Below are 115,343 nucleotides of genomic sequence, written 5' to 3' on the forward strand. Positions count from 1 at the left end.
TCGTGAGCAAGGTGAACCACTGCAGGCTGACCTTCAAATGCCTCTTCTTTTTCAACGCCATTGATCTCTATCTTGGTAATTTCAGTCGTAAGATCTGCAGGAAGAATATGAATTTTGTCTCCTTTGGTGAATTTTCCACTAAGTATCTGCCCTGCATAGCCTCGGTAATCATGCAGTTCCTCCGTTTGAGGACGAATCACATACTGAACCTGGAAACGGCTTCCATTGTTTTTTTCTTCATTTAAAGTTACTTCTTCAAGATACTCAAGAAGAGAGTTTCCTTCATACCAATCTGTTCTGGAAGATTTTGAAACAATATTGTCGCCCTTTAATGCAGAGATCGGAAAATAGCTTACGTCATTTAATCCCAGATTTTCTGCAATTTTTGCATATTCTGATTTTATATTTTCAAAAACATCTTCTGCATAATCCACCATATCCATTTTGTTGATGGCTACCGCAACTTTCTTCAACTGTAATAAAGAGGCGATGATGGAATGTCTTCTGGTCTGTTCTATCACACCTTTTCGGGCATCGATCAGAATGACCATCAGGTCAGAATTGGACGCTCCGGTGATCATATTACGGGTATATTGCACATGCCCGGGAGCATCAGCAATGATAAATTTTCTTTTTGCCGTTGAAAAATAACGGTAGGCAACATCAATTGTGATTCCCTGTTCTCTTTCTGCACGCAATCCGTCTGTTAGAAGAGCAAGGTCTACCCCGTCTTCATTTTTATTTTTAGAATGTTTTTCAAGGACTTCCAATTGATCCTGTAAAATACTTTTGCTATCGTAAAGCAGTCTACCGATAAGGGTACTTTTACCGTCATCTACACTTCCTGCTGTTATAAATCTTAATATATCCATCCGATTTTTGTTATAAATGATAAGTGATAAATAATAATTGATAAAAATATTCTGTGTGATCGTTGATCAATTATCTTTTATCATTGATTAAAAATAGCCTCCTTTTTTTCTATCTTCCATGGCGGCTTCTGTCACTCTGTCGTCAATTCTTGTTTCGCCACGTTCTGAAATTCTGGTCGCTACAATTTCTTCGATTACGGCATCTATTGTTACCGCATTGGATTCTACTGCAGCGGTACAGGTCATGTCTCCAACGGTACGGTAGCGTATTTTTTTGGTAGTGATAATATCCTCCGGCTCTAAAAAGACGTGTGAGGAATTGGCAAGCCACTGACCGTTAAAATCTACCACTTCTCTTTCATGCGAAAAATAAATGGAAGGAAGTGCAATTTTTTCTCTTCGGATATAGTTCCAGATGTCAAGCTCTGTCCAGTTGCTGATAGGGAAAACTCTTACATTTTCTCCTTTGTGAATTTTTCCATTGAAGATATTCCATAGCTCAGGACGCTGAAGTTTGGGATCCCACTGCCCGAATTCATCACGGACGGAAAATATTCTTTCCTTGGCGCGGGCTTTTTCCTCATCTCTGCGGGCTCCTCCGATGCAGGCATCAAATTCAAATTCTTCAATCGTATCAAGAAGTGTATAAGTTTGCAGCCAGTTTCTGCTTGGAAATTTACCTTTGGCCTCCGTTAATTTTTTACTTTTTATCGTGTCTTCCACTTTCCTTACAGCCAGATTGACCTCTAACTGCTTTACCAGCTGATCACGAAAATCCAGAACTTCCGGAAAGTTGTGTCCGGTATCTACATGAACAAAGGTAAACGGTATTTTGCCATGGAAGAATGCTTTTCTTGCCAGATGAGCCAGTACAATACTGTCTTTTCCACCACTGAATAATAAGGCAGGACGTTCAAACTGACCCGCTACTTCTCTTAATATATAAATAGATTCAGCTTCTAACTGATCTAAATAATTGAACTGATGTATTGACATTTTTTTCTTTTTTTATTGATGAATATGCAGACCGCATTCTTTTTTGTTGGCATCTTCCCACCACCAACGGCCTGCTCTGAAATCTTCTCCTTCTTTGATAGCTCTGGTACAGGGCTCACATCCTATGCTTACAAATCCTTTTTTATGAAGATGATTGTAGGGCAGATGATGATCTTTTACATATGCTGTCACCTGTTCTGTAGTCCAGTGAAGGATAGGATGAAATTTTATGATTTTATTATCCGGATCCCATTCCAGCTGGGGCATATTTTGCCTGTTGGGAGAATGTTCTGACCTCAGACCTGTAACCCATACTTTATAGCCTTCCAGTGCTTTTCTCAGAGGATGAACCTTTCGGATGGTACAGCACGCTTTTCTTTTTTCTACGGACTGATAGAATGAATCCGGTCCATTTTCGGTTACAAACTCTCTGAGTTCTTCGGTATCCGGATAGTAGGCTTTGATATTCTTTTTGAAAAAAGCCTTTGTGGAGGTCCAGGTTTCATAGGTCTGTTCAAAAAGTCTTCCGGTATCAAGCGTGAATATTTCAATAGTTAAATCTTTTATCAGATGAGTGATAACCTGATCTTCGTAACTGAAACTGGTTGAAAAGATAACTTCTCCCGGGAATCTTTCAGTCAGTATTTGCAGTCCATTTGTTTGAAAAGAAGCTTCACTAGCCTCTTTTACAAGATTTTCGTATTCATTTTCCAGACTGTTTTTCATTTTGAATTGAGATTTAAGTCTTGCAAATATATACAAAATTCTATAACTCCTATCAAAATAGTAGAATTTAAATAAAAAAAATTAATTGTTATTGATAAACTTAGTCAGAGTGGCCTCCATCATGCTTGTTCTGGTCTTTTCACGAACGATCATTAATTCTTTTCTTAAGTAACATACCGCTTCATCTACGCAATCATCACATGCTTCATAAAAATTTAGAGATACACATGGCGTAAGAGCAATAGGCCCATCGAAAATACGGTAAATATCTGCTAATGAGACCTCGTCGGGTGATTTCAACAAGTAATATCCTCCTACTTTGCCTTGTTTACTGTTCACCAGTTTGGCTCTTTTAAGTTCGAGAAGAATTTGTTCCAGGAATTTCTTGGGGATGTTTTCGTCTTGTGCAATAACGGAGGTTGGCAGAAAGCCCTGGTTATAATTCCTTGCTAATCTGACCATTGCTTTAAGCGCATATTTGCAACGTTTCGACATCATAATTCCTGCAAGTTATGATAAATTATTGTATAAATGAAATGTTTTTATGGTTGAAGACTTTGCATTTAACCATAAAAGTCACAAAAGATTTTAAAAACACTTAAGTTTCTTTTAAGTAAGAAATAAACTGTTGAAAAGTTCAATTAAACTTAAAATATTTTTTATTGCCTGAGATTATTTTAGTCTAAAAATATGCACAAACATCTGTGGAAATCTGTGCAATCTGTGGGAAAAAGATACTCAATAAGTTTACCCTTTCTGCAATATAAAGTAAGCCAGTTCTCTATCCTCTCGTACCAGATTTTCAATTCTGCTGAAGCCGCTTTTTAAAAGTACTTTTTGAGATCCTATATTATCAAGATCGGTTATAGCCACAATATCTTTCCGATGATTCAGTGAAGAACAATAATCAACAAGAGCTTTACACACTTCAGTTCCAAGTCCTTTACCCCAATAATCTTCTCCTAAGGTATAACCGATTTCTAGTTGTTCCGGATGGTCAAGGAAGACTCTTGCGAGACACATTCCCACAAAATCATTATTCTTTGTGTTAAATATTCCCCATCTGCTGAATGGTTCTGTTTCATAATCTGCCAGTGCTTTGTCAAACATCTCTTTATATTCTTCAGGAGTTTTGTAAGGCAGATAGCGGGTAACATTTTCATTTTCAAAAAGAGTAGAAAATAAAGGGAATTCTTCGGGAGTAAATTCGCGAATGGTTATGGTATCGTTTTTATAATGCACTGAATATTGTTATCAAAGAATAAAATTACATAAATAAATGAAGAACTGGCTCATAAATAGGATAAAAAATTGGGCTTACCATGAAGCCCAATTAACTGCATATGAATACTAAACTATTATTCATATTTCTGAGAAAAGTGTTTTGTTGTTTAAAAAGCTTTAAACCAGTCTGTAACTGCTTTGAGTTTGATTCTATTTTTTAATAAATTTTTGGGAAGATTTTCCTAAAGAGGTTTCAATATCAATTAAATAAGTTCCGCTTAGGAAGTGTTTAACATCAACCTTATTACCAATAACTTTAGCATTCATTTTTCTTCCAAACATGTCGTAAACAGCAATTGATTTAATTTCCCCTTTTGTTTTAATATTCAATACATCAGAAACTGGATTTGGATAGATGGATGTTTCTGAGTTTGTTGTATCACTGTCTGCAATGGATAATGGTAATGCACAAGGTGTTGTAATACTGCCATATGGTTGTGTGTTGTAGGCAAACTCAGTTACAGAATAACCTGAACCATTAGCCCCGGCAATCAGTTTGAAATAGCCGTTAATATTGTAGCCTTCAAATTGGTTTCTAAAACCTACATAAGCGGTTTTGCCAGACCAGGTAGTGTATGTAGGAGTGTAAACATCAAGTTGTCCGGGAGTATAAGTAGGATAACCTATATTACTTGCATTCGTTATGGTGGTGCAGGCTGGAATTAGGCTAATATTTCTTGTTCCTGCTTCACATACTAATCCTTTCCAATAGGTTTCCAGTTTCAATTGATTTGCCCCATAGTACCAGGCGCCATAACCGGCATCATCACTAAGCTCAGGGTTAATGATAAAATATTTCCAAGTTGCTCCGGAGTTGGTTGTTACTGTTGTTGGTGTTGGATTGGCATAACTTTCCAGAGGAGTTCCGGTAACTACTTTATAAGGATCTTTATATGAAAAAGTTAATGCCAAAGCGGTTGTGGATCCTAATGACGTTACACCTCCTGTTATAGCCGGATTTAGGAATGTAATTGATGAATTGAGAATCTGGCTTTTAGGATGGCTGGTTGTTGTACCATTTATAGTAAGTGTAGCAGTAGTAGGACTTGTAACTGCTATAGCTGCTGTTAATCCTGTTGGTAATGAAGAAGTGAAATGTGTTCCTGAAATAAGAGTTGTTCCATTTGGTACACCAAATGTTGCTCCGTTTAGGGTAATGGCTGAGATTGGAGTAGATGCTACTGTTCCATCTAATGATACTTTACCATTATTGTTTATGTTTTCAGTAAATGTACTGTTGCTAAGACTTAATCTAGGCGGAGTATTGGCAACACCGGTTGCTGCTAAGTTTGCGGGCTGCCATAAATTTATTCTTGAAGGGTGATTTAATGCGGCTAACATTCTGTTGACCTGTCCATTGGTGAACATTTTATAACAACCTGCAGAGCCGTTGTATCCCATATAGTTTTCAACGTTCACTTTTTGTCCAAGACAATTGTTTCCAGCTGCACATCCTAATCCATTAGAATTATTTTCTACAGGGGTGTCAGCAACTCCATCACCATCATTACTGGGATTTGCAGTTGAACAAAGAACATTGAATGTATGTTGAAGATTTAGCCAATGCCCGAATTCGTGAGTGAATGTGTCAGAAAACTCGTTTGAAGCCACAGTTCCTGCAGCATCATATATATAACGGCCATTATAAACAACTCTGGCTGTATTTACTGAAGTCATGTATGAATCCGGATACCAGGCAACTCCTGATTGATATAAATCTTTACTAGCATACAGATCATTTTGTATATACACATTCATATACTTGGTATTATCCCAGGCATCTGTGCCAATTTGTGCATCATATCCGCCACCGTTGCCATATCCACCTTTGAAAGGATGAAATACCACTCCGCTTGTTGCTTTTCCGGTTGGGTCAATTTTAGCTAAGCGGAATTCAATACTTAATGTGCCCCTAATAGGCTGGAAGTAAGAATCTATAGTGTTTGAATCAGTGTTGATTCCATTGAAATTTAAGTTGATTTGTTGCAGTAAGTCAACTACTTTTTGGTAATTTACTTTTACATTACTCTGAGATTCTCCATACACATGAAAAACCACAGGGATGATGTAGGTGGGAGAATTCACCTTTTTATTCAATGGAGTTTTGTTTGATTCCATTTTTTTTACAAAATCTCTGGTGAATTTTTCAAAATTTTCATATTCAGCCTTAGATTCAGGATGCAGTTCAAAATGTTGTTTCATCATTTCATCTGCTTTACACTCATGAGGTCTGTTTTCTTGAGCAAAACCTATTATTGGAAATAGGGAAGCAAGTAGTAGTAATTTAAATTTTTTCATGATTTTTGGATTTGGTTGTTAATAAATTATTTGAATACTTAAATGGTTTTAGGCATAATTTTGTGTGTTTTATGTGATGTTTTTTTAATTAAATCTTTCAGGGTTGAATATCTTTATCTCAACCGTTGGCTTTTGGTCATTGGCAAGTTCTGAAACTGTTTTTCCGAAAATGGGTCCAAGACTTAGTCCCATCATTCCACCGCCTCCGGCAATAATTAGATTTTTTAATTTCGAAGATTGACCTAAATACGGAAGGCCATCCGGAGCGCAGGGTCTGTAACCCAACCAGATTTCTGATTCTTTGGGTATTTCCATCTGGAAATCGGGTAAATACTTAGGAATAGACCGGACGATACCTTCTACCCTTTTCATATTAATTTTATCCTTATGGGAAGCCAGTTCCATGGTTCCGCCAAAACGGATCTGCCCATTCATAGGAGTGACAGCCACTCTTGCTTCAAGTAATAAAGCAGCATGATTCAGGGTATTGACCGGATTATCAGGGGTATGCATAAACGAATATCCTTTTCCGGGCATTAACTGAATTTTGATTCCTACCTTCTGAGCCAGTTCAGGGAGAAATGAACCTCCGGTCATAATAAACTGGTCTGCAGTAAATTCCTTACCATTGGCAATGACTGTTTTAATAGCATTTCCAGAAGTTTCAAAGCCGGCTACTTTGTGATGGGTATGAAAAATGACACCATTATTTTTAAGATAAGAGATCATTTGCTTCATCAGCTTCATAGGATTCATATGACCATCACATTTATAATTGATTCCTCCAATGACATCCAATCGGGCATTGGGCTCGAGCTCCTGGATTTCTTTCTTATCAAGAATATCAACTGATAATCCCATATTAATTGCTTTGTGGGCAAGCTCTATCTCCTCTTCTGCTACTTTCTCTGTTTTATAAAGCATCAGAATACCATTTTGATTAAGTTCAAAATCAAAACCATCTGTTTCTGCAATTTCATTATAAAGTTTGCTGCTTGCGAGATTAAGATCACGGATGGCTGCTGCTGAATGATCAACATGTTTCTGGTTGGAATGTTTCAAAAACTGTAATCCCCAGGATATCAGTTTAGCGCTGAATGAAGGTTTCACATAAAACGGACTTTTACTGTCAAACATCCAGCGTATTCCTTGGGCAACAACTCCCGGTGCAGCCAATGGGGTAAAATGACTGGGGACAATCATTCCTGCATTGCCATAAGAACAGTTGTTGGTAAGATCATTCTGCTCCAGAATTTCCACCTGCCATCCTTTCTTTAAAAGGTAATAGGCTGAGCTTAATCCGGCTATTCCTGCACCAATGATGAGTGCTTTTCCTTTATTCTGTGTCATATGCGTGTTACATTACCTGAAAACCCTGCCAATAAGGATCTTCATCATCAATAATAATATGATTATATCCGGTAATTCTTGCCCAGCCTTCTACTGATGGGATAATGGCTGATCTTCCATCTACAGCAGCAGTTTCTTCAATTCTGCCAATAAACTGAGAACCAATATAACTTTCATGGATAAATTCTTCTCCTTCCCTGAGTTTTCCTTTAGCATGCCACTGCGCCATTCTTGCAGAAGTTCCTGTACCACATGGTGAGCGGTCCAAGGCATTTTCCCCTACCAATACCGCATTTCTCCCACTTGCTTTAGGATCTGTAGGTATACCCGTCCATTGAATATGGCTTAATCTGGTGATGTGTTCAATTTCAGGATGAATAAATTCATATTTGTCATTGAGTAATTTTCTGATGATTTTTCCATAATGAATAAGCTGGCTGGCTGTAAAATCAGAAATATCTCTATAATTTTCCTGAGGGTCTATAATAGCATAAAAGTTTCCGCCATAGGCTACATCGGCACTGATTAATCCAAGATCCGGGCATTCAACTTCCAGATTTTCAGCATACAAAAAAGACTTTACATTCGTTAGTTTTACCGATTTTACTTTTTTTCCTTCCTGTACATAATCTATGAGGATAAGTCCGGCAGGTGTTTCAAGACGCAATTTCCCGGGAATTTTGGGTACAACAAGACCTTCTTCTATGGCAATGGTTACTGTTCCTATCGTTCCGTGTCCGCACATGGGAAGACACCCGCTGGTCTCAATATATAAAACCCCGATATCATTATTTTCATCAGCAGGAGGATACAGAATACTTCCGCTCATCATATCGTGACCTCGGGGTTCAAACATTAATCCCTTTCTTATCCAGTCATATTCTTTCATGAAGTGAAGCCTGCGCTCCATCATGGAATTTCCTTTTAAAATAGGTGCTCCTCCTGCAACAAGGCGTACAGGACAGCCACAGGTATGTGAATCTATACAAAAAAATGTTCTGTTCATGTCGTCTGTAATTTTAATGATCCTGAATTCATTTCTCCATCCACCATTCTGCTGATCTGCAATGGATTGTCATTCTTTAACTCTTCGGGTAAAAATTCATCCGGCCAGTTTTGAAAAGAAATAGGACGAACAAATCTTTTTACAGCATCCGGTCCTACAGAAGTAAAACGAGAATCTGTAGTAGAAGGAAACGGACCACCATGCTGCATGGCATAAACTACTTCCACTCCTGTAGGCATTCCGTTGAATAACAGTCTTCCGCATTTATCTTTCAGAAGGCTGACTAACGTAAGATTATCACGTAGGTCTTCATCAGTAGCGGCTACTGTAATCGTCAATTGTCCTTTTAGCTGATGGGCGATTTCTGTGATTTCATCAAGTGTTTCACATACCACCACAATACCAAATGGACCAAAAACTTCTTCACTCAATACCGGATTATTCAGGAAGGTCTGAGCATTTGTTTTTATAACGGAAGCATGTCCTTGACCATCTTCTGTTGCGGGGTTTGCCGAAGCAATTATTTCAACATCCGGTTGTTCTATCGCAATATTTTTATGTTTTTCGAAGCTTTCCGATATTCCTTTGTGAAGCATATTCGCAGGAGCAATATTCAGAATTTCATCTTTTAATGTATTGATAAAACGGTCAAGAGAATTCCCTTTCAATGCAATAAATACTCCCGGATTTGTACAAAACTGACCTACTCCTAACGTTAAAGAAGCAATATATTCTTTTGCTAATGTTTCAGCTTTAGTTTCAAGTAAGTTTTGAAAAGCAAATACAGGATTAATACTTCCCATTTCTGCAAATACCGGAATAGGATTTTCACGACGGTTAGCAATATCAAACAAAGCTTTTCCCCCCTGGAAAGAACCGGTAAATGCAACTGCCTGTATATCCGAATGCTGAGTCAGGTAAGCCCCGGTTTCATAAGATGTTCCGGTAATATGGCTAAAGATCCCTTCAGGCCATCCAAAAGCTGTAACAACGGCATTTATAGCATCAGCCATTATTTGTGAAGTCTGTGGGTGTGCCGGATGTGCCTTTACAATCACAGGACAGCCGGCCCCGATAGCACTTGCTGTATCTCCTCCTGCAGTAGAAAATGCAAACGGAAAATTACTGGCTCCAAAAACAACGACAGGCCCAATGCCTACATGGTATTTTCGGAGATCTCCTTTTTGTTTTTCTGGCTGGGCAAGATCAATTCTGGGCTCTGCATATATCCCGGCAGCAACAGCTTTTGCATAGCTTCTCCATTGTCCTACTGTTCTGGCTTTTTCACCTGTAAGTCTTGCTAAAGGCAATGAGGTTTCAGTGTGAGTAACTGCCAACAGTTCTTCTCCCAAAGCTTCAATCTGATCAGCAACAGCATTCATAAATTCTGCCCGTTCATTGATGGTGGTATTCTTCAGGAACTGAAAGGCTTCAGCTGCCCTCTGAATTCTTTTATCAATATTTTCTTTTGATGTTTCTTCAATCATAATTGTTTTTCTGATGTTAATTGAGTACCGGACGATTAGCCCTGCCTTCATCAATGATTTTTTGAACTTTTTCAGCTTCCTCTCCATAGAGTTCAAGACGTGGAGCTCTCACATAAGGATTGCTTATTCCTTCTGATGCCGCCGCCAGTTTGATATACTGGATAAGTTTAGGATGAATATCCAGCTCCAGCAAAGGCATAAACCATCTGTAGATGGCTACAGCTTTGTCATATTCATGGGCTTTTGCGTAGTTATACATCGCCATGGTTTCATTAGGAAAGGCATCTACAAGACCTGCTACAAGACCATCAGCTCCAAGCATCAGGGTTTCCAGGCAAATTGTATCTACACCTCCAAGAATTTTGATCCTTTTTCCAAAACGGTTAATCATTCGGGTTACATTCGCCAGATCTCTCGTTGATTCTTTAACAGCCTGAATGGTTGGATATTCAATAAGCTCCTCAAACATTTCAAGGGTAACATATATTCCATAATCTACAGGATTGTTGTAAATAAGAATAGGAAGATCTGTAGCAGAAGCCACTGCTTTGAAATACTCAACAACTTCACGGTTATCAGCTTTATAACGCATAGGCGGAAGAAGCATAAGGCCGTCTGCTCCGAATTCTTTTGCTTTCTGTGCAAAGTTCACCGCATTTTTGGTTGTATTTTCAGAAAGATTAAGAATGACAGGAATTCTTCCCTGTGTTATTTTTTTTGCGTATTTCAGCAACTCAAATTTTTCTTCCGTTTCCAAAGCACTTGCCTCCCCTAATGTTCCTGCAAGGATAATTCCGTGAACTCCTGCTTTAATCTGGGCTTCTGTATTGAGAGTGAACATTTCAAAGTCTATCTCACCTTCTTTGGTAAAAGGAGTTAATACAGCAGGATAAATACCTTCCCAGTTTAGTTTTGTACTCATATCAAATAATATTTATTCAAAACTAGGTGAATTTTAAAACGGTAAATGTTAATATTTTAATAGATACTAACCATATTTTAACAGGTTGCTTTTTATTGGTCTATGGTGACCTCTTTATAATGCTTAAGGTATTCTTTAGGTGAATATTTCATAATGGACTTGAAAACGCGGTTAAAATTGGTAAGGCTGCTGAATCCGCTATTAAAAGCAACAGAAGAAATACTGTACATACTGCTGGCTGTCAATAGTCTGCATGCCCGCTGTACACGAAGTTCATTCAGATATTCAATATACGTAATGCGGGTACGCTTTTTAAAAGAGCGGCAAAAAGCCTGAGGAGTCATACATGCTTCTTTGGCAATAAGGTCTAGCGTAAGTTTATTCTGGGCGAAATTTTTCTTAATAAAAGTCTGGGCATCTATAATTCTTTGGTCGGTATCAGAAATAAGATCAGGCAGATTCTTTTCTGAAGATAATGGAATATGCAAATGCCTGTTTTGCATAAGATGGTTTAAAATCCTGATAAAATCAATGATCTGATCTACTCCTTTTGTCTTTTGTAATGCCGCAATGTTTTCCCCGATATTTTTTTTAAGTTTGGAAGATACCTGGAAACCTACTTCTGAATGATTGATAAAATTTTTAAGTTCCTCAAACTCAGGCAAGCCGAAAAATGCAGCGATCTTTTTATGAGGGTCAAAAAAAATAGAAATAGAATGAACCTTCTGTTTTTCATTTTTCTCAAAATTACCCCTGAAGACGTGGGATTGATTGGCTCCCAGATAGAAAATATCTCCCGCTTCAAAATTAAAGAGATTCTGTTCTATAGCCAGTGTTCCATGTCCTTTAAGAATCCACATGATCTGTGTTTCTGTATGACGGTGGAAATAAGGATAGAAATTAGGCATTATATCTTCCTGGATGCGAAGACTCTTGTTGGTATCAGCAGGAACAGAAAATTGCAGACTCTTCATAATATCATGGCTTTATTAGAATAACATTTTCTTAAAGGTTAAAATATTGCTGAAGGTAAGCAAAATATGAACATTGATTATCATATTAAAATCCAAATTTTACATATTCTTAATTTTAACGAATAAAGGGCTATCAATAGTACAAAATCGTAACTTTAACCTTTTAAAATAAAAAGTATTCATAATATATGTTTTCAGCACAAACTTATCAAGACAGAAGAGCAGTATTACAAAGAGGTGTATCTGGGGGAATCCTGTTATTTCTAGGAAATATAGAGAATCCCGTGAATTTTGAGCACAATCCTTATTATTTCCGTCAGGACAGTACTTATTTATATTATTTCGGAATTCAGGAACCCCGTATTGCAGCCATCATGGATATCGATGAAAATAAAACCATTGTTTTCGGAGATGAACTCAGCATAGATGATATCGTATGGATGGGCAGACAGGAAACCCTGAAAGAAAAATGTCAGAAGTCCGGAGTACAGGAAACGCTGCCTTATGCTGAGCTTTCTCAATACATCGCAAAAGCACAGGCTTCCGGAAGAAAGGTTCATTATCTTCCTCCCTATCAATCTTCGAATAAAATTTTACTGGGAGATCTTCTTGGGACTACAATTGCAGAATTACAGCCTTCTGCAGAAATGATTAAAGCAATTGTAAAACAGCGTTCTATCAAAGAACCTCAGGAAATTGTACAGATAGAACAGGCAGTGAATGTATCTAATGATATGCATTTATTGGCCATGCGAATAGCAAAACCCGGAATTAAAGAATATGAAATTGCAAATGCAATTCAATATCTTGCGGCCAACAAAGAATGTCAGATGTCTTATCCCCCGATTGTAACGATAAATGGAGGGATTCTGCATAATCATTACCGTCTCAATACCTTAAAAGAAGGAGATCTTTTCCTCAATGATTCCGGAGCAGAAACAGCGATGGGATATGCAGGGGATCTTACTAGAACCTTTCCTGCAGGCAAAACTTTTACCACCCAACAAAAGGAAATGTATGAAGTTGTTCTGAATGCTTTTAATCAGGCTCAAAATCTTCTGAAACCGGGAGTACGATTTAAAGATATTCACCTGAAAGCGGCACAATATCTGGTAGAAGGGCTTACCGATCTCGGATTGATGAAAGGAAATCCTGAAGAGGCTGTTAAAAACCATGCTCATACTCTGTTTTTCCAGTGTGGACTGGGACATATGATGGGACTTGATGTTCATGATATGGAAGACCTTGGAGAACAGTATATTGGCTATACGGAGGAAGAACCAAAAGATACCCAAACATTCGGGTTAAAATCTTTACGTTTGGGAAAAGCCCTGGAATCTGGTTTTGTAGTTACGGTGGAACCTGGTATTTACATGATTCCGGATCTGATTGATATGTGGCAGTCTGAAAACAAAAACGCAGACTTTATTAATTATGATAAAGTAAATGAATACCGGGATTTCGGAGGAATCCGTGTGGAAGATGATTTCCTGATAACAGATAACGGTTACAAACTTTTAGGCAACGGACTGATCAAAACGGTTGAAGAAATTGAAAATTACAGAGCTGAACATTTAGCTTAATTTAAATCATATTTATGAAGAACATAAAAAAACTAACAGCTATTGCATTGTATTTCCTGTGTTTGTCCCCATTGGCAGCACAGAAAACTCAATGGACTCCTGATGGTAATGCATATTATTCATTTACTAAAAAAGGGGTTGAAATTGTTGATGTACTGCATCCAGGGAAAGATCAGACACTTTTAAACAGTAGTGAGCTGGTTCCTGCCGGAAGTTCTGATGCTCTGCAGGTACAGAGTTTTCAGGTATCTCCTGATGGTAAAAGTTTATTGCTTTTTGCCGACACCAAAAAAGTATGGAGGGACAATACCCGTGGAGATTACTGGATCTTCGACAAAAATACCAAAAAGCTTACCCAGCTTGGAAAAGATTTACCTGCTTCATCGCTAATGTTTGCAAAATATTCACCGGATGGAAAAAAAGTAGCCTATGTTTCTAAGCATAATATTTATATTGAAGACCTTTCAAATAATCAGCTCAGCAAAATTACAAATGATGGTACAGACAGAATGATCAATGGTACTTTTGACTGGGCATATGAAGAAGAATTTGGAACTCAGGATGGTTTCAGATGGTCTCCGGATGGAAGTAAAATAGCGTACTGGAAAATGGATGCACGCGGAACTAAGAATTTTCTGATGATTAATAATACGGATAGCCTGTATTCTTTTACCGTTCCTGTAGAATATCCAAAAGTAGGAGAAAATCCTTCAGGATGCAGTATCTGGTTTTATGATCTTGCCTCCAAAGCATCAAAGAAGGCCAATATTGCAGGCGATGAAGTACAAAACTATATTCCGAGAATGGAATGGGTGCAGGATTCTAAATCCGTAATCCTGCAACAGCTGAACAGAAAACAGAATCAAAGTAAAATCATCATAGCAGATGCCAATTCCGGAAGCAGTAAAACCATTCATACGGAAACTGATGCTGCATGGATTGATATCAAATCCCGTTGGAACGATAATGATCCGAGCGGCTGGGATTGGATTGAAAATGGTAAAGAATTCTTATGGCTTTCTGAAAAAGACGGCTGGAGACATATTTATAAAATAGATATGAACGGTAAAGAAACATTACTTACGAAAGATAATTTTGATGTTATAAAACCTGAGTTTTTTGATGTTCCTAATCAACTGATTTACTTTTTAGCTTCTCCTGATAATGCCACTCAGAAATACCTGTATAAAGTAAGTATGAAAGGAGGAAAAGCGCAAAAAGTAACTCCGGCATCTTATACAGGATCTAATAACTATACCATATCCCCTAACGGAAAGATTGCGATGTTTACCAATAACAGCATCAATTCAATTTCCATAGGCTCTGTAATCTCTCTTCCGGAACATAAAGAACTGGTTGCAGCCAAAAGATCTGCAAAAGCTGATCCTGCAAAATCTAAAGCAGAGTTTTTCCAGATTACCACACAGGATGGTGTTACACTGGACGGATGGGTGGTAAAGCCTAAAAATTTTGATCCTAATAAAAAGTATCCTATTGTTTTTACCGTTTATGGAGAACCGGGATCACAAACCGTAACCGATAATTTCTATACCGGCTGGAATTATCTATATACAGGGAATATGGCTGAGGACGGTTATTTATACGTTTCCCTTGAAAACCGTGGAACTCCATCCCCAAGAGGACGCGAATGGAGAAAATCCATTTATCGTAAAATAGGACAGCTTAATATCCGCGATCAGGCAATGGGAGCCAAAGCTTTATTCGCAAAATGGCCTTATGCAGATACTTCAAGAGTTGCTGTTTGGGGATGGAGCGGTGGCGGTTCTTCTACCCTGAACCTTTTGGGACAATATCCTGATATTTACCAGACAGGAATTGCAATTGCTCCGGTTGCCAATCAGTTGTTCTATGACAATATTTATCAGGAACGCTATATGGGGCTTCCACAGGAGAACAGGGAAGATTTTGTCAATGGTTCTCCACTGGCTTATGCTAAAAACCTAAAAGGAAATCTTCTGCTGGTTCACGGAACAGGTGATGACAATGTACATTACCAGAATACAGAAGTATACATCAACGAATTAGTAAAATATAACAAACAGTTTCAGCTGATGTCTTATCCTAACCGTACTCATTCTATTAATGAAGGGGAAGGAACATCACTGCATCTTGCCACTATGTTTACAAAATACCTGAAAGAACATTGCCCTCCGGGAGCAAGATAAATAATGAAGCCTCACAGTAATGTGGGGCTTTTATTATATTATGTAAAACCATTACAGCGTTAAACAAAAATTCCCCGGATTGCTCCAGGGAAAAATAAGTGTCAAAACCTATAATTTTTTATAGTGGTGTGGAATGATGTTACATTAAACGCAACAATGGATGTGCCAAATTACTCACTATTTTATGAAATGTGATTTTTTGTGGTACCTTTTGTTTCCTTTCTTCCTTAGTGTTTCTATTTTACATGATTATCACTAAATTTGAGTGAATCATTTCTAACATCATTCATGAAACTACCACGCTCCTATTATTCCAATCAGGATGTTCTTTTTCTGGCTCAGGATCTTTTGGGAAAAATACTTTTTACGGAACTCAATGGTGAAACTACAGCCGGAATCATTGTAGAAACGGAAGCCTATTTTGGAGTTAAAGATAAAGCTTCCCATGCCTATGGAGGCAGGCGTACAGACCGTACGGAAACCCTGTATCATCATGGCGGAATTTCTTATGTGTATTTATGCTATGGAATTCACCATCTTTTCAATATCGTCACTTCTGTGGAAGATGATCCTCACGCAGTGTTGGTGAGAGCTGTTGAACCTTTGATTGGTAAAGAGATCATGGAGTTGAGAAGAAATATGCCGGCTTCTAAACCAGCCATTTCCGCAGGTCCGGGATCAGCTTCCAAAGCATTGGGAATTGACCGCTCTTTTAATAAAAAAGATCTGAACGGACAGGAGATTTGGATTGAAGATTACGGTATTTCGTATACTTCTGATGAAATTGTCACGGGACCTCGTATAGGGGTAGCTTACGCTCAGGAAGATGCGCTTCTGCCCTGGCGGTTTTTTGTCAAGGGAAACAAATATGTGAGTAAACCCAATAAAGTATAAAGATCAGGATGTACAGATTGAATCATAAAATTCTTTATAGTGTATAACCAGACTGTCAAGAGAAAAGCCACGGTTTAAGCCGCTCGTATTGGGTAAAACCCAGACTTTTGCTTCACAGAAATCTTCAGACTGTTCTCCCCAAAGAATTTCTTTCTTTTTAGAAAACGATTTGTAGGCTGCTTTACCCAGAAAAGCAATATATTTCGGTCGGTATTTGGTTATTTTTGATGTAAAACTTTCAAGAGATTCATCAAATTCTTCCTTTGAAAGCTCATCCGCACGGGACGTTGCTCTGGCCACAGCAGTGGTCAGCCCATATCCGAAATCCAGTAATGAAGTATCATGTACGGCTTCTATTTCATATGGTGTAAACCCCGACTGATGGAGTACTTTCCAAAAACGATTGCTCTTTCCTGAAAAATGATGACCATCGTTTGATGATTTTAAACCGGGATTGATTCCGCAAAAAATAACATTGAGATCGGTTGAGATAATATCTGTCAGCATATGGATAATAAAAGACTTTAAAGGTATTGATATTTGAATTGTTCAAAGATAAATTTTATCTAAAGATACAGGACGTTTCATCTTCTTTAAAATACGTTTTATCCAGCTCTTTTGCGGTGTCACTCAGATTATAATACCGAATACGAACTGATAGTGGTAATTTTGCCGGGTAAATTAGATGAAATTGTTTACGGTAAAGAGCTCATTTTATTGGTACTCTTTAATCAATAGCAAAATATCTTAAAAACAAATGGTATGAACTGGATTGCATTAATTATCGCAGGAATTTTTGAAATCGGATGGCCTTTGGGGCTTAAACTATCTCAACAACCGGAAAATAGTAAATGGAACTGGATCATCTTTTCGGTCCTATGTATGACGGTTAGTGGAGGATTTCTCTGGTATGCCCAGAAAAGCATCCCTATTGGAACGGCTTATGCGGTCTGGACAGGAATCGGTGCGGTAGGAACTCTATTGGTTGGAATTCTCTTTTTTCAGGATTCTGCAAGCATTTTAAGACTATTGTCTGCTTTACTGATTGTTGTAGGTATCGTTGGTCTCAAATTATTTTAAAGTAAAAATTGGCTTAAGACTATCAGAAGTCTTAAGCCAAAACATTATTCAACATTCGAATAATAAGCTAACCACATTCATTTTTCCTGGTTTTAATATTCTTTTATGTATTATATTTTTTATAAAGCAAATGTGAACAAACCAATAGAAATGCGGAAAAAATATCTATCAACAGAGATTCAGGATCTACAAAACCTATAATTTCACTAGCTTTTTTGAATAGAAAAGCTGAAAATTTCCTTTTTTAACGGATGATTTTAAACAATTTTATTCCTAATATTATAACTCCAACAACGCCTTATACGTTCTCCCTACCGGAAGTTTTTTCCCATTAATCTGGATCATATTGGCTGACTTGACTTCTATTTTTGACCTGGATATAATATATGATTTATGAATGCGGGAAAACATTGCAGGATGTAAAGTCTCTTCTATTTTGCTGATAGGCATTTTAAAAGTGAAGCACCCTGCTTTGGTATGAATATGAATGTATTCTCTTAAACTTTCGATGTAAAAAATATCGTGGAGAATAATTTTCACCTGCTTTTTACCACTGCTGATGAATATAAAATCGCGCTCAGAGACTTCAAGTAAGGCATCTTCTGCTTCCATCAAATGCTTAAATTTGCCAACAGCAGTCTGAAAACGCTCATACGGAATAGGTTTCATCAGATAGTCTGCAATATCAAGTTCATAACCTTCTACAGCATACTGATGATACGCTGTGGTAACTATTACAAAGGGAGGATTTTTTACCTTTCTGAGAAAATCAAAACCTTTTACCACCGGAAGATGAAGATCAAGAAACATCAGATCCACATCATGGATACTTAAAAGGCTGCTGGCATATACTGCATCTGTACATTTTCCTATAAGATTCAGTTCCGGGTCTCTGGAGATGAAATTTTCCAAAATTTCGGCGGCAATGGGTTCATCTTCTACAATAATGCAGTTGTATTTTTTATAGGCTGATGGTATCATGGAAATTGATGGTTAAAGTTATAGTATAATGGTTATTCTTGTCTTCTACCGACAGTGTATGTTGAGGATAAAGTAGTTCAAGCTGCCGGCGGATATTTTTTAGTCCGATTTTTGTGGAATGTTCATGAGGTTTTTCCTGTTTGGAATTTTCTATGCGGTAAGTAAGAATTCCGTTCTTTAACTTGATATCAACGGTAATAAATGCTTTTCCCAGACTTTCAGAAACGCCATGTTTAAAGGCATTTTCCACAAACTGTATCAAAATCAGAGGTGAAATTTCCTGTGAAGGATTATCAATTTCTTCCGTAAAATTAATGGTAAGCTGGTGATGGCGGATTTTCTGGATCTGTATAAAGTCTTTAATATTTTCAATATCCTTGGCTATAGAAATACTTTTTTCGGAGGATTCATAGATATTATAGCGCATTATTTTGGAAAGCTGCAGGATTACATCCGGGGTTTCATCTGCTTTTTTCAGAGCCATGCCGTAGATGTTATTGAGCGTATTGAAAAGAAAATGAGGATTGATCTGTGCCTTCAACATCGTCAGCTCCTGATCCAGCTTTTCTGATTTTAATTGAGCTATTTGCTCTTTCAGAAGATTCTTCTGCCTGGTAATTTCAACCCCGAAAATAAGGCCCACCATAAAAATAAGATCCATAAAAGAATTGAATGCTACATAGCCATTCATAAAACCAGAAACCTCTTTCCCATCCAGTGTTTCTGTAACTCCGTAGATGTGAGGGTAAATGATAAAATGAGTCAAAAGCCGATGCCCGAAAACAGCAGCAATTACAATGAAAATAGAGATAAAGTATTTAGAAAAACCTTTAAAATGAACCTTCTCATAGACATATAGCAAGGCATAGGCTAGTGGAATTTTGATAAAAAGATAGCCAAGCTCCAGAATAAGTGTATTCTGAAGTCTTATGGACCATTTGAAATCCGGGAATTGATATCTGGACCAGTAAAAGTCAAGGTAAACTTCCAGAATATAATACAATATCCAAAAAAGCAAATGAATCCGCCATTTAGAGGAACGATCTGATTTCAAATTTGTGATGATTAAAAGTGCAAAGTACCATTTGTTCACTCAAATATAAAAATATAAGTCTATCAAATGAAGATAACGATCTACAAACTATTGATTTTGAACGATTCCGGATCATCAGGATTTGAGAAAACAGAAGGTTTGGGAAGTTCTAAGCCCTTTTTTTATTCGTGAATTTTAAAGATACTTCAGGATACATAAGATTGAAAAAGCTGAAAATCAGCAGAATATTGAATTCAATCCCGTTATTTCCGCCTCCTACTACAAACCAGCCATTTTGCCAGTGTACATAATAAATTCCGAAAATGAAAATGAGAATATTAAAAACTGCTACCGTTATAATACACCTGTCGATCCAGATCAATACTACTGAAAACAAATGGATAAGTTTGATCATCCACGCAACATAAATTCCTATTGGACTGAAGCCTATACTATTCAGATAAACATGTCCGAAATTATTCACATCTCCACTGAAAATGGAAATTACACTATGCATCAGTAATATTGTTGACAAGGCTAAGCGAAGGAAGAAACTCTTTTTCATGTAACCAAAAGTAATACATGAAGAATACGCTCCTTTTATTTTGTATATCAATAACTTGGAAATAGATATAAAAATTTTACTTTTTAAAAGTATGTGAACTGTATTTTAATAAGATAGTGGCAATAATAATTTTCTTTCACATATTTCATTGTATAGTGATTTAAATAAAATAAATTATTATATTTACATTCAAATCAGGCGCGAATACCAAAATAAAATAATGATACAAAAAAATGAAGGATATCAGGATGAGAACTTAGGAAACATCCGGAAGGTCTTACAGAGCAGACACAATGATTAATTCCCTCATGATCATGAATCTGTTTTTGTTCTTTAAATTATTAGGGTAAGATTCTAAAACACAAATGCTTCTTTTTCAATCAAAAAAAGAGTGGTTAAATACCACTCTTTTTATATTAAATTCAAAAAAATTGTCAGTTTTAATTCTGTGTCATACTTTTCTTAATAAACTCTTCCAGTTCTTTGCCATGAAGGTTTTTAGCTAGAATAGTTCCCTCTCCGTCAATAATCACATTAAAAGGCAGTTCATCAACTTCGTAAAGCTTTGCGACAGGGCTTTTCCAGAATTTTAAATCGCTGATCTGTATCCAGTTGATGTTAAACCTGTCAATTGTTTTCTGCCAGCTTTCCTTATTCTTGTCCAAAGAAACTCCAAGTATTTCAAACTGATTGTTCTTTACCTGTTCTGAGTAGGTTTCATACATCGCTTTCAGTTGAGGCTGTTCTTCAACACATGGCGCACACCATGTTGCCCAGAAATCAATCAGAACAAGTTTTCCCTTCAGTGCTGAAAGAGAAAATGAAGTTCCGTCTGCTTTGGTCATTGTTATTTCAGGAGCTTTCTTCCCAATTTCTATTTTGTTTTGGGCAGCAATAAATCCTGAGAAAACTATTAAAAATACTATGGTAAAACCGGTCTTCATATTAATCATTTGTAGGATAATCTTTATCTAACCAGTCTGTTTTAATGTTTTTGGGAAGATTTAAAAGTTTCGCATTTTTGAAACCCATTTCCATCAGTAATGCAAAAGCAGGGCGAATATTAGGACACTTCACAAAAGGGCAGCATCCGCAGTAAATCACAATCTCTCTGTTCTTAGGAATATCTTTGAGATAATTTTTCAGCTTTTCAAGGTTTTCAGGCTCATGGGTAGGACCAATGTCTACCGAGCCTTTAATGATGGCTTCCGGTCCGACTGAAATAATTACAAGGTCTTTTGTCTTATGCTTTTCAATTCTGGAAGCCAGTAACGCGGGATCCATCAGCTGACTGTCTTTCCATGGATCCTGTTTTTGCTGTGCCTGGCTGAAAATGGAGCAGACAAAGCATGCAATGATTAACAAATACTTCATACTTCTATTTTTCACAAAGATAAAAATGTTTTATTGAGGGATCTGTTCAGGAGACAGGAAAATTAGCTGTTTTCGTATATTTTACTTCAATCAGAGTTTTTTGGGAGTAATATGAATCACATTGGATGCTCCGGGCTCTATGACCAATTGAGTTCCTCCTTCCCTTTCATTTTCCCTAGCCTGAATTGCGGATCCGGTAACCAGAGTTAATTTTCCTTGAAAAACAGGATGAAGTGGTGTCAGCGGAATTTCAATTTCCTCCTCTTCAAGCTGTATAATAATAGATTCTGGATCAATGGGTTGACGGGTTCCGTCTTTTAGGACAGCAAATGTCTGGTATTTATGATTTTCGTTCATTCTTCTGTTTTTTATCAGTAATAAAAGTATCAAGAATATTTTAAACCAGAAATAGTAAAATATTTTAATGTAAATGTTGATATTTTAAAGGTTAATATCTGTTTGATTTTAAATATTTAATACATTTATATCAAGTATCATTCAATCTAAAAAAATGAAGATGGAAGAAAGATTCCAGCCTGATGCAATCATCATAGGAGCCGGACTGGCAGGGCTTACTGCTGCCATGGAAATTACCAATACCGGGAAAAAAGTTCTGCTTTTGGATCAGGAAACAGAACAGAATATTGGCGGACAGGCATTCTGGTCATTTGGTGGATTATTTTTGATTAATTCCCCTCAGCAAAGGAGAATGGGAATTAAAGATTCTTATGAACTGGCATTGCAGGACTGGAAAGGAACAGCCGGATTTGACCGTCCTGAAGACTATTGGCCTCGTCAATGGGCAGAAGCCTATTTGAAATTTGCTGCCGGGGAAAAATATGAATACATTTCCAAGCTGGGTATCAAACTGATGTTTATGGTAGGCTGGGCAGAACGTGGTGATGGTTCGGCAGCAGGTCATGGAAATTCTGTGCCCCGTTTTCATGTCAGCTGGGGAACGGGAACAGGTGTGGTAAAACCGTTTGTGGAAAAAGCTTATCAAGCTCAGAAAAAAGGACTGCTTCAGATGAAGTTCAGACATCGGGTGACAGAACTTATCACCGAAAACGGAAAGATAAAAGGTGTTAAAGGAGATATTCTGGAAAATGATACACAGGAAAGAGGTGCTGCTACAAACAGAAACGTTATCTCAACATTTGAATATACAGCTCCGAATATCATCATCGCTTCCGGAGGAATTGGCGCCAACCATGAGCTGGTAAGGAAAAACTGGCCGGAAAGATTGGGAAAAGCCCCTGAAAATATGGTATGTGGTGTTCCAGCCTATGTGGATGGCAAAATGATTGGGATTGCAGAAAATACAGGTGCTCATATCATTAATCCGGACAGAATGTGGCATTATACGGAAGGATTACAAAACTGGAATTCTATCTGGCCAAATCACGGAATCCGTATACTTCCAGGTCCATCATCTTTATGGTTTGATGCCAAAGGTAAACGTCTCCCCGCTCCTTTTCTTCCGGGATTTGATACGTTGGGGACTTTACAATATATACAGGAAACAGGATTTTCCTATTCCTGGTTTATTCTTACCCAGAAAATTATTAAGAAGGAGTTTGCTCTTTCAGGCTCAGAACAGAATCCGGATATTACCAATAAAGACTATTCTCTTTTTCTGAAAAGAATTTTTGGTAAAAAAGCTCCCGGACCCGTAGAAGCTTTTAAAGAACATGGAAAAGATTTTATTGTATCGGATAATCTGAAAGATCTGGTTAACAGGATGAATGAACTGGCTGGAAATAATCTGTTGAATTATGAAGACATACACTCGCAGATTGAAGCCAGAGACAGGGAATTAGACAATAAGTTTTCAAAAGATACTCAGGTTAATTATATCCGGAATACCCGAAATTATTGGGGTGATAAATTGGGACGTGTTGCTGCACCCCACAAGATTTTAGCTCCTGAAAATGGTCCTTTGATTGCTGTACGTCTTAACATTCTAACCCGTAAAACTTTAGGCGGAATAAAAACCAATCTAAATGGACAGGTATTAAAAGATGATGACAGCATCATTGACGGATTGTATGCAGCCGGAGAAGCTGCGGGGTTTGGCGGAGGCGGAATGCACGGTTACAGAGCTCTGGAAGGAACATTTCTGGGAGGCTGTATTTTTTCAGGGATGAAAGCGGGAAAATATATTGCCGGACTTTAAAATTAAATAGTAGGATGAGTCATTATTTCGATCATAAAGTCATTTGGATTACAGGAGCATCATCAGGAATTGGTGAAGCGCTGGTAAAAGAGATTGCAAAGAACAGCAATGCGAAAGTCATTCTTTCATCCAGAAAAGAAGAACAGCTGCATAAAGTTGCAGAAAAAGCAGGTTTGAATACTGAACGGTATTCAATAATTCCTTTAGATCTTAAAAATTATAAAGAAATGCCAGCCATTGCAGCGAAAGCATCTGAACAGTTTGGAAAAATTGATATTCTGATCAATAATGCCGGACTCTCACAACGTTCTTTAGCCATGGAAACAGATATTGAAGTGGATAAACAGCTGATAGATATTGATTATATCGGAACAGTAGCTCTTACAAAAGCAGTTCTGCCTTATATGATAAGGAATAAAGGCGGACAAATTGCTGTGGTATCAAGCCTTATGGGAATATTCGGGGCTCCTATGCGAAGCGGATATGCAGGGGCAAAACATGCCTTACACGGATTTTTTGATGCGTTGAGGGCAGAATTATTCAATCAGAATATTCTGATTACGATCATTTGTCCGGGCTTTATACAAACCGATATTTCTGTGAATGCCGTTACCGGAGACGGTTCATTACAGGGAACAATGGATGACGCCACGAAAAACGGAATGCCTGCAGATGTTTTTGCAAAAAAAATGCTGTATGCGATTGAAAAACAGAAAAAACAAAAAGCCATAGGAGGTAAAGAAGTAATGGCCGTCTATCTGAAAAGATTCTTTCCGAATTTACTGGCAAAAATAATCCGTAAGGCAAAAGTGGTATAAAAAAGCACCATTCCCTATTGAACAGTGCTTTTTTAGTAAATAAACGGATGAGGTTGTATCAAAAGGTCTTAACCAATCCAATTCCTACTGTTTTATTTTGATAAAATGGCATTACCATGGTAGATGACAGTGCATTTTTACTTTTATTTTTTTTCCTTAATAAATCGATCTGAAGTTCATTTTGTTTTACCACATTGGAACTCCTGAACTGTTTCCTCCGGATAATAGAATACACCCTTGTCATAAGCTCAGAAAGATAAAAAGGTTTGGTAAGGTAATCATCAGCACCCAATTTTAAGCCTTCAATCTTATCATCAAGAGCATTATTAAATTTAGAAGAAATTTTGAATTTAAAGTAAAAAGAGAAAAACTTATTTACCTTCCCGGAATCTGTGCCTTCTCATAGATCAGTCCTTCATTTTTCAATTCCTTCCAGAATTCAGCAGGAATCTCAGTATGGAGAGCCTGTATATTATCTTTCACCTGTTCAGGCTGGCTGGCTCCGGGGATAATGGAGGCAAATTCATCAGAAGCCAATACAAAATGAAGGGCAGCATCAATAAGACTGATATTGTATTTTTCTGCAATGGAAGTCATTCTTTTCCGTTTTTCATGCATTCCTTTTGGAATTACATCTTTATAATTATAACGCTCTCTTCCTGCTATATATCCTGAATTATATCCGGCTCCCGAAACCAGTTTTACACCTGCTTTTCTAACCGCAGGAAGAAGACGGTCCACAGCATCTTCATGTTCCAGAATAGAATATTGTGTTGCCGAAAGACAGATATCCGGATCAGCAGATTCAATACAATCTAAAATAGGTTCTATTTTATTAACACCCATTCCCCATGCTTTTATGACTCCCTGATCACGAAGTTCAGAAAGAATTTTGAAAGCTCCTTTCTGAGCTTGTTTCAAAAAATAGGGATAACGGTCTCCCACCTGATCTTCAGATAAATCATGAATATAAACAATATCGATGTGACTCAAGCCCGTTCTTTCCAGGCTGTCTTCTATAGATCTTTGTATAGCATCGGCAGTGTAATCATGGAAAAAATCAAAGTTAAGCGGATTTTTCCACATGGTTGGAGGAACGTCAGATTCAGGAACCTGATGAAAAAGTCTTCCTACTTTGGTGGAGAAAATAAAATCATCCCTGTCTTTATCTTTAAGAAAATGTCCAAATCGCCGTTCACTTTTGGTTAATCCGTACCATGGAGAAGTATCATAATACCGGATTCCATTATCCCAGGCAATCTGTAGAATTTCATGAGCCTGCTCATCTGTAATATTTTCAAAAGCTGTTCCTATAGCTACACCTCCTATTCCCAGTTGGTGCTTTTCTGTTAAAATGTGTGATTTCATATATGAATATTTAAAGTGTTGGATGATCAGTAAAGTACAAACATCGTGCTGGCACCGGATAAAACGTTAAAAAGAAAATGTATGTTGAAGCCTTAAATACTTAATGGGAACTGATATTAAGGCTGTTTGGGTACTTTATACACTATGTTAAATATTTGTATTATAGTTTCTTTGGTCTTGTTATTGAATGAAATATAGTACACCATTTGAAATAATCACATACTATGAAAAAGCATATTCTAATCGTAGGAGGAGGATTTGCGGGCATCAATCTTATCAAATCTCTCAAGAATGATAAAAGGTTCAGAATAACTCTTGTTGACAAAAACAATTATCATTTTTTTCCACCGCTTATTTATCAGGTAGCTACTTCCTTTATAGAAGCTTCTAATATCAGCTATCCTTTCAGAAAACTGTTTTCGGAAAATAAAAATGTGAAATTTCACATGGGAAGCCTGATTAAGGTGAATCCTGAAAACAAAACTATAGAAACTGATACCGGAAATCTCAGCTATGATTATCTCGTACTTGCATTAGGAACAGAATCTAATTTCTTCGGAATGGAAAACGTAAAAAAATGTGCCCTTCCGATGAAAAATATTGAAGAAGCACTTTATCTGAGAAATCATATTCTGCTGACACTGGAAGAAGCAGCGCGAAATAAAAATATTAAAGAAGCAGAAAAACTTCAGAACATCGTTATTGCCGGAGGCGGGCCAACAGGAGTAGAACTGGCGGGGATGCTTGCCGAAATGGGAAAATATATTGCCCAGAAAGAATACCCTGAAATCAAACTGGGGCTTTCTAATCTTTATCTCATTGATGCTCTCCCTACTCTGCTTTCACCCATGAGCCAACTCGCTCAGAAAACAGCTTATGAGAAGCTTAAAGAATTAGGAGTGAAAATCATTCTGGATGTTTCTGTAAAGGATTATACAGACAATAAAGTCATTTTAAGTGACGGGAGTTCAATAGAAACAGAAACCCTCATCTGGACCTCCGGAGTCATTGGTAGAGAAATCCCCGGATTACCGGAAGACACTATTGGAAAAGGCAGAAGAATACTTGTAGATGATTATAATAAAGCAGAGGGTACAACCAATATTTATGCATTGGGCGACATATGCCTGATGCTTTCCGAAGAAAAATATCCTAAAGGACATCCTCAGCTCGCTCAGGTTGCCATTCAGCAGGGAAAGAATCTCGCTGCCAATTTTAAACGGATAGAAGACGGGAAAGTCCTGGAGCAGTTCCGCTACAATGATAAAGGCAGTATGGCCATTATATCCAAGTACAATGCAGTAGTGGATCTTCCAAAGCAATCTTTTAACGGATTTATAGCCTGGCTTACCTGGCTTTTCATCCACATCATTCCGCTGGTAGGATTTAAAAATAAAATTCAGCTTGCCATGGACTGGTTTCGGTTATTTATCACCAATAATCCATCTATCAGGCTTATCCTCTTTCCAAAAAGAAATACAGAAAACGGATCATGATAAAAAAATAAGAACACTTAAATCTATCATATTATGAAAAATCAAAAAAGGCCTCCTTTTTTTGGGGAAACAGTTGTCATCACAGGTGCTTCAAGCGGAATTGGTAAGGCCACGGCAGAAGCTTTTGCAGAACAGGGAGCAGACCTTGTGTTAGCAGCAAGAGGTGAAGAAGCGCTTATGGAAACCGTAGAATTATGCAGAAAGCTGGGAGCTACAGTTATTGCTGTTCCTACAGATACTTCTGTAGCTGAAGATGTTCAGAACCTTGTAAAGGAAACCCTTGAATTCACCGGGAAAATTGATTATTGGGTAAATAATGCGGGAGTACTGGCATTTGGTAAATTTGAAGAAATTCCGATGGATGTCAGTGATCAGATTGTAAAAACAAATCTTTTGGGATATATGCATTCGGCACATGCCGTACTTCCTGTCTTTAAAAAGCAGAAAAGAGGCGTATTGCTTAATAATATCTCTATTGGAGGCTGGATGCCTGCACCATACGGAACAGCCTATACAGCCTCAAAATTTGGAGTCCGCGGAATGGTAGAAACATTACAGGGTGAGGTTTCAGACTTTCCTGATATTCATATCTGTGCGCTTTACCCAGGGTTTCAGAAATCTTCCGGGATTGAACATGCCGCCAATTATTCAGGTATAAAACTCAGTACACCGCCTCCAGCGTTTGATCCGCGTAAACTGGCAGCTTCTATTGTAAAAACAGCCAAAAATCCAACGGAAGCTACTTATCCGGATTGGTCAGCAGTAGTTTTTAAAAATTTATATGAAATGTTTCCCGGAGTAGTCCGCTATGTATCTTCCGCAGGAGTGAGAATGCTAATGAAAAAAGCCGGTAAAGATGAAAATACCGCAGGAAATGTACAAAATCCCTCTGCAGGAAATATGAGGATTGACGGGAAAACATTATTTTCCATTCCAAAGAAACCCTTAATCTTAGCAGGCGCAGGAATCATTGGAGCATTGGCATTTGGACTCATTTTTTCAGGAAAATCTAAAGAAATAAGATAAGATTGATAGAAATAAACAGTCATCAATATATTTTGAAAAAGGTTCTTTTGTATGTTTTTTTGTGATATATTTCATAAATTTACGCAGCTGTATCAAATCTGATGGCAGCATAAAATGTTTCGGCGGTGAAAATTCACAACAAAAAAAAATACCTCAGTTTCCTTAAATTTAAAAGAGATTTCCAAAAATACGGATTAGAAAAAGCACGCAGCTATGAGCTTATTCTGCATTGGCTGAACAACAGGCTGAGCAGAAATCAGTTTCTTGTTCTTTCCGGGATTTTGGTAGGCTGTACCGCTGGTCTGGCAGGAGTTATCCTGAAAACTCTGGTACACAATATTCATTATTTCATTACCAATAAAGTTCATTTTGAATATCAGATATTATTCTATATCGTTTTTCCTTTTTTAGGAATTGTTTTGACTACCATGATTGTTCTGACACTGTTCAAAGGTCAGGACCGTAAAGGAATCGGAGCTATTTTGTACGAAATTGCACAGAATTCCAGTATTGTAGCTTCCGTTAAAATGTATTCTCAGGTAATCCAAAGTGCGGTTACCGTAGGATTGGGAGGATCTGCAGGATTGGAAAGTCCTATTGCCGTTACCGGAGCTGCCATTGGCTCCAATTATGCACAGACCTACAGACTGAGCTACAAAGAACGTACTTTATTGCTTGCTGCGGGTGCTACTGCCGGAATTGCATCAGCATTCAACGCTCCTATTGCGGGGATTATGTTTGCTTTTGAGATTCTTTTAACCGGAGTGGTTTTTACAGATTTCATTCCCTTGGTTGTTGCTGCAGTTTGCGGAAGTCTTTTGTCAAGAATTTTGCTTCAGGAAGATGTCCTTTTCAGATTTTATACCAGAGAGGCATTTAATTATAAAAACGTTCCATACTATCTGATTTTAGGATTGGTTACAGGATTATATGCCCGTTATTTTGTTATTATTTCTCAGAAAATGGAACATTTTATAAAAGGACTACAGCTTTCCAGAATGCGTAAAGCGATGTTTGGAGGAGCAGTACTTTCCTTGTTATGTGTTCTTTTTCCTCCTCTGTTTGGGGAAGGTTATGAAACTGTAAAGGCTTTTACGAACGGGAACACCTACTCTATTATTGAAAACAGCTTTTTCAGATACTTTGAGATCGGAGACTGGACGATTATTATATTTTTGGTGCTGGTATTACTTTTAAAAGCATTTGCAACCTCATTTACCATATTCAGTGGCGGAAACGGAGGGAATTTTGCACCTTCTCTTTTTGCCGGAGGAACTTTAGGGTATTTATTTGCTTTGGTTTGCCAGCATTTAGGTTTTACAGATGTTCCGGTGACCAATCTTGTTTTGGTAGGAATGGCCGGAGCGATGAGTGGCGTATTGTACGCTCCGCTTACCGCAATATTTCTGATTGCAGAATCAAGTTTCGGATATGATTTGTTTATCCCGCTGATGATTGTTTCCATCATGTCTTATCTCATTGCCAAATGGTTCTCCCCGATTTCCCCGGAGCTGAAATCGTTAGCAGATGAAGGAAAAATATTCACGAATAAACATGATAAAAACCTCCTTTTTGCTTTAAGAACCGAAGATTTTATTGATAAATATTCACAAACTATAAATGAAAATGCATCTGTGACAGAACTGTTTGAAATGGTAAAGAATGGAGATAAAAATATTTTTGCCGTTGTAGATGAAAGCAGAAAACTGAAAGGAGTTCTTACTTTGGATGATATAAGACCTTATCTTTTTAATAAAGAAATTGAAACCTCCCAGGGTGTTGCCCAGATCATGAAAACTCCACCAGCCGTTCTTCACCGCGAAAATAAACCATTGGATATTCTCCAGACCTTTGATGATACCGGAGTATGGAATCTTCCGGTAGTGACTGAAAATAATGATTTTATAGGATTTATTTCAAAATCTTCAATACTGATGAGCTACAGGCAGCTTCTGAAAGAATATTCTGATTAATATTGAGAGTAGAATATAACAACTAAAGAACTCTATTCCTCTCTTCTGAAGGGGTATCAAATCAACAGATTTGACGGGTGGTACACAAAAAATCCGTTCAGCAATGAACGGATTTAATTTTAGTCTATAATGAAAGTTGAAAAAATTAGTTGCTTGCGCTATTCAGCAGAGCAATATCTTCCTGATCCAGAATAAGTTTCGGAGCATTGAATACGGTCTCCAGCTGTGAAGCACTGGTGGCACTTACGATAGGTGCTGTGATTAAAGGATTGGATAGCAGCCATGCCAGAGAAACTGTTCCCTGAGTGGTATTATGCTTTGCACTTACCTGATCCAAGGCTTTTAATACTTCAAGCCCTTTAGGATTTAAATACTTTCTTACGCCCTCACCTCTCGCACTTTTTGCAAGATCTGCTTCATCACGATATTTACCGGTTAAAAAACCAGCTGCCAGAGACCAATAAGGAAATACACTTAAGTCAAACTGCTCTGCCAGAGGAGCATAGTTTGTTTCAAAACCTTCTCTTTCCATTAAATTGTAATGAGGCTGTAATGCAACATATTTGGGAAGGTTATTCTTCTCAGCAGCATCAAATGAAGTTTTCAAACGTTCCGGTGATAAATTGGAAGCGGCAATATATCGTACTTTTCCTGCCTTAATGATCTCATCATAAGCAGAAAGCGTTTCTTCTACCGGAGTGATATTGTCATCAAAATGAGTATAATAAAGATCAATATGATCGGTCTGCAGCCTTTGCAGAGACTCGTCTACAGATTTTAGAATATGCTTTTTGCTGATGTCATAGCCATGTTCTTTTGTCTCTGAGCCAACTTTCGTTGCTAAAACGATGTCGTTGCGGTTCGATCTGCTTTTCATCCACTTTCCGATAATCTCCTCAGACTGTCCGCCTTTTCCGTTCACCCACCATGAATAGGTGTCTGCAGTATCTATAAAATTGAATCCTGCTTCCGTAAAGCGGTCCAGTATATCGAAAGACTGTTTCTCGTCCAGAGTCCATCCAAAAACATTTCCTCCGAAATTGATTGGGGCAATCGTTAAATCGGTGTTTTTGATATTTCTTTTTTCCATAAAAATAATTTTACTAATGTTTTCCAATTTAGGGAAATTTTAATACGAGCTGGATTCAAATTACCCATATCAGTGATAGGTATTATAAATAACCGATCGTTAGAATTAATCGAATCAGATTAAAATGCATTGATATTTTTGTTTTTTTACTTATATGAAGAATAGTTTTTATGTCTATTAAATATGATAAGATTATTTTATACTTCGATCTAAAATTAATACAGATTTAACTGATTTAAAAAGCTTTTTAAATAGCTTTATCCGTGATTGTTTTAACTGATGAATCGTTTCACCATAATATATAATGAATATAAGCACAGGATTTACTTCTTTGTTAAAAGATATGTGCAAAAAGAAGAAGATGTTGAATATATTGTTCAGAATATTTTCATGCATGTTGGGAAAAATCTGGATAAAACAGCAAAGGTATCTTTGGAAGCAATTATTTTTGAAATCAGTAAACAGGAAATCTCCAGTTTTTATAATAAAAATCAATTACCTTTTATTTCCTTTTTAGATGAAAATAACAAGGATAGTGAAGATGAATGAATATCAGGAAAAGATTGCTTAAATAGGAAATCTTCTGGATAAATCTGCCCCTAAAAAAGTGACATATTTATTATGTATTGGGCACAATGATGATTATACCCTTGAAAATCCAGAGAATTATCAGTGGTTCTCCGATCATCATATTAACATTATACAGACTGATTAGCCCCCAAGATTTAATTTAATTTCTGAAAAATAAAAATCTTTATTTTTATTTTAAATTGATAGTATTTAAACCATAAATATATCATTCAATTATAATATATTGTTTTTTGGATGATTTCTAATATTTTATTCCTTTTCAACTTCTATAATCCCCCAATAGCAGAGGTAATTTTAACGTTAAATAATTCATTTATTTGTGATATAATTGTATCTTTATTTGGAAATTAAATCTAAATTTTTCAATTATGAATTTACTATCGTACTTAAGAGAAAAAGCTTTAGAGAGAGCTTTAGTTTTGATACTTTATTGTGGAGTAAGCCAGTTTGCAGGTGCACAGGATTTCTACACAACCACTCCCGCACCTAATTCTGCCAGACCTGATCTGGAAACACTGAGAGGAACACTTCTCAACGGTTATATAAATACGGACTATGTAATGTTAGCACTCCATAGGGCAGCGTGGGTCGATGGGACGCCTGAAAATTCTCTGGCAGCAGTTCAGAGAGCACTCAGAAATCCAGCCGTTGATATCATTGAGATTGATCTGAAGACCAGTGAAGACGGGAAGGTGTATCTGATGCATGATAATTATCTTCAGCGGACAACTAACTTTTTAGATATGTATCCCAATATCTACGGTGCTGGTAAGGATAATTTTGGAAAAGCAAGTGAATATCCATGGTCAGTATTATCACAACTAAGATTGAAGAATGAAGAAAAGACCTATACCATGGAAAAGATTCCTCTTTTAGATGATATTATTTATGAGGTACGTGGTAGAAGAGTGATACTCCAGCTTGATATTAATGATGACTACACATTCGAACAAGCGCTGAAAGTTGTACAACGTGCCCGTGCCTTTTCATTTGTGATGTTTAAAGGAGATAAAACACCTAAGCGATTGGCGCCGTATCTGAAGTTATTAACTGAAGAGGAGAAATTGCAGTTCATATTTGCTCCATTTATCAGGGCTGATTCAAAGCCTGATGGTGCAACGTGGCCAGATCCGATGGGATTTTATCAGGAATGGGAAGACTGGCGGGTTAATTCCTGTCTAGAATGTACTGGCATTGCAGGCTTGTATGAAATGGTATTTAAAACTCCTGCAGATACTGATCTTTTTACAGTGGCAGAGAAAATAAGAAAGAGAGGAAAAAGATTGGGGATTTTTTCTGCACAGCCGGAACATTACCGGGGAAGATATTTTGGAAATGTGAATATTAATCAATGTTGTTATGATAATCCTGAAAAAGACAGAAGAGGTGATTTTGATTTTATTCTTGCTCCCAACAATAACAGAACGGCAGGAATCAATGGTTATATTATAACTGATGAAGTAACAACTTTTCTCGAATATTTTCCCGACAGGATTATTCAATAAAAGGAAACTTAAACAAATACATAGTAACCATCTTAAATCTTTTTTATGAAATCTATATTTTTTTCTAGTTATATTGATAGCTGTTCAAAAACTTTCTGCTCAGGAAGTATTTGATAATGAAGCTAAAACATATTATGAAAATAATACCAAGGTTAAGAATTTTTACCCCCTTAATCTTAGTAATCCACATTGGCATGGCGATTTTAAAAATCCGAGAAATGAAGCTAATAATTTAGAAGGAAATGCTTACACCGCAGTAGCTGACCGTTTTGGTATTCCTGCGCAGGCATTATATTTCAGACAACATGAATATGATGATCTGATTATCCCATCAGCTGTTGTTAAGAATATTGTTGATAATGATAAGGGATTTTCTATTTCAGCCTGGATTAAAGTTCCGGATAATGGAAAATACTGTCGTATCTTAAGCTTTATCAATCCCGTACATGATAATAGGAGAGAAAATATCCAGCTGAGAATGGTGGACGGATACTTCCAAATACTGAAGACCTCTTCTTTTGCCAGCAAGCCGGTCGTAATGGGACAGGCACGCTATAAAATAAGCTATGATAGTGAAGAAGATATTTTTCCGGGAAATATATCCCGGTCCTGGTGAATATGGCGAAGGGTATATCTATTTTATGCTGTCTTCTAATAAATATTCTACCCGGCTGTATTACAGCCGCCCCGGAGGAAGGCTCTATGCCAATTATTTTTGGTTCGGACTGACTGATGTTCTCTCAGAATTCCATACTATTACTTTTGGATCAGTTTATAATTATGTGACTACAATACTCAATGCTGTAGATGATATTATGGTTTATAACGAAATGCTTAGCCCTGAAATAGCTAACAATAATTTTCTTGTTCAATCTCCCTTATATCCTTCACGGTCTTATGTACTAAGAGATTTTCAACATCGGCCTATAGCTCCTGCATATCATGATGAATACAGTGTTGATGGTAATGATATAGTGGCTAAGACTGATAACACCTCTACCGAAGGTATTTATGGGGCAAAAAGATGGTTGATGCCTACGATAGCGAGATATAAAAACCATCAATTTGTAAGCTTTGTCAATGCTAAAACAAACCTTCCGATAGGACCTGCATTTAACAATTCTCAAAGTTTTTACCAACAAAACAATATAGAATCTAATTCTGTAAGAGAGCAGCTTGAAGCCGTTCATATTGAAAACCGTCCAGCCAACCTGCTTGATTCTAGACAAAGTGCATTTAAATTTGATATAAGAATGGAAGATGGATTTCAGTTGGGAATTGATGAAAATAAAGTTTTGCGTGGGGTGCAGAAAAACATGCCTAGAACTGAGTGGTCTGTCCAGGGATCATTTAACACGTCTATAAGAGAAAAATTCTCTTACGTCAGCGAAGCAGGAGTAAGGATTGTCAACTATGGAACGGGAAACAGCTTAGCAATAGAACCTAATGTTTTTTATACATTATATCAAAGTCCTACTGCTTTTGAGCCATTCCGGCTGGTAAGGACACCTGGAACCTATAATATTGACGATTATCAGTATGGATATGAAAATTATAAGTTTTATAATATGACAAAAACAGGGATACTAATCCCTAAAGGAGGAATAAATGATACACAAAACAGAAAACCTCAGAGGCTCATGTCACATGGGAATGCTGCATTTCAACTGGTGTATGTAAAGGATGACCTTAATGGAAGACCTTTATATATGATAAGAACGGACAATGGTTATGGGGCTAAAATATTAGTTCCTGATGTATACGATTCTAAACTTATTGTCCAGAATGCTTTTAATGAAGACGAAAACCCAATCATACCTGATAATTACTTATGGTCGATAAATGTTATTTATTTCAGTGATGGTTCACATCCTTTTACAAAAACAGCATCACGCAAATCTTCCGATCTGTCTGAATCTCAAATGCTGCAGGTTTACCCAAATCCTGTAAAAGGAAGAGCGACTGTTCAATATACTTTACCCAAATCCACCAAGGTAAAACTCTATATTACAAGTTCTACCGGAGCACTGGTAAAAACAATAAAAGAAGAGTCCAGGAATAAAGGAACTTATAAAGAATCTTTCACTACATCAGGCTGGCCTTCCGGGCTCTATTTCTGTAACATGCAAACCGATGAAGGGATAACAACAAAAAAAATTATTGTGAAATAGGTATGGATTACAACTCGTAAAATAAATTTGATGTTTATCAATAAAATAGCCCTCGTGTTTGCGAGGGCTATTTTATTATTTTTCAACCTGAGGAATCTCAATAGCAATAAGCTGTAGTTTGTATTCCTGCAATTGCTGGTTGATGGTCGATAAACCGTTGCTGAAGAATGAAGATGCTGTAAAAAGCTCATGATAATATGCGATCCCTTCAAGCATATTTTTCCTGAAAGCATTCCATTTTTTTGTCTGGGAATGGGTAATCTGTACGGTTGATTCTGCAATTTCCTTTCTCAGATAATCCACATACATTTTCAATTCATTGATGAACATGTTCGGACGTTGGTTGTCAGAAAGAATGTTGGTATTTCCGTAGATATGTTTTACCATTTCCGAAAGAGAAACTTCCTTATCAAAAAAAGCAATATTGGGTCCGGGACATATCACTACCCCTTGTTTTTCACCTTTTATTTCAAGGTTTTGTTCCATATATGCTGCATTTACAAGTCCTACACACAGGCAGGCTTTATCGGTAATTTCAGACTTTCTTTTATTGAATTCCTGCTCTGTTAATGTTTCCTGTTCTGCATATAATGCTTTCAGTTTGATATCCTGATATTTTTTAGATGCGGTACAGGTTCCTTCCGGAGAAAATTCTTTGCTTAATGCCAGAAGTTTTTTAGGGCACGAACTTCCATATTTTCCTTTCGCTTCTTTTTCATACTTCAATGTTTCGTTTGAGGTTCCTTTTACCGTATTGAAAGGAACACCCAATGGTGAGATATTACTCAGATAGAAATCCTGTTCTTTTGATTGTAAAAGTAGATTTCTGGTTTCAGTATCTACGGACGTTGCTTCGGGCACCAATAAAAACGGAGAGCCCCATCCTACGCTGTCTACACTATAATTCGCCAATAAAAACTCATGTTCTTCAGAAGTACCTACTCCACCTTGTACCGTAATCTTCATTTCTAAAGGCTCGGAAACTGCGGGTTTTCCTTTTTGTTCTAAAGCAGCAGTCATTAAAGTGTGAGCCGATTGTATCAGATCATTTTTTTTCTGCTTAAACTCTTCCATGATAGGTCCAAGAAGCATTCCTTCAGTGGCAAATGCATGGCCTCCGCAATTCAATCCGGATTCTATTCTGTATTCTGAAACCCATAACCCCTTTTTAGCCAGAAAATTCCCCTGGATCATCGCAGAGCGGAAATCACTTACTTTAAGAATGATTTTCTTTTTGATTTTTCCGTTTTCATCCGGGAAGAAGTCTTCAAACTCTTCCATATAGCTGTACAAACGGGGATTCATGCCTGCGGAAAGAACCATTGATGATGACAGTTTACTTTTGGCAAAACCCCGCAGTGAAGCATGGGCATCGTTATACATTACAGGAAGCTGCTCATTTCTATGATAGTTGTCTTTATCTACTTTTGTCATGATATTGACATCAATACTTCCCGGTCTTAAATTGGATTCTATGAAGTTTTTGATATTGGAACTCCAGTTGTCTTTTTGATTGATAAGGGTTTGAAGGCTGTTTTTAAGATCCGAAGTATTCGGAAGCATGGCCATAAAGTCCTTTAAAGCTTCTTTGTTTTTGCTGATTTCCTGTTTGAAAGATTCAAATTTTTCATTCACAATATCATCCACCATATCCAGATAAGCCGTAACTCTTCTGGCTCTGTAGTCTTCTGTTTTTGCTGAAATTCCGAAATAGTCAAGATTGAACTTTTTGTTGTAAAAGTTCTTCATTTTTTCCAGGATTTCATCATCAATGATGGAGATCACAGAAGAAATTCCATATTGGGCAACACGAATCGGGCTGTCTATAGTATAAGCCAGACCCATTACCGGAATATGGAAATTGTGCAAAGGTTTTTTTGTCATAAAGTTTTGATAAAAGTTCTTTTATTATTTATCTAAAAATCCTTTACAACTATTCACTGCCTAAAAATATTATTTTAAAATGAATTATGCGGTAAATAATATTTTGTTTTGTAAGAAATATGTCAAATGTCATTTTTTTTGTGGCTGATCTTTTATTTTACCAGTATGTTTTAAAGTTATTCAGCTTTGTTTTTAAGCATCATCAGAAGACTATAAGCACCTTTCTGTACAATTTTCTTATCTTTTAAAAAGTCTGATTTTATTATCTCTGTAAACTGCTCATCAGAAATTCCGGTTACTACGGGAATCATTTTATAACCGGATTTTCCAAGATCTTCAAAAACGTAATTTTTATTTTCATAAGAAACCACTGCTTCATTGGGAAGACCTTGTGTATAACGGCTGCTGATTTTGACTTCAGCATTGATATACATTCCTTTTACAAATTCAGCATTTACCGAAGACAGTTTAGCAATTGCAGTGGCAGATCCTCCGTTTTCAATACTTGGAACTACGCTGACAATTTTAGCATTGGATTTCAGCTCCGGATTCTGATTGTTATACACTAAAATTTCCTGTCCTGTTTGAATATCATTCACATCATTTTCAAAAACCTTTAATTCTAAAAGTAATCCTGCAGGATTGATCAGTTCAAATAAAGTATCTGCCGGATTGATGTATTGTCCGTTATTCACAAGAATTTTGCTTACAAAACCTGTAAACGGAGCATGGATACTGATCCTGCTTCTGATATTTCCGGTATGTAAACCTTTGGTATTGATTCCGATGATTCTCAGTTTTTCTTCAAGTCCTTTCAACGTAGCATTCAGTGTAGCATAATCAGCCTGTGCGGTCTGCATCGTCTTATCACTGCTGGCTTTGCTTGTATTGAGGTCTTTCTGGCGGTTGAAATTCAGTCTTGCGGCTTCAAGCTGAGCTTTTGTCACCAGATAATCCTGTTGCAGCTGTATAAACTGCGGATCTTCTACTACAGCGAGCACTTGTCCTTTGTTGAAGTGGCTTCCATTAATCACGTTAATAGATTTTATATGTCCTCCCATAATACTGGAAACGGAATTAATATGTGATGGTGCAATTTCTGCTTTCCCGTTCAGTCTTACCAGTTTTTCCATATTTCTATTCTGGATACTGGTTGTTGTTAACCCTACAGACTGAACCTGCTTTTCTGTAAGATGAACTGAGTTTTTATTGTTTTCAGTAAATTTTGTGTTTTCATACACTGTTTTTTCTTCTTCTTTTTTTCCTGAACATGAAGATAAAGTAAGGATTAAAGTAAGGCTGTATAGAGATATATTCTTGAAATGCATGATGATATTATTTTGAAATTAAGAATTGAAGTTCTGCCCCAATCTGATTAAGTTTTTCCAGCTGATCAGTATAATCTGCTTTGGTCTTTACGGCCTGGTTCACCAGTATTACCCAATCCAGATAATCAATTTCTCCTGCTTCCATCTGTTTTTGTGCGGTTTTTAAAATGGTTTCAGATTTTGGGAGCTGTTTTTGTTCATAATTTTCGATGATCCGCTGTTGGTTGATATAATTGTTCAGCTGCTGATTTAATCTGTTTTGAAGTTCGATTTCTTTTCTTTGGTATTGATTCTCGGAGATTGCAATTTTAGCCTGTGCCGCTTTTGCCAAAGCTCTTTGGCCTTTTGTAAACAATGGAATTCCCACTCCTACCTGCACTGAATTGAAGCGGTTGTTATTGATGTTTTTCATACTCTGATTAGTATATCCGATAAGAAGATCCGGAAGCATTCTGCTTTTCTCAAGTTGTGCTTCGGCCTCTCCTATTTTGATCTGTTGCTGCAGGTACTGAAGTTCGGGGTGTTGCTTTACCATTTCCCCGGAAATCTGCATTCCTATACTCATGGTGGGCTTTTCAGCAATAGGCTGGTAAGGAATTTCGGACTGAAGTAATAGTTGAAGCTGAAGTTTGGCCATGTTCAGATCATTTTCAAGAATATTCAACTGTACTTTTACCTGTTCTTTCTGAATTTCAGCGGTGGATTCCTCTAAAATATTGGCTTCACCCTTTCTTAACCGTAATGCGGCTTTATCTGCAAAGTTATTATACAACTGACTGATGTATTCCAGGACTTTTTTCTTCTCCTGAAGCACGAGTATTCTGTAGAAAACATCCGTCACTTCTCTGGTAAGCTGTGTTTTTGTAAGGTTTTGATTAATGACACTTGCAGACCATTCGGCATCCAGCATCTGCTTCCTTTTTGAATAAACTGTTGGAAAGCTGAATCTCTGGGAAATCCCGAATGAATTATCTGTTTCTTCTCCCTGAATCTGCCCAAATCCTCCGGTAACTTCCATCTGGGGAATATCCAGATAGCTGGCTTTTAGCTTTTCCTGATAATCTGATAATAATTTTGAGTTTTTAAGAATGCCGTTTTGTTGGTATGCTTTTTCCAAAGCCTGATCATAGGTAATATTTTCCTGAGCCTGGAAACTTCCAAAGGAAATTAACAACAAGAAAACAGAAAGTTTTTTATAGTTGGTTTTTTTTGCGAATTTCATTTTATCTTTATTAATATGTTCAAACAGGACGTATAATATGGGAAGTACAAATAGTGTTAAAAAGGTTGCAAGCATCAGACCTCCGATTACCACAGTTGCCAAAGGTCTCTGTACTTCAGCTCCTGCCCCGTTGCTTATGGCCATGGGAAGGAATCCCAAAGAAGCTACAAAAGCCGTCATCAAAACCGGACGGAGCCTGATTTTTGTGCCTATGAGTACAATTCTGCTGGTGTTTGATATGCCGCTGTTTTTCAATCGGTTAAATTCTGATATCAAAACAATTCCATTAAGTACAGCTACTCCAAACAAAGCAATGAATCCTACTCCTGCACTAATACTGAAAGGCATTCCTCTCAACGCCAGAAAATAAACGCCTCCTATTGCAGACAACGGAATGGCTGTGTAGATGAGCAGGCTGTGTTTTACAGAACCGAAAGCAAAAAATAAGAGAAGGAAAATCATCACCAACGAAATAGGAACAGCAATTCCCAGTCTGGCTTTAGCTTCATTTAAGTTTTCAAAAGCACCTCCATAAGAAACAGTATAGCCTGGTGACAGCTTGAGGTTTTTACCAGCTTTTTGCTGAAGTTCCTCCACAATACTCTGAACATCTCTTCCTCTTACGTTAAAGCCTACAATAATCCTTCTTTTGGTATCTTCTCTCTGAATCTGGTTCGGGCTGTTTTTAAGTTCTACTTTAGCCAATTGTGACAATGGAATCTGCTCTCCGGAAGCCGTAGGAACCAAAAGATTCTGGATGCTGGTAATATCTTTTTTCTGTTCATTCTCCATTCGGACAACGATGTCAAACTTCTTCTCGCCTTCGTATAATGCTCCTGCTGTCTGACCTGCAAAAGCCATGTTGATCACCCTGTTGATATCTGCCACCGAAATATGATAACGGGACAGTTCGGAACGGTTATAATCAATCACAACCTGAGGAGCACCTACAACAGGTTCAATATAAAGATCCTGAGCTCCTTTTACGGTATTGATGACACTTCCCATCTTTTTCGCATAGGCAGCCAGACTATCAAGATCTTCACCATAAATTTTGCATACCACATCCTGCCTTGCTCCGGTCATCAGTTCATTGAAACGCATTTGTACAGGGAACTGAAAGCTGGTGGTGAGGCCTGGTATAATGCTTAATGCTTTGCTCATTTTGTCTGAAAGTTCAGGAAATGTTGTTGCGGAAGTCCATTTCTTTTTAGGCTTTAAAACGACGATCATATCTCCGGAATCCATAGGCATAGGTTCTGTGGGAATTTCTGCACTACCAATTTTCATGACCACTTTTTCTACTTCAGGAAACTGTGTTAAAAGTATATGTGCTGCCTGAGTGGTTGCTTTCTTTGTTTCATTGATATTACTTCCCTGCAGGATTCTCATCTCCACGGCAAAGTCACCTTCCTCCAAAGAAGGAATAAATTCTCCTCCCATTCTGGAAAGGGTAAAAACAGCACCAACAAACAGGATGAATACGCCAACAATAATGGTTTTTCTGAATTTAAGAGCCTTCATCAGGAGTTTCTGATGTCCTGTTTCCACTTTACCCATCACACGATCTGAAATGTTTTCTTTTTCCTTTTTCTTTCTGCTTAATACCAAAGAGCTCATCATAGGAATATAAGTCAGAGAAAGAATAAAGGCACCAATCAGGGCAAAGGCAACCGTCTGAGCCATAGGTTTGAACATTTTTCCTTCAATTCCCTGAAGGGTAAAGATGGGAAGATATACAATCAGAATAATAATCTGTCCGAAAACCGCACTATTAACCATTTTGGTTGCAGAGCTGGAAACCTGGTCGTCCATTTCCTTTTTGCTGAGCATATTGTCTTTTCCAAAATGCTTTTTATGAGCGAGCTGGTGCAGTACCGCTTCAACGATGATAACGGCACCATCTACAATAAGCCCAAAATCAAGGGCTCCAAGGCTCATCAGATTTCCTCCCACCCCGAAAATATTCATCATGATAATCGCGAAAAGCATCGCTAAAGGAATAACGGAAGCAACCAATAATCCCGCTCTGAAATTTCCTAAGAATAAAACAAGGATAAAAACAACAATCAATGCGCCTTCCATCAGATTGGTTTTTACCGTACTGATGGTATTGTTCACCATTTTAGCACGGTCAAGAAAAGGCTCGATGACCACTCCTTCAGGCAATGATTCCTGGATTTTTTCCAGTCTTTCTTTGATATTTCCGATCACCACATTGGCATTCTCTCCTTTCAGCATCAACACAATCGCTCCGGACACTTCTCCGGTATCATTATAGGTCATGGCGCCATATCTTGTGGCATACCCGATCTTTACAGAAGCCACATCTTTAATATGTACAGGAATCCCTTCTTTGGTTTCCGCTACCTGGATGCTTCCGATATCTTCTGTGCTTCCCAGAAGCCCTTCACTTCGGATAAATAAGACCGTTTCTTTCTTTTCAATATAAGCACCTCCTGTATTCTGATTATTCTTTTCAAGAGCCGCAAAAACATCGTTGATATTGATATTAAATGCCTGGAGTTTATTCGGATTAATGGCAATTTCATATTGTTTCAATTTCCCCCCGAAACTACTGACATCAGCCACACCTTTTGTTCCCAGAAGCTGTCTTCTGACTACCCAGTCCTGAATAGTTCTGAGTTCAGTTTCATCATACACATTTTCGTATCCTTTTTTGGGTCGTACCACATATTGGAAAATCTCTCCCAATCCGGTTGAAATAGGCCCTAATTCCGGTTTCCCGATTCCGTCAGGGATATTGTCCTGAACGAGTTGTAAACGTTCCTGAACCTGTTGACGAGCCCAATACACATCGGTATTATCATCAAAAACTACAGTCACCAATGAAAGCCCGAAACGGGAGAAGCTTCTCAGCTCTGTAATTCCGCTGATATTGCTGGTAGCCTGTTCAATAGGAAATGTAACAAGACGTTCTATATCTGCTGCACCGTAAGAAGGAGCTGTTGTAATGATCTGAACCTGATTATTAGTGATATCCGGCTGTGCATCAATAGGAAGTTTGGTGGTTTCATAGACTCCAAAAAGCACAAGCCCCACTGTAAACAGAGCAATGATGAGTTTATTCTTTACAGAAAACTCAATAATTTTATTTAACATGGAAAAACGATTAATTAGTAACCCGGGAATGCGTTATAAAAACTGTTGGACTTTTCCATTGCAGAAATTGCTTAGGGTAACAACAAAGTTATAATGACATCGTAAACAGAGTTATAATGCACAACAGGTTAAATTGATATGGAATAATTAATGGATTGCTTTAAGGATAAAGCAATTTCAGGATAAAATCAATTAAGAAAGCCGCGGAGGCTGAAAAATCTGAGAAAGATATTGATTGGAGAAATCTTTTTCTTTGTAGATAGTGGCTTTCTTTGAAACCGTAATTTCTTTAGGTTTTTTAAATTCGAATGTCAACTCTGGAAGCTGAGCATGTACAGTTAGTACAATTGGTGGATTGATAAATGGCAGTTTCTGATCAGTGTCCCAGTCAGAATCCTGTTTATGGTTATCATAATGCTCAATTACAAATTCTGAAAAGCTACCGTGATATTCCATGAAATGCTCAACAAACATAGGTACTTTCAATACTTCCCCCGCATTGGTGGTAGCCAGTACATACATCATCGAACATAATATGGAGAACCATTTTAACATGGATGCAAATATAGGGCTTAAATTTTTCCTGAGAGCGCACCAGTATTAATTTTTTGAGAATTTTATCTAGTTTAAAAATGGTTTAAATAAATAATAGCGATTCAAAATAATGTTAGATTTACCAAACAAAAATTAAAGTCTGGATTTCAGCCGGCTTAGCGTTTCCTGTGAAATATTAAGATAAGAAGCCACCATTTTATTGGAAAGCCTTCTTACAACAACCGGATTTTCATCCAGAAGCTGACGGTATTTTTCAAGAGCATCCTGAACAAGGAAAGACATCAGTCTTTTGGTATTATTCACATAGGCTGTTTCCAGATAGATTCTGTAAAATTTCTCCCATTGCGGGATAATTTCCAGGAGGTGGTAAAAATTCTTATGGCTTATATAATATACTTCTGAATCCTCTACGGCCTCAATAAATTCCTCAGAGGGTTCAGAAGTAATGAAACTGGTGAGTGCAGTGGCAAACTGGTTTTCAAATGCAAAATATCGGGTGGAATCCTGTCCTTCTTCATTGATGAAAAATATACGGAGGCAGCCATTCACTACAAAGAATGTTCTCTGACTGTTTTGCCCGTTAGAAAGCAGCATTTCATTCTTTTTTAACCGGATCGGTCTGAAATAAGAGAGAATCGTTTCCAATTCTTTATCCGTTACTGCTATTCTATTTTTAATATATGATGTTAAAAGTTCCTGCATGTAAGCAAAAATAGGGATAAATGGCTTTGCTTATCTCTTTTATTCCGTACTGTCTATGGATTTTCTGCCTGCCCGGCTTTCCAGTATGAACAGATATACATCCCATGTGGATCCCAGTCCAGCGTTGTTTTGAAATAAGTACGAAGCTCATGTACAGTACTATATTCTGCAGCGATGTAAACATATTCTTTTAAAACTCCGGATGGAAACTGAACCGATTTCACCGTTTCAGCAAGCTTACTTCCTTTCTCAGGATGAGGATTGTGAAGCCATTCAACCGAAATATCGGCTGCAGAACACAGAATAAGCTCGTCCTCTTTGCCGGATACCTCCAATAGGATCTTTGCAGATACATAAGACGGAAACTGTTCTGCAATGGCACAAATAACAGGAAGCGCTGTTGCATCTCCTGCCAGCAGGTAAAAATCAGCATCAGGAACTAATGGTCTTGTACTTTCTTTCATTCCTACTTCTAATACATCGCCTGTACAGGCCTTTAGTGCCCAGGCAGAAGCCGGACCATTATCACCATGAGCAACAAAATCAATAGTTAATTCCCTATTTTCAAGATCAATTTTTCTGTTGGTATAGGTTCTGAAGAGAGAAACGCCGTCCTCTTCAGTCGGGATAAAAATTTTATTGTTAGAACCGGAACGGACATTCGCCAACAACTCAGTCTGTTTGTTATCGATTTCAAATATCACACGGATAAGATGTGGAGTAAGATATTGCTTGTTTTTAACAATAAATGCAGAACGTATTTTTTTTGTTTTCTCTGCCTGAACTATTATAGAATTTTCCATTTTTTATTTTTTATTGAATAGTAAAATGATCATAGATAAAATACAGCTGATGCCTCCGAACAGATACACTGTCTGATAATCAAACCAGCCTGCAATCAATCCGGCAACAGGTCCTGCCAATCCTAATGACAGGTCAACGAAAGCCACATATGCTCCCAATGCTGTTCCTCTCATCTGAGGTTTTACTTTTTGAATGGCAAGAACTCCCAACGCCGGAAAAACCAGTGAGAATCCTACACCTGTTAATCCACATCCAAGTAAGGCTAATGTTTTGGAAGGAGATGTCCAGATGAGCATCTGCCCCGCCACTTCGATAATCAGAGAGATCAATGCTATTTTAAAACCTCCGTATTTATCCGGAAAAGAAGCGAATAAAATTCTGGTGAGGACATAGCAGGCTCCAAAAATCATAAAAGCAAGTGAGGCGTCACCCCAATTTTTTTGTGTGAAAAATAAGGCAATAAAAGAAGCGATACATCCAAAAGCCATTGATGAAAAAGCAAGACTCAACCCCTGACCGGATATTGCACCAATTACCTTGTAGAAAGGAGTTCGCAAATGATCTTTATCTACCGGAATAGAAGGTAGTTTTGCAGTGGAAAGCCAGCTTACTAACGGAAGTAAGGCAATCAGCATAAAAGCAGGCAGGATATTGTATTCTTTACTTAACCAGATACTGATGGGAGCTCCAATGGCAATACCTGCATACATGGCAATACCGTTCCATATCATTACTTTTCCGGAATTGGAGTGCCCTACGAGACCTATTCCCCACGTTAAAGCTCCGGTAACCAGGAAACTTTCACCAACTCCATGAATAATTCTTGCGATTAAAAGAAAAACCAGTGCCAGCAATGGATGAGCCTGAAATACGACAGCCAATACATAAACTATTCCGGCAATCACTGCCAGTATCACACCAGACATTTTGCTTTTCCTGGCTCCTTTTGTATCCGTGATTTTTCCGGAATAAGCGCGGGTTAAAAGGGTTGACAGCGACTGCAGACCAATGACAAGTCCTACAATAATACTGTCAAAACCTAAACTGTTCTGAACAAACCTTGGAAGCACTCCCAGAGCAATTCCTATTGTGAGATAAACCCCGAATACCGAAATGATAATCGGAGTAGTCGCCTGATAGAAATTAACAGTCTGTCCTTTTTCTAATGTTGTACTCATAAATTTTGTTTAAAATATTCGGGTGCAAAGGTCCCTGTACAACAAATAAAAAACTTTGATCTAGATCAAAAACGGCACATTGAATTAATCAAAATCCAGGAAACTATCAGTAAGCTGTTTCCATTGTATTTTAGCAACTCCCATCATTCCGCCTGCAGCCGTTGCAAGATTTCTAATCACATCAATGAATTGAGCATTCCAGTTAGGTCTTTCATTTCGTCCGTATACTGCTGCTTTTAAATGAGCTATATTTCTGGAAATCATAAAGGTTGAACTTGCTGCAGAACTGTAAAAATGAGCAATATGACGACTTTCTTTGTTTTGGGGATCTCCTGACGGCCTGCATGTCATCGATATACTTTCAGAAAAACTGTCCTGATAGAAACAGATATCTGTAATCTCTACCCAGTCGTAGCCTTTTGCCTCATGCTCTCCCGGCCCCGGAATATCAATGCTGATGAAATCTCCTTTTTGAGGCTCGCGATCTACTGGATTTCCATCAAAATCATACAATTTAAATGCGGCAAATGCCTTACCACTATAACTTTCCCATTTATTAACTGAAAAAAATCTTTCTTTCAATATTTTATACTTCAGCGGAATCAAATCCTGCTCAAATGCTTTTCGGCTTTCTGTATCATGGGAACCTCCGAATTTTTGTGCAGGAACTCCCTTGAATTTCTTTAGACTCATAGAATCTGTTTTAAGCAAAATAGGATAAAAACATTACAAAATTTTATGACTGGGGTCACAAAAGAGTTAAACAATTGTTTGAATATCGATTGATATAGACCTTGTTTTGATAATAATTCACTTTTTGTCAATTATTTATTTTTGGCGAAAATCATACGTACAATTCTTCAGATGGCGAATTATATTTAACTGGATATGATTTTCTACTCCTAATTTCGGAATCCTGAATAAAATGGAACACATTTAGTAAATAATTATTTTCACTTGAAATAAATAATTTTTAAAAAAAATGAGCTTATGATGTTTTGCATACCATGATTTTTGCTTATATTTGTGAATCGAAATAATTTTTTTTCATCATTTGTGTTTTTTTAAGGTCTTCATTCGTGGAGACCTTTTTGTTTTCAATAGCATCATAATTGAATATTGTCTATTGAAGTGGAAAAAAGAGTGAAATGTGAAATATTACCTTTTTAAATCTTTCCAATTTCTTTTCTATAAAGGAATGTATGATGTTTTAAGATGTCAATAACTCTCCTTTTTGATAAATTTCAACCCCTTTTGTACAGGTTTATAAGCCTATTGAATTGTTTTAATAAAATCTGTTGGTCTGAACTGCATTACAGACTGAAAGCTTCTGGTATATGCCTGAACACTCTTATACCCTACTTCATAAGCGGTTTCTGAAATCGTAAGATTACCCGAACTCAAATACTCCAGACTCTTGATAATACGAAGCATTTGCTGGTATTTGCTTAAAGTAAGCCCGGTTTCTTTTTTGAAAATACGTTCCAGGGTACGGAAAGATAAATGAGCCGTATCACTAAGATCTTCCATTTTTATTTCATTTCGGTAATGATTGTGCAGATGCTGTATAACTTTAGCAAGACGTTTATCTTTGGGAAGGCTGATGTGAAAGGTCAGTGAATGCTCTACAAATTGTGGCAGTTCGTTGAAAAGTGCCTTCAGGAATAGATTTTCATTATGATTCACAGTCATCTGTTTAGACCACTTTTCTGCGTATTTTATCATTTCTTTCAATACAGGAGGAACAGAAAATACATTCACTTCATGATAGAAAGATTCCTGGGTACTGATATCGGCAAACATGATCATCAGCTTGATCTTTTCAGAATGAGAATTGGTTTTGTGAACAGCATTCGGAGGAATCCATACGGCATGATTCTGAGGAAGAAGATAGATTTTTTCTTCGATAGTAATATATTGAAACCCACTTTCTACATAAACAAGCTGCCCTTTCTGATGGTGATGAAGAACATCATCATGAATCCAGTTTTCTTCAAACCATACAAAATAAGGTTTCTTCAGTTCATCTATTTTTATGGTGCCGTTGATGTCCATGTCGTTTTAGGTTAAAACTTTGGCAAAATTAAACAAAATTACTGTACTAATTTTGTACAAAAGTTTTTATTATGATGAAGAATGAAGTAAAAAAGAATGCTTCGTATGTTTTATTACTTATTAATGTTCTGGTGGTTATACTCATTTCCAGTAACCTCCGTTCACCGATTGTGGCGGTTGCACCTGTATTGGGAGAGATAAGAGATGTTTTGAAGCTGGACAATTTTCAGGTGAGCCTTTTAACCTCTATTCCATTGTTTATGTTTGCTGCGTGCTCGGTGCTGGTGAGCAGATTTTCCAATAAGTTCGGAATCAGCAAGCTTCTGATGTACTCACTGATTATTCTGAGTTTCGGGTTGTTTTTACGAATCAGCGGATCTCTATGGCTTTTGTTTGTAGGGTCTATATTCATTGGATTGGGTATCTGCATTGGAAATGTGGTTACTCCCGGATATGTTAAGAATAATTTCCCGAAACAGATTGGTCTCATGACCGGAATTTTTGCGGTATCTATGAACCTTACTGCTGCTTTAGCTTCAGGGTTCAGTGTAAAAATCGGGGAACTGACAGGGTTTGGATGGAAGGGTTCTCTGGGGATCTGGCTGGTGATTGCTGCATTGGGTTTTCTTGTTTTATCATTGGAGTTCATATTTAATAAAAGAAATCCGGTTCAATCTCAAACCGCACTCAGTACTTCAGATTTTAATATGTTTAAATCTGCTCAGGCATGGAATATCAGCATTTTTATGGGGCTTCAGTCATTGTTTTACTATTGCCTCGTAGCGTGGCTTCCTTCATTTCTTTCAGATTTTCATATGCAGGGAGAAAGTTCCGGCTGGGTTTTCTTTGTGATTCAGATTACCATGATTCCTGTAACATTCTGTTGCCCGATTATTGCCAGTAAAATGAAAGATCAGAGACTCATGATACTTTTTATCTGTGCTTTGATGTTTGGAAGTACCATGATGTTTGTCTTCCTAAAATCTCAATGGATCTATGTGAATGCAGTGATCATAGGGATTTCTAATGGATTATCTTTCAGTCTTTCGATTCTGTTTTTTTCTACAAGAACGAAAAGCAGTATCAATGCTGTTAAAATATCAGGAATGGCACAGTCTGTGGGATATCTGATTGCGGCATTCGGACCTCCGTTGTTTGGAAAGCTTCATGACTGGGATATTTCCTGGAACAGCTCGTTTTATTTATTAAGTGGTGCTGTACTGCTGATGTTGTATTTTGGAATGAAAGCGGCGAGAAATAAGTTTGTAGAAGATTAAGATAGTCAAGGTCAGGTAACACGTCTTTTATTGTGGGATGCTATCCATTCTTCTTTTTGGCATTTTGGGCAGCTTCCTGCATTACCTGCTTTTTTATGCTCTGTATACCCACAGAATATACAGGAGTAATATCTTTCCTCATGAATATATTGTAACGGATTATGTAATGAGCCTGGCATAATAGGAAGCCCGTATCTTACAGATTCATCTTCGAAAAAGAATACACTGATCTCTCCTGATATTTCTTCTATAGCCATTTCAACCTGCCCAAGTTGCGAAACTCCTTTTAGCCTCAACTCTGCAAAGAATTCGTCACTCCCAAGGTTTTCTTTTTGAAAGTTTTTAATGGAAAATTCGCCATTTTCTACCAGGCAGATAGATTTTCCTTCGACTAGATTTTCAAATTTTTTACTTTTTCCGATAAAATAGGTCACAATAGAATATAGAAGAATAATAACAATAAAAACAATAAGGGATGAAATAATTCCGACATCCTTATTAAACATAGGATCTCCTGCGGCCGACCCCAGGCCAATAATCACTACCAACTCAAAGATTGAGAGTTGTTTTACGCCTCTTTTTCCTAAAATTCTAAGTCCGATGATAATAGCAAGGAACATAATCATGGTACGAAGAATGATCTCTAAAAGAAAAGACCATTCTTCGTGTCCCAATAATAATTCTTTCCAATCAAGATTTAAGAGAAAAGCTGACAGCATACAAATTATTTATCAGGAAATATTCAAAAAATAAGCCATAACTCCTGTTATTTATTTCATTTCTGTTTAAGGCTTACCTTTTCTCCGTCTTTCAGTATGAAACATTGGTTTTCGAGCCCTTTTTCTGCTATTTTTCCCTGAATAAATTTTCGGTCTTCCCTGCAATGGCTCACCGCTTCCAGATGGGTTATCCAAACCGTAGACTCCGGTGCATGTTCACAGACTTTTACAATGTCTTCACTGTTCATAATAATAGGATCTCCTACAGAAAAAGTGGCGGCTCCTCCTGCCACAATGATATGTTGAGGCTGGTGTTTATCAATTTCCTGGGCAATTTCATCATACCAAATAGTATCTCCTGCAATGTAAACTGATGTATGCTCTGTTTTAAAAACAAAACCATTTACAATTCCCATTTTCTCTCCGATTTCTCCGGTTCCATGCTGGCCTTTGGTGGTAGATATCTCAATATTTTTCCATTGAAGCTGATCATTCACAGCGATAACGTTGGTAAATCCCTGTTTTGAAATTTGCTCTGAAATAATCCCTGAACAAATAATCGGAATGTTTTTATCAAGAAGTTCTATGACTGCAGCATCCCAATGATCAGGATGAAGATGGGTGACGGCAACGGCATCTATTCCTTGTAATTTTTTTATTAATTCATCCTTACTGAAAGGCAGATTTACGAGAGGATTCAGTAATTCGCTATCTGTCATTGGCATTTTTCCCATAGATCCTTTTTCTCCCAACATAGGATCAATCAGGATGGAAATTCCATCAATATTCAATAGCAATGTTGCATTGCGCCATAATTGTAATTTCATTTTGACTAAGTTTGTAGAGCAAAGCTATTGCCTGATCAAGGTAAAACAATCGAAGGTTACCAAAAGGTTAACCATAAATATTCAATTGATGTATGAATTTTGAAGAATTTAAAAACTGTGGATTAAGACGAAGCCTGAATATTCTTTCGGGTAAATGGAAACCGCTGATTCTACACAACCTTTTTGAAGAAGATCAGGTACGGTTTGTGGAACTTTGGCGAAGTATGCCCAGAGTTTCCAAGAAAGTACTTGCCGAGCAATTGAAACAGCTGGAAGAAGATCTTATTATTGAACGGATTGAAGTGTATAATTTTCCGCCGGAAGTGTATTACAAGCTTACTGAAAAAGGAAAAAAGCTAGGGCCTATCCTTTCTCAATTACATCTGTGGGGAAATGAGCTCAAATAGCACTGTTTATTTAATATTTTATATATTGGCGAAAGTTACCATGTAATTTTGGTATAAAAACTAATAACAATTTTTACCAATGAAAAGAATCATTATTTTGATCTCCTGTATATCATGTACATGGGCTGCTGCTCAAATAGCGCCGCCACCTACTATCCAAAGATCAACGACATCCCGGGGACTTACCGTCAACTCAAGAAAAGGAACATTAATTGAGAAGAAAATCAGCACTCTGGGCACGTTTAAAAACCTTAATATTCAAAAGATTGTAACGAAAGATGTTTCTGATAATTCATCAGATCGTTTTCTGGGAATCATGTACGAATATGAAACCTTTGATGAGATATCAAAAAAGACATTGACTATTGATAAAAATGAATTGGGAAAACTGATTCAGGCTCTTCAGATGGTAGAACAAAAAGAAAATGAAAAGACAAACCAGGAAACCAAATATAAGTTTGTTACGATGAGCAATATTGAGTTTGGAAGTGTTTATCGGGAAAAACTTTCTTCGTGGGTTAATTATATAAAATTTCCTTCTCACTATTCTAATCAGAGCTTACAGGAATTCAATAAAGATGACCTGAAAGAATTGATTGCTCTTTTGAAGAAAGCTGAACAGGAACTTTAAAAAATCCTGAACTGCAATCGTCGTCAATAGGTAAACATAAAAACCTTATAGGTGTACAAAACCTATAAGGTACATTTAAAAAAATTAAAAATAATTATTACCGGAGCAGGATCAATTTAATCTTTAAACTGATCCAGAACTTCCATAATATTCTGATATACAAAATCCAATTCTTCGGATGTAATGCAATATGGCGGAACCAGATATATTACATTTCCCAACGGCCTCATGATAATCCCTCTCTGTAAGAATTCATTGTAAAGTTTCTTCCCTATTTCATTGAAATAAGAAGTACCATTCCCGGTTTTGAAATCGAAAGCTAAAATAGTTCCGATCTGTCGAACCTTTTCTACATGAGGATGCAAAGCAAGTGCTTTCACAAACTCTGAATGCTGATAAGTGATGCGGTTGATATTCATTTGAGTTTCATTTGTCAATAGGAGTTCCATACTGGCCAAAGCCGCTGTACAGGCTAAAGGATTGGCCGTAAACGAGTGTCCGTGAAATAAAGTTTTATAACGATCATCAGAAAGGAAAGCATCATAGATTTCATTGGAACAGGTGGTAATTCCCATTGGCATTGTTCCTCCTGTAAGCCCTTTTGAAAAACACATGATATCCGGTTTCTGTGTAAGATAATCTGCTGCGAAAAGCTTACCCGTTCTACCAAATCCTGTAAAAACTTCATCCTGAATCATAAGAACACCTTCTTCCCTGCAGAATTTCATCAGCTGGCTAAGGTCTTCAGCTTTATACATCAGCATTCCGGCCGCTCCCTGCACTAATGGTTCGTAGATAAAGCAAGCCACTTCATCAGCCAGTTCTTTAATCTGTTTCTGTAGGCTTTCCAGATTTTCTGTATTGGGTGTATCGATAAAAACAACTTCAAACAGCATGCTTTCAAAAGGCCTTGTCCAGAAACTTTTTTCACTTACAGACATGGCACCGAAGGTATCTCCGTGATAGGCATTTTTAAAAGCTAAAATCTTCGTTTTCTTTTTTTCCTTATTGTATGCATATTGAATACACATTTTTAAAGCCACTTCCACTGCGGTAGAGCCATTATCAGAGTAAAAAACCTTCTCCTGGCCAGCCGGAAGAATTTTCAGTAGATTTTCTGAAAGTTGTATGGCAGGTTCATGGGTAAATCCTGCAAAAATAACTTGCTCAAGGGTGTTTAACTGTTCAAAAACACGCTGCGCAATATAAGGATGAGAATGCCCGTGCAGCGTCACCCACCATGATGAAACAACATCCAGATATTTTTTTCCTTCGTTATCATACAGGTAAATTCCTTTTCCTTTTACAATGGGAATGGCATCATCAGCTGTTTTCATCTGCGTGTAAGGATGCCAATTGACGGCTTTGTCTCTTTGCTGCAGGCTGATTTCTTTTGTTATTGTATTCATATATTGATGTAAAAAATAGAAAATGAGTGATGGAGATGGATTTAACAATAGTTTAGTTGGATATGGTGTAGCAAGTGTTGGATTTGATCGCAAAGGCGCAAAATTTATCATAGAGAGTGATTATTTTAAGACGCAAGAAAATCAAAGATTTTCAGCAAGTTCAACGTTTATTAAGTCGTTGACGCATATCATTTGTACATAATCAATTTTATCGGAGATAAAATCCTTGCGCCTTAGAACATTATTTACCTTAAAAATATTTGCGTCTTTGCGTTTTCCAACCTATATCAGATTAACACAGGTTATAAAAATTCAAAAACCAATTTTGCAATAAACCCTATAATACCTATAATCCAGCTCATCACTCATAATTTATCATTCATAATTTATAATTACCTAGCAGCATGTTTCTTTTTTCATCATAGGTTTCAGTCCTAATGTCTGAAGCATCTGCATATCTTCTGAAACTCCCGGATTAGGGGTTACCAATAGCGTTTCTCTTTCTCCTGTAAAAATGGAATTGGCACCTGCCATAAAACACCATGCCTGTTCTGTTTCAGACATTTCTATACGGCCGGCACTTAATCTCACCATAGAAGAAGGCATTACAATTCTTGCTGTAGCGATCATTCTTACCATTTCCCAGGTATCTACTTTTTCATTATCTTCTAATGGAGTTCCTGCTACTCTTGCTAAAGCATTGATAGGAACAGATTCCGGATGTTTTGGCATTGTTGCCAACGTGAGAAGCATTGAAATTCTGTCTCTGTGCGTTTCACCCAGTCCGATAATTCCTCCGGAGCACACGGTGATTCCTGCATTTCTTACATTATTGATGGTATTGATCCTGTTGTCAAATGTTCTGGTAGAAATGATCTCTTCATAATATTGCTCAGAGGTGTCAAGATTATGATTGTAGGCATATAATCCTGCTTCCTGAAGTCTGATAGCCTGTTCTTCGGTAAGCATTCCCAAAGTGCAGCAAACTTCTAATCCAAGTTCATTTACTCCTTTTACCATGTCAATAACCCTGTCAAAATCACGGTTATTACGAACTTCACGCCATGCTGCTGCCATACAGAATCTCGAAGATCCGGAATCTTTTGCTTTCTGAGCGTGTGCAATTACTGTTTCCGTAGGCAACAAAGCCTGTACTTTGATATTCGTGTGATAACGGGCTGCCTGTCCGCAGTATGAACAGTCTTCAGGGCATCCGCCGGTTTTGATGGATAATAAAGTGGAAATCTGTACTTCAGAAGGATCATGCCATTCGCGGTGTACGGTGGCTGCCTTGTAGATCAGTTCCATCAGAGGAAGGTGATAAATTTCCTCAATCTCTTCTTTAGTCCAGGTGTTTCTCAATGTTGTTTTTGTATCCATTATCCTATTTTTGTTATTGTTAATTGCTTTGCAGCATGTTGTATAGATTCCTTATCAGTACTTTGGATTTCGGGAATCTTTATAATTTTTGTTTCTTTTTCAATAAAACTGCAGATTACTCTTTCAGTATCTTCCGGGAAATCTCCGTTGAGAATTAAATATTCCAATGGGATCTCTCTCTGTTGTAATGCGATGATTGATAATAAACTGTGATTAATACATCCCAGATAATTTCTTACTACCAATGCAGCCGGAAGGTTTAATTCTTCTATCAGATCGATCATAAATGTAGAGTCAGATATGGGAACCATAAGACCACCTGCTCCTTCTACAATTAATGGTTTTTCTGTTTTGGGGAGTTGAAAATCATTCAGATTTATGGTGATGTTTTCTTCTCTTGCGGACTGATGTGGTGATGCAGCCAGCTGTAAACGATAGGTTTCCGGATGGCATATTGCATGATCTGTCCATGCTTCAATTTTATTACTATCTGTATACTGCAGATCACCAGATTGTATGGGTTTCCAGTATTCTGTTTTAAAATGTTGAACCAAAACTGCTGAGCATACTGTTTTCCCGATTTCGGTTCCTATTCCTGTTATAAATAATTTCATGTGTTTCGAGATTCGGGTTTGGGCGTTTTTCGAGAAAATTGCTTTATTTCCCTTTTTTATTTTAAATAAATTCTCTAATAATTCCTGTCAGTTTTACAATTTCCTCTTCTGTATTAAAGCTGTGAAGGCAAATCCTCAGTCGTTCACTTCCTTCTTTTACGGTGGGACTGTAGATTGCGTAGGTTAAAAATCCTTCCTCAGATAAATTGTCCTGTAATTGCTTCAGTTTTTGATTATCCGGAATTACAATAGCCTGAATGGGGCTTGTTTCCATTGATGGAGACTGTAGATTTTGGCTTCGGAAAATTTTAATATTGTCCTGAAGTCTTATCGCCAGGTCATGATTTTGATCTAAAAATTCATATCCTGTTTGTATACTCATCCACTGAAAATCCTGTGCGGATGTGCTATAAATGAATGGGCTCGCAAAATTGACCAGGTAAGATTTCACTGTTTCATTACAGAGGATTGCTGCTCCATGAGCTCCAAGGGCTTTTCCATAGGTTACAACTGCTGCTGAAACCAGGTTCTGTAATTGATATTTTTCAACCAATCCATATCCAAAGACTCCAAATGCATGGGCTTCGTCAACAATCAGAGAGGCCTTGTATTGATGGGCAAGCTCAGCAATTTTCTGAATAGGAGCAAAATCTCCTTCCATAGAGTACAAACTTTCTATTGCGATATAACAGTGTCCATTTTGTTTCTTTAAAACATTCTCAAGATCTTCAATATCATTGTGCTTGAATTTCAGTTTTTTTGCATTTGATAATCTGCAGGCATCATGGACCGACCGATGAATCTGTTCGTCTACAATTATTGTATCATGACGGCTGGGAAGCGTAGAAAACAAGGCAAGATTGGCATTATATCCGGACGGAAAAAGTAATGCTGACTCAAACTCATGTTTCCGAGCAATATCATTTTCTACCGAAACTGCAATATCACTGTTTCCACTAATGAGCCTTGATCCCGTACTTCCGGAAAGCAATTGAGAGTTATCTGTAATCTTTTGCAGTAGTACATGTTGAAGTTCTTCACTTTTTGCAAACCCCAAGTAATCATTAGAATAAAAATCAATTCCATCAGATTGAAGCCGTAAACGCCTTAGAGTTCCTTCCTCTTTTCTTTTGTCAAGAGATTCCTGAAAACGGGAGATTTGGCTAAGCATAATTTAACTGAGCTACCTCCTGTGTAATAGCATTAATCCACTCTTTATGCAGTTCTTTTTCTATAGTTAAGACATAATCTGCGTGTTCCTTCCAGTCAGGTGAAAATTCATTGAGCTGGTTGATCATTTCTTCCAGATGTCCTTCTTCCTCAAGAATAATAGATTTTACCATAATTCTGGAAGAAGCTTCGGTAAGAACCTGCTGGTAAACAGGATAAAGTTCATCAGCACGAACCTCAATAGCATAGGTTACGAAAAGATAGGCTGCATATTTTAGGTCTGTTTTATTAAGATTGAAAGCTTTCTGGAGATAACGGCAGGCTTTAATATCCAATGAGTGAAGATATTGGCTTGTTGCTATGGGAGCCAGAAGTTCTGTACTTTCGTAGGTTTTGCATAACTCAGGATCTATTTTCCCGATCTGTTTTTTTAAATAATAAGCATGGCGGTGTTCTTCAGCTGCATGTTTCAGCTGGATCTGAGAAACCAAAGTCGGATGTTCACATTTTGATATTTTTCTTGCACCGGCATTTTCCATAAAAGAAAGTGTATTCAGCCATTTGGCGTGGGTACTTCCTTCCTGTACAATTTTTTTTAACAGATGATGAAATTCCATAGATTTTTATTTTGATGTCAAAAGTAGTATATTGCCGGATGGTTGTATGGTGCCAGTTTTGATATTATGGATAGTCCGGTTAAGATTCCTTACGAAAGTTTTATTAAGATTGATAGAAAATCAGAGACATCTATCTACTTACAGATTGCCAATCAGTTGATCAATGCGATCCAAAGAGGTTTTCTTCCCTTCGGAACTAAGCTTCCCGGGACAAGAACGTTCAGTGAAATGCTGGAAATTCACAGGAATACAGCAGTGTCTGTGTACGATGAATTGTCGGCTCAGGGCTGGACAGAGAGTTTTCCGAATAAAGGAACCTTTGTCATTGGAAAAGATCAGGAAAAACCTGTAAAAGTGAACGATTTTGAGCAAAATAACCTTCAAAACTATCCAATAACGACTGGTTTTTCATTCAAAACCTCTAATATTTTAGATAATCCTTTTGAACATTCTGACTGTGAATATGTTTTTAATGATGGCGTGCCGGATATCCGTTTAACGCAAATCGGACAGCATTCCCGGTTTTACAGCTCTATTTTGAAGCGTAAATCTAATCAGAAAGCTTTTGGACATTATAATCATGATGGAAGTGAGTTTTTTAAAGAACATTTATCTCAATATCTGAATCTTTCCCGCGGACTTCCTATTTCTAAGAATAACCTTCTTATCACCCGCAGTACAGAAATGAGTATCTATATTGTTTCGGAAATTCTTCTTTCGGCTGGTGACACCGTGTTGGTAGGAGCTTTGAGCTATTTTTCCGTCAATATGATCTTTATGAAAGCCGGCGTTGATATTGTTTCGATTCCTATTGATGAAGAGGGAATCATTGTTGAAAGTGTACGGGAAGCCTGTAAAAATCAGAAAATAAGGATGCTATATCTGACCCCTCATCACCACTATCCTACTACCGTTGCGCTGAGTGCCCAGAGACGTTTTGAATTATTGGAACTCGCTAATGAATACGGATTTATTATTCTGGAAGACGATTATGATTATGAATTTCATTATGATAAAAGCCCTATTCTTCCGTTAGCCAGCGCCGATACCAACGGAATGGTAATTTATATTGGTTCATTCGGGAAATCTTTGGCTCCGGGATTCAGAACAGGATTTATTGTTGCACCGGAAAATCTGATGACCGAAATGCGTAAATATCTGGGAATAATCGACCGTCAGGGTGATATTCTAATGGAAAGAGCTCTTGGAGAAATGATTGCAGAGGGAGAAATCAACCGTTATCTAAAAAAATCTTTAAAAGTATATCAGGAAAGACGTGATCATTTTTCTGTTTTGCTGGAAGAAAATCTGGGTAATTTGATCTCCTTCCAAAAGCCTTCCGGAGGTCTTGCGATTTGGCTGGAATGGAATATCCCACTGAATCTGATGCAGCTAAGCCGGAACTGCGCTAAGGATAATCTTTTCATTCCCAAAACGCTTTTGTATCAGAACAAAGGGCTTACCGCCATGCGACTGGGATTTGGTGATCTTAATTTTGAAGAGATGAACAAAGGAATTGAAGTTTTTTCAAAAAATGTGAAGGGATTGATTGGGTGATTAGAATAGATAATTATACCGTTTTATGGATCTGCAGGAAAATTATGAGGTATCACTTGCTGAAAATCTTTGATTTTCTTACGCCTAAAAAAGTTATAAGATTAAAAAACTTTGCGCCTTTGCGATTTCCAAAAAATACTTTATCAAAAGAATATTTTAGTTTAAGACGTTCTATGTTAACTTGCAAATAAATATTTTGAAAATTAATTTTCTATTTGTAAATAGTTTTGCTGATAGGGTATTTTGCTTTTCATTATCCCAAAACACTGTCTGAGTAATTTATTGCAAACAGCAATCAATGCCACTTTTTTTGATTTGTTTTTTTAATAAAATTCTTTCATACAGTTCCTTGCATTGGCTGTTAAATCTCATGGCTGTCCAAGAACAGACATATAAAATACTTCTTACATACTTCTTTGTGGTCCGACATTTTCCAAGGCTTTTCTTTTAGTTCCCGACTCATAAAGACGGGGAGCGACACCAAAATATTTGGATATTTGTTTAGCACTCACAAAATTTTAAACCCATTAGTTGCTACCAGCAAAAGCAAGGCTGTTTCTCTCAATTCTGAAATACTGCTCAACAGGTCTACATCTCTTTTTAATTCTTCATTTTGAAGTTTGGACATCCACCCAACATTACTTTTTTTATCTCATTCATGATTCCTGATTATTTGTTCATAATGTTTTATTATTTCCTTGTTACATAATGCTTTTTGTCAAGAAGAGCATGAAGTTTAAGATTATATTTCTTTTTCTCCTGCTCAGATCATGCCAAAGATTTAATTCCTGATCAAGATACTCCAGGGTCATACTTTTTGGGGTATAAGGTTTAAATTCTACCTGTTCACCATATTCTCTAATCAGTCTGGAATCTTCAGCATCGGTCTTACTGATATGATTCTTCAACTCACCATATCTTTTTATACACAGGATTTTAATACTTATTTCGAATCCTAATTCATATGAAAAATATAAAATCTTGCTGCCTGTAAGCCCCTGTAGCTTCTACTATAATCTTATATTCTTCTTTATCAAAAGATTTAAAGAGTAGATAAAATTTCTTTTTCAGATTAGCAATACTACATACTATCATTAATCCTTCTGAGTTCTTATAATTGAGTATTAAGCATTTTCAAGCTAACATCTACTTTCCAATTACTTTTTTCTCTAAATTGCCATAAGAATTTTTCTTTTATTTGTGGAAGATGTTTTCTTGTAACCAACGTGGTAAGAGAATTTACCTAAACACCGTTCTATTCGGTTTTAGAAAACAAAGAATAGGGATGGAGCGTTTAAATCGATATCGCAAGTATCACCGCAAAGGCTATCTGTTTCCTATTCCTTTTCCAATAGGTTATCCCTTAAAATTAAGTCTTTCTCATTTATTGCAAACTTACCACGCAAGGCGCAAATAAAATCAAAAATAACTTGTTTTTAAGGCGTAAGGATTTTATCTGCATTAAAATTGATTCAGGATATTTAATTAATATAACCTCTTATATTAATTATTTTAACCACAAAAGACACAAAGATTTAACCACTTAAGTTTTTTAAAGTTAAATTTCATGCATAATAAAGTACACCTAAGTTTTGAAAATCTTTGATTTTCTTCTTATGTGAACTTATTTTGCAGTATCATTTTAAACTTATTAAACTGTTAAATGTTCAAAATAAAATCTTTTGTGACTTTTGTGGTTTTAAAAAAAGGAAAAACCCCTTTACTAGAGTGCACCCAAAAGTTTAGACAAAATTAAATAATCTTTTGATAATAAAGAGTTCGATATTCTATCGGGCTCTTTCCTTTTAAATTAAGTCTTATTCTTTCATTATTATAATAGTCAATATATTGATGAATTTCGTCTTTTAATTCTTGTATTGATTTAAACTTTTTCAGATAAAACATTTCGGATTTTAATGTTCCAAAGAAATTCTCTATTATAGCATTATCCAAACAATTCCCTTTCTAGACATACTTTGGATAATTCCTTTTTGTTTCAAATATTTTGATATAGCTTCATTTGATATTGCCAACCCTGATCGAGTGAAGAATTAGGTTCTGTATATTCTTTGTTTTTCTAAAACTCTTTTCAACATATTAATAATTTGTGCAAAAACGGGTTTTTCTGAAAGCTCATAGCTTATAATCTCTCCGTTAAATAAGTCGATGATAGGAGACAGATATAGCTTGTTTCAGAAACATTGAACTCTGTAATATCGGTAGCCCATTTTTGGTTAGGATGATCAGTCTTGAAGTTTCTTTTCAGAATATTCGGGGCTATTTTTCGCTTGTTCTCCACGGTAAGATCTGTATTTTTTCATCCGAATTAAGGCTTTTCAAGCCCAAGTTTTTCATTAATCGCAAAACTGTTTATGATTGATAATTACACCTTGATTTTTAGTTCCAGAGTGATTCTTCTATATCCAAATCTTCCTTTATGCTTTTGATAAATTAGTGTATTAAGCCTTTAATATTATATTTATCTCCTATATTAATCGAGCAGATGATAATAAAAACTGCTTCTTGCCATACCTGAACAATTCAGCAATATTGCTAAATTATACTTTGGCACTTAACTCTTCGATGGCTTTTGCTTTTTGCTGGCTAGAGCTAAGGCGTCTAACTTTTTTAGATAATCAATCTCTGCTCGAAGCCTTTCCATTTTTTCAAGTAAAAGTTCTTCTTCTCGTGTCCAAAACTTTATCAGATTTTCTTTTTTTATCTTTATTATTACTCATTATCTTAGGTCTTCCTCTGGGTTTATTTTCTAACCCTAAAATACCACTTTTCTCATAAGCATGCTACCAATTTAAAAATACTGGATTTCACTCCTATATTAAACTGTAAGCATGCCTGTTTAATGGAAAGATGACTTTCTGATATGGATTGTAAAACTTTCAGCTTAAACTTGACATCATAAACTCTGTTATGGATGCGAAGAAGACCTCTGAATCCATGTTGATTATAGTATTTAACCCATTGTTTCAATAAAGATTTACTGATCACTAATTCTTTAGCAACTACGGAAATCGAACGATGTCTTTGTAAAACCTTAACAACACAATCTGTTTTAAATTCTAAACTATACTTTGATTTTCCCGCAAAAATGCCCCTAAAAGTGTCTAACTTTTGGGGGCAGTCTATTACAGAGGCTTTTATTAATGTTGAGAAGGAAAAATCACTTTGTTTTTCTTATGTTTTGGTTTCTTCTTTTTCTTATTCAAATAGATAATAAAACCGGTAATCGGGAGTGATAGTGCGATAACAGCGGCCAGAAAATAAATAATTCTGGTAGTTAGTCCCAAAATACTTCCGGTGTGAAGATCATAATTTCTTTCTCTTAATGCGGTTCCATATCCGATATTTTTGTTTTTATAAGATTGAGATTTTAAAATTTCTCCTGAATATTGATCCAAATTAAAATGTTCATTTCTATATTGTCTTCCGTCATAGGTCAGTTCAGCATAATATGTTCCTTCTTCTGATCTTGGAAAATTGATAAGTGCTGATTTCTTATCTTTAAGTCCTTTTTCCATGGTATTTCCGATCAGATTGAGGATGTTATTCCGGTTTGAAAATTCTTCAGAAGGAATGGTGCTTTTGGCTTTTTTTTCCGTTGGAGTATCTCCGTTCAGCGTGTTCTTTACCCATTTGTCTACATCTTCAAAACTCCATATCAATGCGGAATAAGAGATTAAGAGTAAAGGAATCACAGCATAGAATCCCAGCACATTATGAGCGTCATAGTTGATCCTTTTCCAATTGGCGGATGTTTTAATGAAAAACATTCCTTTCAACATGGCTTTACTCATTTTTCGGGGATACCATATCACAAGCCCCGAGAAAAGTATAATAGCCAATATCAATGTGGAATAACCAGTAATTGTTTTTCCAATTTTTTCTCCCAGCAGAAGTCTTCTGTGAAGATCCAGTACAATTTCAAAGAAATCTTTTTTGGCATCTTCTAGTTCCTGTACTTTTCCTGTGTAAGGATCTACATAAATCCGGTAATAATAAAGATAAGTCCCCCAATACGTCCATGCTTCCTCATCCATTTTCAGCGTGCGGAAGACATAGGTTCTTGAGGGATCGGAAGACATTACCACTCTTTTGACTTTCAAACCTTCAGGAAGTGCTTTTTCTGCTTTTTCCGTAAGTTCTGATAATGAAAGTTTTTTTCTTCCAATATTTTCAACGAAATATCTGTTAGGATGAACAATATGTTTTAATTCTTCTTCAAAAACCAGGATACAACCTGTGGCGGCCATGATAACAACTATAAGCCCGGACGTTAGTCCGAGCCATAGATGTAACTGATATGCAATTTTTCTAAACTTTAACTTCATTCTTAAAATTTAAAGCTAACCTCAGCAACAAAGTTACGAGGCATCTGAGCTACTACCACTCCCTGTCCTGCAAAATATTGCACATTGCCCAGATTATTCATTTTAAATCCTAATCTGTATCTTTCTTTTTCAAGGGAAATGGAAGCATTCACTAAAGTATAGGCTGGGAATGCAAACTGTCCGGTAAGTACTTTGTTTCCGGTAAGCTGTTTTCCTACACGGTTTACCCCAAAGCCAACTCCAAGTCCCTGAAGTCCTCTGATAGGAAGAATATAACTGATCCATGAATTGAATACATTCGCCGGACCTGCAGATTCCGGACGACGGCCATCTACAGCGGGATCTGCTTTTTCATATCTGCTGTGGTTGTAGGCATATCCGGCCATAATATTTAATCCCTGAACAGGATTCATAATGGTTTCTATTTCAATTCCTTTACTTCTCTGTTGTCCATCCTGAATCACAATATTGTATTCTTTTCCGTCTCGGATCACTCCGGTTCCTCTCTGGATATTGTCAACAAGGATATCATAATATGAAACGGTAAAGTTAACCTTGTTTCTCCAAAGGTTTCCTTTGATTCCTACTTCCCACTGATTGGCCATCTGTGGTTTCATATCTCCGCTATAATCAGCCAATTGCTGGGTAACAGGTGCTGTATAGCTGAAACCATTCATATAGTTACCATAAGCAGATAGTTGATCTTTAAGGATTTGGTATACAACGCCTACTTTTGGAGACCATGCTGTTTGTTTGAATTCTCCAGCGCGTTTGTTGTCATTCAGATTAAGTTGTCCTTTACTTTCATAATGGTCCATACGCAAACTGATCAAGGTAGTTAAACGGTCGGTAATATGGGTTACATTTGAGATATAAGCTCCATAAAGATTGGATGCTGTGGTATTTCTTACCAATGGAGATTTACCCGCCAGGATTGCAGCCTGGGTAACCGCCTGAATTTTTTGCAGCGCCAGATCTTTGGATATGTTACCATATATTCCTGTTACTGGTGCTACCACTGGCCCTGATGGATTTGTCCCATCGATATAATCATATACCACAATCGGGGAATGGTTGTTGTTGATGGTCTGATTAAGATAATCTAACCCAATCAGCACTTTATTTTTAATTTTACCGATGTTAAATTCTCCGTTAAAGTTCTGCTGAACACTTGTAGAAGATGCTTCTGAATTCTGCCACTGTACGTTACGTTCCAGCAGAGCATCACTGGTTGTCCCTCTGATAAACTGATATTGATATAATCCTTCCGTTTTTCTGAAGTTTCTTGAAAGCAAAGTTTGCGAAGTCCATTTGTCTGAAATTTTGTAGACAGCCTCAGCTTTTACATTGATAGATGGAGCTTTTAAGGTCATATCATTGTTGGAATAAGATCTTTTCCAGTCGAAGCCAAGTTCATCAGGGTTGTGAGCAACATAAGGCCTTGTTCTGGTCAGGAAAATAATCGGAGTATTTGTTCCTTCATAATTGTAAATCTGAGCTCCCAGGTTGAACTTAAGTCTGTCATTCACCTGATAACTTATCGTAGGTGCTACAAAGAATGACTTTCTGAATTCAGAATCTCTAAATCCGTTCTGATACTGATAAGCGGCATTCAAACGGAATAACATATTTCTGGATTCTGTAATCGGGCCATAAACATCAGCGGTTACACGGTTCAGGTTGTAGCTTCCCATCAGATAAGAAGCTTCTCCTCCGAAATAATCTTTCGGTTTTTTGGTGACCGCATTAATCAAACCTCCAAAAGAAGTTACAGCACCTCCGTACAATGTTCCGGAAGGTCCTTTGATTACTTCCAGACGCTCAAGATCGGCAGGATCTATCTCACCGTTGGTAGTTGCCGGAACACCATCAACCATAGATACTTTGGTAGGAAAACCTCTAAGGCTGTAGTAGAAACTTCCGTCTCCTGAACCTCTTCCCGGACTTCCCTGCATTTTTACCATTCCCGGAACATTTTTCAATACTTCCGAAATATCGTAAGTAATCTGCTCTTTCATGATCTGTTGGTTGATGCTTGTATAAGCCTGTGGATTTTCAAGAGCTTTCAAAGGCATTTTGCCCACTGAAGTACTGTCTTTATCCAAAAATTTATTTCTGCTTACTGCGTATACGGTAATTCCCTCAATCACATTATTGTGTAACGGGGCGTAGATCGCAGGAATTTCGTGGACATCTTTCTGAATGTAGATTTGCTCTCTCATCAGTTCAATGTCATTTAAAACCACCTGAAGCGTATATTCTCCAGGTGGCACATTTTCAAAGTAATATTCTCCTAAATTATTTGTTTTTGCCTGATAAGACGTATTGACAAGTCTTAATATTGCATTTTTTACCGGCGACTTTTCAGACAGCATGATCTTGCCATGAACTCTGTCGCCCTGCTGTGCAGAAAGCGAGTTTGAAGATAAAGCAAGACCAAGAAGTAATATAAGGGTTTTAGATGTTTTCATGCTGTAAGTTTTGTAACAGGGGATAGTTTATTTTACCGTTTTGTGATAATGGAAATGATTCTATAAGTTCGACACGTACATATTGTGGGTTGATACGCAGTTTATTTTTGATGGTTTCGGTGATGATCTGAGGGTCAATGTCCGGATTGTCATACAGCACAACGATTTTTTTATCATTGGCATTCAGACATACGAAGGTATTGCCCTGCATTTCATTTTTAAGAATAAATTCTACCTCATCCAGATTCAGACGTATTCCGAAAAGCTTCATGATACGCTTTATTCTTCCTGTGATATAATAAATTCCGTTCTCCCTTTTTCTTGCTGTATCTCCGGTATGCAGTACGGAAGGTTGTTCATATGTTGTAAGATCTTCCAGTTTATTGGCATAACCTCCGAAAATACTGATGTGTGAGAAGAGAAGTTCATCCGTTTCAGGATCAATTCTGAAACTTCCGTTGTGTACAGGAGTTCCAATCGAGGTTTCTTCTTCCAGTAATCCTTCTGTAGTAAGGTAAGCCATTCTTCCTCCTGCTTCCGTCTGACCGTATTGAGCAAAAAAATCTTTTTTAAATTCATGACAATATGTGAAAATTGTTTTTCTCAATTCAGCGTTAATCACGCCTCCGGTATGGGTAAAATACCTCAGACTTGGAGAATCTTTTCTGAAAAACCCTATTCTGTTCAGGTTCTCATAAAGGAAAGGAACTCCACCTAAAGTACTGTAGCCGTACTCTTCCATTTCGTCCCAGAATGCTTTCTGCATAATGTCTTTATCTGTACATACAATTCTTCCTGCGCGCATACAGTTCGTGGTAAAAATAGAGAATCCGTATACGAAGTTGATAGGAATGTTTAAAGGAACCACATCGGATTCCTTAACGGGCATATACTGAAGGATGCTCAAAGCATTCTGGTAAAGGCTTTCATCGGATAATTTCACCAACTTCGGAACACCTGTAGTACCGGAAGTACTCAAAAGTATCTTGATGTCAGGATGAATGGTAATTTCACTCTTATAATCATCCTTTGCAAAGATTCTGATGTTGTCCGAGAATTCTTTCAGGCTGTATCCTTCAATGGTTTCTCTTTGCGGATCAAAGATATATTTTGGACGGTATTCTGCCTCAATACGTGCTTTGAATTCCTCATGCAGTTTCTGCCCCAGTACTGCAATCGTGTGCGCTGTTCCATAAAAATTGAGGAGCACCTCAATGCTGGGCAGCTGATTGTCATTGTACAAAAAGAGGAGCCCTTTTTCTACTGGATTTAAGCCTAAAGACCGGTACAGTGTTCCCACCGGTATTGTTGTACTGGTGGAAGCATCTGTAAACTCCAAGTTCTTATTGGCAATTACATTTTCTAAAATTTTCATATGCTTAGTTTTCTACGAATACTTCGTATTTTTTCATTTTTTCGCGAATCTTTCCGACGGTTCCCATCTCCAGAATATCGTTAAAATCAAATTTGATCTGATAAAACTGTTCAAGCGCTTCTACGATAAGAAGATGAGACATAGAATCCCATTCCGGGATTTCCTGATACGTTAGTTTTTCATCTACCAATTCTTTCTTGATTGCAATGGCAGAGGCAATAATTTCATAAAATTCTTCTGTAGTGTTCATTTTAAATTTTTATAGTTTTCCATTTTCCATTTCTAAAAATCATTAGGAATAACACGGCCAATACAATTTCCGAAGAAACGATGGCGGTAAATATTCCTCTCAGTTCCCAATGAAGTCTTACTCCTAACAGATAAGCCATAGGAAGCTGAATGACATAAAACATGACGAGATACAACAACGTTACCTGTAATATGTTTCCGGCTGCATTCAAAGCACGGCTGATTACCATGGTGAATCCTAACAGCAGATAAGCCATAGATACCACATGAATATACTGAACTGCATATCTTGCGACTTCAGGTTCTGTAGTGAAAAATTTCACCACATATTCCGCTGCAAGCTGCCAGAATAAGGCTACAATAACCAGATAAGTCATGTTGATGGTTCCCGCTCTCCATACTGTTTTTTCTGCGCGTTCAGGCTCTCCGGCACCCAGATTCTGTCCTGTAAGAACGCCTGCTGCATTTCCTATTCCCCAGGCAGGCATCGTTGCTACTGAAGCAATACGCTGAGCTATAATATATCCTGCAAGAGCAGTTGTTCCGAAGGTAGATATGATCTTCACCATAATCAGCCAGCTGGATGTGGGGATGATATATTGAACCAATCCTCCAAAGGCTATTTTCAGAATCTTCTGCAGTAATGGTACATCAAGATGTAAAGGAACTCTGATGCTGATACTGGTTTTACCGGACAGAAATATAAAAGCCTGGTATAAGACTCCTAACAATCTTGATAAAACGGTAGCATAAGCCAATCCCATCAATCCAAAAGCAGGAATAAATCCTACTCCGAAAACTAGGATTACCGCCAATATGATATTGGAAATATGACAGATCCAAAGTGATTTCATCGCAATATCTGCATCACCCGCTCCTCTGAATAATCCATTTATTGAAAGTCGCAGAATGACAAGCCCTATACTCAGAAATACCAGTCTTGAAAAAGAAACGCCTTCAGTTACTGCCTTGGCATTAACTCCCAGGAAATCTACAATTTCTGTTGCAAAATAGCTGGAAACCCCACCAATAAGCACCGCAAAAAGTAAAGCAAGAAGGATGATATACTGAGCTGTTCTGCCCATTCCTTCCTGATCTTTTTCACCTGCTCTTCTGGCTGTGAGAGTAGCTGCCGCAATACCTAACCCTACTGCGATGGCATAAGCAAAGTTGATGTAGTTATCTGTTATTCCCACAAGGCCCAGAACTTTGTCTCCTAATTTTGCAATAATCAATAGATTGACGCTCACGAAAACAGATTCCATGACAAGTTCCATCACCATGGGAATGGCAAGACTAAAGATGGAACGGTTGATACTTCCGGAAGTCAATTCAACTTTTTTCCCGGCTATGGCTCCATACGTAAAAACCGCTCCTTCTTTTAGTATATGCAGGAATTTCCTCATACTGCTGCTACTGAATTTTTATTAGCAATCTGGTACAGAGGATTTGGCAACGCTCCATCTTTTCTTGGTATCGCAAATGCTTTATTTTCACTGTAACCATTGTTTTTCAGACGCAGACTGTTGATATAGAATCTTTTGAATGCAGGTACATACAGGTCATACTTTTCGTATCTTTCCTGAAGGTGGGTATTCTCAGCTTTATAATTTTCTACACAGTGGTGAACCAATTCCCAGAATGTTTCTTCATTAAAGTTGGAATAGGTATGCAGAGCATTTGAAAGATATCTGAAGAATGCATCAAAAACGCCTAATAGAATAAACAACGGAATATTCTCTTTGTTGGAAGACTGGATCAAACCGTCTGCAAGGTGTGCAGGAAGCTTTTCTCTGGCTTCTGTAGTAAGTACAATATCATCCACAAAATCTTTGATTACAATTCTCTGTGGAACTCCGTTTTTCAAAACAACCATAATGTTTTCTCCATGAGGAGTGACACATAATGAATGCGTATAATAGATGTGCAGTAATGGCGTAAGATAAGCATCAAGATAGCTTTCAATCCATTCTTTTATACTCATGCCTGCTTTTTCTGCAAATGCCTGAACTAGTGGAACTCCGCTTTCGTCTACATAAAGTAAAGAAGCCATGGTAACCATTTGTTCGTCTTCTTTTAGGTAATTTTCGGCACTTTCTCTCCATAATGCTCCAAGGAATTCATTATATTGATAAGGTACGCTGGCAATAGCTCCATATTGTGGATGCAGATAGGCAATGGCTGCCTCTTCTCCCAGGAAAATAGTTCCTTTGTTTTCCAGATAAATATCATCTTTGATTAATCCTTTTACCCAATCGGTAATAGCCGGAGCAATTTTCATCTGTTTAGGAGATAGTCCTCTGATATTTCCTGTACTCAGAATAGAAACAGCTGTTTTTAAATATCTTTTCTTCGGATGATCTACATTGAATAAAGTACGGATACTCTGCTGTGGACTGTACGTATCACTACCCTCACCTAATTGGATTAAAAGCCCGGAAGCAATATCTCCTGCGAAATGAATCTGAAGTTTATGCTCCCATTGCCATGGATGTACAGGAATGAAATGATAGTCTTCAACATTTTTACCTTCACTGATCAGTTTTTGTTGAAAATTATTATATAAATCTTCTCCTATTTCAGAACGATAAAATTCTTCTCTGTTAATATGTTCCAAAGATTGAAATGATGATCTGCTTTTATGGGAAGCCAACCAGATTACTTTTAAATTTTCATCAGCTTCAGGGGCAAATGTTTTCAGATCACGTGGAGAAAAACCTAACCGGCTTTTGTTCACAATAACCCATGGATGTCCGGTCATATTGTGCTCCACCGTTTGATAATCTGCATTGGCAAGCTCTTTTGAAGACATTACTCCTCTTGATAAAATTAAAGCATCACAATACAACGTGTGCAGCAACTCTTCCGTATATCTTGCAATCGTGTAAGGATCTAAATCAAATACAGACTGCATTTCCAGAAAGAAAGCCGCTACATCTACTGAAGACAGGTCTTCACCGTTTTCAGTTTTAGTAATGCTGTCTTTATCAATATGCCAGTAATCCATCATTCTCTCCTGCCCGCGGAAGCTGTAGGTAATATTTTCAACTCCGGTTTCAAGTTTAAAAACTGTATATCCGTCTTTATCTTCAAAAGTTACCACAGGTTTTAGAAGCTCTTCGTGCATCAGTTCTGCGATGGTTTTGGCCATTAAGTTTCTGTTAGCCTGATTCCAGTTTTCCTGGCTTACTGTATTTTTTAAGTTGGTGTTCATTTTTTAATTAAATTTTGGCAGTTGGTAAATCAGCGTATTTTTCCACGTCAAAGTCCTGGAAAGCAATCTTCTTTTCAATTTTATAATGCTCTCTTCCCAGAATATCATTGATGATGTAGGAATTACGGTAAGCCGCCATTCCTAAGTCGGTAGAAATATAGCTGTGGGTATGCACTTCAGCGTGAAGCACATAGATTTCCCCTTCGTTATGGTCTATTGAATAATTCCTGTTGACATCAAACAATCCGCTGGAATCTCTCTTGATTCTATCCTGAATATTCTTTAAGAATGCAGGCTCATGATAACGATATCCGGTTCCAAGAATCAGATAATCAGCTTCCTGATCATAAGGCACATCCTGTTCCAGTTGTGTAAACTCAAGATTGATGAAATCCGGATTGCTGTTGTCTACTCTATTCAGCTGGCTGTTAGGAATAATTTTAAGATTAGGATCAGCATTATCGATATTCAGATCGTAAATAAAATCATAGATATCATTGATCAGATCGTAATTGATTCCTTTAAACTGAGCTTGCTGCTTGCTTAAAATGGTTTTCCTTGCAGATTCGCTTCTGTTGTAGAAATATTCAACATAATCCGGAGAAGTAAGTTCCAGTGTCAGTTTAGAATATTCCATAGGGAAAAATCTGTCCGGACGGGAATACCAACCCAGTTGTGTTTCTTCATTTCTATTTTGAAGAAGGTCATAAAATACTTCTGCAGAACTTTGTCCCGAACCGATAATGGCAATTTTCTTTCCTTGAGACAGCAATTCCTCTTTTCTATACAGATAAGAACTGGTATGAATAACACGGGAATCATCTTTGGGAATAAAAGAAGGAATATGAGGTTGTGTTCCTGTTCCTAAAATCAGTCTTTCTGTTTTGAAAACTGTAGTTTCTTTGGTTTTGGTGTGAACTGTCGTTACATGATATAATCCATCTTCATAAATAATATCAACTACCTGCGTTGAAAAGCGACACTGAGGAAGCTGTTCAATCACCCATTGGCAATAACGGTTGTATTCTTTTCTCGGAATGAAAAAATCTTCTCTGATAAAAAACTTATACAGTCTTCCGGTTTCCTTTAAATAATTCAAAAGGCTTAAAGGATTCGTAGGATCAGCCATGGATACACAGTCACACAAAAATGGAGTCTGCAGGGTTACATGGTCAATCATCAATCCCGGATGCCAGTCGAAACCATCTCTCTGGTCCAGAAAAAGGGTCTTCAGTTCCGAAATCGGATTGGATAATGCGGCAAGTCCCAGATTGAAAGGGCCAATACCTATGCCTATTACATTGTATACGGCTTCGTTAGTCATTTTTTGTGATGTTTGTGGTGATTTGTACCTCTTTATTTTGCGGGAATTTTTCCCAGTACCATTCTCTGTAACAGAAGTTCAGATTGGCTTTTTTATGAGGCATTTCAATTACTTTATCTACTTTGAAGCCTACATGGGCTTTATTCATCATAGAAGCAAGAGAGTCTACAGATCCTTCTCCTACCATTTTTCCTACCTGTGGCTGTGCAAAAACATAGTCAACCATAGATTGAGTGGATGGAGATACAAATTTCTTTTTAGGATCAATAGGTGCAATAAACTGGTGTGTACCGTAATCTGTAGGCAATACATCATAGTAATCTCCTACGATATCTCTGCATGCCCAGTACACCTCTATATTACAGGAAGGCTCATCATTTCCGGCAATAATATAACTGTGTGCTTCATCACTAGGAAGCATCAGTCTGTAATACGTTTCCAGTTCGTCAATTGGCCAGTTCATCTGCCATATTTTTACGGCATGTTCACGGTTGAACCATTCATGAAGCATTTCAAGATCATTTTCAAGATCTATAGGACGCATACTCATGGTTACATCTTCTTTCTGGAAGTATCTTTTAAAGAAAACTTCTTTTCCTTGTGGATGAATCAGTTGATCTGAGAAGAAATGTTTGTGAAGAAGATTCGGAACTTTCGCATAAGCAATAGATGCTGCATTCACGCCGCCGTCTACATCAGCTACCGCCGACTGAAGGTTTGATTTTACCGCCCAATATCTTTGATTTAATGCATAATCCGTTAATGATGAAGGTTCAGTTTCATGAAGATTTTCAAATTCTCTGTACAGAATATGGATTAATCTTCTTTCTTTAACCAATCCTGTTTTGCCTATTGATGAGATCAAAGCACTCAGATTGCTTACCAAAAGATGGTGGGAAATAATGTCTAAAAGACGCTCATCTCTAATGAAAAGATCTTCAACCTCAGGATAATCTTTAATCAGGTTTTGATATTTTTCTTTGATACTGTCTTTAATAAGATATCCCTGTCCGTCTCTTACGTAGATAGACTGCGGTAAAAGCTGATTGTCAAGCTGAACAAGAAGGTTTTGCTGATGAACTTCCGGAGCCATACCTAATTGATTGTACAATCCGTTTAAAGGTGAAAGCAAAAGATTCACATACTTTTCAAACCAGATAATAGCTGCTTTTTCAGCATCTACACCCAGCTGATTCGCCACATTCTTAAAGAAATGAGTCGTAAAATTGAATCCATCTGTAGATTCATCCTGACAAAGCCTTGCCAGTAAAATAACTTTATCTTCATTGGAAAAAGGATTTTCACGGAGCAGTATATTAAGACTGTCCATATTCTTTCCTCCATAATGAACGCTTAACGTGGAAGGTTCCAGCAATAATTTAAAGTTGGGAAAGGCTTTTTCAAATGAGGCTTTTTCATGCTGCCACCAGATTGCAGAAGCATACCCTCTGTTGAGATCTTTTAAACTGTTTGTTCTCACAGAACCGGTCATTAAAACATGCAGAGAGAATTTCAACATCCAGCTGAAATCAGGATTGTATACCGTTCTTATGGAAGATGTTGCATAAAAATCCTCTCCCAAAGGTCCGATGTGAATAATTTTTCCGGAACCTAACATTTCAGGATATTCTGCTGTTGATAAAAGATATTGTGCCTCCCATGGGTGGCATGGAACTATATAAAAATCATTGATGTTTTCAAAATCGTAGTTTTCCGGTAAAGAAGTCCATTTTTCAAAGATTTCTTTTGCTGAAATCCCCGGAAGAGATTTTTCTGTAATACAGTCTTTATGAATCAGGAAGTAATCCAGCTGAAATCCTTTTCCGAATTCCGGACCGTATAAAAGCTGTTCTTCCTCAGAAAATCCCATTCTTGATTTGGTGAAAGGATGCAGATTATGTCCTGCAGGAAGCATTTGTTCAGATTCCAGAAAAGAATAGCTTAAAAGCTGATCATCCTGAAGACATGCTTCCGTTGTTTTTTCCAGATTTCTTAAACTGCTTTGAATTCTTTCTACAAATTGTTTGAATCCGGTTTCGTTTGTCGTTTCTGAAAACTCCTTGTAAACCAATTCAGTCAGTTTTTCATTATTGACTTCAAAAACCTCTTGATTTTGATGGTCAACGGCCCACAAAACAGGTCCGTATTCATGAAAAAGAGTCTCGGAACGATAAGAAACGGGAGCAAACAGGAACAATCCGCTTTTCTTCATTTCAAATCTCATATACAGCGGATAATTGCTGTTCTGCAGAGCTTTTGCTGTAAGGAGATCATATTTTGGAACTCCCTGATAGAATTTTCCATTTCCCAGTTCTCTCAGCATTCCGTTAAGAAGAATTCTGAAGGTAATTTCTCTGGCTTGTTCTCCTGTTTTATTTTTCTGAATTAAAGTCTTTTCCATGTTTTTTGATTGTGGTAAGAATTTGATGAATGTCTTCAGTAGTGGTAATCGGGTTCAGGAAGGTAAATTTCAGATAGAAGTTTCCATCAACCTTTGTGCTGGCTACAAGGATTTCTCCGCTGTAGAAAAGTTTCATCTTAATGTGTTGATTCAGGGCATTCAGATCACTGATTTCCGGATTTACATATCTGAAAACAAGAACACTTAAGTCAGAATCTGAAAGCAGTTCAAAATCTGCGTCTTCAGTAATCATTGCCGCTGCATCTTTAGTAAGATCAATTACGGTATCTGTATATTCTGCCAGCTGCTCTCTACCCATCATTCTTATGGTAAACCAAAGCTTTAAAGCATCAAATCTTCGGGTACTCTGTGTAATGGATTTATTGATCTGTGCCGGAATTTCTTCTTCGTCCATTTCTTTTGGATTCAGATAATCGGCATGATGTTTAAGAATCAACAGTTCTTTTTTATTTTTAACAATAAAGGCACTGCTGCTGATTGGTTGGAAGAATGACTTATGGTAATCAATTGTTACAGAATCTGCTCTTTCAATACCATTAATCAGATTGCGGTATTTGTCACTTAATAGTAAAGCACATCCGTAAGCTGCATCTACGTGCATCCATATATTATACTGCTCTGCAATATTAGCGATATCTTCCAGTGGATCAATATTTCCAAAGTCTGTAGTTCCTGCTGTTGCAACAATACCAATAGGAATATTTCCTAACTGTTCTTCTCTTTTAATGTATTTTTTCAAAAGAGAAATGTCCATACGGAATCTGTCATCGGTAGGAACTTTAACAATGCTTTTCTCACCCAATCCCATAATGGAAGCATTTTTCAAATTGCTGAAGTGAGATTTATCTGAAACAAATATTCTGAAACGGCTTGCCTCTGCCGGCAGACCATCCATTTTAATATTGTGGTTGTATCTTTTCTGGGAAAAGCAGTCACGCATCATAACCAATCCCATTAAATTGCTCTGTGAGCCCCCTGCTGTGAAAACGCCATCGCTTTCATTGTTATTATATCCGATTTGACCCGCTGTCCAGTCGATCAGTTTTCTTTCCATAAAAGTTCCACCGGCACTCTGATCATAAGTATCCTGTGAAGAATTGATAGCACTAACAAGGATTTCTCCTGCCAATGCCGGAATAACTACCGGGCAATTAAGGTGTGCTACATATTGTGGAAGGTGAAAAGCTGTAGCGTGTTTTACATAAATTTCATCTACTTCCGCAAGAAGTTCATTGTAATTGGAAAGTTTTTGATTAAGATCGATCTGTTGTACCATTCCTTTCATTGTTTTGGCTTCTATACCACTGAAAGGTTTGTCGTTTCTGTAAAGAAATTCCTGAACCAGGTCTAAAGTACTATTGACTGCATTACGATAATGATCATAATTGTCTGGATGAAAAATATTCCCAAAATTCCCCGAAATGTGAGGTGAAGTTGTGCTTGCGAGCTCTTCTAGGGAAATTAAATTGTTGTTCATAAAAGTTTTGTAATGTGATTTTTTAAATCTGTGAGTTGTTGTGGTTTTTTTGATATACGATTATATATATCTGATAGTCAGGTTTTTATTTTTTACATTTTTTTAAGATTTTGTTTGGTGGTTGAGTAATTATTCATAAATTTGACTCGGTTATTGTTATTTAGAATAATTAAAAACAAATATAAAAATTATTAGTTAACACCAAATTTTTTTTTAATGAATTCTACAGAAATTTTAGATAAAGACTGTTCTACAGCGGTAAAACTGCTTCCTACGGTCATAGAGGTCACCTCACAGGAGAGAAGAATGATAAAAGATGCTGCACTACATCTTCAGAAAAAGTATGACACTTATGAAAACCGTGATTTTATTAAGCATGTACATCAGCTGGCGTCTTATTTTTTACCGGAGAGAATTTTAAATATAGCGGCTGATTTTGCAAGTGACTTTTCAAAAAATCAGTATGGTGCACTGATCTTTACCGGATTAATGGATATAGATCAGGAGAATATAGGCTCTACCCCTTCCAATTGGCAGGCTGCAGATTATTCAAAATTTAATTTATATGGTTTTGCATGTGCACTTATTCATGGAGCGCTGCCATCAAAACCTGTACAATATTATTCACAGCGTAAAGGAGGTGGATTAATTCATGCCATCATTCCTGATGAGAAAATGAAAGAAACGCAGACGGGATCAGGATCTTCAACAGATTTGTATGTACATACCGAAGATGCTTTTCTGAAACATCAGGCGGATTATTTAAGCTTTATGTATGTAAGAAATGAAGAACAGGTTCCTTCTACTCTTTACTCCATCCGTTCTCATGAGTCTATCGGTGAAAACTACAGACCTCTTTTTGAGCGTATTTATAAAATCCCAAAAGATGCGAATCTGGAAACAGGAGACACTGAGGAAGAAACATTAGATTCTGTATTGTATGGGAACTTAAGCCTTCCATTTATGAGGTTTGATGCTGCAGAACAGCTTTTCAATTCGAGTATAAGACAATCTGAGGAAGCTCAAAGTACGCTGCATGAGTTCTGGGAAGAAGCCAGACATTTGATTTATTCAGGGTTTACACCTCAGGCGGGAGATGTCATTCTGGTTAATAATCATTTATGTGCTCACGGAAGATCGGCTTTCCGTGCAGGAGTGAGAAAAATTGACGGTATTGAACAGCCTTGTGAGAGAAGAATTATGCTTCGTATGATGAGTAAAGTGAGTCTTATCGATATGAGAGCACACACGCTTACAGAAGATCCGTTCTTTGTAATAGAAGAGCATTTGGGTAAAAACTTTCAACAATTTTAATATGCTGGTTAGTTAGCATTTTGAACATCAATCAATCGTAAATCCTTTTTAAGCATTGCTTAAAAAGGATTTTTTATTTGATTTTCATTTGATTGATCCGTGTCAAGGTTTAAAACCTTGACACGGATCGATTGGGTAAAGCTATCAACAATAAAAACAAGCGGGCTAAAGCCCGCTTCTATTAATATAAAAACTAATCAAGATTCAATAGGAACGGGCTTTAGCCCGTTTTAATAATTAAATATAAATTCCAACGGCTTTAGCCGAAACTTAAAAAACAGGTTATTGTTTAAAAAATCTGTCAAATAAAGACAATTGTTCAGACAGTGATCTGCTCCAGTATTCGGGAACATGCCCACCCAAAGATTCTGTATAGAGATGTTGGATCTTCATTTCTGTCAGTTTTTTATGAAAATTCCTGTTCATATTGATCATCTGGGTGTCTTCTGTCCCACAATCGAAGATATATTGCTGTCCTGCTCCGGCCATCAGCTTCACTTTACTGTCGGTAAGAAAATTAGGATTAATGGATTCCAGTGGTCCAAGAACTTTATTCACCATATATTTTTGATATCCTTCTCCAAATGAGTTGAAATCCAATGCACCACATGAACTTCCTACAATACCAAACGTTTTATTATAAGTAACCCCGATATTAGTGGCTCCATAGCCGCCCATACTCCATCCCATAATACCGCGGAATTTTTTATCAGCTTTCACAGGATAATTTTTATCGATAAATTCTACCAGTTCTTTTCCAATAAAGGTTTGATATTGTGAATCTTTAACAACCGGACTGTCTACATACCACGAACTGTAATTTCCATCCGGAAGCACATAGATTGTTTTAAGTTCCTGTGCTTTTTTAACGAGATCAGGAATATCCTGTTTCATAATTCTGTCAGGATTACCGCTGAAACCATGAAGAATATACACAGACGGATAGGTTGTATTAGGCTGAAGGTTTGGGGTAATAATAACTGTTTTGATCTTTTTATTCATTTTCGGACTGAAAATTTCCTGATGAATAATTTTTTGTGCTGATAATGGGGCAAATGCAGCCAGCACAACTACAATTTTGATAAGCTTCTTCATGTTTAAAAATGTTTAATTAATAATAATCACCGGTTTTTATTATAAAACATATAATGTACCAATGACTGTATGATGAAGCAAAATTGCAGCATAAAAAGAAAAAAAACCTCAACATATGTTGAAGCTTTTATTAGTTTATTTCACTCAGTAGGAATATCAGTTTATTTCCTTTTTGATCCGGCTTAGCTGTGTAGGAGTAATTCCAAGGAAAGAAGCGATATGATGTTGCTTTAATCTGTTATACAAAGATTGATTTTCAAGTAACTGTAAATACCGTTTTTTTGCAGTTTCATATTTCAGAGATACTTCCAGAGGTTCTTTTTTCACTACCCAGTTTTTTTCCAGATAATACATATGAAAAAGAGCCAGATCATGATGCTTTTCCAACAATTCTCTATACTGTTTTGCAGGATATTGGATGACTGCACAGTCTTCCAGTGCAATAATATTGAAATCGCTGGGTTCATTTTTAATAATGGCGGCTGTAGATGCTACAAAACTGTTTTCTTCAAAGAAGATTTTATAAATATTATTTCCTTGTTCATCTACTGTATAATACCCTATCAATCCTGATTTGATAAAATAATAATACCTTGCCATGGAACCGGATTCCAGCAGAAGATCATTTTTGTGATAGTACTCTTCTATACAGATATCCAGTAAATCTTGAATTGTTTCTTCAGATAAAGGGTAATACTGATTGATATGCTTTACAAATTCTGAATTGTTCATTTTGAATATTTTACACAATTATCAGTGAAAATTTGTGCTATCTGTGGGCAAAAAAAATTAATCCAACATTTTCTTCATCATCAGATCGGTCTGCTCTTCCTCTCCAAGTCTGAAAATGTGTTTATCAAATTCAACGAATCCGTTTTTTCTGTAAAAACTTAAAGCCCTCAGGTTTTCTTCCCATACACCCAACCACAGGTATGATTTAGTGAGTTGCTGAGCAGTATCTAAAGCCTGATTATAAAGAAGCTGCCCTACTTTTTTACCGTGATGGCTTTTCTTCACATAGATTCTTTCAATCTCAAGGCTGGTTTCGTCCTGAAGTTCTGTCTGCGCTTTTCCGGAATTGACTTTCAGGTAACCTACCGGATTGTCTTCTTCCCAGGCAATATAGAAAAAGGAGTCAGGATTATTCAACTCAGATGTTATCTTTTCAGTATTAAAGCTTTCTTCCAGATACTTTTTCATAGCCTTTTCAGTATTATCTTCAGCAAATGTTTCTGAAAATGTCTGAATTCCTAAGCTTTGTAATACTTCTAAGTCTTCAGCGGTCGCTTTGTTTATAATAATTGAACTCATGATTATAAGAGTAATTGTTATGAGAAAAGAATTTTCTTAAATGCTTCAGAAGCCAGGTGTACCTGTACACTCCAATCGTCTGCAGCATCACTTCCGGCATCATCAGAAATATATTTCAGGCATAGAAACGGGATATTCTCCTGTTGGGCAATCAGTGCCAGTGGATAGGCTTCCATGTCTACAATATTATAATCCGTTTCAGAATGGTTCATTTCAAAACTGTCGCCACTTCCGCAGATTCCTTCCTGCAAGGTTTCCATTCTAAGGCCATATTCCAATACAGGTGGTACTCCGGATAGAGGGGTTTCATATAATTTAAATCCTAATCCTCTTACATCCATATCTCTTTGGATGAATTTTGTACAGCATACCACTTCTCCTTTGTGAAATCCTTTACTTCCTGCAGAACCTAAATTCACGATCAGTTTAGGTTTTCTTGTACGAATTTCTTTGGTTAATTCTATCGCTGCATTTACCTTTCCAATACCTGTAATTAATTTGTTTTTATCATCAAAAACAGTTCCTGCTTCGGAATCTAAGGCAAAAACAAAAAGGGTGTCATCAATTGAATAATGGGTTTCGTTGTTAATTTTTATCATTGAGAAATTAGATTTATGCAGTTGTTGTCACTGTATTACAAAGATACGAGAGTTTTCTTCTAATCTTTTAAAATAAAAACCCCAAAATAGTTTTATTTTGGGGTTCTGATATCTTAAATACTGCATCCATCTGCATCACAGGAAGCACCGCTGCCTCCTGAGAGATCTTTATACGGACTCACAGTTTCTTTATAAGTCTGCTGAAGTGCATTTTCAAATACTTCTACCGGCTGAGCTCCGGAAACAGCATATTTACCGTTCAGAACAAAGAACGGAACTCCGGAAACCCCATTATTTCTTGCTTCCTGAATATCCTGATTCACTTCATAATCCAGCTGATCTGTTGTAACCGCCTGGATTGCCACGTTTTTATCAATTCCTAAGTTTTCAGCAAGAGTTACTAAAACATCTCTATCGCCAACGTTTTTACCATCGATAAAATGAGCGATAAACAACGCTTCCTCCATTTCATTAGCTTTATTATGCTTTTTGGCTAAATGAAGCAATTTGTGAGCGCTGAAAGTATTGGTGATCAATGTTTTTCCAAAATTAAAATCAATTCCTGCACCTTTACCCATTTGCGTTACCTGACCAAGCATTTGCGTTGCCTGAGCTTCTGCAACCCCCTTTTTTTCTCTAAAATACTGAATGGTGTCCTGCGTTTCCTTCGGATCTAAAGTAGGATCCAACTGAAAACTCTTCCACTCTACTTCTACTTCATCTTTAAAAGGAAGTTTACTTAAAGCCTGCTCAAAATTATTCTTTCCAATATAGCAAAACGGACATATTACAGCCGACCTAATTTCTATTGTCATTGTATTTAATTTTAAATCAAGAAACTATTTAAACTTATTAAAACCATTAAGGAGAATTTAGGAAATAAAGCGTAGCTAAGATGAATCATTCTGATTTTTAAGCTTAAAGCGACGCCTATCCTAATATTCTCAACATCTTACTATAATCTTAATGTTTCAAAAATAAAAATTTAAACAAGTTTCAAATTAATACTACAAAGGTACTGTATTTTATTTAATGTAACAAATATTATTACAGTTTAATTCTGACAGGTGGAAAGTACCTGGCTGCGCTTTTCAACGATCCCTTTTAAGATCATCATCAGAAAAGCAAGAAGCCCGAAGATCACGCCTATCCAGGGAATATACTCTACTCCTTTTGTCACGATAACCCATCCTCCAATGGTGGTTCCCAGCGTCACCCCTAAATTTCCGAATGATGTGGCAAGACTGTTGGAAAACTCCAATGAATCCGGTGCGGAAGAAATCATATAGGTAGATGCATTCAAAAAGCTTGGTGAATACAAAAATCCCCAGATTCCAATGACCGCAATTGTTGCTAAGAGATTCCCATCAGAAAAATATAAAAGAACAGGTACTAAAATAGTTCCGGAAAGAAAAATAGCCGTTGTAGCTGCCACATTTTTATTGAGCATTTTTCCGGCTACTCCATTGGCTGCCACTCCTATAATTCCGAATAACAGGAGCATATAGCTTACCATTGAAGTATCCATTCCTTTGGCTTTGTTCAGATAATCTGCAAAATAACTATAGGTAGAAAACCAGGCTGTAATCATGAAAAAATTAGTCAGAGTACTCAGAACGAATGGAGGCTGTTTCAATATTCGAACCTGATTTCCATAGGATTTTTTCTCCTTCACAGGCATCGGAGGAAGAAGGAAATAAATGACAACCAGGGCAATCAAACTGACTATAGTTTGTATCATGAATGAATATTCCCAGGACCACAGTCCGGCAATCCATGTTGCAAAAGGGACTGTAGTGACCATGGCAATGGCTACTCCATTAAAAACAATCCCCATGAGTTCATTCTTTTTACGGTCATCCGCCTGGGAAACGGCCACAGATAATGCAGTCGCAATATATACAGGCTGGAGAAAAGCAGGTAAAATTCTTACCAACATCAGCAGCCAGAAAGGTGGTGAAAAAGAAGACACAAATCCTGTCACCAGAAACATAAAAATGGCCGTGAGCATTATTTTTTTACGGTCAAAACCTGAGGTAAGTAGGGTCATAAAAGGTCCTGTAAGAGCAATAATTAATGCAAAAGCGCTTAACAGATACCCTGCTTTGTCTATACTCATCTGATAATGTTCTGCAATTTGCGGAAGAATTCCGATAACTCCGAATTCTGTTGTAATAACAGCTATAAATCCCAGACATCCAATGTATGCATACTTCTTCATGATCCTGTTTATTCGTCAGATTTTAAATTTTGATGGGCAAAATCTGCCATTTCATTTACTGCCAGTTGCATTTCCTCCAACAGGTCTCCCATATGCATGAACCCATGAACCATATCTTTATAAAGGCTTGTTTTGAGGATTACTCCTGCATTTTCCATGTTCAGAGAAAGCTGTTTCCCATCATCCAGCAAAGGATCATGTTCTGCAAGAATGATTAATGTAGGCGGAGTTTCTTTAAAATCTTTGATCAAAACAGGAATAGCCAGAGGATTACCATTCTCTTCTTCGGGAAGATAGCCTGCCCAGGCATCAATGCCTCCCTGCTTGTTAAGGACCGGACCATTTTCATACGTTTCCCATGATTTTGAGTTCAATTGATTGTCAGCGGCAGGATAAATCAGAATCTGAAATTTCAACTGTTTTCCTAACTGAGTGGAAACTGCCGTTGCCAGAGCACCTCCGGCACTGTCACCTATGATGCCAATTTTATCAGGATCAATCCCTAAAGATTCTGCATTTTTGAACACCCAGTTTATCCCATCAATACAGTCATTCAAGCCTGCCGGGAAAGGATGCTCCGGAGCAAGGCGATAATCTATAAAAATAACTACAGATCCGGTTTTATTAGCCAGTTTTCGAACTACAGCATCATGGGTTTCATATCCTCCTGCTATAAACCATCCTCCATGAATATAAATAATAGCTGATGATTGTTGTATTTCTTTTCCATGAGGAAGGTAAATACGAACAGGAATCTGATGATTGTCCTGCGGAATACTGAGTTCTTCAATCATCGCTACTGATTCTTTTTTACCACTTAACTGCAGCGACATCGTCTCAAGATATTTACGGGCTCCGTCTAAAGAATCCTTTGGATTGAAAGGTTGTATTGTTTCTAAATGATTTAAAATCTGTGTTATTTTAGCAGTTAATTGCATTTCTATTTTGATTTAAGTTATTGTTTCTGCTGCGAACATGAGCGCTATTGTTCTTTATTGCAGTATATTTTCTGTTTTGAGCAACAAAATTAAATCTCAACCCTTACATTTGCATTGTATACAGCTAAATGTATGGTACTAACAAATTTGTAAGTAATGGGCAAGATAAAAGAAAATTCAACGAATAATATCAACAGACAGTATATACAGGGTTGTGATCTGAGTTACGCCGTATGTAAAATCGGGGGCCGATGGAAACTGATTATTTTAAATAAATTAAAAGATGGGAAATTACGTTTCAGTGAACTTAGAAACTCTATCTCAGGGATAACAGAAAGAATGCTGACGCTCCAGTTAAGAGAACTGGAGAAAGAAAGCCTGGTGAAGAGAACCGTACATGCGGAAGTTCCTCCAAGAGTAGATTATGAACTTACAGCTATTGCCAGAGAGTTGATTCCGATCTGGAAACAGCTCGATGAATGGGGCGGAAAGCATAGAGAATTGATGCAGGTACAAGAGAATGTGGAAGAGTATAAATAAAAAAGTTTCGGGGATTTTATCTACGATAAAATCCCCGAAACTTAAAAGGATCAGAAATGTAAAATAAATTCTGATTTATGCTTTATTCACTTTTTTACAAAATAGAACATGTGCTATGAGTGCCAATATTCCAAATGTTGTCCCTACAAAACAAACTCCTGTCCATTGAGCCTTTTGCCAGGCAATAGAAGCCAGCCATGTTCCCAGTGATCCTCCAATGAAATAAGATACCATATAAACAGTATTAAGCCTGTTGACAGCATTAGATTTGATAAGGAAATAATTGGTCTGATTCATGATATGACTTGACTGTACTCCCAGGTCAACAAGAATTACTCCTACAATCAATCCCCAATAGGTTTCCCCCGCAAAATAGGTAAAACCCCAGCTTCCAATAACGATCAATAAAGAATACAATATAATCCGGTTAAGATCCAGATACTTTTGAAGTTTTCCTACTTTTGCGGCCGCTAAAGCTCCTACCGCTCCTGCCAATCCAAAACTTCCTACTACAGATGATCCGGCGTTAAAAGGCGGTTTCTCCATGTGAAAAACCAATGTTGTAAACAGTGCACACATTGATCCAAATGCCATTGCTCCACGGAAAGATGCCAGCTGAAGCACAGGTTGTGTTTTGGCAAGCTGAGCAACAGAACGCATCAGTTCTTTGTAAGTTCCTTTAAAATTAGGAGATAGCTCAGGCAGCATTTTATAAACTGCCAGCCAAACCAGAATCATCAATCCGGCAGCAATACCAAACATGGCTCTCCAGCCCCATACTTCCCCTACTACTCCCCCTATAAAACGGGAAAGAAGGATTCCCAGCAGTAATCCGGACATGACCAATCCAATATTGGCTGATTTCTCTTTATCGGATGAAAGCTCTGCAGCAATAGGAACAAACAATTGCGGAATCACGGATGTAGCACCAATTAATAAGCTGGCAGCATACAACATCCATAACTGAGTGGCAAAAGTCATCCATAAGAGCGACCCGAAAACCAGAAACAAATCAATTAAAATCAATTTCTTGCGAAAGAATTTATCTCCTAACGGAACAATTAGTAAGAGCCCTAAGGCATAACCAATCTGGGTAAGCACAGATATTTTACTCGCTGCACTCTCAGAAACCTGAAGTTCTTCAGAAATAAGCGCCAATAAAGGCTGATTATAATAATTATTAGCGACCACAAGTCCGGAAATAATGGCCATAAGCCAGATAACAGTCCGGGAAATACCATGGGAAGAACTCTCCTGCATTGCGTATAAGATTTTATTTGGATTGAAAGCTGTCCGACGGCAGATCATGATAGAGTCCGTCAGATTTTTAAGAGATCAAAGGTAATCATAAAAAAAAGAAATGATCAGTCTCTCTTCTTTACATTTTTATGAATGATGGATGATTCTGTGATAAGTAGAATGATTCCAGCGTTCTGCTTCTATGATTGTTTTTATTGATAACTTATATCGATGAAAAACCTTTTGAATATTAGAAATATTAAAGAAATTTGCAGCATGAAAATCATTCCACTTAAAGAAGGTAATTTTTCGGCAAGCAAAACCAAAGACTTCACGCTTTTAACAGAAGACAATTTTGATAAAGTTGGAGGAATAAAAATGTCTGTCCAACCATTTCTTATCATTACTGAAAATGATTATATCCTTCTGGATGCAGGAATTGGCTGGAAAAATGAGTCCGGATCCACTGTTGTTTCAGAAATTCTGGAAAAGGAAAATATCCGGCCCGATCAAATTACAAAGTTATTACTGTCTCACCTTCATAAAGATCATATTGAAGGCGCTGTAAAGCTTACAGAGAATGGTTTTGAAGCTGCTTTCCCAAATGCCCGGATTTATATTCAGAAACGCGAACTGGATTTTGCAATGGAAAAGAAAGGAAATACTTCTTTTGATTTTGATATGCTGGAAAAACTGATTCAGCTCCCGAATATTACCTGGATGAATGATGATCAGGGACAGATCACCAATGAGATTTCCTATGAAGTGGTTGGCGGACATACTCCTTTTATGCAGGTGTTCTGGATCAGAGAAAATGGGGAAACTGTTTTTTATGGTGCTGATGATCTTCCACAGGCTTCTTATTTAAAATATCATTTAGCCTATAAAAGTGATTTCGATGGCAGAAAAGCCATGGAATTAAGACTTACATGGGAAAAAGAAGCAAGAGAGAACAACTGGAAAATTCTTTTGTACCATGACCTGGATAAAGCCATAGTAGAAATATAAATAAAAAAATGGTTTAAATTTCATTAAACCATTTATAGATATCAAATTCAGAAGGAATATTGAGTTTTTTTCTGATCCTGTTTTTCCTGTTTTGTATTGCTTTTGGGGTAACAAAAATACAGGTTGCAATTTCCTTTGTGGTCATATTGAGCTTAAGGTAAATACAAAAGATCAGTTCAGAATTTTTAAGGGAAGGCTGTATATCAGATAACTTTTTAAAAAAATCGGGATAAACCAGTCGGAATTTATTTAAGAGACGAGGGGAATTTGTTTTGGCCAATGCCATTATCTCGTCTTGTACAAGAATCTTTTGGGTTAAATCCTCTAAGTTAGTTTCAGGTTTTCTATTTTTCATAATACTTTTTCATCTCTTATTTCAGATACCACATCTCTTGTGAATCTGTACAAAGTCTTTTTTTCACTGTTCAATTTGTGTTTTACCGAATCAATATCGGGAACAAAATAATTTTTATGTATTCAAAATTCTACAGCTTTTAATTAATATAATGTAACGATTAGTGGTGTATAACCCGCATTTATTGAATGATTATGTTAAAAAAATTACACATATGAATTTCTTTCCATTTTTATACAGGCAAAGAAAGAAAAAATGATTAAAATTTTATTAAATATGTGTACCACATAGATACCACGTTATATAATGAGTCAAAATATCATAATTGCTTTTATCAGCTTGTTTCCCATTCTTTGCCTTCCTGTTTTGATAGGAAGTAAATGTAGTGTGTTATTCCCTTAACTTTTTATGATCTCGATCAATGTTTTCAACCTATTTATCGCAAAAAACTCAATATATGTGGTATATGAATGGTACCACATTATAGGAGAAACAAATAAAATGGATGTTCCTTTATCATTATAAAATTTTGAAGCATTAGCAGTCTCTAAAAGAGGTATTTAAAATTTTATATGAAATTTAAATGAAAACTATGATCAGTGAAAATTTGCTTATCTCATTTGGAGCCGAAATTAAAGACTATAAAGCGGAAGATATTATTTTTCGTGAAGAAGAGTTACCAATACAGTATTACCAGATTCAAAAAGGTAAAATTAAACTGAATAATTATACAGAAAACGGGAAAGAGTTTATCCAAAATATATTCTCAGATGGTCATAGCTTTGGAGAATCCTTACTTTTTGTCAACAGACCTTATCCTATGAATGCTGTTGCAATGGTAGATTCAAGTATTTTAGTAATGCCGGGACAGAACTTTCTGGAGCTGCTCCAGAATAACCCTGAAATTTCATTAAATGTCTATCAATGTCTTGCTGAAAGAATGTATTATAAATATATCATGCTTTATAATCTTTCATTCCAAAACCCCGTTTCCAAACTAAAACTTTTGATGGATTATCTGAAAAGCTATCATGACGATAAAACCCCTTATTCTTTCCAGATTCCGCTTACCCGCCAGCAGCTTGCTTCACTTACCGGATTGTGTGTAGAAACAGTTATAAGAACCATAAAACATATGGAAAAGGATCAGGTTCTGAAAATAGAACGCGGGAAAATTTATTATTAAAAGTAAAAGCCGGATTGAAGCCGGCTTTTGTTACAATTGTTTTTTTAAATATGGTCTTTGTTACTGATCCAGCTGTTTCTGAAACTCTTCCAGATATTGGGCAAGATGAATTCCGTCTGCCAGTCCATGATGCGCTTCAATCGAAACCGGAAGATATTTTCTACCTTCCCTGATAGTAAATTTTCCAAAAGCAATCTTAGGAATCGATTCTGTGGTATTAAAATCTGTAGGATGTAATATAGCACTGAAAGAATTCCATGGAATAGTCGTATGTCTTATATGATCTTTTCCAAGTCTCTCATTGCTCAATCTCAATCCTGAAGTCTGATGCACGCCTTTTATTTCCTCCTGCAGGGCAGTGTTAAAAGTTTCAAAATCCTCTGAATAAGGAGTAAATGAAAAACCAAAAGTACCATCAGGTCTTCCAATCGTACTGCCGGCATGAACCGTATCAAACTGTATTACCTGACCATCAATTATTCTTAGTTTTAATTCATCCACTGTATTGATGGCTACCATAGACTTGTGAAAATAATAGGCAAAAAATGAATATCCTTTTTCTTTCGCTGTGTCATATGCCTTTGTACAGTCTACCTCTGTTGTAAATCCAAAATAAGGGCTTGCCATATTAGAGAAAAATTCGAAATGCTCTTTCCTGTTCCAGTTGTCTATATCTACAATCTTCATTGATTCTTATTTGCTGCAAATTTCTGAAAGTTTCTCCGGTTTTAAAAGGTTACGATTAAAAATATAATTAAAACTTAATTTTGTGAAGCAGCTATTTGGTAGATATTTTGCTGCAAAATACACGTATTTTAGAATCTTATTTGTAGATCTTCAGATAACTCCTTTTCATTCAGGAGTTAAAAATTTAATTAACAATAATATAAAAAATATCATAATGGAAAGAATCGGATTTATCGGATTGGGAAATATGGGGCATCCTATGGCTAAAAATCTTGAAAAAGCAGGATTTCCGCTATCTGTTTACAACAGAACTTCAGAAAAAGCCAGAGATTTCGAAGAAAAAGCTGCTGTCTGTACCCACATTAAAGACCTGATACAAAACAGCGATATCATATTCACCATGTTGACCAACGACAGTGCTGTAAAAGCAGTGTATGAGGAAATTCTTCCTTTAGATATTCAAGGGAAACTCTTTGTGGACATGAGTACAATTTCTCCGGAAGTTTCCAAAGAAACGGCAGCAGCTCTGAAAATAAAAGAAGCTTCCTTTATTGATGCTCCCGTAGCAGGCAGTACCCAACCCGCTCAGGAAGGTACATTAATCATTATGGCTGGAGGTGAAGATGACGACATCCAGCGTGCCATGCCTTATCTGTTGAAAATGGGAAAATCCGTAAAACATCTGGGTGAAAACGGAAAAGGCATTGCCGGAAAGTTATCGATTAACTATTTTCTTTCCACAATTTATCAGGGATTGGCAGAAACTGTTTTATTGGCTGGAAAATTAGGAATTGAAAGATCAGATATGCTTGAGATAATTAATGAAAGTGCCAGCGGAAGCGGTGCTACCAAAGTAAAAACACCGATGTTGATTGCAGATCAGTATGCTCCGGCATTTGCTCTTGATTTAATGTTGAAAGACATCCTTCTCGCTAAAAATGCAGGCGCTGACTTTCCTTTATCCGAAGCATTGATTCAAAGCTATCAAAATGCACATGATAAAGGCTTTGGTCAGGATGATGTTATAGGAATTATCAACTATTTAAAACAAAAATAATATGGAGATTATCAATTATAACGGTAAACAATGGTCAGCAAAAAAGGTAGATCATATCTATATCGTCAGCCTTGACAACCAGTCTAATATTGTGGAATCTTTAACGGATTTTATTCAAAATCAAAATATCCAGGCAGGAGAAGTGACAGGAATAGGTGCCGTGAGTGAGGCAACACTTCGTTTCTTTAATCCTTCAAAAAAAAAATATGTGGATAAAACCTTTAAAGAACAGATGGAAGTTACCAATATTTCTGGAAATGTCTCTGAAATAGAAGGAAAACCGACTCTTCATCTTCACATCACGTTGGGAAGAGAAGATTACACTGCGCTGGCGGGGCATCTTTTGGAAGCAAAAATTCAGGGAGCTGCAGAATTTATTTTCTATCCACTGAATACCAGAGTAGTAAAAATTAAAAATGAAGAAATAGGAATCAATCTCTATGATTTTGAGAAATAAAACCTTGATTGCTGTTGAAAGTAGTATTTTTGATGAAATATTTATTGGATGTTTGAGGTTCTGCTTTCCCATATCGAGAATAAGGTTGATATCACCAACGAACAGAAAAATCAGGTTAAATCTTTCTTTACCTTAAAAAAGCTTCGTAAAAAACAATATCTGCTTCAGGAAGGAGATATCTGTAAATCATTGTCTTTTGTAAGTAAAGGGTTGTTAAAATCTTATTTTCTGGATGAAAAAGGAAATGAACACATCAATATGTTTGCCTTTGAAGGTTGGTGGATCTCGGACTTCAACAGTTTTATCAATCAGGAAAAATCAGTTCTGAATATTGATGCTATTGAAGAAACCGAAGTTCTGATGATCACCTTGGAAAATTATGAAAAAATGATGCTGGAAGTTCCTGTAATGGACAGATATTTCAGGATTTTATACCAGAATAGTCTTGTTACAAAAGATTACAGACTTATAGTTTCCAATAGCTATACTGCTGAAGAAAAGTATCTTCAACTGGCACAAAAGAGTCCGGAAATGATTAAAAGAGTTCCTCACAATCTTATTGCCTCCTATCTTGGTCTTGCCCCTGAAACCGTGAGCAGAATCCGTAAAAAGAATTCTTTGAACAATACTTGATCCAGATCAACTCAAAGGCATGATCCACATCAAGGATAAAAGCCTCTATCCACCCATAATTTTGTACAAGAAATTTTACAATACTTATGAAAAAAATTGCATTGGTAGTAGGTGCTACCGGAATTACAGGAAGCAATCTTGCTGAAGAACTGATCACGCAGGGCTGGACAACATATGGATTATCAAGAAATCCAAATACCGGTATTCCAGGTCTTCTTCCCATTAAAGCAGATCTTACGAATGAACAGAATCTTGCGGAAGCGCTGGAAGAGATCTCTCCTACTCATATTTACTTTACCACATGGATGCGTAATGACACTGAGGAAGAAAATATCCGGGTCAACAGTATGCTGGTAAGAAACCTGTTGAATGTTTTATCTCCTAAAAAATCAGTCCAGCATGTGGCTCTGGTTACAGGTCTTAAACATTATCTGGGACCATTTGAGGCCTATGCTAAAGAAGGAATTTTGCCTGAAACCCCTGTCAGAGAAGAACATCCAAGGCTTCCACTACCCAACTTTTATTATGCACAGGAAGACGAAGTGTACAAAGCTTCAGAAAGAGAAGGCTTCACATGGAGTATTCACAGACCTCACACTGTGGTTGGATATGCAGTTGGAAACCTCATGAATATTGGAGCAACACTGGCTGTGTATGCTACTATCTGTAAAGAAACCGGAAGAAAATTTATCTGGCCGGGATCTGAAGCACAATGGAATGGAGTTTCGGATGTAACGGACGCCAGAATATTAGCTCAGCAACTCGTTTGGGCATCTACTACAGAATCAGCAAAAAATCAGGCATTCAATATTGCAAACGGAGATGTTTTCAGATGGAAATGGCTGTGGAAAAGACTGGCAGAGTGGTTCGGTATAGAAGCTGTAGGTTTTGACGGAACTATAAAACCTCTTGAAAAAGAACTGGAAAACGATCACCATACCTGGACAGCTATCGCCGAAAAATATAATCTGAAAGAAAAAGATCTTAACCGTTTATCATCAGCATGGCATACGGATCTTGATCTTGGAAGACCGCTGGAAGTCATGTGTGATATGTCAAAAAGCAGAAAACTGGGTTTCACAGCTTATGTAAGCACAGAAAATTCTTTTATAAATGTTTTTGAAAGACTTAGAGCAGAAAATATGATTCCTTAGTAGAAAAGAAAAATACAAAGACACAAGATTTATTTCCTGTGTCTTTGGGTTTTAACAAACAAGCAATGCTTATAGTATAATTTGTGTTTTTTTAATGACTTCCATTAAACTTCTGTAGTGGTTACCCCAAATTTCTTTTTAAAAGAAGAATAAAAATGGGATAAATTCTCGAAACCCAGATCAAGATAGATATCTGAAGGTCTTTTATCCCTGTTTTTAATTAAATAATATGCTTCCTTTAATCTTTTTTCTTTCAGCCATTGTTTTGGAGTCATCTCAAATATTTTGTTGAAATCCCGCTTAAAACCTGAAAGACTACGGCCTGTAAGCTTTGCAAACGCCTCCACCGATACATTGAACATAAAATTTTTGTTCATAAATCCCTTAAGATCAATCTTATGAGGTTCAGAAAAATCAAAAAGAAGATTTTTAAGATCAGGATTACTCAATAAAATAAGCTCGATGGCTTCTTTTACCTTTAAAGCAGCCAATGTTGGAGGCACTTCCTTCGTTTTATGAATATAAGGAATGAGTGACGCAAAATAGCTCTTAAAAAAATCATCAGGCTCAAAAAACAAACGCTGGTTTTCCGGAAAATTAGCATGTACAGCTATTTTGTTTTCTGTGGCATATTGTCTCAGGGTTTCATCATCAAGGGTGATAGAAACAAACTGATATTTTTCATTGCCTGAAGGATATTTAATCGTTCTGATCAGTTGATTTTTCCTAACCAGAACCACCGTATTCTCTTTGATCACCGTTTTACCGTGTTCATGAAAAGCATGCGTTTCCCCGGATATCTGAAATCCCAGAAAATGGTCCGGAATAAATTCCTCATGGCCTCTGTAAGATTCAAAAGCACATGAATAAACCAGTTTATCAAATATAATCTCAGAAGTATTTTCCATCATACAAATATCTGAAATTTAAGCAATAGCATGAGCTCCTGCTTCTGCAATTTCTTTATCCTGCTCAGGGGTTCCTCCTGAAGAACCTATAGCACCAATGATTTTTCCTTCTGCATTCTTAACAACAACACCGCCCGCAATAGTCAGCAGTCCTTCATTTGAATTCAGCATTCCATAGCCATGAAAACCGGCTTCTGAAATAATACTTCCCATCACATCACTATTTACTCCGAACATAGCAGCTGTTTTTGCTTTTTTAACAGCAAAATCAATCACTCCATACACACTATCTAATCTTGCCAGTGCAACAAGATGACCTCCGGCATCCACCACGGCAATGCTCACGGGAATATTCATGGATAATGCCTTTTCTTTTGCTGCATTTAAAACCTTTTCTGCAGCTTTATAATTCAGTTCCATACTATTAACTTTTTGCTGTCCACGCCTCTGCCTGAAGCTGTTTCACAAAATCTTCGGTTTCCTTTGGATGTACATTTCTAAAATGACTGTCCTCATCTAAAGCCACATTTACAATCATTTCAGCCATAGACTGTGGATCAAGTTGATGGGCTAAAGATTCTGCGGCTCCGTCAAAAGCAGATTCCGGAGTGAAGTTGATTTTCGGATCATACCAATGGAAAATAGAATCTACTCCCCTGTCATTAAATCCTGTTCCAAATACCCCTGGATTGCAAGTTGCAATTTTGATATTAAATGGAGCAAGCTCAGTCCTCAGCCCTTCAGCAATAGATTCCAACGCATGCTTGGAAGAACAGTAGGCAGCCACATAAGGAACTGTCCATAAACCTCCCATTGATGAAGTGAAAACAATTTTACCACTTCTTTTTTCAACAAACTTTTTGATGAAACCCTGGGCAAGATTCAGTGCACCAAATACATTGACTTCGAACATAGAGCGAATGATATCCACTGGTTGTTCAGCAATTGGACCGCCTTCCATAATTCCGGCATTGCTGATTAAAATATCTATTTCATATTTCTTTAAGATATAATCAATATCCCTTTGGCTGGTAACGTCCAATTTATCCACTATAAGATCAATTCCCTGTTCTGTAGCTTCCCGGATTACATCACTCATCTGAGGATAAACCTGTGTAGTGGCAATTACCTTATGTCCTTTTTTAGCAAGCTCAAAAGCAGCAATCTTTCCGAATCCACTTGCTGCACCTGTAATTAAAATTGTTTTACTCATTGTATTCTTTTTTTATGTTGGTACAAATTTCAAAGATTTTCATAAGGATAATATTGTCTGAAAGTTCATTTTTATATTGCTGAAAAGTTCAAAAAAACTATTACCATAGAACCCTGAAAGTCAGATTTCAGATTTGAATGATAATAAAAAATAAACAGTTTATTGTAAATTGGTTAAGTTTTTGAAGCTTATCTCATAAAACCAGTCACACCATTGAAATTAATCACATTTACAAAAAAAGGAATTTACTGTCCGCAAGGAAAATTCTATATTGATCCTTGGCGGCCTGTAGATATGGCGGTTATCACCCATGGCCATGCCGATCATGCCCGTTGGGGAATGAAAAAATACCTTTGTCATCATTTTACAAAGCCTATTCTCCATCAAAGAATTGGAAAAGATATCGAATGCCAAAGTATAGAATATGGAGAAGTTATTACCATCAATGGAGTAAAACTTTCCCTTCACCCCGCCGGACATATCATTGGTTCTGCACAGATAAAACTCGAATATAAAGGATATGTGACCGTAATTTCAGGAGATTACAAAGTTCAGGATGATGGACTGAGTACTCCTTTTGAGCTGGTAAAATGCAATGAATTTGTGACAGAAAGTACCTTTGGCCTGCCTATTTATAACTGGCTTGAAGTTCCGGATTTAAATAAAAAACTCCAAAACTGGGTACTGAAGAATAAAGAAAATCATAAAACCTCTGTTTTTATAGGCTATTCTTTAGGGAAAGCCCAGCGTATTATGAAAGCAGTGGAAGAATTGGGGAAAATATATGTACACTACTCCATCGGAAAACTGAATGAAGCTTTTGAAACTGTAGGAATTGACCTTCCGGACTATACCATTGCAGATTTCAGAGAGCGTCCAAAAGAGATGGAACATGAAATTGTAATTGTTCCTCCTGCTTTACTCGACAGCAATATCATCAAAAAAATCCCTGATCCTGCTACTGCAATATGTTCTGGCTGGATGCAGGTTCGTGGTGCCAGAAGATGGCGGAGTGCAGATGCAGGATTCGCGATGAGTGATCATGCAGATTGGAAAGGTTTATTGCAGACTGTAAAAGCTACGGAAGCCGAAATTGTGCATGTTACCCATGGACAGACGGAAGTATTCTCAAAATATTTGAATGAAATAGGCGTAAAAGCTGATGTTGTAGAAACATTATTTGGCGAAGATGAAGAGGAATCTGAAAAAGAAATCACTGAAAATCCTGAATCATGAGACATTTTGCAGACCTTATCAATGCTTTGGAAACCACCAACAAAACCAATGCTAAAATTGATGCTATCATTGATTATCTGGAACGCGCTCCCGATGAAGATAAAGTATGGTTTATCGCCTTATTTACCGGAAAAAGGCCTAAGAGAAATGTTAATACCAATTACATGAAAGAATGGGCGCTGGAAATCACGAAACTTCCCTACTGGCTATTTCAGGAATCGTATTCTTCTGTAGGAGATCTTGGGGAAACATTATCATTAATTCTTCCACCTCCGGAAGAAAAAATAGAGCGCTCCTTATCAGAATGGATGAACGACATTGTCAATCTCAAAGGCAAAACAGATACAGAAAAGAAAGAATTTGTATTACAGTCATGGAACGGTCTGGATTATACAGAGCGTTTGATTTTCAACAAATTAATTGGTGGAAGCTTCAGAATCGGGGTTTCAGATAAAACATTAATCAATGCGCTGACAAAATTTTCCGGGCAGGAATCTAGTGCGCTCATGCACAGTTTAATGGGAAAATGGCTGCCTGATGAGGTTTCTTTCAAAGAACTTATTGATGCTGAAAATGTGAATCCTGACAATTCAAAACCTTATCCTTTCTGTCTTGCTTATCCTTTGGAAAAAGAAACTCAGGAACTGGGAAATCCGGACGAATGGCTGGTAGAATATAAATGGGACGGAATACGCGGACAAATCATCCGTAGAAACGATGAAGTCTTCATCTGGTCAAGAGGAGAAGAACTTATTACCGAGCAGTTTCCTGAGATTACAGAGGTCGTAAAAGCGATGAAAGGCAACTTTGTTATAGATGGAGAAATACTTGCGGTAAAGGATGGTAAGGTTTTAAATTTTAATGAATTACAAAAAAGATTAAACAGAAAAACTTTAACTAAAAAAATGTTGTCGGAAATCCCGATTGAAGTCTTTGCCTATGACTTACTGGAACTTGAAGATAATGACCTGAGGGAAAAACCAATCTCTGCAAGAAGAGCTTTGCTTGAAGAATTATTATTGAATGAGAATCCTCAGAATATCAGTCTCTCTAAAAGTCTGGACTTTGAACAGTGGGAAGAATTGGATTCGCTTCGTGAAAATTCAAGGACAGTAAACAGTGAAGGATTGATGTTAAAACAAAAAAACTCACCCTACCATTCCGGCCGGAAAAAAGGCGACTGGTGGAAGTGGAAAATCAATCCGTTTACGATTGATGCAGCCCTCATCTATGCCCAAAAAGGCAGTGGCAGACGAAGCGCTTATTATACGGATTATACTTTTGCTGTGAAAAACGGAGATACTTTGGTCACCATAGCCAAAGCGTATTCAGGATTAACGGATAAAGAAATTATGGAAGTGAGCAGGTTTGTTACTAAAAATGCCATTGAGAAATTCGGACCTGTGAGAACCGTAAAAGCAGAACTGGTTTTTGAAATTGCATTTGAAGGCATTGGTTTCAGCAACCGTCATAAAAGTGGTGTTGCGCTCCGGTTTCCAAGAATTGTAAGATGGCGGAAAGATAAAACGGTGGATGAAATTGATGATTTGGAAGAAATTAAAAAATTAATACAATAATATTTTTGGCGCAACGACCGCAAAAGTTTTCATGTTATTTATGAATATTTTTTCGATCGAAAAGGCACTGTGTTCAGCTATTATGAAATGTTGTCTTTGCTGAGTGAAACGCCATTGCGAACAAAAAAATGAAACCAATATAAACCCTTAGCGTCTTTTGCGTTAAAATTAAATTAAAATAGATTTGGCAGCATTCGAACATACCGACGGATTTAAGATCATTCAGCAATGGATGACCGGTAAAGGTATTGAACCTTTTAAATTTCAGCTGGAAACCTGGAAGAAATTTGAAAACGGATACAGCGGAATGGTAGTTGCTCCTACCGGTTTTGGAAAAACGTTCTCTGTTTTTTTAGCATTAATTTCTAACTTCCTGAATCATCCCGATCAATATAAAAAAGGACTGAAAATGATCTGGATAACACCGCTTCGTTCTCTATCCAAAGATATTGCTAAAGCCATGCAGGAAGCAATTGATGAAATAGGGCTCGACTGGGCTGTAGGAGTAAGAAACGGCGATACTGATCCAAAAGTAAGACAGCAGCAGGTTAAAAAAATGCCTGAAATTCTGGTGGTAACCCCCGAAAGTCTCCATTTGCTACTGGCTCAGAAAAATAATGAAACTTTTTTCAGGGATATGAAATGTATCGCTGTAGACGAATGGCATGAGTTACTCGGTTCAAAACGAGGGGTAATGGTAGAACTCGGCATTTCACAGCTTAGAAAATATGTCCCGAAAGTTAAAATCTGGGGAATTACCGCTACCATCGGAAATCTGGATGAAGCTATGGAAGTACTCATCCCTTATGATATTAAAAAGACAAAAATTACAGCTAAAGAGCATAAAAAGATAGATATTCTTCCTGTTTTTCCTAATGAAATCGAAATATTACCCTGGGCAGGACATCTTGGAAATAAGCTTGCAGATAAAGTAGTCCCTATTATTTTGGATTCAAAATCTACCATTGTATTTACGAATACCAGAAGCCAGAGCGAAATGTGGTATCAGCTTCTGCTGGATGCTCATCCTGATTTTGCAGGACAAATTGCAATCCATCACAGTTCTATTGATGCCCATTTGAGAATCTGGATTGAGGAAAATCTAAGTTCCGGTAAATTAAAAGCTGTGGTATCCACATCATCCCTCGATCTTGGTATTGACTTTAAACCAGTTGACACCGTTATTCAGATAGGATCCGCAAAAGGTGTCGCACGTTTCCTCCAAAGAGCCGGACGGAGCGGTCACTCCCCTTTTGAAACTTCCAGAATTTATTGTGTCCCTACCCATTCTTTGGAACTGATTGAAGTTTCAGCCTTAAAAGAAGCCGTAAAACAAAAAGTAGTGGAGCCCAGAGAACCACAGGTTTTATGTTTTGATGTATTGGTGCAGTTTCTGATGACATTGGCTGTTGGTGATGGCTTTTATCCTGATGAACTCTATGAAAGAATCAAAAAAGTATATGCTTTTCAGGAAATGTTGGATGAAGAGTGGCAAAGCATTCTGGAATTTCTTACCATTGGCGGCAGCGTGTTGAAAAACTATGAAGAATTCCATAAAATAGTCATTATGGAAGACGGCCTTTATAAAGTCACTTCAAGAAAAATAGCGATGCTTCACCGGATGAATATGGGTGTTATTGTAAGTGATGCGATGCTGAAGGTGAAATTTATTTCCGGAGGTTATATCGGAATGATCGAAGAATATTTTATTTCAAAACTAAAGAAAGAGGAAAAATTCATTTTGGCCGGACGTACCCTTGAAGTTGCAATGATCAAAGATATGACAGTGTATGTAAGAGCGGCTAAAGGAAGGGCTTTAGTACCCAGTTATCTGGGAGGAAGATTGCCACTAAGCTCTAATTTAGGACATTTTTTAAGAGAAAAACTTTCACACGCTTTAAATCCAAAAGCTTCAGAAAAAGAACTCAAATTTCTGCATCCACTTCTGATCAATCAGGAAGCAAATTCTCATATTCCCAAAGAAAATGAATTTCTTGTTGAAATGATTAAAAACCGTGAAGGATATCACTTGTTTATGTATCCTTTTGAAGGACGTTTGGTCCATGAAGTAATGGCAGCCCTGATTGCCTACAGGATTTCAAAGCTTGCACCTATTTCCTTTTCTATGGCGATGAATGATTACGGATTCGAATTGTTCAGTGACAAAGAAATCCCGTTAAATGAAGAAAACCTGAAACAGATTCTTACCCGGGACAATCTGATGAACGATGTGATTGCAAGCATTAATTCTGCAGAAATGGCAAGACGAAAATTTCGTGATATTGCTGTAATTTCAGGAATGGTGATTCAAAATTATGCAGGACAGCAGCGCTCCAACAAATCATTACAAAGCTCTGCCGGATTGATTTTCAAAGTTCTGGAAGACCATGATCCCAATCATTTTTTAATAAAGCAGGCCTATACAGAAGTTTTTAACATGCAGCTTCAGGAACAACGGCTTGTAGAAGCCTTTAAAAGGATTGAAAAATCTGAAATTATTCTAAAACATTCCCGTTCTTTTACCCCGCTCAGCTTCCCCATCAAAGTTGACAGTCTGAGACAAACTCTTTCAAGTGAAGGATTGGATGCAAGGATTAAAAGAATGTTGAAACTATCTAATATAAGTGATATTTCATAAGGCTTTTCTGATAAATTCTTCTGCAATTTTAATCTTATTCTTAGCCTAATATTCTAAGTTAATTTTCTTGATAAGTTTAAATAATCATCGTAACTTAGAGTATACCTTCTTAGAAGTTTAAAATAAAATGTAAATAATGGAAAAATTATTCCTGGTCCGTCACGGACAGTCACTCTGGAATCTGGAAAACAGATTTACAGGCTGGAAAGATATTGATATAACTGAAGCCGGAATTGAAGAAGCAAAAAAAGCAGGTCTTGCGCTAAAAGGAGAAAGAATAGATATTGCATTTACTTCTGCCTTGGTAAGGGCACAGCATACCCTCTCCATCATCCTTAACGAAATTGGAAATCCCAATATTCCGGTCATCAAGGATAAAGCATTAAACGAACGTTCTTACGGAAATCTGGAAGGATTAAACAAAGCAGAAACCGCACTGAAATATGGTGATGAGCAGGTTCATATCTGGCGCAGATCATTTGATGTGGTTCCTCCGGGCGGAGAAAGCCTTAAAGATACTTACAGCAGAGTAATTCCTTATTTTGAAAGTCAGATAAGACCCTTATTAAAACAGGGCGAGAATGTATTGATTGTAGCCCATGGAAATAGTCTCCGTGCACTTATTATGTATCTGGAGCATCTTTCTCCTGAAGAAATTTTAGAGCGGGAAATTGCTACCGGTGTTCCTCTGACTTATGTTTTTGATGAAAAATTTCATGTAAGCCGGAGGGTCAGTTAATCCGATTTAAATAGTTTACCTTTAAGCATTAAATTTTCAATCCATCAAGTGTTTATAGCAACAAAAAAAATTTTCATCCAAAATGAAACTTTTATTCTGACCAATCAGCGGGCAGCATTCCGGGAAAAAGATAAAGCATTGATCCTTTCCGATCTTCACATCGGGAAGACTGCTCATTTCCGCAAAAATGGCATTGCATTGGCCAATCATATTATGAAAAGCGACCTGAAAAGATTATCAGCACTGATTGAATATTTTCAGCCTGAAAAATTCATTGTGGTTGGAGATTTACTTCACGCCGGAGACAATTCTGATGTGGATGAATTCTGTATATGGAAAAAGCAATATCCCGACTTACAGTTTTATCTTATTGAAGGAAATCATGACAGAATTTCAAAAGCTTTAGAGGAAAAATTATGTTTTGATTACAAAGCTGAATGGATTGAAACTGATGACATTACTTTTACTCATGATTTTGATCCGGCCAGATCCGGATTTCAGATTACCGGCCATATTCACCCCGGAATTGTGCTGAGTTCTGCGGTAAAGAATATCAGGCTTCCCTGCTTTGCGCTCACCAGCAATCAATTGTTACTTCCTGCTTTTAGTGAATTCACAGGATTGGATACCAAAAATCTGCCTAAGAAAAGTACATTTTTTGTGTTTACAGACGCGGAAATTTATGAGATTTAATACTTTGGTTTTATATCCTTGTCAAGGTTCTGAACCTTGACAAGGATTGATAAGTCTGATAAAATTATTTGTGAAATCTTAATTTTTCTTGCTTAAACGGATACTGTAGATCGTTATCAATACGGTTACCAGCAGGAACAAAGCCCCGATCCAGGGTGTACTTTCCAGCCCTAAAGAAGATGTCACAATCATTCCTCCTGCATAAGATCCGATTGCAATACCCATATTAAAGGCTGCAATATTGATCCCTGAGGCAACGTCTTCCGTTCCCGGAAGTTCTTTTTCAGCAATTTGTACCACCAATAGCTGAAGCCCCGGAACAGAAGCAAATGATAATGCTCCTAAAAGGAAAAGGGTAATAATACTTAACACTGGGCTGCTTACAGTAAAATAAAAGGCAAGCAATACCAGTCCCTGTGCGGCAAACATCCATAGAAGAGCTTTCAAAGGGTTTTTATTTGCTACTTTTCCTCCAATCAGGTTTCCTAGTGCAATGGCAATTCCATAAATCAAAAGGATAAAAGTAACGGTAGATTCCTGAAATCCTGTGATCTTCTGTAAAATAGGTGACAGATAAGTAAAAACAACAAATGTTCCTCCATACCCCATTGCAGTCATTAAAAAAGCAAAGATCAGACGTTTATTTCCCAATACCTTAAACTGGCTTTTTAATGAAGCTGTTTTGCCATTTTTCAGCGTATTGGGAACCAGTAATAAACTGGCTGCTAACCCAATGATTCCAAGGATTGAAACCCCAATAAAAGTCGCTCTCCATCCGAAGTGCTGCCCTATAAAAGTTCCCAGCGGAACTCCTGTTACAATGGCCAAGGTAAGTCCGGCAAACATAATAGAAATTGCTGTAGCTCTTTTTTCTTCAGGTACCAATGAAGCAGCAATGGTAGAACCGATGGAAAAATACACTCCATGGGCAAAACCCGTTAAAATTCTTGCCAGCACTAAAGTTATAAATCCGGGAGCAATCGATGCCAGGCCATTTCCGATAACAAACAGGAGCATAATGGAAACCAGCAGCATTTTACGTGGAATTTTCCCTGTTAATGCCGTTAATATAGGAGCTCCGATAGCTACTCCAATCGCATAAAGACTCACCAGTAAACCTGCTGACGGAATGGTAATCCCGAGATCAGATGCTACAGTGGGAAGCAGTCCCACAATTACAAATTCAGTAGTTCCTATTCCGAAGGCACTAATCGTTAATGCCCATAAAGCTGCAGGAAGACCTTTTTTAACCGTCTGCGTTGCAGTATTGATCTGTATTTCTTTTTGAAAATTCATTGTCTTATAATTTGTTGATATTGATAAGGCAAATTTCCGTCGAATATTTGTATTATAAAAATTATTTAAATTGTATTAAAGTATCAGAATAATGATAGTTTTATTTTAAGTTTAAAATTTGTTCCTTTGTACAATAATCAGCAGTTTTAATGAAGAAATCAGAAGCAACCCGACTTACTATTCTCCAGAAAGCGTTCGAATTAATCTATGTAAAAGGTTTCCAGACAACAAGCATTGATGAAATTATCGCAACGACTCAGGTGACAAAAGGTGCTTTTTACTATCATTTTAAAACTAAAGATGAGATGGGACTGGCTATTATCAACGAACTGATGAAGCCCAACTTCAGACGTAACTTTATTGAATCCCTTGAAAACAACAGAAATCCTCTGGACAATATTTATGAGATCATCCACAATCTCCTGATGGAAAATGATTTTCTAAAAGTTGAGTATGGCTGCCCTACTTCGAATTTTGTGCAGCAAATGGCACCTTGGCACACTGCCTTTACCCAGGCTTTACATGAGCTTTCGAAAGAATGGGAAGAAGCTTTTACTGAAAGTATTGAAAAAGGGAAAAAGGAAGGAATTATTAAAAAGGAAGTCAGCGCAAGAGAAGTCAGTGTTTTTATCATTTCCGGGTATTGGGGGGTCAGAAATTTGGGGAAGGTTGAAAATTCAAAAGAAGTATATCTTATTTATTTAAAGGGACTTAAGTCTTACTTCAAAACTCTTCAATAATTTTTTTATTCAAAAACATACTAATTAGTATGTTTTTATTATACCTTTGTCCTGTTCTAAAAAAATAACCTATGTACCAAACCCTTACATTTTTACATTCATTAACCCGATGGTTCGTTTTAATAAGCTTACTCTATGCTATTTACCGTTCTTTCAAAGGATTTATGTCGGAAAGAAAATTTACAGGAACTGATAATGCTGTAAGGCATTGGACCGCTATTATCGCTCATATCCAACTGATCATAGGAATGGTATTTTATCTGAAAAGCCCGGTAATTCAATACTTCTGGAAGAATCTGAATGCAGCCAAAGAATCTTTTGAACATCTGTTTTTTGGTTTGATTCATATTTCATTGATGATTACTGCCATTATCATCATCACGGTTGGTTCTGCTTTAACCAAAAGAAAACCTTCAGATAAGGAAAAATTCAAAACTATGGGCATCTGGTTTTCTATTGCGCTGATTATTATTTTCATTGCCATTCCGTGGCCCTTTTCTCCTTTTGCAAACAGACCTTATTTCAGATAATTATGATAGATTTATTTAAAACAAAAATTGGACGGCTGAGAATTCTGGCTATTCTAGAAGGAATCTCATTACTGACCCTGACAGGCATTGCCGTTCCTATGAAGTATTGGATGGGAAATCCTTTATTGGTAAGACTCATCGGCCCGGTACACGGAACATTATTCCTGCTTTTCCTATTCAGTACATTGAGTGTGGGTGTGGAACAGAACTGGAAATTCAAAGAAATAACATGGAAAGTAATTCTTGCCTGTTTTATTCCGTTTGGAACATTTTATATTGACAAAAAAATACTGAGCAAGCTATGAAAAGTCTTTTTATATTCTGTGGAATTGCCCTTATTCTCTATGTTGCCTACAGAATCTACCGATTCCAGACTTTAGATAACGGATTACCGGAGCTGCTCAAAAAAGGAGCGATAATTCTCGATGTAAGAACTGAAAAAGAATATGAAACGAGACATATAGAAGGTTCTGTAAATATTTCATTAGGAACAATCAGAGAGCGGTATATAGAATTAGATCCGGAAAAAACATACATTACAGTATGCTCTCATGGGCTTCGAAGTGTAAAAGCTGAAAATATTCTCAAAGAAAGAGGCTTCAGGCATATTCATAACGGAGGTGCCTGGACAGACCTTCAGAAAACAATGAGTCAATAAAGATAAATCTCTCCTGCATATTATTTACAGGAGAGATATATTTTTTAAATGGTTTTATCGTCAAGCCATACAACTTTTTGTTCCGGTAAATGCTCCTGCCCTATGATCTCTCTGTACAATTCAGGTCTTCGGGCTTTAATATACCTGTACCCTCCTGCCTGAGTAAGTTTTTCAGGAGTGATGACAGCAGATTCAAAACTATCTTCCCATGAATGACATTCTGCAATAATATCTCCGAAAGGATCAATAATCATGGAACATCCGTTTTTCAGCTGATCATCATCCATTCCTACAGGGTTTGAAAAAACAATATAAGCACCATTATCATAAGCTCGTGACGGAAGCCATTTCATCAGCCAGTCTCTGCCTTTCATTCCTCTAAATTCCAACCGTAAAGAAGTAGGATCAGCGACCCTCTTTTCCCACAGCTGAGGATCCACAAACCCAGCTCCCGGCCTTGTAGAAGGGGTGCACATGGTAACGTGTGGCATAAAAATAATCTCGGCTCCCAGAAGTCTTGTTGCTCTTACATTTTCAATGACGTTGTTATCATAGCAGATCAAAATTCCACATTTCCAGCCCATAATATCAAATACACAATACTCATTTCCGGGTATAAGATTCGGATTGATAAAAGGATGAAGTTTTCGGTATTTAGCCTTCAGCCCTGTTTTATCAACACATACATATGCTTTGAAAAGATTATCATATTGATCTTTTTCAAACAGACCTGCTAATAGAGTAATATTATATTTTGTGGCAATCTCCTGCAATTTTTGGATGCTCTGCCCTTCCGGAATACGTTCAGCAACATCGAGGAGTTGTTCTTTGGAAAGCTTCCTTGCGAAAGTATAGCCTGTGATTGAACATTCATGAAAAACAATCACATGAGAGCCTTTGGATGCCGCTTCAGCAGCTAATTTCTCGATAATGGACAGGTTATAAGCTTTATCCCCGCCTTTGTTTTCAAATTGTGCGGTTGAAATTTTAATATTCATTGATTTTTTTTAAGCAAAACTAGAGAGATCCGCCGCTGAAAAATTGTATAAAACCGACATGTCCGGTTTACAGCTCAATGAAATTAACAGCCATCTTATTTTCTGTATTCAGATATTGCTTGGGAGTAAGCCCGATATTATTTTTAAATTCTCTGATAAGATGTGACTGGTCAGAATATCCCGCTTCATACGAAAGCATCGTCATATTTTCATGATCAAATCCTTTATTCATAAGGCTTAAAAAGTAATGAAGACGGATAATACTTCCATATTTTTTAGGAGATATTCCCATATGATATTCAAACTTTCTTTCCAGATGCCGTTCAGAATACCCAGTGAAACTTTGCAAATTTTTGGAGGATACAGAGCCTTTATTCTGAAGAATATATTGCTGTATTGCAGCTATCATATGATGTTCAGCATGCATGCTTTCTGATAAAAAATCAGTAAAAAATGTATTCAGATCATGAATAAAAGCTAAAGGGTTTGCTTTATTAAACAGTTTTTCCTGAAATACTTCCAGCTTATTTTTCAATACATCTTCCACAGAAACAATCTGATTACTGATTTCCTTAGCAGAAGTTTTTAAAAGGATATTCAGAAAATAAGGCTGGAATACAACAGCAATCAGAGAAAATCTCCCTTTTGAAGAAAAGTCTTTATATCCGTTTAAAGCTCCGTAAAAAAAGGAAAGTGGCATATGGTCTTCTGAAATACCGGAATACAGATTCATATCCCCGGATAGAATAAGTCCGGAACTCCCATCAGTAAAAAGCCTTAGGTGCCTTATATCGCTTTCGGGATTTTCCAGAAAGATATAATGCCTGATATAAAGCGCTAAATGTTTAGGAGGCGAAATCTGCATCCATCAAATGTACGTAAAACATATTTATTGAAAAGAAATCAACGGAAGGTACCACACTTTATTCCTTTTTGGTCAGGTATTTGAATATTTTAATGAATAACAATCACTAAAATATTATATCATGTCAACACAAAATCTTACCCATCTCGAAGCGATCAAAAAAATCAAAGAACTTTCGGAAAAAGCTAGAATATGCATGTTTTGTACAGAACTGGAAACCGTTCCGGTTAATTCAAGACCCATGAGCTTACAGGAAACGGATGACAGCGGAAATCTTTGGTTTATCAGCAGTGGTACCAGTAATAAAAATTTTGAAATTAAAGAAGACCGCAGAGTGCAGTTATTTTTTATGAATAACAGTGATTCCCAATATCTTTCCGTGTACGGAGAAGCATCTGTTTATAAGGACAAAGCAACCATAGAAGATAAATGGTCCCCAATGGCTAAAGCATGGTTTGATGGGAAAGATGATCCCAACGTTACAATTATCCGTGTAGAACCTAGAGAAACCTATTACTGGGATACCAAAGCGGGAAAACTGGTAAGCCTGTTTAGTTTTGTAGCGGCTGCAATCACAGGAAATAAAACCGATAATTCTGATGGTGTAGAAGGAAATGCAACGATTTAGAAAATTCTGAATAAGCAATATATTCTCTAACAAGAAAAAAAACGGCTCAAGAAATTGAGCCGTTTATACAAGATTAATAATGCTAATTTTTCACATCTTCTATAGATGCTCCGAAATTAATATGAAGGACGTTCCCGTTTGGTGTTACTAAAGCAGGTACAGACATCACGCCTGCCTTTTCTGCGTCTTCAATTTTGTTTTTGTCATTACCCAAATGGATAATTTCAACATTTTCCAACCCTATAAGGCTGATAATATCATGTTCGGCGCTGATACATACAGGACATCCTGCATGATAAAAAATGGATTTTTTCATAAGATTGTATTAATTAATAAGGGTTTTAATAATATTTTTTAGTTCTTCTGTTTCTTTTTCATGTAAAGGTTTTAAAGGACTTCTCAAGTTCCCGCCATCTTCACCCAGAATATTCAGACCTGACTTCACCGCTCTTGGTAATCCTTTATTGACAATAAATTTTAAAAGGTCAAACTGCTGATAGAAAATTGTTTTTGCTTTTTCAAGATTTCCTTCTTCAACGGCATTGTAAAGGCTGATATTAAGTTCAGGAATAAGATTGGGTGCAGCCGTACACCAGCCTCTTGCTCCTGCAGAAAATGCGGCCAGAGCCAAGGGATTGGAACCGTTATAGAAAGCAACCTCTTCTCCCAGTTCTCTTCTCAGATGATGCATTCTTTGAATATCTCCCGTACTTTCTTTGATCATGGTTACGTTAGGAATTTCAAGCAGCCTTTTCAACAGGTTTGGTGACATATCCACTCCGCTTGTTGCCGGATTATTATAAGCCATAATCGGGATAGAAATTTTACGGGCAACGGCATCATAATGGGCAACAATCTCATCGTCTGTGAGCTTCCAATAGCTCATCGGAATGATCATCACGGCATCAGCCCCTGCTTTCTCTGCAAATTGAGCATGGTGGATCGTTTTCTCTGTGGTAAGATTGGAAACCCCTACCAGTGTTGGAATTCTTCCCTTTACCTGTTGTAAGGTAGCTTCTGTAACCTCTTCCTTTTCTTCATCAGACAGGTAAGGCATTACCCCTGTACTTCCCAATGGAGCTATACCATGACTTCCGGAAGTGATCAGCCTTTCTACCAAATGTTTGAAAAGAGGAATATCTACTTTTTCCTTTTCATCAAAAGGTGTTATGGGATAGGCAATAATCCCTTTAAATGGCACATTTTTCATTTTTTTCGGTTTAAATGTTTAAGATTATTTTAAACCATTAAGAAAAGAGTAAGTTGTTAAGAATATTCAATTGTGCTTTCCTTTGAAAAGGAAAATCATATCCAGTATCAATAAAAGTAACGAAAACAGTTTCTCAATGGTTTACCTCTGAGATCCTAAAGGTCTCTGCCTTCTTCTTCTCTCAAAGCCACTCCTAAGTTTTGCAGTTGAGGAGCGTTTTCGCAGGCAATATATTTGGCAGGTTCCGTATCACTTAAATTTTGGTGTTTATGCCAAGCCCATGAAGGAATATAAACGGCATCTCCAGCTTCCCAGTGTACTTTTTCATCCTCTACTTCTGTCCAGCCTTTTCCTTTGATTACAAATAATACCGTTTCATAAGTATGACGGTGCCTGTTCGTTTGCTGTCCGGGAGTTAATCCTCCAATCGTCATGCTTACATTTTTACTCGGAAGATCAACAAAGAAAACCGGATGCTTTCTCTCAGTAGAAAACTGGTTATGCTCACCCGCATTCTCTACATTTTTATGAATTAAATGGCTAGGTTTTACATACTTTGGTCTTGCAAAAGTTTCGTGGAAATCTTTAGAACTGAATTGTTTCTTGTCCATGATTTTAAAATTATTATGGTTTTGTGCTTTATTGCATGACAAAATTATTCTATATTTGGACTGTTTAAATGATTCAGTTTTTACATAAATAGATAGTCCAGATGTTACGTCCTTGGAAATTAGAATTAGAAATTGATAAAAAGCTTGATAAAGCCGTTTATCTACAGATTGCAGATACTATTATCACGGATATCCGCTCAGGAAGATTAAAAGCAGGAGATGCACTGCCCGGAAGCAGAAATCTTGCCCAAACCTTAAAAATTAACCGAAATACTGTGGTGGAAGCCTATCAGGTTCTTATTAATGAAGAATGGGTAATTTCAAGAGAAAGAAAAGGTATTTTTGTATCAGAAAAGCTTCCTCTGTTACATGAAAAAAATGCAGATGCAATGCATGATTCTCAAAATCAACAGGCAATGCCTAACGGAGTTCTGATCAATTTTGATGATGGTCATCCTGATAGTAAAATTGCGCCTGTCAATGAACTGGCAAGAGCTTACAGGCAAATCTTCAGTATCAAAGCCAAATGGCAGATGATGGGTTATGGAGATGAACATGGCGATATAGAGTTCAGGAAAGTGATCTCCCAGATGCTTAATCATCAGCGCGGAATGCATATTCATGAAAATGAAATTTCTATTACCCGTGGCAGCCAGATGGGAATGTTTCTTACCGCTCAGACTCTTTTAACTTCCGGAGACCAGGTTATTGTAGAAGATCCCGGATATCAGCCTGCATGGCAAGCTTTTCAATATGCCGGAGCTCAGCTTTTGCGCGTGCCTGTGGATAAAGAAGGAATCAATATAGAAGCTATTGAGAGACTTATGACAGAGCATCAGAACGTCAAAGCCATATACATTACTCCTCACAGACAATATCCTACGACGGTTACGCTGAGTCTTTCAAGAAGATTGAGATTGATTGAATTATCAAACCAATATAATGTGACGATTATTGAAGATGATTATGATAATGAATTTCATTTTGGATATCGCCCTATTCTACCCATTTCGAGTTTTCCGGAACTTCACAATTATGTGTATATCGGAACATTGAGCAAAGTGGTGGCACCAGCTTTGAGAATTGGTTATCTGGTCACTAAAAACCAGGAATTGCTGAAAAAAATTGGTGATCTGAGAAAGATTATTGACGTTCATGGAGATGTCATCATGGAACAGGCTGTTCTTCAGCTGATCAAAGAAGGAGCTGTGAAAAAGCATATCAGAAAAGCAACCGTTCATTATAAAAATAAAAGAGATTTTGTTTTTGAGCTGTTAAAAAAATGCATGATCGATATTGCAGATTTTACTTTGCCTGAAGGGGGTCTCGCCTTTTGGATTGTTCCTAAAAAACACCTGGATTGGGATGTGGTAACCCAATTATTACTGGATAAAAATATTAAGATTATCCATCCGAAACAATACAGCCAAAATCATGTAAATGGTTTCAGATTAAGCTATGGAGCACTTTCTGAGGAACAGCTGGCACAAAGTATCCCTTTGATTGCTGAGGTTATTTCTAAATTTTAAACAGATTACGCAGAGCATTAGAAACTCTGCGTAATCTGCTGAATCGGATATGTTTTAGATGATAAACTTTAAACTACTCTACTTCAAAAACCGCCTGAATTTCTACGGAAGAGCCCACAGGAATAGATGAAGCTCCCAAAGTTGCTCTGGCATGTTTTCCTTTTTCTCCGAAAACTTCAACTGCCAGATCAGAAGCAACGTTCATTAGATCTGCATGTTTTGTATAATCATCTTTGGTATTGAAAATTCCTGTAAGTTGTACGCACTGCTTCACTCTGCTTAAATCTCCTCCTACCGCTTCATTCAATACAGAAATAACATTCAGCATCGTTACTTTTGTTGCCTCTTTTACCTGCTGTTCATTAACTTCCACTCCTAACTTTCCGGGATTAAAAATTTTACCGTCTTTCAAAGCAACCTGATTGATAAATACCAGATTTCCGGAACGTACAAACGGCTGATAATTCCCTGCCGGTTTAGGAACCTGAGGAAGGGTAATATTTTTTTTCTTCAGTATTTCACTGAAATTCTGGTGATTTTCAACAGCAGCTACTGTTTTTTTAGGATGCGTATCCTTTAGTGCCCATACTACTTTTGCAAAATTTCTTCCCTGAAGTTCGGCAATATTTCGCTCTCCTTTCGTAGGCCTTTCCACATCTTTTAAAGAAGCCATGCTGGTAACTCCCAGTACTGTATTCCCCTGTGGAATCGCTTTATTCAATTCTTCTGTGCCGCGGATTCCATTAGACACCAGTACCATTCCGTGTACGGCAAGACTGTTCCAGAATGCCTGAAGTGCCAGTTCTTTTCCTGCTCCACTTCCTGCAGACATGAAAACGGTAGCCGGAATTCCTTCCAAAGCATGGCTGGTCCACAACTGAACAGTTTTCGATAAGAATTCACTCATCCCGGTACTGATGTTCCCGAAATAAACCGGTGATCCAAAGGCGATTCCATCATAATTTGTAAGTTCATCTACTGTTGCCACTGGTATATTCTTCAGATTGGGATTTTCTGAAGCTTTGACCAATTTAATATAAGGAACTGCAATGTTTTCACTTTCAATTCCTTTGGCTATTTCTTTAGCCAGGTTGTAAGTTCCTCCATTATCTGAATGGATGAGAACTAATATTTTAGCTTTATTTTGTGCCATAATGTTGGTGGTATTAGATAATAAAATTAAAATAAAAAAAAGACATAGTTTTTTCATTCTGAATAAGATATAGATTATATTGGATTAATTATTTGATATTACAAAATTACTACTGTCGTTTTTATTAAATTTGCCAAAATATACATACAAAACGACAACATGAAATGTGGACTGATTGAAAAAACGGAAAGCCAGTTTGTAGATTCTATCGAGAAAGAAGCCTATGTATGGTGCGAAAAAAACTGGAAGCATGACGATTATGAGCATATGCACAATCGTGCACAGCTTACTTTTGTAGAGGAAGGCTATCAGTATTTCCATATTGACCGGAAAATTTATCTTGTTCCACAGCATCATGTCATCTGGATTCCTTCAGAAAAAGCCCACAGAATAACATCGGAAGCCCAAACAGTCAATCTGATGGTATTTCTGTTCAAATCGGTTTTTGAAGAAGAATTTTACCAGCATGTTCAGGTATTTGCTGTTCCGCCTGTTTTAAAGGAAATGCTTTTGTATGCCTCAAAATGGAATCAATCTCTGGATGAAAATGAAGAACAGGACATCTTTTTTAAAGCCATTTTAAAGAGCCTTCCCAACTTCTGTAAGGAAAGCAGCGGTCTGGAAATTCCTGTACCTGCTGATGTAAGACTGATCCCGGTATGTAATGAGATCAATTCTCATTTTAAATATAATCTGGATATTGATGCTCTGGCGGAAAAAGCACAAATGTCTGTACGAAGCCTGCAGAGAATTTTTAAAAACGAAACAGGAATTACCTTACAGAAATATCTGCAGCTGACAAGGATTTTAAAAAGTATTGAACTGATCGATACCAGACAATACACTTTGAGTGAAGTAGCTTATAAAGTGGGTTACCAAAGTCTGTCGGCATTCACGTCATCCTATTTTGCCATCATGCAGACCAAGCCAAAGGTGAATAAGAATTAAGGGGTTTCGTCATGAGGCATATCAACAGGTTTGATTCGGGAGAGCCTTTTTCACGAAGCCAGATTTAAAATTTTCCCTGATCCCTTGGGCAGTCGGTCCTTTAAAAACAGTCTGGTCAATATGATGAGTGAAATGATATTTAACTGGACAATGTCTACTTCCCTGTGAATATCCGTATCCTGAAATTTCCCATACACTCCCTGTCCGGCATCATTCACCAATATTTCAGGGCTTATTCCATTCATTTTTAATTCGGAATAAAGAGAATAGACCTCTTCCTGTAGGAATAAATTTTTGGAGATGCTGATCACATTCACTCCGTAATTTTTGAATTCACCGGCTTTTCTTTTCAGTTCTTCATGATCTCTGGCCACAATCACAAGATCATAACCGTTCTTTCCAAAAAGTTTTGCCAGTTCATAGCCTATACCGCTTGTAGCCCCTGTAATAAGGGCATATTGATTCTTGCGTTCTATAGATTTTATTTTAAAATTAAAAGCCTGTTGAGTTCACTTTTAAAACATCCCAAAATAAATTCTGTATAATACAGCTGGGCATTCAGGGCTTGTGTTTTCGGATGCAATTCCAGTTTTTTAGTCAGAACAATCTCACCTTTGTAAGAGAATGAGAAATAGGCAAAAATTTTATAGCCGGAATTCCTGATTGGTGTACAATAGCCGGTTGTAGCGATAGACCAGTCGGAGTCGTACAATTTTGCAACATTTAATGCCATTGTTTCGGCAATATTTTCGGATACGCAATCACATTCTTCGGCTTCCTGTCTGTCCACTTTTAGTAATTTTACTTTTTCTGACAAAGAATAGGTTGTCATTCCTCCTTTGTAGAACATAGAAGCATTAGGCATCTGTGAGAAAGCCAGCTGCAAACATCCTGAAGTAACACTTTCTGCAATAGAAATGCTCTCATCGATGGTCATCAGGGATTGGCTTATATATTCAAGAAGATTTTTTTGAAAATCCATAATAATATTTTTTGTGAGGTTAAAAAAAGGCTAAAAAAAGCTGCTGAATGAATAGACAGCAGCTTTGCTTTCATATTAAAATATTTAAAATGATGGGTGTGAAGGGTGTTTTATGATTATGCGTTTCTCTCCTTTTCAAGATCCCAGACTCTGTGCTGAGCAATAGCCTTGATGAATTTATCTGTTGGATCTCCGTCCTCCCATGTAATGATTGCAGGATCCTCATGCTGTTTCGCTGATACATTGGAATTATGATAAAGTACCTCTGTATCCTTTCCAAAGTAAATTGCTTTACAGTGTTTATATGCTTCATTGATAAAATGCAGAACCAGATGTTTGTTTTCAGCCATCATCAGTTCTTTTACGGAATCTTCTCCCGGACAGATGACAAGAGCATCAAAACAGACACTTGCCGTACTGTTAAGAGAATGTTTGGGAGTCAGTTCTGAACCGTCATTCAATTTTACAGGAGCTACACTTCTTGCAATCAGTTCTACTCTGGCACCTTCTGCTTCGAGTTTTGTTTTAAGATCATTGACGATTTTGCCATCGGCGCCATTCGCCAGAATAAAACCTATTTTCCGGGTTTTAATGGTATTTTTAATGGTATTCTTCATGCTTAAAGCATCAGAAGTTTTTGTACGAGGCTCTTTTTCTTCGCTTTGAAGGTCTATGATATTACTATCTGCTGGCAGACTTTGATTGGGCCATTCCAGTTTTTTAACTTCCACTCCTAATTTTTCTGCTACTTTTCCGGCAAGATCTGTATCAATATAGGCAAGCTGACCTACCAGTCTTTCTCTGATCCCGGGACGGGTGACTTTTGACAATTCAAAAATCAATGCATTTTGAAGGTGGGTCTTCTCTGGTGTTGACTGACTGTTGTAAAATAGTTTAGCCTGTGAATAATGATCTACAAAACTTTTACTTCTTTCTCTTATTTTCTCTCCGGAAACCCTTTCCTGCTGAGAGGTAAAGCCGCCTTCAGACATCATGGCCTGAAAAGGACATCCGCCACCTATGGAATTGGGCTCATAGCTGCTTTTTCCTTTAACGATCTGCTGTCTCATATGACCATCTCTTTGGTTGTTATGAACGGTGTTGATGGATCTGTTGATTGGTATTTCATGGAAATTGGGAGATCCCAGTCTTGAGAGTTGAGTATCGGTATAGGAAAATAATCTTCCCTGCAGCAACGGGTCATTGGTAAAATCAATCCCTGGAATGATATGTCCCGGGTGAAAGGCAACCTGCTCAGTTTCTGCAAAGAAATTATCCGGATTTCTGTTTAATGTCAAAGTTCCTACAATCTCTACCGGAACTTCTTCTTCGGGAACCAGTTTTGTAGGGTCAAGAAGGTCAAAATCAAATTTGTGTTCATCTTCTTCAGGAATCAACTGTACTCCGAAATCCCATTCCGGATAATCCCCATTTTCAATAGCTTCCCAAAGGTCTCTTTTATGAAAATCAGAATCTACTCCGGAAATCATCTGTGCTTCATTCCAGGCTACGGAATGAACTCCCAATCTGGGTTTGAAATGGAATTTTACAAAATGAACTTTTCCTTCTTCATTGATGAATTTGAAAGAATGTACCCCAAAGCCTTCCATCATTCTCAGACTTCTCGGGATGGCTCTGTCACTCATTACCCACATAATCATATGCATACTTTCGGGCATCAGTGAAATAAAATCCCAAAATGTATCATGAGCAGATGCGGCCTGCGGAATTTCATTATCCGGTTCCGGCTTTACAGCATGTATCAGATCCGGAAATTTGATGGCATCCTGAATAAAAAATACAGGAATATTATTGGCTACAAGATCATAATTTCCTTCTTCTGTATAAAATTTCACAGCAAATCCACGGGCATCTCTCGCGAGATCGGTACTTCCTTTACTTCCTGCAACGGTTGAGAATCTTACAAATACCGGAGTTTCTTTTCCCAGTTCTGTTAAAAATTTTGCTTTGGTGTATTCCGCAAGACTTTTGTTAAGTTTGAAAACGCCATGAGCACCGGATCCCCGTGCATGAACTACTCTTTCAGGAATTCTTTCATGATCAAAATGGGTAATCTTTTCTCTCAGAATAAAATCTTCCAGCAATGAAGGGCCACGCTCTCCGGCTTTTAAAGAATCCTGATTGTTATTGATCTTTAAGCCCTGATTGGTAGTCAGTTTTTCATTTTCGTTAGAAGTACTGTGTACATCCAGTTGTTCTGCTTTCTTGTTGTGT

110 protein-coding genes (2 of these 110 cut by a window edge) are annotated in these 115,343 nt (G+C 37.2%); 38 read left to right on the forward strand and 72 right to left on the reverse strand.

Annotation, left to right across the window (positions count from 1 at the left end):
- From ACWPWS_RS04820 to ACWPWS_RS04870, 11 genes are all read right to left on the reverse strand, one after another.
- Positions 1-872, reverse strand: the 5' portion of a protein-coding gene (locus ACWPWS_RS04820; protein WP_454045685.1) for a sulfate adenylyltransferase subunit 1. The gene continues 367 nt to the left of window position 1, outside the view; only the first 872 of its 1,239 coding nucleotides appear in the window; its start codon is at positions 870-872; its stop codon lies off the left edge, out of view.
- 87 nt (positions 873-959) lie between these two features.
- Positions 960-1,868 (reverse strand): sulfate adenylyltransferase subunit CysD, encoded by a 909-nt coding sequence (cysD, locus tag ACWPWS_RS04825; RefSeq protein ID WP_209784386.1) that lies wholly within the window; start codon positions 1,866-1,868, stop codon positions 960-962.
- A 12-nt stretch (positions 1,869-1,880) separates the two neighbouring features.
- Complete coding sequence (locus ACWPWS_RS04830) at positions 1,881-2,594, reverse strand: phosphoadenylyl-sulfate reductase (RefSeq protein WP_454045686.1); 714 nt, start codon at positions 2,592-2,594, stop codon at positions 1,881-1,883.
- 81 nt (positions 2,595-2,675) lie between these two features.
- Positions 2,676-3,092, reverse strand: a complete 417-nt coding sequence (locus ACWPWS_RS04835) for an RrF2 family transcriptional regulator (RefSeq protein WP_309511982.1) — start codon at positions 3,090-3,092, stop codon at positions 2,676-2,678.
- A gap of 249 nt (positions 3,093-3,341) precedes the next feature.
- Positions 3,342-3,836 carry a GNAT family N-acetyltransferase gene (locus ACWPWS_RS04840; protein WP_454045687.1) on the reverse strand — a complete coding sequence of 165 codons (495 nt, stop codon included), beginning with the start codon at positions 3,834-3,836 and terminating at the stop codon, positions 3,342-3,344.
- Between the two features lie 192 nt (positions 3,837-4,028).
- The gene (locus ACWPWS_RS04845; RefSeq protein WP_454045688.1) at positions 4,029-6,176 is read right to left on the reverse strand and encodes a zinc-dependent metalloprotease; all 2,148 of its coding nucleotides are present in this window, start codon (positions 6,174-6,176) and stop codon (positions 4,029-4,031) included.
- Positions 6,177-6,260: 84 nt separating this feature from the next.
- Positions 6,261-7,526: an NAD(P)/FAD-dependent oxidoreductase gene (locus ACWPWS_RS04850; RefSeq protein ID WP_454045689.1), complete on the reverse strand. Its 1,266-nt coding sequence runs from the start codon at positions 7,524-7,526 to the stop codon at positions 6,261-6,263.
- A gap of 7 nt (positions 7,527-7,533) precedes the next feature.
- Positions 7,534-8,532 (reverse strand): 4-hydroxyproline epimerase, encoded by a 999-nt coding sequence (locus ACWPWS_RS04855; RefSeq protein WP_454045690.1) that lies wholly within the window; start codon positions 8,530-8,532, stop codon positions 7,534-7,536.
- Positions 8,529-10,019 (reverse strand): aldehyde dehydrogenase (NADP(+)), encoded by a 1,491-nt coding sequence (locus tag ACWPWS_RS04860; RefSeq protein ID WP_454045691.1) that lies wholly within the window; start codon positions 10,017-10,019, stop codon positions 8,529-8,531. The genes ACWPWS_RS04855 and ACWPWS_RS04860 overlap by 4 nt, the downstream gene beginning before the upstream one ends.
- Positions 10,020-10,035: 16 nt before the next feature.
- On the reverse strand, positions 10,036-10,941 hold the full coding sequence (locus ACWPWS_RS04865; protein WP_454045692.1) for a dihydrodipicolinate synthase family protein: 906 nt from the start codon (positions 10,939-10,941) through the stop codon (positions 10,036-10,038).
- Positions 10,942-11,033: 92 nt separating this feature from the next.
- Positions 11,034-11,915, reverse strand: a complete 882-nt coding sequence (locus ACWPWS_RS04870) for an AraC family transcriptional regulator (RefSeq protein WP_454045693.1) — start codon at positions 11,913-11,915, stop codon at positions 11,034-11,036.
- Positions 11,916-12,103: 188 nt separating this feature from the next.
- On the opposite strand from ACWPWS_RS04870, the gene ACWPWS_RS04875 reads away from it, so the two are divergent.
- The 3 genes from ACWPWS_RS04875 to ACWPWS_RS04885 all read left to right on the forward strand — a co-directional run bounded on the left by ACWPWS_RS04875 (position 12,104) and on the right by ACWPWS_RS04885 (position 16,578).
- On the forward strand, positions 12,104-13,498 hold the full coding sequence (locus ACWPWS_RS04875) for an aminopeptidase P family protein (RefSeq protein ID WP_454045694.1): 1,395 nt from the start codon (positions 12,104-12,106) through the stop codon (positions 13,496-13,498).
- Positions 13,499-13,512: 14 nt separating this feature from the next.
- A complete protein-coding gene (locus ACWPWS_RS04880; RefSeq protein WP_454045695.1) occupies positions 13,513-15,684 on the forward strand; it encodes a S9 family peptidase in 2,172 nt (723 codons plus the stop codon).
- Positions 15,685-15,972: 288 nt separating this feature from the next.
- Positions 15,973-16,578, forward strand: coding sequence for a DNA-3-methyladenine glycosylase (locus tag ACWPWS_RS04885; RefSeq protein ID WP_454045696.1), 606 nt, complete (start codon positions 15,973-15,975; stop codon positions 16,576-16,578).
- Positions 16,579-16,581: 3 nt separating this feature from the next.
- Here ACWPWS_RS04885 and mug read toward each other — a convergent pair whose 3' ends face one another.
- A complete protein-coding gene (mug, locus tag ACWPWS_RS04890; protein ID WP_454045697.1) occupies positions 16,582-17,085 on the reverse strand; it encodes a G/U mismatch-specific DNA glycosylase in 504 nt (167 codons plus the stop codon).
- Between the two features lie 255 nt (positions 17,086-17,340).
- Between mug and ACWPWS_RS04895 the strand changes: the two genes are divergently transcribed.
- Entirely contained in the window at positions 17,341-17,658 is a 318-nt protein-coding gene (locus ACWPWS_RS04895) for a DMT family transporter (protein ID WP_105682296.1), read from the forward strand.
- 279 nt (positions 17,659-17,937) lie between these two features.
- Here ACWPWS_RS04895 and ACWPWS_RS04900 read toward each other — a convergent pair whose 3' ends face one another.
- The 6 genes from ACWPWS_RS04900 to ACWPWS_RS04925 form a co-directional block, all read right to left on the reverse strand.
- The gene (locus ACWPWS_RS04900) at positions 17,938-18,639 is read right to left on the reverse strand and encodes a LytR/AlgR family response regulator transcription factor (RefSeq protein WP_454045698.1); all 702 of its coding nucleotides are present in this window, start codon (positions 18,637-18,639) and stop codon (positions 17,938-17,940) included.
- Positions 18,620-19,657: a sensor histidine kinase gene (locus ACWPWS_RS04905; RefSeq protein ID WP_454045699.1), complete on the reverse strand. Its 1,038-nt coding sequence runs from the start codon at positions 19,655-19,657 to the stop codon at positions 18,620-18,622. Before ACWPWS_RS04905 ends, ACWPWS_RS04900 begins: the two co-directional genes overlap by 20 nt.
- Positions 19,658-19,841: 184 nt before the next feature.
- On the reverse strand, positions 19,842-20,189 hold the full coding sequence (locus tag ACWPWS_RS04910; protein ID WP_454045700.1) for a DoxX family protein: 348 nt from the start codon (positions 20,187-20,189) through the stop codon (positions 19,842-19,844).
- 488 nt (positions 20,190-20,677) lie between these two features.
- Positions 20,678-21,181, reverse strand: a complete 504-nt coding sequence (locus ACWPWS_RS04915) for a TlpA family protein disulfide reductase (protein ID WP_454045701.1) — start codon at positions 21,179-21,181, stop codon at positions 20,678-20,680.
- A gap of 1 nt (position 21,182) precedes the next feature.
- Positions 21,183-21,611, reverse strand: coding sequence for a rhodanese-like domain-containing protein (locus ACWPWS_RS04920; RefSeq protein ID WP_209784405.1), 429 nt, complete (start codon positions 21,609-21,611; stop codon positions 21,183-21,185).
- A 90-nt stretch (positions 21,612-21,701) separates the two neighbouring features.
- Complete coding sequence (locus ACWPWS_RS04925) at positions 21,702-21,968, reverse strand: hypothetical protein (protein ID WP_454045702.1); 267 nt, start codon at positions 21,966-21,968, stop codon at positions 21,702-21,704.
- 160 nt (positions 21,969-22,128) lie between these two features.
- On the opposite strand from ACWPWS_RS04925, the gene ACWPWS_RS04930 reads away from it, so the two are divergent.
- Together ACWPWS_RS04930 and ACWPWS_RS04935 are read left to right on the forward strand one after the other, a co-directional pair.
- The gene (locus tag ACWPWS_RS04930; protein WP_454045703.1) at positions 22,129-23,787 is read left to right on the forward strand and encodes an FAD-binding dehydrogenase; all 1,659 of its coding nucleotides are present in this window, start codon (positions 22,129-22,131) and stop codon (positions 23,785-23,787) included.
- A 14-nt stretch (positions 23,788-23,801) separates the two neighbouring features.
- Positions 23,802-24,605, forward strand: coding sequence for an SDR family oxidoreductase (locus ACWPWS_RS04935; protein WP_454045704.1), 804 nt, complete (start codon positions 23,802-23,804; stop codon positions 24,603-24,605).
- Between the two features lie 375 nt (positions 24,606-24,980).
- Here ACWPWS_RS04935 and ACWPWS_RS04940 read toward each other — a convergent pair whose 3' ends face one another.
- Positions 24,981-25,973 (reverse strand): aldo/keto reductase, encoded by a 993-nt coding sequence (locus tag ACWPWS_RS04940; RefSeq protein ID WP_454045705.1) that lies wholly within the window; start codon positions 25,971-25,973, stop codon positions 24,981-24,983.
- Between the two features lie 224 nt (positions 25,974-26,197).
- Here ACWPWS_RS04940 and ACWPWS_RS04945 point away from each other — a divergent pair, with 224 nt between their 5' ends.
- The 3 genes from ACWPWS_RS04945 (at position 26,198) to ACWPWS_RS04955 (ending at position 30,468) form a co-directional block, all read left to right on the forward strand.
- Positions 26,198-27,469 carry an NAD(P)/FAD-dependent oxidoreductase gene (locus ACWPWS_RS04945; RefSeq protein WP_454045706.1) on the forward strand — a complete coding sequence of 424 codons (1,272 nt, stop codon included), beginning with the start codon at positions 26,198-26,200 and terminating at the stop codon, positions 27,467-27,469.
- Positions 27,470-27,502: 33 nt separating this feature from the next.
- Entirely contained in the window at positions 27,503-28,495 is a 993-nt protein-coding gene (locus ACWPWS_RS04950) for an SDR family oxidoreductase (RefSeq protein WP_454045707.1), read from the forward strand.
- A gap of 125 nt (positions 28,496-28,620) precedes the next feature.
- Positions 28,621-30,468, forward strand: coding sequence for a chloride channel protein (locus ACWPWS_RS04955; protein ID WP_454045708.1), 1,848 nt, complete (start codon positions 28,621-28,623; stop codon positions 30,466-30,468).
- A gap of 145 nt (positions 30,469-30,613) precedes the next feature.
- Here the strand turns inward: ACWPWS_RS04955 and ACWPWS_RS04960 are convergent, their stop codons facing one another.
- Complete coding sequence (locus ACWPWS_RS04960) at positions 30,614-31,558, reverse strand: aldo/keto reductase (RefSeq protein WP_454045709.1); 945 nt, start codon at positions 31,556-31,558, stop codon at positions 30,614-30,616.
- 345 nt (positions 31,559-31,903) lie between these two features.
- Here ACWPWS_RS04960 and ACWPWS_RS04965 point away from each other — a divergent pair, with 345 nt between their 5' ends.
- The 4 genes from ACWPWS_RS04965 (at position 31,904) to ACWPWS_RS04980 (ending at position 35,825) form a co-directional block, all read left to right on the forward strand.
- Complete coding sequence (locus ACWPWS_RS04965) at positions 31,904-32,107, forward strand: hypothetical protein (RefSeq protein WP_454045710.1); 204 nt, start codon at positions 31,904-31,906, stop codon at positions 32,105-32,107.
- 410 nt (positions 32,108-32,517) lie between these two features.
- On the forward strand, positions 32,518-33,654 hold the full coding sequence (locus tag ACWPWS_RS04970) for a glycerophosphodiester phosphodiesterase family protein (RefSeq protein ID WP_454045711.1): 1,137 nt from the start codon (positions 32,518-32,520) through the stop codon (positions 33,652-33,654).
- Between the two features lie 73 nt (positions 33,655-33,727).
- On the forward strand, positions 33,728-34,270 hold the full coding sequence (locus tag ACWPWS_RS04975) for a hypothetical protein (RefSeq protein WP_454045712.1): 543 nt from the start codon (positions 33,728-33,730) through the stop codon (positions 34,268-34,270).
- The gene (locus ACWPWS_RS04980; RefSeq protein ID WP_454045713.1) at positions 34,227-35,825 is read left to right on the forward strand and encodes a T9SS type A sorting domain-containing protein; all 1,599 of its coding nucleotides are present in this window, start codon (positions 34,227-34,229) and stop codon (positions 35,823-35,825) included. Before ACWPWS_RS04975 ends, ACWPWS_RS04980 begins: the two co-directional genes overlap by 44 nt.
- Before the next feature lie 75 nt (positions 35,826-35,900).
- On the opposite strand, the gene ACWPWS_RS04985 is transcribed toward ACWPWS_RS04980, so the two are convergent.
- From ACWPWS_RS04985 to ACWPWS_RS05025, 9 genes are all read right to left on the reverse strand, one after another.
- Positions 35,901-37,709, reverse strand: a complete 1,809-nt coding sequence (locus tag ACWPWS_RS04985) for a hypothetical protein (RefSeq protein WP_454045714.1) — start codon at positions 37,707-37,709, stop codon at positions 35,901-35,903.
- 176 nt (positions 37,710-37,885) lie between these two features.
- Positions 37,886-39,037 carry an efflux RND transporter periplasmic adaptor subunit gene (locus ACWPWS_RS04990; RefSeq protein ID WP_454045715.1) on the reverse strand — a complete coding sequence of 384 codons (1,152 nt, stop codon included), beginning with the start codon at positions 39,035-39,037 and terminating at the stop codon, positions 37,886-37,888.
- Positions 39,038-39,044: 7 nt separating this feature from the next.
- Positions 39,045-43,382 carry a CusA/CzcA family heavy metal efflux RND transporter gene (locus tag ACWPWS_RS04995; protein WP_454045716.1) on the reverse strand — a complete coding sequence of 1,446 codons (4,338 nt, stop codon included), beginning with the start codon at positions 43,380-43,382 and terminating at the stop codon, positions 39,045-39,047.
- Between the two features lie 192 nt (positions 43,383-43,574).
- Positions 43,575-43,937: a hypothetical protein gene (locus ACWPWS_RS05000; RefSeq protein ID WP_454045717.1), complete on the reverse strand. Its 363-nt coding sequence runs from the start codon at positions 43,935-43,937 to the stop codon at positions 43,575-43,577.
- A gap of 132 nt (positions 43,938-44,069) precedes the next feature.
- Positions 44,070-44,639, reverse strand: coding sequence for a Crp/Fnr family transcriptional regulator (locus ACWPWS_RS05005; protein ID WP_454045718.1), 570 nt, complete (start codon positions 44,637-44,639; stop codon positions 44,070-44,072).
- A 53-nt stretch (positions 44,640-44,692) separates the two neighbouring features.
- Positions 44,693-45,442, reverse strand: coding sequence for a siderophore-interacting protein (locus ACWPWS_RS05010; protein WP_454045719.1), 750 nt, complete (start codon positions 45,440-45,442; stop codon positions 44,693-44,695).
- 3 nt (positions 45,443-45,445) lie between these two features.
- Positions 45,446-46,621 carry an MFS transporter gene (locus ACWPWS_RS05015; protein WP_454045720.1) on the reverse strand — a complete coding sequence of 392 codons (1,176 nt, stop codon included), beginning with the start codon at positions 46,619-46,621 and terminating at the stop codon, positions 45,446-45,448.
- A gap of 84 nt (positions 46,622-46,705) precedes the next feature.
- The gene (locus ACWPWS_RS05020; protein ID WP_454045721.1) at positions 46,706-47,314 is read right to left on the reverse strand and encodes a hypothetical protein; all 609 of its coding nucleotides are present in this window, start codon (positions 47,312-47,314) and stop codon (positions 46,706-46,708) included.
- A 579-nt stretch (positions 47,315-47,893) separates the two neighbouring features.
- Positions 47,894-48,676: a helix-turn-helix domain-containing protein gene (locus ACWPWS_RS05025; protein WP_454045722.1), complete on the reverse strand. Its 783-nt coding sequence runs from the start codon at positions 48,674-48,676 to the stop codon at positions 47,894-47,896.
- Positions 48,677-48,747: 71 nt separating this feature from the next.
- Here ACWPWS_RS05025 and ACWPWS_RS05030 point away from each other — a divergent pair, with 71 nt between their 5' ends.
- Positions 48,748-49,953: a CynX/NimT family MFS transporter gene (locus ACWPWS_RS05030; protein ID WP_454045723.1), complete on the forward strand. Its 1,206-nt coding sequence runs from the start codon at positions 48,748-48,750 to the stop codon at positions 49,951-49,953.
- Between the two features lie 11 nt (positions 49,954-49,964).
- Here the strand turns inward: ACWPWS_RS05030 and ACWPWS_RS05035 are convergent, their stop codons facing one another.
- Positions 49,965-50,672: a DUF421 domain-containing protein gene (locus ACWPWS_RS05035; protein WP_454045724.1), complete on the reverse strand. Its 708-nt coding sequence runs from the start codon at positions 50,670-50,672 to the stop codon at positions 49,965-49,967.
- 56 nt (positions 50,673-50,728) lie between these two features.
- The gene (locus ACWPWS_RS05040; RefSeq protein WP_454045725.1) at positions 50,729-51,499 is read right to left on the reverse strand and encodes an MBL fold metallo-hydrolase; all 771 of its coding nucleotides are present in this window, start codon (positions 51,497-51,499) and stop codon (positions 50,729-50,731) included.
- 92 nt (positions 51,500-51,591) lie between these two features.
- On the opposite strand from ACWPWS_RS05040, the gene ACWPWS_RS05045 reads away from it, so the two are divergent.
- Positions 51,592-51,906, forward strand: coding sequence for a winged helix-turn-helix transcriptional regulator (locus tag ACWPWS_RS05045; protein ID WP_209784426.1), 315 nt, complete (start codon positions 51,592-51,594; stop codon positions 51,904-51,906).
- 79 nt (positions 51,907-51,985) lie between these two features.
- Positions 51,986-52,537, forward strand: a complete 552-nt coding sequence (locus ACWPWS_RS05050; RefSeq protein WP_454045726.1) for a hypothetical protein — start codon at positions 51,986-51,988, stop codon at positions 52,535-52,537.
- A 116-nt stretch (positions 52,538-52,653) separates the two neighbouring features.
- Here ACWPWS_RS05050 and bioA read toward each other — a convergent pair whose 3' ends face one another.
- On the reverse strand, positions 52,654-53,946 hold the full coding sequence (gene bioA, locus ACWPWS_RS05055; RefSeq protein ID WP_454045727.1) for an adenosylmethionine--8-amino-7-oxononanoate transaminase: 1,293 nt from the start codon (positions 53,944-53,946) through the stop codon (positions 52,654-52,656).
- Between the two features lie 22 nt (positions 53,947-53,968).
- Between bioA and ACWPWS_RS05060 the strand changes: the two genes are divergently transcribed.
- Positions 53,969-54,148 (forward strand): hypothetical protein, encoded by a 180-nt coding sequence (locus ACWPWS_RS05060; protein WP_454045728.1) that lies wholly within the window; start codon positions 53,969-53,971, stop codon positions 54,146-54,148.
- A gap of 194 nt (positions 54,149-54,342) precedes the next feature.
- On the opposite strand, the gene bioB is transcribed toward ACWPWS_RS05060, so the two are convergent.
- The 4 genes from bioB to ACWPWS_RS05080 all read right to left on the reverse strand — a co-directional run bounded on the left by bioB (position 54,343) and on the right by ACWPWS_RS05080 (position 57,727).
- Positions 54,343-55,326 (reverse strand): biotin synthase BioB, encoded by a 984-nt coding sequence (gene bioB / locus ACWPWS_RS05065; RefSeq protein WP_309512016.1) that lies wholly within the window; start codon positions 55,324-55,326, stop codon positions 54,343-54,345.
- A complete protein-coding gene (gene bioD, locus ACWPWS_RS05070) occupies positions 55,326-55,940 on the reverse strand; it encodes a dethiobiotin synthase (protein WP_454045729.1) in 615 nt (204 codons plus the stop codon). The genes bioB and bioD overlap by 1 nt, the downstream gene beginning before the upstream one ends.
- Positions 55,941-56,001: 61 nt before the next feature.
- Positions 56,002-57,111, reverse strand: coding sequence for an aminotransferase class I/II-fold pyridoxal phosphate-dependent enzyme (locus tag ACWPWS_RS05075; protein ID WP_454045730.1), 1,110 nt, complete (start codon positions 57,109-57,111; stop codon positions 56,002-56,004).
- Positions 57,104-57,727 carry a hypothetical protein gene (locus ACWPWS_RS05080; protein WP_454045731.1) on the reverse strand — a complete coding sequence of 208 codons (624 nt, stop codon included), beginning with the start codon at positions 57,725-57,727 and terminating at the stop codon, positions 57,104-57,106. The genes ACWPWS_RS05075 and ACWPWS_RS05080 overlap by 8 nt, the downstream gene beginning before the upstream one ends.
- Before the next feature lie 66 nt (positions 57,728-57,793).
- Between ACWPWS_RS05080 and ACWPWS_RS05085 the strand changes: the two genes are divergently transcribed.
- Positions 57,794-59,284: an aminotransferase-like domain-containing protein gene (locus ACWPWS_RS05085; protein WP_454045732.1), complete on the forward strand. Its 1,491-nt coding sequence runs from the start codon at positions 57,794-57,796 to the stop codon at positions 59,282-59,284.
- 404 nt (positions 59,285-59,688) lie between these two features.
- Here the strand turns inward: ACWPWS_RS05085 and ACWPWS_RS05090 are convergent, their stop codons facing one another.
- The 13 genes from ACWPWS_RS05090 to ACWPWS_RS05150 form a co-directional block, all read right to left on the reverse strand.
- Positions 59,689-59,796, reverse strand: coding sequence for a hypothetical protein (locus ACWPWS_RS05090; protein ID WP_454045733.1), 108 nt, complete (start codon positions 59,794-59,796; stop codon positions 59,689-59,691).
- Between the two features lie 189 nt (positions 59,797-59,985).
- A complete protein-coding gene (locus ACWPWS_RS05095; protein ID WP_454045734.1) occupies positions 59,986-60,192 on the reverse strand; it encodes a hypothetical protein in 207 nt (68 codons plus the stop codon).
- 844 nt (positions 60,193-61,036) lie between these two features.
- Entirely contained in the window at positions 61,037-61,237 is a 201-nt protein-coding gene (locus ACWPWS_RS05100) for an IS3 family transposase (RefSeq protein WP_454045735.1), read from the reverse strand.
- Between the two features lie 837 nt (positions 61,238-62,074).
- Positions 62,075-62,443 (reverse strand): transposase, encoded by a 369-nt coding sequence (locus ACWPWS_RS05105; RefSeq protein WP_454046887.1) that lies wholly within the window; start codon positions 62,441-62,443, stop codon positions 62,075-62,077.
- Entirely contained in the window at positions 62,443-63,630 is a 1,188-nt protein-coding gene (locus ACWPWS_RS05110; protein WP_454045736.1) for a PepSY-associated TM helix domain-containing protein, read from the reverse strand. The genes ACWPWS_RS05105 and ACWPWS_RS05110 overlap by 1 nt, the downstream gene beginning before the upstream one ends.
- A gap of 2 nt (positions 63,631-63,632) precedes the next feature.
- Positions 63,633-66,101 (reverse strand): TonB-dependent siderophore receptor, encoded by a 2,469-nt coding sequence (locus tag ACWPWS_RS05115; RefSeq protein WP_454045737.1) that lies wholly within the window; start codon positions 66,099-66,101, stop codon positions 63,633-63,635.
- The gene (locus ACWPWS_RS05120) at positions 66,088-67,476 is read right to left on the reverse strand and encodes an AMP-binding protein (protein WP_454045738.1); all 1,389 of its coding nucleotides are present in this window, start codon (positions 67,474-67,476) and stop codon (positions 66,088-66,090) included. The genes ACWPWS_RS05115 and ACWPWS_RS05120 overlap by 14 nt, the downstream gene beginning before the upstream one ends.
- 4 nt (positions 67,477-67,480) lie before the next feature.
- On the reverse strand, positions 67,481-67,726 hold the full coding sequence (locus tag ACWPWS_RS05125) for an acyl carrier protein (RefSeq protein ID WP_047374822.1): 246 nt from the start codon (positions 67,724-67,726) through the stop codon (positions 67,481-67,483).
- Position 67,727: 1 nt separating this feature from the next.
- Entirely contained in the window at positions 67,728-69,131 is a 1,404-nt protein-coding gene (locus ACWPWS_RS05130) for an MATE family efflux transporter (protein WP_454045739.1), read from the reverse strand.
- Positions 69,128-70,939 carry an IucA/IucC family protein gene (locus ACWPWS_RS05135; RefSeq protein WP_454045740.1) on the reverse strand — a complete coding sequence of 604 codons (1,812 nt, stop codon included), beginning with the start codon at positions 70,937-70,939 and terminating at the stop codon, positions 69,128-69,130. The genes ACWPWS_RS05130 and ACWPWS_RS05135 overlap by 4 nt, the downstream gene beginning before the upstream one ends.
- A 7-nt stretch (positions 70,940-70,946) precedes the next feature.
- The gene (locus tag ACWPWS_RS05140) at positions 70,947-72,263 is read right to left on the reverse strand and encodes a lysine N(6)-hydroxylase/L-ornithine N(5)-oxygenase family protein (protein ID WP_454045741.1); all 1,317 of its coding nucleotides are present in this window, start codon (positions 72,261-72,263) and stop codon (positions 70,947-70,949) included.
- The gene (locus ACWPWS_RS05145) at positions 72,256-74,664 is read right to left on the reverse strand and encodes a GNAT family N-acetyltransferase (protein ID WP_454045742.1); all 2,409 of its coding nucleotides are present in this window, start codon (positions 74,662-74,664) and stop codon (positions 72,256-72,258) included. The genes ACWPWS_RS05140 and ACWPWS_RS05145 overlap by 8 nt, the downstream gene beginning before the upstream one ends.
- On the reverse strand, positions 74,636-76,162 hold the full coding sequence (locus ACWPWS_RS05150; RefSeq protein WP_454045743.1) for a pyridoxal phosphate-dependent decarboxylase family protein: 1,527 nt from the start codon (positions 76,160-76,162) through the stop codon (positions 74,636-74,638). The genes ACWPWS_RS05145 and ACWPWS_RS05150 overlap by 29 nt, the downstream gene beginning before the upstream one ends.
- A gap of 216 nt (positions 76,163-76,378) precedes the next feature.
- On the opposite strand from ACWPWS_RS05150, the gene ACWPWS_RS05155 reads away from it, so the two are divergent.
- Positions 76,379-77,476, forward strand: a complete 1,098-nt coding sequence (locus ACWPWS_RS05155) for a TauD/TfdA family dioxygenase (RefSeq protein ID WP_209784442.1) — start codon at positions 76,379-76,381, stop codon at positions 77,474-77,476.
- A gap of 282 nt (positions 77,477-77,758) precedes the next feature.
- On the opposite strand, the gene ACWPWS_RS05160 is transcribed toward ACWPWS_RS05155, so the two are convergent.
- The 7 genes from ACWPWS_RS05160 to ACWPWS_RS05190 form a co-directional block, all read right to left on the reverse strand.
- On the reverse strand, positions 77,759-78,571 hold the full coding sequence (locus ACWPWS_RS05160; protein ID WP_454045744.1) for an alpha/beta hydrolase: 813 nt from the start codon (positions 78,569-78,571) through the stop codon (positions 77,759-77,761).
- A gap of 156 nt (positions 78,572-78,727) precedes the next feature.
- Entirely contained in the window at positions 78,728-79,303 is a 576-nt protein-coding gene (locus tag ACWPWS_RS05165; protein ID WP_454045745.1) for a Crp/Fnr family transcriptional regulator, read from the reverse strand.
- Between the two features lie 57 nt (positions 79,304-79,360).
- A complete protein-coding gene (locus ACWPWS_RS05170) occupies positions 79,361-79,882 on the reverse strand; it encodes a GNAT family N-acetyltransferase (protein WP_454045746.1) in 522 nt (173 codons plus the stop codon).
- Between the two features lie 17 nt (positions 79,883-79,899).
- Positions 79,900-80,481 (reverse strand): 5'-methylthioadenosine/S-adenosylhomocysteine nucleosidase family protein, encoded by a 582-nt coding sequence (locus tag ACWPWS_RS05175; RefSeq protein ID WP_454045747.1) that lies wholly within the window; start codon positions 80,479-80,481, stop codon positions 79,900-79,902.
- A gap of 113 nt (positions 80,482-80,594) precedes the next feature.
- Positions 80,595-81,296, reverse strand: coding sequence for a DsbA family oxidoreductase (locus tag ACWPWS_RS05180; protein WP_454045748.1), 702 nt, complete (start codon positions 81,294-81,296; stop codon positions 80,595-80,597).
- Between the two features lie 239 nt (positions 81,297-81,535).
- Positions 81,536-82,702 carry an MFS transporter gene (locus tag ACWPWS_RS05185; protein WP_454045749.1) on the reverse strand — a complete coding sequence of 389 codons (1,167 nt, stop codon included), beginning with the start codon at positions 82,700-82,702 and terminating at the stop codon, positions 81,536-81,538.
- A gap of 8 nt (positions 82,703-82,710) precedes the next feature.
- Complete coding sequence (locus ACWPWS_RS05190; RefSeq protein ID WP_454045750.1) at positions 82,711-83,640, reverse strand: alpha/beta hydrolase; 930 nt, start codon at positions 83,638-83,640, stop codon at positions 82,711-82,713.
- Between the two features lie 156 nt (positions 83,641-83,796).
- On the opposite strand from ACWPWS_RS05190, the gene ACWPWS_RS05195 reads away from it, so the two are divergent.
- The gene (locus ACWPWS_RS05195) at positions 83,797-84,180 is read left to right on the forward strand and encodes a winged helix-turn-helix transcriptional regulator (protein ID WP_454045751.1); all 384 of its coding nucleotides are present in this window, start codon (positions 83,797-83,799) and stop codon (positions 84,178-84,180) included.
- A gap of 75 nt (positions 84,181-84,255) precedes the next feature.
- On the opposite strand, the gene ACWPWS_RS05200 is transcribed toward ACWPWS_RS05195, so the two are convergent.
- The gene (locus ACWPWS_RS05200) at positions 84,256-85,440 is read right to left on the reverse strand and encodes an MFS transporter (protein WP_454045752.1); all 1,185 of its coding nucleotides are present in this window, start codon (positions 85,438-85,440) and stop codon (positions 84,256-84,258) included.
- Positions 85,441-85,695: 255 nt separating this feature from the next.
- Here ACWPWS_RS05200 and ACWPWS_RS05205 point away from each other — a divergent pair, with 255 nt between their 5' ends.
- The gene (locus tag ACWPWS_RS05205) at positions 85,696-86,427 is read left to right on the forward strand and encodes an MBL fold metallo-hydrolase (protein WP_454045753.1); all 732 of its coding nucleotides are present in this window, start codon (positions 85,696-85,698) and stop codon (positions 86,425-86,427) included.
- Positions 86,428-86,440: 13 nt separating this feature from the next.
- Here the strand turns inward: ACWPWS_RS05205 and ACWPWS_RS05210 are convergent, their stop codons facing one another.
- Positions 86,441-86,782 (reverse strand): helix-turn-helix transcriptional regulator, encoded by a 342-nt coding sequence (locus ACWPWS_RS05210; RefSeq protein WP_454045754.1) that lies wholly within the window; start codon positions 86,780-86,782, stop codon positions 86,441-86,443.
- 592 nt (positions 86,783-87,374) lie between these two features.
- Here ACWPWS_RS05210 and ACWPWS_RS05215 point away from each other — a divergent pair.
- A complete protein-coding gene (locus ACWPWS_RS05215; RefSeq protein ID WP_454045755.1) occupies positions 87,375-87,968 on the forward strand; it encodes a Crp/Fnr family transcriptional regulator in 594 nt (197 codons plus the stop codon).
- Positions 87,969-88,028: 60 nt separating this feature from the next.
- Here ACWPWS_RS05215 and ACWPWS_RS05220 read toward each other — a convergent pair whose 3' ends face one another.
- On the reverse strand, positions 88,029-88,655 hold the full coding sequence (locus ACWPWS_RS05220; protein WP_454045756.1) for a CatA-like O-acetyltransferase: 627 nt from the start codon (positions 88,653-88,655) through the stop codon (positions 88,029-88,031).
- Positions 88,656-88,737: 82 nt separating this feature from the next.
- On the opposite strand from ACWPWS_RS05220, the gene ACWPWS_RS05225 reads away from it, so the two are divergent.
- The 4 genes from ACWPWS_RS05225 (at position 88,738) to ACWPWS_RS05240 (ending at position 91,956) form a co-directional block, all read left to right on the forward strand.
- The gene (locus ACWPWS_RS05225; protein ID WP_454045757.1) at positions 88,738-89,712 is read left to right on the forward strand and encodes an NAD(P)-dependent oxidoreductase; all 975 of its coding nucleotides are present in this window, start codon (positions 88,738-88,740) and stop codon (positions 89,710-89,712) included.
- A gap of 1 nt (position 89,713) precedes the next feature.
- Complete coding sequence (locus ACWPWS_RS05230; protein ID WP_454045758.1) at positions 89,714-90,169, forward strand: PPC domain-containing DNA-binding protein; 456 nt, start codon at positions 89,714-89,716, stop codon at positions 90,167-90,169.
- A 48-nt stretch (positions 90,170-90,217) separates the two neighbouring features.
- Positions 90,218-90,802, forward strand: a complete 585-nt coding sequence (locus tag ACWPWS_RS05235) for a Crp/Fnr family transcriptional regulator (RefSeq protein WP_454045759.1) — start codon at positions 90,218-90,220, stop codon at positions 90,800-90,802.
- A gap of 86 nt (positions 90,803-90,888) precedes the next feature.
- A complete protein-coding gene (locus ACWPWS_RS05240) occupies positions 90,889-91,956 on the forward strand; it encodes an SDR family oxidoreductase (RefSeq protein ID WP_454045760.1) in 1,068 nt (355 codons plus the stop codon).
- Between the two features lie 104 nt (positions 91,957-92,060).
- Here ACWPWS_RS05240 and ACWPWS_RS05245 read toward each other — a convergent pair whose 3' ends face one another.
- Genes ACWPWS_RS05245 through ACWPWS_RS05255 form a run of 3 tightly spaced genes read right to left on the reverse strand, consistent with a single transcriptional unit; the run spans position 92,061 to position 94,077 of the window.
- Positions 92,061-92,867: a helix-turn-helix domain-containing protein gene (locus ACWPWS_RS05245; RefSeq protein ID WP_454045761.1), complete on the reverse strand. Its 807-nt coding sequence runs from the start codon at positions 92,865-92,867 to the stop codon at positions 92,061-92,063.
- Positions 92,868-92,882: 15 nt separating this feature from the next.
- Entirely contained in the window at positions 92,883-93,284 is a 402-nt protein-coding gene (locus ACWPWS_RS05250) for a GlcG/HbpS family heme-binding protein (protein ID WP_454045762.1), read from the reverse strand.
- 4 nt (positions 93,285-93,288) lie between these two features.
- Complete coding sequence (locus ACWPWS_RS05255; protein WP_454045763.1) at positions 93,289-94,077, reverse strand: SDR family oxidoreductase; 789 nt, start codon at positions 94,075-94,077, stop codon at positions 93,289-93,291.
- 213 nt (positions 94,078-94,290) lie between these two features.
- On the opposite strand from ACWPWS_RS05255, the gene ACWPWS_RS05260 reads away from it, so the two are divergent.
- From ACWPWS_RS05260 to pdeM, 5 genes are all read left to right on the forward strand, one after another.
- The gene (locus tag ACWPWS_RS05260) at positions 94,291-95,313 is read left to right on the forward strand and encodes a ligase-associated DNA damage response exonuclease (RefSeq protein WP_454045764.1); all 1,023 of its coding nucleotides are present in this window, start codon (positions 94,291-94,293) and stop codon (positions 95,311-95,313) included.
- Positions 95,310-96,890: an ATP-dependent DNA ligase gene (locus tag ACWPWS_RS05265; RefSeq protein ID WP_454045765.1), complete on the forward strand. Its 1,581-nt coding sequence runs from the start codon at positions 95,310-95,312 to the stop codon at positions 96,888-96,890. Before ACWPWS_RS05260 ends, ACWPWS_RS05265 begins: the two co-directional genes overlap by 4 nt.
- Before the next feature lie 184 nt (positions 96,891-97,074).
- Positions 97,075-99,528: a ligase-associated DNA damage response DEXH box helicase gene (locus tag ACWPWS_RS05270; protein WP_454045766.1), complete on the forward strand. Its 2,454-nt coding sequence runs from the start codon at positions 97,075-97,077 to the stop codon at positions 99,526-99,528.
- Between the two features lie 136 nt (positions 99,529-99,664).
- A complete protein-coding gene (locus ACWPWS_RS05275) occupies positions 99,665-100,267 on the forward strand; it encodes a 2,3-bisphosphoglycerate-dependent phosphoglycerate mutase (protein ID WP_454045767.1) in 603 nt (200 codons plus the stop codon).
- A 48-nt stretch (positions 100,268-100,315) separates the two neighbouring features.
- Positions 100,316-100,960: a ligase-associated DNA damage response endonuclease PdeM gene (pdeM, locus tag ACWPWS_RS05280; protein ID WP_454045768.1), complete on the forward strand. Its 645-nt coding sequence runs from the start codon at positions 100,316-100,318 to the stop codon at positions 100,958-100,960.
- A 78-nt stretch (positions 100,961-101,038) separates the two neighbouring features.
- On the opposite strand, the gene ACWPWS_RS05285 is transcribed toward pdeM, so the two are convergent.
- The gene (locus ACWPWS_RS05285; RefSeq protein WP_454045769.1) at positions 101,039-102,256 is read right to left on the reverse strand and encodes an MFS transporter; all 1,218 of its coding nucleotides are present in this window, start codon (positions 102,254-102,256) and stop codon (positions 101,039-101,041) included.
- 149 nt (positions 102,257-102,405) lie between these two features.
- Between ACWPWS_RS05285 and ACWPWS_RS05290 the strand changes: the two genes are divergently transcribed.
- The 4 genes from ACWPWS_RS05290 to ACWPWS_RS05305 all read left to right on the forward strand — a co-directional run bounded on the left by ACWPWS_RS05290 (position 102,406) and on the right by ACWPWS_RS05305 (position 104,184).
- Positions 102,406-102,996, forward strand: coding sequence for a TetR/AcrR family transcriptional regulator (locus tag ACWPWS_RS05290; RefSeq protein WP_454045770.1), 591 nt, complete (start codon positions 102,406-102,408; stop codon positions 102,994-102,996).
- Between the two features lie 71 nt (positions 102,997-103,067).
- On the forward strand, positions 103,068-103,526 hold the full coding sequence (locus tag ACWPWS_RS05295) for a hypothetical protein (RefSeq protein ID WP_454045771.1): 459 nt from the start codon (positions 103,068-103,070) through the stop codon (positions 103,524-103,526).
- A gap of 2 nt (positions 103,527-103,528) precedes the next feature.
- Positions 103,529-103,831: a DUF3817 domain-containing protein gene (locus ACWPWS_RS05300; protein ID WP_454045772.1), complete on the forward strand. Its 303-nt coding sequence runs from the start codon at positions 103,529-103,531 to the stop codon at positions 103,829-103,831.
- Positions 103,828-104,184: a rhodanese-like domain-containing protein gene (locus tag ACWPWS_RS05305; protein WP_454045773.1), complete on the forward strand. Its 357-nt coding sequence runs from the start codon at positions 103,828-103,830 to the stop codon at positions 104,182-104,184. Before ACWPWS_RS05300 ends, ACWPWS_RS05305 begins: the two co-directional genes overlap by 4 nt.
- A 44-nt stretch (positions 104,185-104,228) precedes the next feature.
- Here the strand turns inward: ACWPWS_RS05305 and ACWPWS_RS05310 are convergent, their stop codons facing one another.
- Both ACWPWS_RS05310 and ACWPWS_RS05315 read right to left on the reverse strand, forming a co-directional pair.
- Entirely contained in the window at positions 104,229-105,182 is a 954-nt protein-coding gene (locus ACWPWS_RS05310) for a nitrilase family protein (RefSeq protein WP_454045774.1), read from the reverse strand.
- Positions 105,183-105,249: 67 nt separating this feature from the next.
- Positions 105,250-106,047 carry a helix-turn-helix domain-containing protein gene (locus tag ACWPWS_RS05315; protein ID WP_454045775.1) on the reverse strand — a complete coding sequence of 266 codons (798 nt, stop codon included), beginning with the start codon at positions 106,045-106,047 and terminating at the stop codon, positions 105,250-105,252.
- A 121-nt stretch (positions 106,048-106,168) separates the two neighbouring features.
- Between ACWPWS_RS05315 and ACWPWS_RS05320 the strand changes: the two genes are divergently transcribed.
- Positions 106,169-106,675 (forward strand): pyridoxamine 5'-phosphate oxidase family protein, encoded by a 507-nt coding sequence (locus ACWPWS_RS05320; protein ID WP_454045776.1) that lies wholly within the window; start codon positions 106,169-106,171, stop codon positions 106,673-106,675.
- A gap of 82 nt (positions 106,676-106,757) precedes the next feature.
- On the opposite strand, the gene ACWPWS_RS05325 is transcribed toward ACWPWS_RS05320, so the two are convergent.
- From ACWPWS_RS05325 to ACWPWS_RS05335, 3 genes are all read right to left on the reverse strand, one after another.
- Positions 106,758-106,991 (reverse strand): thioredoxin family protein, encoded by a 234-nt coding sequence (locus tag ACWPWS_RS05325; RefSeq protein ID WP_105682372.1) that lies wholly within the window; start codon positions 106,989-106,991, stop codon positions 106,758-106,760.
- Between the two features lie 9 nt (positions 106,992-107,000).
- The gene (locus tag ACWPWS_RS05330; RefSeq protein ID WP_454045777.1) at positions 107,001-107,885 is read right to left on the reverse strand and encodes a dihydrodipicolinate synthase family protein; all 885 of its coding nucleotides are present in this window, start codon (positions 107,883-107,885) and stop codon (positions 107,001-107,003) included.
- 155 nt (positions 107,886-108,040) lie between these two features.
- Positions 108,041-108,496, reverse strand: a complete 456-nt coding sequence (locus tag ACWPWS_RS05335) for a cupin domain-containing protein (RefSeq protein ID WP_454045778.1) — start codon at positions 108,494-108,496, stop codon at positions 108,041-108,043.
- 101 nt (positions 108,497-108,597) lie between these two features.
- Here ACWPWS_RS05335 and pdxR point away from each other — a divergent pair, with 101 nt between their 5' ends.
- On the forward strand, positions 108,598-110,025 hold the full coding sequence (gene pdxR, locus ACWPWS_RS05340) for a MocR-like pyridoxine biosynthesis transcription factor PdxR (RefSeq protein WP_454045779.1): 1,428 nt from the start codon (positions 108,598-108,600) through the stop codon (positions 110,023-110,025).
- A gap of 73 nt (positions 110,026-110,098) precedes the next feature.
- On the opposite strand, the gene ACWPWS_RS05345 is transcribed toward pdxR, so the two are convergent.
- Entirely contained in the window at positions 110,099-111,235 is a 1,137-nt protein-coding gene (locus tag ACWPWS_RS05345; RefSeq protein ID WP_454045780.1) for an Atu1372/SO_1960 family protein, read from the reverse strand.
- Positions 111,236-111,337: 102 nt separating this feature from the next.
- Between ACWPWS_RS05345 and ACWPWS_RS05350 the strand changes: the two genes are divergently transcribed.
- Entirely contained in the window at positions 111,338-112,126 is a 789-nt protein-coding gene (locus ACWPWS_RS05350; RefSeq protein ID WP_454045781.1) for a helix-turn-helix domain-containing protein, read from the forward strand.
- A 50-nt stretch (positions 112,127-112,176) separates the two neighbouring features.
- Here ACWPWS_RS05350 and ACWPWS_RS05355 read toward each other — a convergent pair whose 3' ends face one another.
- The 3 genes from ACWPWS_RS05355 to ACWPWS_RS05365 form a co-directional block, all read right to left on the reverse strand.
- The gene (locus ACWPWS_RS05355; RefSeq protein ID WP_454046888.1) at positions 112,177-112,611 is read right to left on the reverse strand and encodes an SDR family NAD(P)-dependent oxidoreductase; all 435 of its coding nucleotides are present in this window, start codon (positions 112,609-112,611) and stop codon (positions 112,177-112,179) included.
- On the reverse strand, positions 112,608-113,108 hold the full coding sequence (locus tag ACWPWS_RS05360; protein ID WP_209784476.1) for a CinA family protein: 501 nt from the start codon (positions 113,106-113,108) through the stop codon (positions 112,608-112,610). The genes ACWPWS_RS05355 and ACWPWS_RS05360 overlap by 4 nt, the downstream gene beginning before the upstream one ends.
- A gap of 116 nt (positions 113,109-113,224) precedes the next feature.
- Positions 113,225-115,343, reverse strand: the 3' portion of a protein-coding gene (locus tag ACWPWS_RS05365) for a catalase (protein WP_454045782.1). Its footprint extends 20 nt past the window's final position; only the last 2,119 of its 2,139 coding nucleotides appear in the window; its start codon lies beyond the right edge, outside the window; the stop codon is at positions 113,225-113,227.

It is taken from the genome of Chryseobacterium sp. Marseille-Q8038 (assembly GCF_965111995.1).

Coding starts and splice junctions, on each gene's coding strand:
- cysD (WP_209784386.1), bottom strand. CDS start 1,868: ATGTCAATACATCAGTTCAATTATTTAGATCAGTTAGAAGCTGAATCT.
- ACWPWS_RS04830 (WP_454045686.1), bottom strand. CDS start 2,594: ATGAAAAACAGTCTGGAAAATGAATACGAAAATCTTGTAAAAGAGGCT.
- ACWPWS_RS04835 (WP_309511982.1), bottom strand. CDS start 3,092: ATGATGTCGAAACGTTGCAAATATGCGCTTAAAGCAATGGTCAGATTA.
- ACWPWS_RS04845 (WP_454045688.1), bottom strand. CDS start 6,176: ATGAAAAAATTTAAATTACTACTACTTGCTTCCCTATTTCCAATAATA.
- ACWPWS_RS04850 (WP_454045689.1), bottom strand. CDS start 7,526: ATGACACAGAATAAAGGAAAAGCACTCATCATTGGTGCAGGAATAGCC.
- ACWPWS_RS04855 (WP_454045690.1), bottom strand. CDS start 8,532: ATGAACAGAACATTTTTTTGTATAGATTCACATACCTGTGGCTGTCCT.
- ACWPWS_RS04860 (WP_454045691.1), bottom strand. CDS start 10,019: ATGATTGAAGAAACATCAAAAGAAAATATTGATAAAAGAATTCAGAGG.
- ACWPWS_RS04865 (WP_454045692.1), bottom strand. CDS start 10,941: ATGAGTACAAAACTAAACTGGGAAGGTATTTATCCTGCTGTATTAACT.
- ACWPWS_RS04870 (WP_454045693.1), bottom strand. CDS start 11,915: ATGAAGAGTCTGCAATTTTCTGTTCCTGCTGATACCAACAAGAGTCTT.
- ACWPWS_RS04875 (WP_454045694.1), top strand. CDS start 12,104: ATGTTTTCAGCACAAACTTATCAAGACAGAAGAGCAGTATTACAAAGA.
- ACWPWS_RS04880 (WP_454045695.1), top strand. CDS start 13,513: ATGAAGAACATAAAAAAACTAACAGCTATTGCATTGTATTTCCTGTGT.
- ACWPWS_RS04885 (WP_454045696.1), top strand. CDS start 15,973: ATGAAACTACCACGCTCCTATTATTCCAATCAGGATGTTCTTTTTCTG.
- mug (WP_454045697.1), bottom strand. CDS start 17,085: ATGCTGACAGATATTATCTCAACCGATCTCAATGTTATTTTTTGCGGA.
- ACWPWS_RS04895 (WP_105682296.1), top strand. CDS start 17,341: ATGAACTGGATTGCATTAATTATCGCAGGAATTTTTGAAATCGGATGG.
- ACWPWS_RS04900 (WP_454045698.1), bottom strand. CDS start 18,639: ATGATACCATCAGCCTATAAAAAATACAACTGCATTATTGTAGAAGAT.
- ACWPWS_RS04910 (WP_454045700.1), bottom strand. CDS start 20,189: ATGCATAGTGTAATTTCCATTTTCAGTGGAGATGTGAATAATTTCGGA.
- ACWPWS_RS04915 (WP_454045701.1), bottom strand. CDS start 21,181: ATGAAGACCGGTTTTACCATAGTATTTTTAATAGTTTTCTCAGGATTT.
- ACWPWS_RS04920 (WP_209784405.1), bottom strand. CDS start 21,611: ATGAAGTATTTGTTAATCATTGCATGCTTTGTCTGCTCCATTTTCAGC.
- ACWPWS_RS04925 (WP_454045702.1), bottom strand. CDS start 21,968: ATGAACGAAAATCATAAATACCAGACATTTGCTGTCCTAAAAGACGGA.
- ACWPWS_RS04930 (WP_454045703.1), top strand. CDS start 22,129: ATGGAAGAAAGATTCCAGCCTGATGCAATCATCATAGGAGCCGGACTG.
- ACWPWS_RS04935 (WP_454045704.1), top strand. CDS start 23,802: ATGAGTCATTATTTCGATCATAAAGTCATTTGGATTACAGGAGCATCA.
- ACWPWS_RS04940 (WP_454045705.1), bottom strand. CDS start 25,973: ATGAAATCACACATTTTAACAGAAAAGCACCAACTGGGAATAGGAGGT.
- ACWPWS_RS04945 (WP_454045706.1), top strand. CDS start 26,198: ATGAAAAAGCATATTCTAATCGTAGGAGGAGGATTTGCGGGCATCAAT.
- ACWPWS_RS04950 (WP_454045707.1), top strand. CDS start 27,503: ATGAAAAATCAAAAAAGGCCTCCTTTTTTTGGGGAAACAGTTGTCATC.
- ACWPWS_RS04960 (WP_454045709.1), bottom strand. CDS start 31,558: ATGGAAAAAAGAAATATCAAAAACACCGATTTAACGATTGCCCCAATC.
- ACWPWS_RS04970 (WP_454045711.1), top strand. CDS start 32,518: ATGAATTTACTATCGTACTTAAGAGAAAAAGCTTTAGAGAGAGCTTTA.
- ACWPWS_RS04985 (WP_454045714.1), bottom strand. CDS start 37,709: ATGACAAAAAAACCTTTGCACAATTTCCATATTCCGGTAATGGGTCTG.
- ACWPWS_RS04990 (WP_454045715.1), bottom strand. CDS start 39,037: ATGCATTTCAAGAATATATCTCTATACAGCCTTACTTTAATCCTTACT.
- ACWPWS_RS04995 (WP_454045716.1), bottom strand. CDS start 43,382: ATGTTAAATAAAATTATTGAGTTTTCTGTAAAGAATAAACTCATCATT.
- ACWPWS_RS05000 (WP_454045717.1), bottom strand. CDS start 43,937: ATGTTAAAATGGTTCTCCATATTATGTTCGATGATGTATGTACTGGCT.
- ACWPWS_RS05005 (WP_454045718.1), bottom strand. CDS start 44,639: ATGCAGGAACTTTTAACATCATATATTAAAAATAGAATAGCAGTAACG.
- ACWPWS_RS05010 (WP_454045719.1), bottom strand. CDS start 45,442: ATGGAAAATTCTATAATAGTTCAGGCAGAGAAAACAAAAAAAATACGT.
- ACWPWS_RS05015 (WP_454045720.1), bottom strand. CDS start 46,621: ATGAGTACAACATTAGAAAAAGGACAGACTGTTAATTTCTATCAGGCG.
- ACWPWS_RS05020 (WP_454045721.1), bottom strand. CDS start 47,314: ATGAGTCTAAAGAAATTCAAGGGAGTTCCTGCACAAAAATTCGGAGGT.
- ACWPWS_RS05025 (WP_454045722.1), bottom strand. CDS start 48,676: ATGGACATCAACGGCACCATAAAAATAGATGAACTGAAGAAACCTTAT.
- ACWPWS_RS05030 (WP_454045723.1), top strand. CDS start 48,748: ATGATGAAGAATGAAGTAAAAAAGAATGCTTCGTATGTTTTATTACTT.
- ACWPWS_RS05035 (WP_454045724.1), bottom strand. CDS start 50,672: ATGCTGTCAGCTTTTCTCTTAAATCTTGATTGGAAAGAATTATTATTG.
- ACWPWS_RS05040 (WP_454045725.1), bottom strand. CDS start 51,499: ATGAAATTACAATTATGGCGCAATGCAACATTGCTATTGAATATTGAT.
- ACWPWS_RS05045 (WP_209784426.1), top strand. CDS start 51,592: ATGAATTTTGAAGAATTTAAAAACTGTGGATTAAGACGAAGCCTGAAT.
- ACWPWS_RS05050 (WP_454045726.1), top strand. CDS start 51,986: ATGAAAAGAATCATTATTTTGATCTCCTGTATATCATGTACATGGGCT.
- bioA (WP_454045727.1), bottom strand. CDS start 53,946: ATGAATACAATAACAAAAGAAATCAGCCTGCAGCAAAGAGACAAAGCC.
- ACWPWS_RS05060 (WP_454045728.1), top strand. CDS start 53,969: ATGAGTGATGGAGATGGATTTAACAATAGTTTAGTTGGATATGGTGTA.
- bioB (WP_309512016.1), bottom strand. CDS start 55,326: ATGGATACAAAAACAACATTGAGAAACACCTGGACTAAAGAAGAGATT.
- bioD (WP_454045729.1), bottom strand. CDS start 55,940: ATGAAATTATTTATAACAGGAATAGGAACCGAAATCGGGAAAACAGTA.
- ACWPWS_RS05075 (WP_454045730.1), bottom strand. CDS start 57,111: ATGCTTAGCCAAATCTCCCGTTTTCAGGAATCTCTTGACAAAAGAAAA.
- ACWPWS_RS05080 (WP_454045731.1), bottom strand. CDS start 57,727: ATGGAATTTCATCATCTGTTAAAAAAAATTGTACAGGAAGGAAGTACC.
- ACWPWS_RS05085 (WP_454045732.1), top strand. CDS start 57,794: ATGGATAGTCCGGTTAAGATTCCTTACGAAAGTTTTATTAAGATTGAT.
- ACWPWS_RS05110 (WP_454045736.1), bottom strand. CDS start 63,630: ATGAAGTTAAAGTTTAGAAAAATTGCATATCAGTTACATCTATGGCTC.
- ACWPWS_RS05115 (WP_454045737.1), bottom strand. CDS start 66,101: ATGAAAACATCTAAAACCCTTATATTACTTCTTGGTCTTGCTTTATCT.
- ACWPWS_RS05120 (WP_454045738.1), bottom strand. CDS start 67,476: ATGAAAATTTTAGAAAATGTAATTGCCAATAAGAACTTGGAGTTTACA.
- ACWPWS_RS05125 (WP_047374822.1), bottom strand. CDS start 67,726: ATGAACACTACAGAAGAATTTTATGAAATTATTGCCTCTGCCATTGCA.
- ACWPWS_RS05130 (WP_454045739.1), bottom strand. CDS start 69,131: ATGAGGAAATTCCTGCATATACTAAAAGAAGGAGCGGTTTTTACGTAT.
- ACWPWS_RS05135 (WP_454045740.1), bottom strand. CDS start 70,939: ATGAACACCAACTTAAAAAATACAGTAAGCCAGGAAAACTGGAATCAG.
- ACWPWS_RS05140 (WP_454045741.1), bottom strand. CDS start 72,263: ATGACTAACGAAGCCGTATACAATGTAATAGGCATAGGTATTGGCCCT.
- ACWPWS_RS05145 (WP_454045742.1), bottom strand. CDS start 74,664: ATGGAAAAGACTTTAATTCAGAAAAATAAAACAGGAGAACAAGCCAGA.
- ACWPWS_RS05150 (WP_454045743.1), bottom strand. CDS start 76,162: ATGAACAACAATTTAATTTCCCTAGAAGAGCTCGCAAGCACAACTTCA.
- ACWPWS_RS05155 (WP_209784442.1), top strand. CDS start 76,379: ATGAATTCTACAGAAATTTTAGATAAAGACTGTTCTACAGCGGTAAAA.
- ACWPWS_RS05160 (WP_454045744.1), bottom strand. CDS start 78,571: ATGAAGAAGCTTATCAAAATTGTAGTTGTGCTGGCTGCATTTGCCCCA.
- ACWPWS_RS05165 (WP_454045745.1), bottom strand. CDS start 79,303: ATGAACAATTCAGAATTTGTAAAGCATATCAATCAGTATTACCCTTTA.
- ACWPWS_RS05170 (WP_454045746.1), bottom strand. CDS start 79,882: ATGAGTTCAATTATTATAAACAAAGCGACCGCTGAAGACTTAGAAGTA.
- ACWPWS_RS05175 (WP_454045747.1), bottom strand. CDS start 80,481: ATGATAAAAATTAACAACGAAACCCATTATTCAATTGATGACACCCTT.
- ACWPWS_RS05180 (WP_454045748.1), bottom strand. CDS start 81,296: ATGACAATAGAAATTAGGTCGGCTGTAATATGTCCGTTTTGCTATATT.
- ACWPWS_RS05185 (WP_454045749.1), bottom strand. CDS start 82,702: ATGAAGAAGTATGCATACATTGGATGTCTGGGATTTATAGCTGTTATT.
- ACWPWS_RS05190 (WP_454045750.1), bottom strand. CDS start 83,640: ATGCAATTAACTGCTAAAATAACACAGATTTTAAATCATTTAGAAACA.
- ACWPWS_RS05195 (WP_454045751.1), top strand. CDS start 83,797: ATGGGCAAGATAAAAGAAAATTCAACGAATAATATCAACAGACAGTAT.
- ACWPWS_RS05200 (WP_454045752.1), bottom strand. CDS start 85,440: ATGCAGGAGAGTTCTTCCCATGGTATTTCCCGGACTGTTATCTGGCTT.
- ACWPWS_RS05205 (WP_454045753.1), top strand. CDS start 85,696: ATGAAAATCATTCCACTTAAAGAAGGTAATTTTTCGGCAAGCAAAACC.
- ACWPWS_RS05210 (WP_454045754.1), bottom strand. CDS start 86,782: ATGAAAAATAGAAAACCTGAAACTAACTTAGAGGATTTAACCCAAAAG.
- ACWPWS_RS05215 (WP_454045755.1), top strand. CDS start 87,375: ATGATCAGTGAAAATTTGCTTATCTCATTTGGAGCCGAAATTAAAGAC.
- ACWPWS_RS05220 (WP_454045756.1), bottom strand. CDS start 88,655: ATGAAGATTGTAGATATAGACAACTGGAACAGGAAAGAGCATTTCGAA.
- ACWPWS_RS05230 (WP_454045758.1), top strand. CDS start 89,714: ATGGAGATTATCAATTATAACGGTAAACAATGGTCAGCAAAAAAGGTA.
- ACWPWS_RS05235 (WP_454045759.1), top strand. CDS start 90,218: ATGTTTGAGGTTCTGCTTTCCCATATCGAGAATAAGGTTGATATCACC.
- ACWPWS_RS05240 (WP_454045760.1), top strand. CDS start 90,889: ATGAAAAAAATTGCATTGGTAGTAGGTGCTACCGGAATTACAGGAAGC.
- ACWPWS_RS05245 (WP_454045761.1), bottom strand. CDS start 92,867: ATGATGGAAAATACTTCTGAGATTATATTTGATAAACTGGTTTATTCA.
- ACWPWS_RS05250 (WP_454045762.1), bottom strand. CDS start 93,284: ATGGAACTGAATTATAAAGCTGCAGAAAAGGTTTTAAATGCAGCAAAA.
- ACWPWS_RS05255 (WP_454045763.1), bottom strand. CDS start 94,077: ATGAGTAAAACAATTTTAATTACAGGTGCAGCAAGTGGATTCGGAAAG.
- ACWPWS_RS05265 (WP_454045765.1), top strand. CDS start 95,310: ATGAGACATTTTGCAGACCTTATCAATGCTTTGGAAACCACCAACAAA.
- ACWPWS_RS05275 (WP_454045767.1), top strand. CDS start 99,665: ATGGAAAAATTATTCCTGGTCCGTCACGGACAGTCACTCTGGAATCTG.
- ACWPWS_RS05285 (WP_454045769.1), bottom strand. CDS start 102,256: ATGAATTTTCAAAAAGAAATACAGATCAATACTGCAACGCAGACGGTT.
- ACWPWS_RS05290 (WP_454045770.1), top strand. CDS start 102,406: ATGAAGAAATCAGAAGCAACCCGACTTACTATTCTCCAGAAAGCGTTC.
- ACWPWS_RS05295 (WP_454045771.1), top strand. CDS start 103,068: ATGTACCAAACCCTTACATTTTTACATTCATTAACCCGATGGTTCGTT.
- ACWPWS_RS05300 (WP_454045772.1), top strand. CDS start 103,529: ATGATAGATTTATTTAAAACAAAAATTGGACGGCTGAGAATTCTGGCT.
- ACWPWS_RS05305 (WP_454045773.1), top strand. CDS start 103,828: ATGAAAAGTCTTTTTATATTCTGTGGAATTGCCCTTATTCTCTATGTT.
- ACWPWS_RS05310 (WP_454045774.1), bottom strand. CDS start 105,182: ATGAATATTAAAATTTCAACCGCACAATTTGAAAACAAAGGCGGGGAT.
- ACWPWS_RS05315 (WP_454045775.1), bottom strand. CDS start 106,047: ATGCAGATTTCGCCTCCTAAACATTTAGCGCTTTATATCAGGCATTAT.
- ACWPWS_RS05320 (WP_454045776.1), top strand. CDS start 106,169: ATGTCAACACAAAATCTTACCCATCTCGAAGCGATCAAAAAAATCAAA.
- ACWPWS_RS05325 (WP_105682372.1), bottom strand. CDS start 106,991: ATGAAAAAATCCATTTTTTATCATGCAGGATGTCCTGTATGTATCAGC.
- ACWPWS_RS05330 (WP_454045777.1), bottom strand. CDS start 107,885: ATGAAAAATGTGCCATTTAAAGGGATTATTGCCTATCCCATAACACCT.
- ACWPWS_RS05335 (WP_454045778.1), bottom strand. CDS start 108,496: ATGGACAAGAAACAATTCAGTTCTAAAGATTTCCACGAAACTTTTGCA.
- pdxR (WP_454045779.1), top strand. CDS start 108,598: ATGTTACGTCCTTGGAAATTAGAATTAGAAATTGATAAAAAGCTTGAT.
- ACWPWS_RS05345 (WP_454045780.1), bottom strand. CDS start 111,235: ATGAAAAAACTATGTCTTTTTTTTATTTTAATTTTATTATCTAATACC.
- ACWPWS_RS05350 (WP_454045781.1), top strand. CDS start 111,338: ATGAAATGTGGACTGATTGAAAAAACGGAAAGCCAGTTTGTAGATTCT.
- ACWPWS_RS05360 (WP_209784476.1), bottom strand. CDS start 113,108: ATGGATTTTCAAAAAAATCTTCTTGAATATATAAGCCAATCCCTGATG.